Origin of the sequence: Aureimonas sp. SK2, assembly GCF_029813115.1 — a bacterium.
In the GTDB taxonomy this organism is placed as follows: Bacteria; Pseudomonadota; Alphaproteobacteria; order Rhizobiales; family Rhizobiaceae; genus Aureimonas.
Genome location: NZ_JAPZDS010000002.1, coordinates 278,023 through 388,431, shown reverse-complemented (window position 1 = coordinate 388,431; position 110,409 = coordinate 278,023). Strand labels below are relative to the sequence as shown.

General features: G+C 70.2%; 112 protein-coding genes and 1 riboswitch (2 of these 113 cut by a window edge). Of the genes, 47 read left to right on the top strand and 65 right to left on the bottom strand.

Going from position 1 to position 110,409, the window contains the following annotated elements:
• Positions 1-123, top strand: the 3' portion of a protein-coding gene (locus O5O54_RS04375) for an OpgC domain-containing protein (protein WP_279479251.1). Its footprint begins 1,053 nt before the window's first position; the window shows 123 of its 1,176 coding nt (coding positions 1,054-1,176); its start codon lies beyond the left edge, outside the window; it ends in the stop codon at positions 121-123.
• A gap of 95 nt (positions 124-218) precedes the next feature.
• Entirely contained in the window at positions 219-443 is a 225-nt protein-coding gene (locus tag O5O54_RS04370) for a DUF3329 domain-containing protein (protein WP_279479249.1), read from the top strand.
• Between the two features lie 2 nt (positions 444-445).
• Here the strand turns inward: O5O54_RS04370 and cobT are convergent, their stop codons facing one another.
• On the bottom strand, positions 446-1,462 hold the full coding sequence (gene cobT, locus O5O54_RS04365; RefSeq protein ID WP_279479246.1) for a nicotinate-nucleotide--dimethylbenzimidazole phosphoribosyltransferase: 1,017 nt from the start codon (positions 1,460-1,462) through the stop codon (positions 446-448).
• 115 nt (positions 1,463-1,577) lie between these two features.
• Between cobT and cobS the strand changes: the two genes are divergently transcribed.
• Positions 1,578-2,354, top strand: coding sequence for an adenosylcobinamide-GDP ribazoletransferase (gene cobS, locus O5O54_RS04360; RefSeq protein WP_279479244.1), 777 nt, complete (start codon positions 1,578-1,580; stop codon positions 2,352-2,354).
• On the opposite strand, the gene cbiB is transcribed toward cobS, so the two are convergent.
• From cbiB to O5O54_RS04345, 3 genes are read right to left on the bottom strand one after another with little or no spacing between them, the layout of a single operon-like run.
• Positions 2,344-3,309: an adenosylcobinamide-phosphate synthase CbiB gene (cbiB, locus tag O5O54_RS04355; protein WP_279479241.1), complete on the bottom strand. Its 966-nt coding sequence runs from the start codon at positions 3,307-3,309 to the stop codon at positions 2,344-2,346. The two genes, cobS and cbiB, sit on opposite strands and share 11 nt — an antisense overlap.
• Complete coding sequence (gene cobD / locus O5O54_RS04350; protein WP_279479239.1) at positions 3,306-4,322, bottom strand: threonine-phosphate decarboxylase CobD; 1,017 nt, start codon at positions 4,320-4,322, stop codon at positions 3,306-3,308. The genes cbiB and cobD overlap by 4 nt, the downstream gene beginning before the upstream one ends.
• Complete coding sequence (locus O5O54_RS04345) at positions 4,319-5,626, bottom strand: cobyrinate a,c-diamide synthase (RefSeq protein ID WP_279479237.1); 1,308 nt, start codon at positions 5,624-5,626, stop codon at positions 4,319-4,321. The genes cobD and O5O54_RS04345 overlap by 4 nt, the downstream gene beginning before the upstream one ends.
• A 47-nt stretch (positions 5,627-5,673) precedes the next feature.
• On the opposite strand from O5O54_RS04345, the gene O5O54_RS04340 reads away from it, so the two are divergent.
• A complete protein-coding gene (locus tag O5O54_RS04340; protein ID WP_279479235.1) occupies positions 5,674-6,792 on the top strand; it encodes a cobalt-precorrin-5B (C(1))-methyltransferase in 1,119 nt (372 codons plus the stop codon).
• Positions 6,782-7,525: a cobalt-precorrin-6A reductase gene (locus O5O54_RS04335; RefSeq protein ID WP_279479233.1), complete on the top strand. Its 744-nt coding sequence runs from the start codon at positions 6,782-6,784 to the stop codon at positions 7,523-7,525. The genes O5O54_RS04340 and O5O54_RS04335 overlap by 11 nt, the downstream gene beginning before the upstream one ends.
• Here the strand turns inward: O5O54_RS04335 and cobM are convergent.
• The 6 genes from cobM to O5O54_RS04305 are packed head-to-tail and all read right to left on the bottom strand — an operon-like array spanning position 7,514 to position 13,784.
• Entirely contained in the window at positions 7,514-8,293 is a 780-nt protein-coding gene (cobM, locus tag O5O54_RS04330) for a precorrin-4 C(11)-methyltransferase (RefSeq protein WP_279479231.1), read from the bottom strand. The two genes, O5O54_RS04335 and cobM, sit on opposite strands and share 12 nt — an antisense overlap.
• Positions 8,290-10,095 carry a precorrin-3B C(17)-methyltransferase gene (cobJ, locus tag O5O54_RS04325; protein ID WP_279479229.1) on the bottom strand — a complete coding sequence of 602 codons (1,806 nt, stop codon included), beginning with the start codon at positions 10,093-10,095 and terminating at the stop codon, positions 8,290-8,292. Before cobJ ends, cobM begins: the two co-directional genes overlap by 4 nt.
• Entirely contained in the window at positions 10,092-10,823 is a 732-nt protein-coding gene (gene cobI, locus O5O54_RS04320) for a precorrin-2 C(20)-methyltransferase (RefSeq protein ID WP_279479228.1), read from the bottom strand. Before cobI ends, cobJ begins: the two co-directional genes overlap by 4 nt.
• Positions 10,820-12,034: a precorrin-6y C5,15-methyltransferase (decarboxylating) subunit CbiE gene (cbiE, locus tag O5O54_RS04315; RefSeq protein ID WP_279479226.1), complete on the bottom strand. Its 1,215-nt coding sequence runs from the start codon at positions 12,032-12,034 to the stop codon at positions 10,820-10,822. Before cbiE ends, cobI begins: the two co-directional genes overlap by 4 nt.
• Complete coding sequence (locus O5O54_RS04310; RefSeq protein WP_279479224.1) at positions 12,031-12,681, bottom strand: precorrin-8X methylmutase; 651 nt, start codon at positions 12,679-12,681, stop codon at positions 12,031-12,033. Before O5O54_RS04310 ends, cbiE begins: the two co-directional genes overlap by 4 nt.
• Before the next feature lie 8 nt (positions 12,682-12,689).
• Positions 12,690-13,784: a sirohydrochlorin chelatase gene (locus tag O5O54_RS04305; RefSeq protein WP_279479222.1), complete on the bottom strand. Its 1,095-nt coding sequence runs from the start codon at positions 13,782-13,784 to the stop codon at positions 12,690-12,692.
• A 425-nt stretch (positions 13,785-14,209) separates the two neighbouring features.
• Between O5O54_RS04305 and O5O54_RS04300 the strand changes: the two genes are divergently transcribed.
• Both O5O54_RS04300 and O5O54_RS04295 read left to right on the top strand, forming a co-directional pair.
• Positions 14,210-14,956 (top strand): TSUP family transporter, encoded by a 747-nt coding sequence (locus O5O54_RS04300; protein ID WP_279479219.1) that lies wholly within the window; start codon positions 14,210-14,212, stop codon positions 14,954-14,956.
• Positions 14,957-14,979: 23 nt separating this feature from the next.
• A complete protein-coding gene (locus O5O54_RS04295) occupies positions 14,980-16,470 on the top strand; it encodes a cobyric acid synthase (RefSeq protein ID WP_279479436.1) in 1,491 nt (496 codons plus the stop codon).
• 5 nt (positions 16,471-16,475) lie between these two features.
• On the opposite strand, the gene O5O54_RS04290 is transcribed toward O5O54_RS04295, so the two are convergent.
• Positions 16,476-17,327, bottom strand: coding sequence for an SDR family oxidoreductase (locus O5O54_RS04290; protein WP_279479217.1), 852 nt, complete (start codon positions 17,325-17,327; stop codon positions 16,476-16,478).
• 390 nt (positions 17,328-17,717) lie between these two features.
• On the opposite strand from O5O54_RS04290, the gene O5O54_RS04285 reads away from it, so the two are divergent.
• The 7 genes from O5O54_RS04285 to cobO all read left to right on the top strand — a co-directional run bounded on the left by O5O54_RS04285 (position 17,718) and on the right by cobO (position 26,846).
• Positions 17,718-19,436, top strand: coding sequence for a GGDEF domain-containing protein (locus O5O54_RS04285; protein WP_279479215.1), 1,719 nt, complete (start codon positions 17,718-17,720; stop codon positions 19,434-19,436).
• 178 nt (positions 19,437-19,614) lie between these two features.
• Positions 19,615-19,852, top strand: a riboswitch (cobalamin riboswitch).
• 31 nt (positions 19,853-19,883) lie between these two features.
• Positions 19,884-20,072 (top strand): CbtB-domain containing protein, encoded by a 189-nt coding sequence (locus O5O54_RS04280; protein WP_279479213.1) that lies wholly within the window; start codon positions 19,884-19,886, stop codon positions 20,070-20,072.
• A 117-nt stretch (positions 20,073-20,189) separates the two neighbouring features.
• Positions 20,190-20,903: a CbtA family protein gene (locus O5O54_RS04275; protein WP_279479211.1), complete on the top strand. Its 714-nt coding sequence runs from the start codon at positions 20,190-20,192 to the stop codon at positions 20,901-20,903.
• Positions 20,900-21,412: a bifunctional adenosylcobinamide kinase/adenosylcobinamide-phosphate guanylyltransferase gene (gene cobU / locus O5O54_RS04270; protein WP_279479209.1), complete on the top strand. Its 513-nt coding sequence runs from the start codon at positions 20,900-20,902 to the stop codon at positions 21,410-21,412. Before O5O54_RS04275 ends, cobU begins: the two co-directional genes overlap by 4 nt.
• 4 nt (positions 21,413-21,416) lie before the next feature.
• Entirely contained in the window at positions 21,417-22,493 is a 1,077-nt protein-coding gene (gene cobW, locus O5O54_RS04265; protein ID WP_279479207.1) for a cobalamin biosynthesis protein CobW, read from the top strand.
• A 1-nt stretch (position 22,494) separates the two neighbouring features.
• Complete coding sequence (gene cobN / locus O5O54_RS04260) at positions 22,495-26,208, top strand: cobaltochelatase subunit CobN (RefSeq protein WP_279479206.1); 3,714 nt, start codon at positions 22,495-22,497, stop codon at positions 26,206-26,208.
• Complete coding sequence (cobO, locus tag O5O54_RS04255) at positions 26,205-26,846, top strand: cob(I)yrinic acid a,c-diamide adenosyltransferase (RefSeq protein WP_279479204.1); 642 nt, start codon at positions 26,205-26,207, stop codon at positions 26,844-26,846. The genes cobN and cobO overlap by 4 nt, the downstream gene beginning before the upstream one ends.
• Positions 26,847-27,142: 296 nt before the next feature.
• On the opposite strand, the gene O5O54_RS04250 is transcribed toward cobO, so the two are convergent.
• The 4 genes from O5O54_RS04250 to O5O54_RS04235 all read right to left on the bottom strand — a co-directional run bounded on the left by O5O54_RS04250 (position 27,143) and on the right by O5O54_RS04235 (position 30,416).
• Entirely contained in the window at positions 27,143-27,895 is a 753-nt protein-coding gene (locus tag O5O54_RS04250; protein ID WP_279479202.1) for an SDR family oxidoreductase, read from the bottom strand.
• Positions 27,896-28,133: 238 nt separating this feature from the next.
• The gene (locus O5O54_RS04245) at positions 28,134-29,426 is read right to left on the bottom strand and encodes an NAD(P)/FAD-dependent oxidoreductase (protein WP_279479200.1); all 1,293 of its coding nucleotides are present in this window, start codon (positions 29,424-29,426) and stop codon (positions 28,134-28,136) included.
• 46 nt (positions 29,427-29,472) lie between these two features.
• Positions 29,473-29,610 (bottom strand): DUF3096 domain-containing protein, encoded by a 138-nt coding sequence (locus O5O54_RS04240; RefSeq protein ID WP_407061659.1) that lies wholly within the window; start codon positions 29,608-29,610, stop codon positions 29,473-29,475.
• Between the two features lie 26 nt (positions 29,611-29,636).
• Positions 29,637-30,416, bottom strand: a complete 780-nt coding sequence (locus O5O54_RS04235; protein WP_279479197.1) for a 3-hydroxybutyrate dehydrogenase — start codon at positions 30,414-30,416, stop codon at positions 29,637-29,639.
• A 163-nt stretch (positions 30,417-30,579) separates the two neighbouring features.
• Between O5O54_RS04235 and folD the strand changes: the two genes are divergently transcribed.
• Positions 30,580-31,485: a bifunctional methylenetetrahydrofolate dehydrogenase/methenyltetrahydrofolate cyclohydrolase FolD gene (gene folD, locus O5O54_RS04230; RefSeq protein WP_279479195.1), complete on the top strand. Its 906-nt coding sequence runs from the start codon at positions 30,580-30,582 to the stop codon at positions 31,483-31,485.
• Between the two features lie 212 nt (positions 31,486-31,697).
• Here folD and grpE read toward each other — a convergent pair whose 3' ends face one another.
• Together grpE and hrcA are read right to left on the bottom strand one after the other, a co-directional pair.
• Positions 31,698-32,324 carry a nucleotide exchange factor GrpE gene (grpE, locus tag O5O54_RS04225; protein ID WP_407061661.1) on the bottom strand — a complete coding sequence of 209 codons (627 nt, stop codon included), beginning with the start codon at positions 32,322-32,324 and terminating at the stop codon, positions 31,698-31,700.
• Between the two features lie 221 nt (positions 32,325-32,545).
• The gene (gene hrcA, locus O5O54_RS04220) at positions 32,546-33,634 is read right to left on the bottom strand and encodes a heat-inducible transcriptional repressor HrcA (RefSeq protein ID WP_279479432.1); all 1,089 of its coding nucleotides are present in this window, start codon (positions 33,632-33,634) and stop codon (positions 32,546-32,548) included.
• Positions 33,635-33,838: 204 nt separating this feature from the next.
• Here hrcA and O5O54_RS04215 point away from each other — a divergent pair, with 204 nt between their 5' ends.
• The 8 genes from O5O54_RS04215 to O5O54_RS04180 all read left to right on the top strand — a co-directional run bounded on the left by O5O54_RS04215 (position 33,839) and on the right by O5O54_RS04180 (position 40,405).
• A complete protein-coding gene (locus tag O5O54_RS04215; protein WP_279479191.1) occupies positions 33,839-35,053 on the top strand; it encodes a GGDEF domain-containing protein in 1,215 nt (404 codons plus the stop codon).
• A gap of 96 nt (positions 35,054-35,149) precedes the next feature.
• A complete protein-coding gene (rph, locus tag O5O54_RS04210) occupies positions 35,150-35,869 on the top strand; it encodes a ribonuclease PH (RefSeq protein ID WP_279479190.1) in 720 nt (239 codons plus the stop codon).
• Positions 35,870-35,905: 36 nt separating this feature from the next.
• Complete coding sequence (gene rdgB / locus O5O54_RS04205) at positions 35,906-36,559, top strand: RdgB/HAM1 family non-canonical purine NTP pyrophosphatase (protein WP_279479430.1); 654 nt, start codon at positions 35,906-35,908, stop codon at positions 36,557-36,559.
• A 2-nt stretch (positions 36,560-36,561) separates the two neighbouring features.
• Positions 36,562-37,758: a radical SAM family heme chaperone HemW gene (gene hemW / locus O5O54_RS04200; RefSeq protein WP_279479187.1), complete on the top strand. Its 1,197-nt coding sequence runs from the start codon at positions 36,562-36,564 to the stop codon at positions 37,756-37,758.
• Positions 37,755-38,096 (top strand): YnfA family protein, encoded by a 342-nt coding sequence (locus tag O5O54_RS04195; RefSeq protein WP_279479186.1) that lies wholly within the window; start codon positions 37,755-37,757, stop codon positions 38,094-38,096. Before hemW ends, O5O54_RS04195 begins: the two co-directional genes overlap by 4 nt.
• Positions 38,093-39,004 (top strand): 16S rRNA (cytidine(1402)-2'-O)-methyltransferase, encoded by a 912-nt coding sequence (gene rsmI, locus O5O54_RS04190; RefSeq protein WP_279479184.1) that lies wholly within the window; start codon positions 38,093-38,095, stop codon positions 39,002-39,004. Before O5O54_RS04195 ends, rsmI begins: the two co-directional genes overlap by 4 nt.
• Positions 39,001-39,378 carry a YraN family protein gene (locus tag O5O54_RS04185; RefSeq protein WP_279479183.1) on the top strand — a complete coding sequence of 126 codons (378 nt, stop codon included), beginning with the start codon at positions 39,001-39,003 and terminating at the stop codon, positions 39,376-39,378. The genes rsmI and O5O54_RS04185 overlap by 4 nt, the downstream gene beginning before the upstream one ends.
• 28 nt (positions 39,379-39,406) lie before the next feature.
• A complete protein-coding gene (locus O5O54_RS04180) occupies positions 39,407-40,405 on the top strand; it encodes an adenosine kinase (RefSeq protein ID WP_279479181.1) in 999 nt (332 codons plus the stop codon).
• 205 nt (positions 40,406-40,610) lie between these two features.
• Here O5O54_RS04180 and O5O54_RS04175 read toward each other — a convergent pair whose 3' ends face one another.
• The 3 genes from O5O54_RS04175 to gshB form a co-directional block, all read right to left on the bottom strand.
• Positions 40,611-42,143 carry a YifB family Mg chelatase-like AAA ATPase gene (locus O5O54_RS04175; protein WP_279479179.1) on the bottom strand — a complete coding sequence of 511 codons (1,533 nt, stop codon included), beginning with the start codon at positions 42,141-42,143 and terminating at the stop codon, positions 40,611-40,613.
• Positions 42,144-42,287: 144 nt separating this feature from the next.
• A complete protein-coding gene (locus tag O5O54_RS04170) occupies positions 42,288-42,896 on the bottom strand; it encodes an SH3 domain-containing protein (RefSeq protein WP_279479177.1) in 609 nt (202 codons plus the stop codon).
• Between the two features lie 104 nt (positions 42,897-43,000).
• Positions 43,001-43,939, bottom strand: a complete 939-nt coding sequence (gene gshB, locus O5O54_RS04165) for a glutathione synthase (RefSeq protein WP_279479175.1) — start codon at positions 43,937-43,939, stop codon at positions 43,001-43,003.
• A gap of 140 nt (positions 43,940-44,079) precedes the next feature.
• Here gshB and O5O54_RS04160 point away from each other — a divergent pair, with 140 nt between their 5' ends.
• The gene (locus tag O5O54_RS04160) at positions 44,080-44,868 is read left to right on the top strand and encodes a sulfate transporter family protein (RefSeq protein WP_279479173.1); all 789 of its coding nucleotides are present in this window, start codon (positions 44,080-44,082) and stop codon (positions 44,866-44,868) included.
• On the opposite strand, the gene nth (O5O54_RS04155) is transcribed toward O5O54_RS04160, so the two are convergent.
• Positions 44,829-45,656 (bottom strand): endonuclease III, encoded by an 828-nt coding sequence (gene nth / locus O5O54_RS04155; protein ID WP_279479171.1) that lies wholly within the window; start codon positions 45,654-45,656, stop codon positions 44,829-44,831. The two genes, O5O54_RS04160 and nth (O5O54_RS04155), sit on opposite strands and share 40 nt — an antisense overlap.
• Positions 45,657-45,739: 83 nt before the next feature.
• Between nth (O5O54_RS04155) and O5O54_RS04150 the strand changes: the two genes are divergently transcribed.
• The 4 genes from O5O54_RS04150 to O5O54_RS04135 all read left to right on the top strand — a co-directional run bounded on the left by O5O54_RS04150 (position 45,740) and on the right by O5O54_RS04135 (position 48,778).
• Positions 45,740-46,219 carry a DUF2244 domain-containing protein gene (locus O5O54_RS04150; RefSeq protein WP_279479168.1) on the top strand — a complete coding sequence of 160 codons (480 nt, stop codon included), beginning with the start codon at positions 45,740-45,742 and terminating at the stop codon, positions 46,217-46,219.
• 79 nt (positions 46,220-46,298) lie between these two features.
• Positions 46,299-47,207 carry a bifunctional helix-turn-helix domain-containing protein/methylated-DNA--[protein]-cysteine S-methyltransferase gene (locus O5O54_RS04145; protein WP_279479167.1) on the top strand — a complete coding sequence of 303 codons (909 nt, stop codon included), beginning with the start codon at positions 46,299-46,301 and terminating at the stop codon, positions 47,205-47,207.
• Between the two features lie 70 nt (positions 47,208-47,277).
• Positions 47,278-47,979 (top strand): endonuclease III, encoded by a 702-nt coding sequence (gene nth / locus O5O54_RS04140; RefSeq protein ID WP_279479165.1) that lies wholly within the window; start codon positions 47,278-47,280, stop codon positions 47,977-47,979.
• 403 nt (positions 47,980-48,382) lie between these two features.
• Entirely contained in the window at positions 48,383-48,778 is a 396-nt protein-coding gene (locus O5O54_RS04135) for an acyl-CoA thioesterase (RefSeq protein ID WP_279479163.1), read from the top strand.
• 169 nt (positions 48,779-48,947) lie between these two features.
• Here the strand turns inward: O5O54_RS04135 and O5O54_RS04130 are convergent, their stop codons facing one another.
• Positions 48,948-51,251 carry a Tex family protein gene (locus tag O5O54_RS04130; protein ID WP_279479162.1) on the bottom strand — a complete coding sequence of 768 codons (2,304 nt, stop codon included), beginning with the start codon at positions 51,249-51,251 and terminating at the stop codon, positions 48,948-48,950.
• A 183-nt stretch (positions 51,252-51,434) separates the two neighbouring features.
• Between O5O54_RS04130 and gstA the strand changes: the two genes are divergently transcribed.
• Positions 51,435-52,043, top strand: a complete 609-nt coding sequence (gstA, locus tag O5O54_RS04125) for a glutathione transferase GstA (RefSeq protein ID WP_279479160.1) — start codon at positions 51,435-51,437, stop codon at positions 52,041-52,043.
• Here gstA and O5O54_RS04120 read toward each other — a convergent pair whose 3' ends face one another.
• The 24 genes from O5O54_RS04120 to rpmI all read right to left on the bottom strand — a co-directional run bounded on the left by O5O54_RS04120 (position 52,044) and on the right by rpmI (position 75,707).
• On the bottom strand, positions 52,044-53,045 hold the full coding sequence (locus O5O54_RS04120) for a 4-hydroxyproline epimerase (protein WP_279479158.1): 1,002 nt from the start codon (positions 53,043-53,045) through the stop codon (positions 52,044-52,046).
• A gap of 8 nt (positions 53,046-53,053) precedes the next feature.
• Entirely contained in the window at positions 53,054-54,304 is a 1,251-nt protein-coding gene (locus tag O5O54_RS04115; RefSeq protein ID WP_279479155.1) for an FAD-binding oxidoreductase, read from the bottom strand.
• Positions 54,305-54,328: 24 nt separating this feature from the next.
• Positions 54,329-55,291: a dihydrodipicolinate synthase family protein gene (locus O5O54_RS04110; protein WP_279479153.1), complete on the bottom strand. Its 963-nt coding sequence runs from the start codon at positions 55,289-55,291 to the stop codon at positions 54,329-54,331.
• Between the two features lie 76 nt (positions 55,292-55,367).
• Positions 55,368-56,093: a GntR family transcriptional regulator gene (locus O5O54_RS04105; protein WP_279479150.1), complete on the bottom strand. Its 726-nt coding sequence runs from the start codon at positions 56,091-56,093 to the stop codon at positions 55,368-55,370.
• A 70-nt stretch (positions 56,094-56,163) separates the two neighbouring features.
• Positions 56,164-56,838 (bottom strand): DUF7002 family protein, encoded by a 675-nt coding sequence (locus O5O54_RS04100; RefSeq protein WP_279479148.1) that lies wholly within the window; start codon positions 56,836-56,838, stop codon positions 56,164-56,166.
• A gap of 82 nt (positions 56,839-56,920) precedes the next feature.
• A complete protein-coding gene (locus O5O54_RS04095; protein ID WP_279479146.1) occupies positions 56,921-57,949 on the bottom strand; it encodes a sulfate/molybdate ABC transporter ATP-binding protein in 1,029 nt (342 codons plus the stop codon).
• 17 nt (positions 57,950-57,966) lie between these two features.
• Entirely contained in the window at positions 57,967-58,872 is a 906-nt protein-coding gene (gene cysW / locus O5O54_RS04090; RefSeq protein ID WP_407061658.1) for a sulfate ABC transporter permease subunit CysW, read from the bottom strand.
• Positions 58,856-59,749 carry a sulfate ABC transporter permease subunit CysT gene (cysT, locus tag O5O54_RS04085; protein ID WP_279479142.1) on the bottom strand — a complete coding sequence of 298 codons (894 nt, stop codon included), beginning with the start codon at positions 59,747-59,749 and terminating at the stop codon, positions 58,856-58,858. The genes cysW and cysT overlap by 17 nt, the downstream gene beginning before the upstream one ends.
• 125 nt (positions 59,750-59,874) lie before the next feature.
• A complete protein-coding gene (locus O5O54_RS04080; RefSeq protein ID WP_279479141.1) occupies positions 59,875-60,888 on the bottom strand; it encodes a sulfate ABC transporter substrate-binding protein in 1,014 nt (337 codons plus the stop codon).
• A gap of 159 nt (positions 60,889-61,047) precedes the next feature.
• Complete coding sequence (locus O5O54_RS04075) at positions 61,048-61,668, bottom strand: 2,3-bisphosphoglycerate-dependent phosphoglycerate mutase (RefSeq protein ID WP_279479139.1); 621 nt, start codon at positions 61,666-61,668, stop codon at positions 61,048-61,050.
• 35 nt (positions 61,669-61,703) lie between these two features.
• Positions 61,704-62,516 carry a 4-hydroxy-tetrahydrodipicolinate reductase gene (dapB, locus tag O5O54_RS04070; RefSeq protein ID WP_279479137.1) on the bottom strand — a complete coding sequence of 271 codons (813 nt, stop codon included), beginning with the start codon at positions 62,514-62,516 and terminating at the stop codon, positions 61,704-61,706.
• 14 nt (positions 62,517-62,530) lie between these two features.
• The gene (locus O5O54_RS04065) at positions 62,531-64,327 is read right to left on the bottom strand and encodes an ABC transporter ATP-binding protein (RefSeq protein WP_279479427.1); all 1,797 of its coding nucleotides are present in this window, start codon (positions 64,325-64,327) and stop codon (positions 62,531-62,533) included.
• Positions 64,328-64,399: 72 nt separating this feature from the next.
• A complete protein-coding gene (locus O5O54_RS04060; protein ID WP_279479135.1) occupies positions 64,400-64,975 on the bottom strand; it encodes a Uma2 family endonuclease in 576 nt (191 codons plus the stop codon).
• 113 nt (positions 64,976-65,088) lie between these two features.
• A complete protein-coding gene (locus O5O54_RS04055) occupies positions 65,089-66,114 on the bottom strand; it encodes a glucokinase (protein ID WP_279479133.1) in 1,026 nt (341 codons plus the stop codon).
• 91 nt (positions 66,115-66,205) lie between these two features.
• Complete coding sequence (mepA, locus tag O5O54_RS04050; RefSeq protein ID WP_279479131.1) at positions 66,206-67,297, bottom strand: penicillin-insensitive murein endopeptidase; 1,092 nt, start codon at positions 67,295-67,297, stop codon at positions 66,206-66,208.
• A gap of 103 nt (positions 67,298-67,400) precedes the next feature.
• Complete coding sequence (locus O5O54_RS04045) at positions 67,401-67,760, bottom strand: hypothetical protein (RefSeq protein ID WP_279479129.1); 360 nt, start codon at positions 67,758-67,760, stop codon at positions 67,401-67,403.
• A gap of 30 nt (positions 67,761-67,790) precedes the next feature.
• Complete coding sequence (locus tag O5O54_RS04040; RefSeq protein ID WP_279479127.1) at positions 67,791-68,777, bottom strand: Gfo/Idh/MocA family oxidoreductase; 987 nt, start codon at positions 68,775-68,777, stop codon at positions 67,791-67,793.
• A 26-nt stretch (positions 68,778-68,803) separates the two neighbouring features.
• Positions 68,804-71,218: a phenylalanine--tRNA ligase subunit beta gene (gene pheT / locus O5O54_RS04035; protein WP_279479126.1), complete on the bottom strand. Its 2,415-nt coding sequence runs from the start codon at positions 71,216-71,218 to the stop codon at positions 68,804-68,806.
• A 36-nt stretch (positions 71,219-71,254) separates the two neighbouring features.
• Positions 71,255-71,671, bottom strand: coding sequence for a hypothetical protein (locus O5O54_RS04030; protein ID WP_279479124.1), 417 nt, complete (start codon positions 71,669-71,671; stop codon positions 71,255-71,257).
• A 74-nt stretch (positions 71,672-71,745) separates the two neighbouring features.
• The gene (locus O5O54_RS04025; protein ID WP_279479122.1) at positions 71,746-72,798 is read right to left on the bottom strand and encodes a glycosyltransferase family 2 protein; all 1,053 of its coding nucleotides are present in this window, start codon (positions 72,796-72,798) and stop codon (positions 71,746-71,748) included.
• Between the two features lie 10 nt (positions 72,799-72,808).
• Positions 72,809-73,891, bottom strand: a complete 1,083-nt coding sequence (gene pheS / locus O5O54_RS04020) for a phenylalanine--tRNA ligase subunit alpha (protein ID WP_279479120.1) — start codon at positions 73,889-73,891, stop codon at positions 72,809-72,811.
• 112 nt (positions 73,892-74,003) lie between these two features.
• Positions 74,004-74,840: a serine/threonine protein phosphatase gene (locus O5O54_RS04015; RefSeq protein WP_279479117.1), complete on the bottom strand. Its 837-nt coding sequence runs from the start codon at positions 74,838-74,840 to the stop codon at positions 74,004-74,006.
• Positions 74,841-75,050: 210 nt separating this feature from the next.
• On the bottom strand, positions 75,051-75,467 hold the full coding sequence (rplT, locus tag O5O54_RS04010; RefSeq protein ID WP_279479114.1) for a 50S ribosomal protein L20: 417 nt from the start codon (positions 75,465-75,467) through the stop codon (positions 75,051-75,053).
• Between the two features lie 39 nt (positions 75,468-75,506).
• Positions 75,507-75,707 carry a 50S ribosomal protein L35 gene (gene rpmI / locus O5O54_RS04005; protein ID WP_182084094.1) on the bottom strand — a complete coding sequence of 67 codons (201 nt, stop codon included), beginning with the start codon at positions 75,705-75,707 and terminating at the stop codon, positions 75,507-75,509.
• Between the two features lie 272 nt (positions 75,708-75,979).
• On the opposite strand from rpmI, the gene O5O54_RS04000 reads away from it, so the two are divergent.
• Positions 75,980-76,696 (top strand): hypothetical protein, encoded by a 717-nt coding sequence (locus tag O5O54_RS04000; protein ID WP_279479106.1) that lies wholly within the window; start codon positions 75,980-75,982, stop codon positions 76,694-76,696.
• A gap of 69 nt (positions 76,697-76,765) precedes the next feature.
• On the opposite strand, the gene infC is transcribed toward O5O54_RS04000, so the two are convergent.
• Positions 76,766-77,305: a translation initiation factor IF-3 gene (gene infC / locus O5O54_RS03995; RefSeq protein ID WP_279479425.1), complete on the bottom strand. Its 540-nt coding sequence runs from the start codon at positions 77,303-77,305 to the stop codon at positions 76,766-76,768.
• 203 nt (positions 77,306-77,508) lie between these two features.
• On the opposite strand from infC, the gene O5O54_RS03990 reads away from it, so the two are divergent.
• The 7 genes from O5O54_RS03990 to yacG all read left to right on the top strand — a co-directional run bounded on the left by O5O54_RS03990 (position 77,509) and on the right by yacG (position 81,982).
• Entirely contained in the window at positions 77,509-78,291 is a 783-nt protein-coding gene (locus O5O54_RS03990) for an alpha/beta hydrolase (protein WP_279479104.1), read from the top strand.
• Between the two features lie 260 nt (positions 78,292-78,551).
• A complete protein-coding gene (locus tag O5O54_RS03985; protein ID WP_279479102.1) occupies positions 78,552-79,166 on the top strand; it encodes a transglutaminase-like cysteine peptidase in 615 nt (204 codons plus the stop codon).
• Positions 79,167-79,207: 41 nt separating this feature from the next.
• Positions 79,208-79,366, top strand: coding sequence for a hypothetical protein (locus tag O5O54_RS03980; protein WP_279479101.1), 159 nt, complete (start codon positions 79,208-79,210; stop codon positions 79,364-79,366).
• A gap of 96 nt (positions 79,367-79,462) precedes the next feature.
• Positions 79,463-80,752, top strand: coding sequence for a UDP-N-acetylglucosamine 1-carboxyvinyltransferase (murA, locus tag O5O54_RS03975; protein WP_279479099.1), 1,290 nt, complete (start codon positions 79,463-79,465; stop codon positions 80,750-80,752).
• A 171-nt stretch (positions 80,753-80,923) separates the two neighbouring features.
• Positions 80,924-81,142: a translation initiation factor IF-1 gene (gene infA / locus O5O54_RS03970; protein ID WP_055892241.1), complete on the top strand. Its 219-nt coding sequence runs from the start codon at positions 80,924-80,926 to the stop codon at positions 81,140-81,142.
• A 7-nt stretch (positions 81,143-81,149) separates the two neighbouring features.
• Complete coding sequence (locus O5O54_RS03965) at positions 81,150-81,782, top strand: Maf-like protein (RefSeq protein ID WP_279479091.1); 633 nt, start codon at positions 81,150-81,152, stop codon at positions 81,780-81,782.
• A gap of 5 nt (positions 81,783-81,787) precedes the next feature.
• Complete coding sequence (gene yacG, locus O5O54_RS03960; RefSeq protein WP_279479089.1) at positions 81,788-81,982, top strand: DNA gyrase inhibitor YacG; 195 nt, start codon at positions 81,788-81,790, stop codon at positions 81,980-81,982.
• Between the two features lie 97 nt (positions 81,983-82,079).
• Here the strand turns inward: yacG and O5O54_RS03955 are convergent, their stop codons facing one another.
• Entirely contained in the window at positions 82,080-82,808 is a 729-nt protein-coding gene (locus O5O54_RS03955; protein WP_279479088.1) for a TerC family protein, read from the bottom strand.
• Positions 82,809-83,108: 300 nt separating this feature from the next.
• Between O5O54_RS03955 and queF the strand changes: the two genes are divergently transcribed.
• The 4 genes from queF to O5O54_RS03935 all read left to right on the top strand — a co-directional run bounded on the left by queF (position 83,109) and on the right by O5O54_RS03935 (position 86,667).
• The gene (gene queF, locus O5O54_RS03950; RefSeq protein WP_279479086.1) at positions 83,109-83,567 is read left to right on the top strand and encodes a preQ(1) synthase; all 459 of its coding nucleotides are present in this window, start codon (positions 83,109-83,111) and stop codon (positions 83,565-83,567) included.
• 83 nt (positions 83,568-83,650) lie between these two features.
• Positions 83,651-84,766: a 3,4-dihydroxy-2-butanone-4-phosphate synthase gene (gene ribB / locus O5O54_RS03945; RefSeq protein ID WP_279479085.1), complete on the top strand. Its 1,116-nt coding sequence runs from the start codon at positions 83,651-83,653 to the stop codon at positions 84,764-84,766.
• 46 nt (positions 84,767-84,812) lie between these two features.
• Entirely contained in the window at positions 84,813-85,706 is an 894-nt protein-coding gene (locus O5O54_RS03940) for a VOC family protein (protein ID WP_279479083.1), read from the top strand.
• 1 nt (position 85,707) lies between these two features.
• A complete protein-coding gene (locus O5O54_RS03935; RefSeq protein WP_279479080.1) occupies positions 85,708-86,667 on the top strand; it encodes a glutathione S-transferase family protein in 960 nt (319 codons plus the stop codon).
• On the opposite strand, the gene O5O54_RS03930 is transcribed toward O5O54_RS03935, so the two are convergent.
• A complete protein-coding gene (locus tag O5O54_RS03930) occupies positions 86,664-87,683 on the bottom strand; it encodes a zinc-dependent alcohol dehydrogenase family protein (protein WP_279479077.1) in 1,020 nt (339 codons plus the stop codon). The two genes, O5O54_RS03935 and O5O54_RS03930, sit on opposite strands and share 4 nt — an antisense overlap.
• A 20-nt stretch (positions 87,684-87,703) precedes the next feature.
• Complete coding sequence (gene iolB / locus O5O54_RS03925) at positions 87,704-88,504, bottom strand: 5-deoxy-glucuronate isomerase (protein ID WP_279479075.1); 801 nt, start codon at positions 88,502-88,504, stop codon at positions 87,704-87,706.
• Between the two features lie 152 nt (positions 88,505-88,656).
• Here iolB and O5O54_RS03920 point away from each other — a divergent pair, with 152 nt between their 5' ends.
• The 4 genes from O5O54_RS03920 to iolE all read left to right on the top strand — a co-directional run bounded on the left by O5O54_RS03920 (position 88,657) and on the right by iolE (position 94,327).
• A complete protein-coding gene (locus O5O54_RS03920; RefSeq protein ID WP_279479074.1) occupies positions 88,657-89,517 on the top strand; it encodes a MurR/RpiR family transcriptional regulator in 861 nt (286 codons plus the stop codon).
• Between the two features lie 76 nt (positions 89,518-89,593).
• Positions 89,594-91,504: a 5-dehydro-2-deoxygluconokinase gene (iolC, locus tag O5O54_RS03915; protein WP_279479071.1), complete on the top strand. Its 1,911-nt coding sequence runs from the start codon at positions 89,594-89,596 to the stop codon at positions 91,502-91,504.
• A 42-nt stretch (positions 91,505-91,546) separates the two neighbouring features.
• A complete protein-coding gene (gene iolD, locus O5O54_RS03910) occupies positions 91,547-93,400 on the top strand; it encodes a 3D-(3,5/4)-trihydroxycyclohexane-1,2-dione acylhydrolase (decyclizing) (protein ID WP_279479070.1) in 1,854 nt (617 codons plus the stop codon).
• Positions 93,401-93,424: 24 nt separating this feature from the next.
• Positions 93,425-94,327 (top strand): myo-inosose-2 dehydratase, encoded by a 903-nt coding sequence (gene iolE / locus O5O54_RS03905; RefSeq protein WP_279479068.1) that lies wholly within the window; start codon positions 93,425-93,427, stop codon positions 94,325-94,327.
• Here the strand turns inward: iolE and O5O54_RS03900 are convergent.
• The 10 genes from O5O54_RS03900 to O5O54_RS03855 form a co-directional block, all read right to left on the bottom strand.
• The gene (locus O5O54_RS03900) at positions 94,324-94,863 is read right to left on the bottom strand and encodes a transcriptional regulator (RefSeq protein ID WP_279479066.1); all 540 of its coding nucleotides are present in this window, start codon (positions 94,861-94,863) and stop codon (positions 94,324-94,326) included. The two genes, iolE and O5O54_RS03900, sit on opposite strands and share 4 nt — an antisense overlap.
• A 63-nt stretch (positions 94,864-94,926) precedes the next feature.
• A complete protein-coding gene (locus O5O54_RS03895) occupies positions 94,927-95,778 on the bottom strand; it encodes a fumarylacetoacetate hydrolase family protein (protein WP_279479064.1) in 852 nt (283 codons plus the stop codon).
• A 13-nt stretch (positions 95,779-95,791) separates the two neighbouring features.
• Positions 95,792-96,538, bottom strand: a complete 747-nt coding sequence (locus O5O54_RS03890; RefSeq protein ID WP_279479062.1) for an SDR family NAD(P)-dependent oxidoreductase — start codon at positions 96,536-96,538, stop codon at positions 95,792-95,794.
• Between the two features lie 64 nt (positions 96,539-96,602).
• The gene (locus O5O54_RS03885; protein WP_279479061.1) at positions 96,603-97,625 is read right to left on the bottom strand and encodes a LacI family DNA-binding transcriptional regulator; all 1,023 of its coding nucleotides are present in this window, start codon (positions 97,623-97,625) and stop codon (positions 96,603-96,605) included.
• Between the two features lie 88 nt (positions 97,626-97,713).
• The gene (locus O5O54_RS03880) at positions 97,714-97,872 is read right to left on the bottom strand and encodes a hypothetical protein (RefSeq protein WP_279479058.1); all 159 of its coding nucleotides are present in this window, start codon (positions 97,870-97,872) and stop codon (positions 97,714-97,716) included.
• A 79-nt stretch (positions 97,873-97,951) separates the two neighbouring features.
• Positions 97,952-98,794: a metal ABC transporter permease gene (locus O5O54_RS03875; RefSeq protein ID WP_279479057.1), complete on the bottom strand. Its 843-nt coding sequence runs from the start codon at positions 98,792-98,794 to the stop codon at positions 97,952-97,954.
• The gene (locus O5O54_RS03870; RefSeq protein WP_279479055.1) at positions 98,791-99,654 is read right to left on the bottom strand and encodes a metal ABC transporter permease; all 864 of its coding nucleotides are present in this window, start codon (positions 99,652-99,654) and stop codon (positions 98,791-98,793) included. The genes O5O54_RS03875 and O5O54_RS03870 overlap by 4 nt, the downstream gene beginning before the upstream one ends.
• Positions 99,651-100,448 carry an ATP-binding cassette domain-containing protein gene (locus O5O54_RS03865; RefSeq protein ID WP_279479053.1) on the bottom strand — a complete coding sequence of 266 codons (798 nt, stop codon included), beginning with the start codon at positions 100,446-100,448 and terminating at the stop codon, positions 99,651-99,653. Before O5O54_RS03865 ends, O5O54_RS03870 begins: the two co-directional genes overlap by 4 nt.
• Positions 100,445-101,317, bottom strand: a complete 873-nt coding sequence (locus O5O54_RS03860; protein WP_279479424.1) for a metal ABC transporter substrate-binding protein — start codon at positions 101,315-101,317, stop codon at positions 100,445-100,447. Before O5O54_RS03860 ends, O5O54_RS03865 begins: the two co-directional genes overlap by 4 nt.
• Positions 101,318-101,471: 154 nt before the next feature.
• A complete protein-coding gene (locus O5O54_RS03855; RefSeq protein WP_279479051.1) occupies positions 101,472-103,073 on the bottom strand; it encodes an alpha-amylase family protein in 1,602 nt (533 codons plus the stop codon).
• 193 nt (positions 103,074-103,266) lie between these two features.
• Between O5O54_RS03855 and O5O54_RS03850 the strand changes: the two genes are divergently transcribed.
• On the top strand, positions 103,267-104,028 hold the full coding sequence (locus O5O54_RS03850) for a hypothetical protein (RefSeq protein ID WP_279479050.1): 762 nt from the start codon (positions 103,267-103,269) through the stop codon (positions 104,026-104,028).
• Here the strand turns inward: O5O54_RS03850 and O5O54_RS03845 are convergent.
• Positions 104,017-105,645, bottom strand: coding sequence for a lysine--tRNA ligase (locus tag O5O54_RS03845; protein ID WP_279479422.1), 1,629 nt, complete (start codon positions 105,643-105,645; stop codon positions 104,017-104,019). The genes O5O54_RS03850 and O5O54_RS03845 overlap by 12 nt on opposite strands.
• A 146-nt stretch (positions 105,646-105,791) precedes the next feature.
• A complete protein-coding gene (locus tag O5O54_RS03840; protein WP_279479048.1) occupies positions 105,792-106,559 on the bottom strand; it encodes a transporter substrate-binding domain-containing protein in 768 nt (255 codons plus the stop codon).
• A gap of 321 nt (positions 106,560-106,880) precedes the next feature.
• Between O5O54_RS03840 and O5O54_RS03835 the strand changes: the two genes are divergently transcribed.
• On the top strand, positions 106,881-108,671 hold the full coding sequence (locus tag O5O54_RS03835; RefSeq protein WP_279479045.1) for a glycosyltransferase family 2 protein: 1,791 nt from the start codon (positions 106,881-106,883) through the stop codon (positions 108,669-108,671).
• Positions 108,672-108,695: 24 nt separating this feature from the next.
• Here O5O54_RS03835 and O5O54_RS03830 read toward each other — a convergent pair whose 3' ends face one another.
• The 3 genes from O5O54_RS03830 to O5O54_RS03820 all read right to left on the bottom strand — a co-directional run.
• Positions 108,696-108,953, bottom strand: coding sequence for a DUF2188 domain-containing protein (locus O5O54_RS03830; RefSeq protein ID WP_279479044.1), 258 nt, complete (start codon positions 108,951-108,953; stop codon positions 108,696-108,698).
• Positions 108,954-109,017: 64 nt separating this feature from the next.
• Entirely contained in the window at positions 109,018-109,935 is a 918-nt protein-coding gene (locus tag O5O54_RS03825; protein ID WP_279479043.1) for a sulfatase-like hydrolase/transferase, read from the bottom strand.
• A 97-nt stretch (positions 109,936-110,032) separates the two neighbouring features.
• Positions 110,033-110,409, bottom strand: partial view of a calcium-binding protein gene (locus O5O54_RS03820; RefSeq protein WP_279479042.1) — the end only. Its footprint extends 1,246 nt past the window's final position; only the last 377 of its 1,623 coding nucleotides appear in the window; its start codon lies beyond the right edge, outside the window — the gene reads right to left on this strand; its stop codon occupies positions 110,033-110,035.

Below are 110,409 nucleotides of genomic sequence, written 5' to 3'. Positions count from 1 at the left end.
GCCGTGCACTTCGCGCTGGCGCTGTTCCTCGACTGGTGGCGCGCGGTGAACGCGCCCGCCGCGCCCGAACGCGCTCCCACCGAGACGGGGGAAACGAAGGCCCTGGCACGGGCGAGGGCGTGAGCCGCGCTCGCGACAACGTGCGCGCCCGGGCGTGCCTCGGGGCGTCCGGCCCGCTATAAGGCCGGGGCCGGATGCGCCGGCAGGAGGACTTCCCCTTGAAGGATGCCAGCCATCCCTTCTTCCGCCCGCTGTGGCGCCGCATCGCCGTCGTGGCCGTCTGCGCCGCCTGGACGGTGGTGGAACTTACGGTCGGCGACCCGATGTGGGCCATCATGACCGGGGCGATCGGCGCCTATGCCGCCTGGGTCTTCCTGATCGCCTACAAGCCGGCGCCGGACGGGACGCAGGCCCCGCCGGAACCCGGCCCGCCCACGCCCTGACCTCAGTCGCGGTTGGCGACGCCCGCCTGCGCGAAGGTCGCCATGCCGTTGTGGCAGGCGATCGCGGCCTTCACGACCGCCGCCGCCAACGCCGCGCCGGTGCCCTCGCCGAGCCGCATGCCGAGCGCCAGAAGCGGTACCTTGTCCATGGCGGCGAGCGCCTTCTGGTGGCCGGGCTCGGCCGAGACGTGGCCGAACAGGCAATGGTCGAGCGCCCTTGCGTCCATGGCATGGAGGACGGCCGCCGCTGCCGTGGCGACGAACCCGTCCACGATCACCGGCACGCGCTGCATGCGCGCGGCCAGAATCGCGCCGCTCATGGCCGCGATCTCGCGCCCCCCAAGGCGCCGCAGCACTTCCAGCGGGTCGGAGAAATGCGAGCGATGGAGGTCGAGCGCCTGGTCCACCACGGCCGTCTTGCGCGCCATGCCGGCGGCGTCCTGGCCCGTACCCGGGCCGACCCAGTCCGCGGCCGTGCCGCCGAACAGGGCCGCGAAGAGCGCGGCGGCCACTGCCGTGTTGCCGATACCCATCTCGCCGAGGATCAGGAGGTCCGGCTCGCCCGCCAGGCATTCCATGCCGAAGGCCATGGTGGCGGCGCAGTCGCGCTCCGACAGCGCCGCCTCTTCCGAGATGTCGGCGGTCGGATAGTCCAGCGCCAGGTCGAAGATCTTGAGCCCGAGATCGAAGGTCGCGCAGATCTGGTTGATCGCGGCGCCCCCGGCCGCGAAGTTCTCCACCATGCCTTGCGTGACGGACGGTGGAAAGGCCGAAACGCCCTTGGCGGCCACGCCGTGGTTGCCGGCAAAGACCGCGACCACGGGCCGGTCGACGGTCGGCGCCCGCCCCTGCCAGGCCGCCATCCACTCGGCGATCTCCTCCAGCCGGCCGAGGCTTCCCGAGGGCTTGGTCAGCTCCTCCTGGCGGTGGCGCGCCGCGTGCCGGGCCGCCCCGTCGGCCTGCGGCATCTGTCGGAGAAGCGCGCGGATGTCGTCGAAGGGAAGGCCGGTGGCGGACATGGGGCTGGGCTCCGGAAAGGTCGGGCGGGTTTGCCCGCGTGATAGGCGCAAAGGGGACCTCGCGCAAACCGGTCCGGCCGGCGAGCGGCCGGCCGGCATGGTGTAGGCTCGGCGCATGATTCGCCTCCTGTACCCCGCCTTACGCGCCGGCGCCTTTCTCACCCGCCTGCCGGCCGTGCCGGCCGCCTTCGCCGGGCCGCCCGTGCCGCTGGGGCGGGATGCGCCCGCCTTTCCAGTGGTGGGGCTGCTGGTGGCCGCCCCGTCCGCCCTCCTCCTCTACGGCGTCCTCCAAACCGGTCTGTCGCCGCTCGCCGCCTCCGCCCTCGCCGTCCTCCTTCTCGTCGCGCTGACGGGCGCGCTGCACGAAGACGGGCTCGGCGACACGGCGGACGGATTGTTCGGGCATGCCGACCGGAGCCGGGCGCTCGCGATCATGAAGGACAGCCGGGTCGGCACCTATGGCGCGCTGGCGCTCGTCGGCGCCCTCCTCCTGCGCATCGCGCTCCTTGCCGACATCGCGGCCGGCTCGGCGCTCGCCGCCGCGCTGGCCCTGCCCGCCGCGGGTGCCGCCAGCCGAGGCGCGATGGCGCTCCTCTGGGCCGCGCTGCCGAGCGCCGATCCCGGCGGCCTCGCCGACCGGGTGGGGCGCCCGTCGCCACGCGCCGGCCGGCTCGCCGTCCTGATCGGCATCCTGCTGGCGCTGGTCTCGACGCTGCCCGTCTTCGGCACCGGCGCCGTCCTCCTGCCGCCGTTCCTGGCCGCGGTCGCCTGGCTTCTCCTCAGCGGCGTTCTCCGGCGCCGGCTGGGCGGCCAGACGGGCGATACGCTCGGCGCCTGCCAGCAGGTTACGGAACTCGCCTGGCTGCTCGGCCTCGCCCTGCTCACAGCGTGAGGGCAAGCACCAGCGTCAGACCGAGGAGAAGATCGCAGACACGCCGGAACAGGCGCAGTCCCCGACGGATGTCGGCCGGCTCTGCCGCGCGCCGGCCCGATCCATGAAGAAACGGCGCCTCGACCGCGAGTTCGCCATAGCGGCGCGGGCCGCCGAGCGCGAGGTCTAGCGCGCCGGCTGCGGCCGCTTCCGGCCAGCCGGCATTGGGCGAGCGGTGACGCGAGCCGTCGGCCAGCGCCGCACGGGCCGCACGCGAAGCGCTCGCGCGGCCCAGCAGGATCCAGGCCGCGACGGCGAAGAGGCCAGCGGTGAGGCGCGCGGGGATCCAGTTGGCGACGTCGTCGAGCCGCGCGGCCGCCCAGCCGAAGGCGCGATGGCGCTCGTCCAAGTGGCCGATCATCGAATCGGCCGTGTTCAGCATCTTGTAGGCGAGGAGGCCCGGCAGGCCGAAGAGGAGAAGGAAGAAGAGCGGGGCGACCACCCCGTCCGAGGCGTTCTCGGCGAGACTCTCGATCGCCGCGCGGCTGACGCCCGCCTCGTCCAGCGCAGCCGGGTCGCGCCCGACGATCATCGACACCGCCCGCCGCCCCGCCGCCAGACCCTCGCCCTCCAGCGCCGTCGCGACGCGCGCGACATGGTCGATCAGGCTCTTCTGCGCCAGGAACACGGACGCCAGCACCGCCTCCACCGCAAGACCCGGCCAGCCGAGAGGCCGGAAGAGGCCGTGCAGGAGGGCGCCGAGAAGCGCGGCGAGCGCGAGAAGCACGAGGATGGATGCGACACCCGCCAGACGGCGGCCACGATTAGGCCAGTGCGGACGGTTGCCCCAGCGATCGGCGAGCGCGATCAGTGCGCCGAAGCCGGCCACGGGATGGGGCAGGCGTCGCCACAGCCAGTCGGGATCGCCAACGAGCCGGTCGAGCCCAAGTGCCAGCGGGGCGAGCCAGACGCTCAAGCGCGGAGCTCCGGCAGGGCCGCCTCGAGGGCCGCTCGGAGCCGCTCCGCTTCGGCCGCGTCGCGCACCACGCCGAATCGCAGCCAGTCCGGCCGTTCGGCAAAGGGACGAACGAGGATCCGCCGCCGTGCCAGCGCCTCGAACAGCGCATGCGCGTTCGGCACCGACACGAGGGAGAAGAGGGCCGCCTCGCCTTCGGGGCAGAGACCCGCCGCCGCGATCGCGCCGCGCGTCAGCGCCGACCGCACGGCAATGGCGGCGCGCAGGGCGGCGATCGTCTCCCTGTCCGCCATCAGCCGCGCGCCCACGGCCAGGGCCGGGCCGGACACCGACCAAGGTCCGAGGCGTGCGTGTATCCCGGCGGCAAGGTCCCGCGTCGTCAGCGCAAAGCCGAGCCGCAGGCCCGCAAGGCCGAAGAACTTGCCGAAGGACCGCAGCACCACGAGTCCCGGACGCCCGGCGTCGGGTCCGAGGCTCTCGCGCGGATCGGCATCCATGAAGGCTTCGTCCACCACCAGCCAGCCGCCGCGTGCCGCCATCGCGTCCGCCAGCTCCAAAAGCGATTCACGTGAAAACCGGCGCCCGTCGGGATTGTTGGGGTTCACGACGACCGCGACGGCGGCGGAAGCCGGCGCATCCGCAGGGTCCGACAGGCCAAGGACGGCGCGGCCAGCCGCGCGAAAGGCGCGGGCGTGCTCGGCATAGGCGGGATGAAGGATCGCCGCCGGCCCAGACGGCAGGAGATGCGGCAGGAGCGAGATCAGCGCCTGGCTGCCGGGCGCCGCCACGATCCCGGCCTCCGGAGCGGCGCCGTAGTGAAGGCGCGCCGCCTCGCGCGCTTCCGCTTCCAGTTCGGCCTCCGGCAGACGGGCGAAAAGGGCGGGTTCAAGCTCGGGCAAAGGTGGGGGCACGGGATTGATGCCGGTGGACAGGTCGAGCCAGTCCTCCCGCCGTCCGCCGAAGCGCGCGACGGCAGCGCCCAGCGCCCCGCCATGGACGAGATGGGTCGTCATGCGAGATCCACCACGTGGAGATAGGAGCCGGCGACTTGGCCGCGCCGGAGACCCACGGCGCCGAGATCCGCGCCGAGCGCATCGCGCGCCTCGAACAGGCGTTCGGCTTCGCCCTCCCAGACGGCGGTGGAATAGTGGAACTCGTGCCCGACGAGCGGCTCGCCCCAAGGCCCACCCGGTCGGGGCCGAAGCCGGCGATAGCCGAGATGCAGCCGGCGCTGCGCGAAGGAGGTGACGAGCGGCAGGAAGCCGAGCATCGGGTGTCGCTGCCTCTCCGCATCCTCCAGCGCTTCGCCCAGCACCATGTAGCCGCCGCACTCGCCGTAGATCCGGGCACCGCGCGCCCGCGCGGCTTCCATGCCGGCACGGAAGCCGCTCGCGGCGGCGATCCGCCCGGCATGGAGTTCGGGATAGCCGCCGGGCAGGAACACCGCGTCCGCAGCCGTGTCCGGCCCCTCGTCCGCGAGCGGCGAAAAGAACGAGAGCTCCGCCCCGCCGGCCTGCCAGCCGTCGAGGAGATGGGGATAGGCGAAGGCGAAAGCCTCGTCCCGCGCCACGGCGATCCGTGCGCCGAGGGGGGCGAGACGGGCGACGGCGGCCCGATCCGGACAGGTGGGGCTTGCGGGGCCGAGAAGCGCCTCGAAGGCCGCAGCGTCAGCGCCTTCGGCGAACCAGTCCGCCGCCGCTTCAAGAAAGGCGTCGAGCCCCGCGGTCTCGCCCGCCTGAACGAGGCCGAGATGGCGCTCGGGCAGGACCAGCGCCTCCTGCCGGAGAAGCGCGGCCAGAACGGGCAGGCCGAGCGGCTCCAGCGCCGCACGCAGAAGCGCCTCGTGCCGGGGGCTGCCGATGCGGTTCAGCGCGAGGCCGCAGAAACGCAGGCCCGGCCGATGGTCGCGAAAGCCGCGCACCAGCGCCGCCACCGAATGCGACTGCTTCGCGCAGTCGACCACGAGGAGGACGGGCAGGCCCAGCGCCTCGGCAAGGTCGGCCGCCGATCCCGTGCCGTCCGCCGCGCCGTCGAAGAGGCCCATCATGCCCTCGACCACGAGCGGCAGGCCATCGGCCGCGGCAAGGTCCCGCACCAGCGCAGGGCGCATGGCGTAGGGGTCGAGATTGACCGAGGCGCGTCCGGCGGCGGCGGCATGGAAGGCCGGGTCGATATAGTCCGGTCCCGCCTTGGCCGGCGCGACGAAAAGCCCGCGTCGGCGCGCCCATCGCAGAAGCGCGAGGGTCAGCAGCGTCTTGCCGCTCCCCGACTGGGGCGCTGCGACGAGGAGACCGGGGCGGGACGGGCGAGGCTGCATGATGGCGGCGCTTTTCGCACGGATGCGCCGCGCCTATAAGCCCTTTCATGAGCATCGATCTCGGCCAGCGCCGGACCAGCACGAGCGGGACGCGCGACGGAGCGCCGCTCCGGCGCGGCTGGACTACGGGCGCCTGCGCCACCGCCGCGACCAAGGCGGCGCTGACCGCCCTTCTGACCGGTGACTTCCCAGATCCCGTCGAGATCGCGTTGCCGAAGGGCGAGCGTCCGGCCTTCCCCCTCGCCCGCACGGATCTGTCGGAGGGCACCGCCTTCGCCGCCATCGTGAAGGACGCGGGCGACGATCCGGACGTCACGCATCTCGCCGAGATCGGCGCGCGCGTGCGCCTCGCCCCTCCCGGCTCCGGCATCTGTTTCCGGGCAGGACCCGGCGTCGGCACCGTGACGCGCCCCGGCCTGCCGATCCCGCCGGGGGAGCCCGCGATCAACCCGGTGCCCCGCGCCCTGATGCGCGCGGAAGTCGAGGCGCTCTGCGCCGCGCACGGACTTTCCCCCGATGTCGAGATCACGATCGAGGTGCGGGACGGGGAGCGGCTGGCGGAGAAGACCTGGAACGGCCGGCTCGGCATTCTCGGCGGCCTGTCGATCCTCGGCACGACGGGGATCGTCCATCCCTTTTCCTGCTCGGCCTGGATCCATTCGATCCATCGCGGTATCGACGTCGCGCGCGCTTCGGGCCTCGCCCATGTCGTCGGTGCGACGGGCTCGGCCAGCGAGGACGCCGCACGACGTCTCTATCCCACGCTTCCCGACATCGCCTATCTCGACATGGGCGACTTCGCGGGCGGGGTTCTGAAGTATCTGCGTCGCCACCCCGTCCCGCGCCTGACGCTCGCCGGAGGCTTCGCCAAGTTCACCAAGCTCGCGCAGGGGTCGCTCGACCTCCATTCCGGTCGGAGCCAGGTGGATTTCGGCTTCTTGCTCGGCCTTCTCGGCGAGCGGGCGGGCGAGATGGAAACCACTGTGCTCCGCGCCAACACGGCGAAGGAAGTGCTGGACCTCTCGGCCGCGCAAGGGCTCGACCTCGCCACGCCGGTCGCCCGGCGCGCGCTGGCGACGGCGCGGGAAGCGCTCGGCGACGCGCCCTGCCGTGTCGAGGTGCTGGTGACGGACCGCGCCGGACAGGTGATCGCCCGTGCCGGGTAGGTCCGAGGTCCGCGTCCTGATTCTCGGCGGGACGGCGGAAGCCACAATCCTTGCCAAAGTGTTTCACGTGGAACATTCGCCAGAGCGGCTCGTCCTGTCCCTAGCCGGTCGCACCGTGGCGCCCGACCTTCCCGGCAGCATCGAAGCGCGGATCGGCGGGTTCGGCGGCGCGGCGGGGCTGGCGGACTGGCTCGCGGCCGAGCGCATCACCCATCTCGTGGATGCGACGCATCCCTTCGCGGTCGGCATCTCGCGCAACGCAGCGGAGGCGGCGCAGGTGACGCGTGTGAAACGGGTGGCTCTGCACCGTCCCGGATGGGACGAGGCGCCCGGCGACCGCTGGCAACGCGTCCTCTGCCTCAAGGCGGCCGTCGACGCGCTGCCAGAGGGGGCGCGGCCCTTCCTGGCGCTCGGGCACCAGCACATCGCCCCGTTCCGCCATCGGCCGGATCTCCGCCCCGTCCTGCGCATGGTGGACGCGCCGGCCGCCCTGCCCTTTCCCGCCGACCTCGTGCTCGGCAAGCCGGGCGATGTCGCGGCCGAGACGGCGCTGTTCGTCGCCAACGGCATCACCCATCTCGTCTGCCGCAACGCCGGGGGGGCGACCTCTTACGCCAAGATCGTGGCTGCGCGCGATCTGGAAATCCCCGTCGTCCTGATCGACCGCCCGCCGCCGCCCCCGCCGCCTCTGTTGTCGAGCGTCGAGGCGACACTCGCTTGGTTAGCCGGCTGACTTCGCGCGCTTCGGCCGCAGGATATGCGGATGGGCGGCGTCGTAGAGCTTGGAATCGACGAAGCCCTCCGCCCGCAGCGCGCGGCCGACGAGAACCAGCGCTGTGCGGGTGAGCTTGGCCTCGCGCACGCGCTTCGCCACCGTCGCGAGCGTCGCATGGATGAAGGCCTCGTCCGGCCAGCCGACGCGATAGGCGACGACCACGGGGCAGTCCGGACCGTAGGCCGGCAGCGGCGACAGTTCGCGCTCGATATGGGCGAGGTTGCGGATCGACAGATGGATCGCGAGCGTCGCGCCGCTCCGCCCGAGCGTCGCTAGATCCTCGCCTTCGGGCATGGCGGAGGACTTCATCGCCGTGCGCGTGACGATCACGCTCTGGCAGACCTCGGGGATCGTCAGTTCCTGTTTGAGCGCTGCCGCCGCGGCGGCGAAGGCCGGCACGCCCGGCGTCACGTCGTAGGGAATGCCGAGCGCGTCGAGCCGGCGCATCTGCTCGGCGGTCGCGCCGTAGATCGACGGGTCGCCCGAATGGACGCGCGCGACGTCGAAACCCGCTAGGTGGGCGGCCTCCATCTCGGCCACGATCTCGTCGAGATGCATCGGGGCGGTGTCGAGGACGCGGGCGCCCTTGGGCGCGGCCCTGACGATCTCCTCCGGCACCAGCGAGCCGGCATAGAGGCAGACCGGGCAGCGCTCGATCAGGCGAAGTCCGCGCACGGTGATGAGGTCGGGCGCGCCGGGGCCGGCGCCGATGAAATGGACGGTCACGATCCGATCCCCGATCCGGCCTTGGCCGCATAGCCGCGCGGCGTATAGGCGTAAGCGCGGCCTTCCCCGCTCACGAAGGCCCGCGTGTTGGTGGAGCCGACGACGACCACGGTCAGCATGTCGACCTCGTCGACGTCGAGGTGACGCAGTTCGACGATCCGTACGCTTTCGCCCTCGCGGCCGAGATTGGTGGCGAGCACCACCGGCGTCTCGGGCGGGCGATGGGCGAGGAGAACGTCGCGGGCATGAGCGAGTTGCGTACGGCGGCGCTTGGAGACCGGGTTGTAGAAGGCGATCACGAAGTCGCCCTCGGCGGCCGCCTTCACCCGCCGCTGGATGTCCTCCCAGGGCGTCAGGAGGTCGGAGAGCGAGATGGTGCAGAAGTCGTGGCCGAGCGGCGCCCCGGCGCGCGCCGCCGCCGCCTGGAGGGCGGAAATGCCGGGCGAGACGGCGATCGCGACGCGACGCGCGGCGTCCGCCACGTCGCCCCGGTCGATCAGTTCGAAGACCAGCGTCGCCATGGCGTAGATGCCGGCATCGCCTGAGCAGACGAGCGCAACGTCGCGCCCCTCCGCCGCGAGTTCCAAGGCGAAGCGCACCCGCGCCTCTTCCGCGCCGAGATCGAAGTCGTGGCGGCGCTTGCCCACGGCGAGCGGCCCCAGGAGGTCGAGATAGAGCGAATAGCCGACGAGATCGCCGGCTTCGGCCACCATGGCGGAGACTTCCGGCGAGCGCCAGTGCGCGCCCCCCGGCCCGATGCCGACCACGAAGAGCCGGCCCCGCGAGCGGCCAATGGCCGTCGCATCGAGGGGCCGGGGCGCGCGGGCGAGCGCGGCGGTCGCGCGGGCGGACTTCCGCTTGGGGACCACCAGTTCGCCGGCATTCCCGACGCCGGCAAGCGCCGCCCCTTCCGCCACGCCGTGGCAGCCGGTCTCGCGGAACACGAGTTCGGAAGGGTTGGCGAGGCGCGGCACTTCTGCTTCCAGCCGCGCCGCGTCGAAGAAGCGGGCGGGCACATTGAAACGGGCGGCGACCGCGTGGATCGCCGGCTCGTCCGCCTTGAGGTCGAGCGAGGCTACGGCGGCGAGCGAAAGGGGGCTAAGGCCGGATTCGCCGATCACCCGTTCGGCCAGCGCCACGGCCTCTTCCGGCGGCGCGCCCCGCTCGGCGCCGATGCCGAGCACCAGGGTGCTGGGGCGGTACAGGAGTTCGAGCGGCGCCGACGCACGGGCCTCCTCCGAGACGCTCAAGGTGACGCGGCCGTCGTCGGACACGGGGATGGACGACGCCTCCAGCCACGGCGCCGCGCCCTCGATCCAGGCGTGCTCGCCGGCAAGGAGTTCGGCCATGACGGATTTGGCGTCGGCCGGGTTTTCGAGCACGAAGCCGTCGGGCGGCGCGTCGAGCGCGACGCCGAAACGCAGGTCGCCCGCCGTGGTGATGGCGGGAGCGACATCGAGGATCGCGGCGATCCGGCGGGCCAGATCGTTCGCTCCGTGATGGCCGCCCAGAAGCGGCACCACGGCCGAGCCGTCCTCGGCGACGCAGAGAACCGGCGGCTCGGCGCCCTTGTCGGCGAGCATCGGGGCGAGGATGCGGATCAGCGCGCCGGAGGCCATCAGCGCGACGATGGGGCGGCCGGACGTGAAGAGGCCCCGGATATGCTCGGCCGCGCCGGAAAAGGCGAGGTCGGCGCCGGCGACGCGCTCGCCCCCATGCACCTCGCCGCGCAGCGCGTCGGCGAGGCGCCGGGCGAGCGGCAGGGCGGCGGGACCGAGGCAGAGGATCGCGGGCACGGTCATCGGGAGGCTTCCGGGGCGAGCGCCGAGAGGATCGCGGGTTCGGCGCCCTTGTAGAGGAGGATCAGCGCGAAATAGGGGGCGCGGTCACCCGTCTCGGCGAGCGGCAGGACGCGCTCTCCGGGCTGGCCGACACGCTCGGCATAGGTCGCGTCCTTGGTCAGGCCAAGCGTCCCGATCAGCGCCTTGGCGCGCGCAAAGTGCCGGCCGAGCTTGAGGATCGCGACGCTTTCGGCCGCCTCTATCCCGGCCCGCAAGGCGGCGTCGGGCAGGGTCGCGGGCAGGACGGCGAAGCGGTCGTCCCGTGCGCTCAAAGGCCGCCGCGTGCGCGCGGCCGCCGCCATGACGGAGGAGATGCCCGGCACGATCTCGGCGGGGTAGCGGCTTCCGAGCCGCGCGAAGAGCTGGAGGAAGGAGCCGTAGAAGAACGGATCACCCTCGCAGAGCACGGCGACGTCGCGGCCGGCGTCCAGCTCGGCGGCGATCTTCGGCGCGGCGAGGTCGTAGGCGCCCTGCCCCGGCGCCCGGGTCACCGACATGCAGAGCTCGATCGCGATCTCGGACTGGCCTCCTGGGAGGTGCGGGGCGGCGATCGAGCGGGCAAGGCTCGTCCCGCCTTCCGACAGGGGATAGGCGATCACGGGCGCTTCCCGCAGGAGGCGCACCGCCTTCAGCGTCAGGAGCTCGGGGTCGCCCGGCCCGAGGCCGATCCCGAGGAGGCGCCCGGTCATGGGAGCGCCTGCTTGGTGATGTGCCAGTGGGTCACGGGCATGGATGCGCGCCAGCCGCGATAGGGGCCGACGGGCTCGGCCGTCGACACCCCAGCGCGCAGCAGCTCGCCGCCGTGGACCTCGTGCAGCGCCAGGAGGATCGCCTCCGATTCCAGCGTCACCGCATGGGCGACGAGCCGGCCGCCGGGCTTGAGCGCCCCGAAGGCTCCGGGGAAGAGGCCGTCCGTCAGCCCGCCGCCGAGAAACACGGCGTCCGGCGCGGGCAAGCCGGCAAAGGCGTCCGGCGCGCGGGCCGGCACGATCTCAAGACCGTGCGGCGCGAGGTTGCGGGCGTTCTCCGCGATCATCGCCCGGCGGGCCTCGTGCGGCTCGATGGCGAGCGCCCGGCCGCCCGGCGCCGCGCGCAGCCACTCCACCGAGATCGAGCCGCAGCCGGCGCCGACGTCCCAGAGAAGCTGGCCGGGCATCGGCTCGAGCGCCGCGAGGGCCAGAGCCCGCAGCGTGCGCTTGGTCATCTTGCCGTCGTGGCGGAAGGCGTCGTCGGGCAGGCCCGGTGCGGTCGAATGGGCGCGGGTGCCCTCCCCCGCCGCGCATTCGAGGGCGATCGTGTTGAGGGCGGCGACCTCCCCGAGGTCGAAGGCGTCGGCCCGGCATGCGCGCAGCCGCTCCCCCTCGCCGCCCATGTGCTCCAGGACATGCAGCCGGCTCGGCCCGAAGCCGCGCTCGCTCGCCCAGGCCGCAAGGCGGGCGGGCGTCGTGCCGTCCTCCGACAGGACGAGGAGCCGGGCGCCGTCGCGAAGGTCCGGCGCGATCGCCTCGAGCGGCCGGCCGTGGACGGACAGGCAACGGACGTCCTCCAGCGCCCAGCCGAGCCGGGCGGCCGCGAGCGAGAAGGCGGAGGGGGCGGGCAGGACCGTGAACTCGCCCGGCGCCAGCACCTCGCGCAGCCAGCGTGCCGGCCCGAACCAGGAGGGGTCGCCCGTCGCAAGGACCACGGCGCGACGCCCGCGCGCGGCCAGAATGTCGGCGGCCGAATCGGCGAAGGGCGAGCGCCAGGGGCGCCGCTCGGCCGGATGGTCGCCCGGCAGCATCGCGAGGTGACGGGCGCCGCCGAAGACGATCTCGGCCTCGGCCAGACTGCGCGCGGCATCCGGCGGCAGGGTCGCAAGGCCGCCGTCGCCGATGCCTACAAGGTGCAGCCAGGGCGTCATGCCGGCGCGCCTTCGAGGCCGGCGGCGAGCGCGTTGACCGCCGCCGCGGCGACGGCGCTGCCGCCCCGCCGGCCGCGCAGCGTCGCGAAGGGAAGCCCGCGCGGGTCGGCGGCAAGCTCCGCCTTGGATTCGGCGGCGCCGACGAAGCCGACGGGAAAGCCGAGGATCACGGCCGGGCGCGGCGCGGCGGCGTCCAGCCGCTCCAGAAGGCGGAACAGCGCGGTCGGCGCGTTGCCGATGGCAACGACGGCACCGGCGAGATCGGCGTCCCAGAGGTCGACCTGCGCCGCCGAGCGCGTGGTGGCGAGTTGCCGCGCCCGCTCGGGGACGGATGGATCGTTGAGCCGGCAAACCACGCGGTTGCCCGCCGGCAGCTGAGCGCGGATCACACCGTGCGCCACCATCTCGGCATCCACCAGGATCGGCGCGCCGGACGCGAGAGCCGCGCGCCCCGCCGCCACGGCATCGGACGAGACCACGAGGTCGTCCATCGCGTCCACCATGCCGCAGGCATGGGCGATGCGGATGGCGAGATCGTGCGCGTCGGGGGCCAAGCGCCCGAGCACCGCCGCGCCCTCCTCGCGGATGGTGCGGAAGCTCGCCGCATAGATCGCGGCGGGGTCGCTGAGATAGGCCGGGACGGGCATCGGCCGCTTCAGTGACGCTTCAACGTGCGCGGCCCGAGCGGATGGTCGGCATGCGGATAGGGGTGGTGCGTGTGGCCATGCGCGTGGCCGTGGCCATGGTGGTGCCCATGATCGCGCGGATGGTCGTGATCGTGGCCATGCGCATGGTCGTGGTGGTGATGACCGTGGGAATGGTCGTGGTGGTGGCCATGTCCATGGGAGTGATCGTGCCCATGGTCGTGCGCCGCCGGGCCGGTGCCGATGCCCTCGACATGGTGGTGGTGGCTTTCCTGCGGCAGGCCGACCTCGGCCTCGAAGCCCAGCACTTGCTCGCGATACTTGCACATCTGGCAGTTCATGAGATTGGTGCCCTGGAGGATCTCCTCCAGCCGGTCCACGAAGGTCTCGACCACGAGGTCGTGGGCGCCGAGATATTTCGCCTTCAGGAATCGGATGTCCGGGTGCGCGGCCGCCACGCGGTCGGTCGCGTCGTAGATCCGGTCCACCAGGATGCCGGTGAAAAGGAAATACGGGAACACCACGACGCGCCGATAGCCGAGGCGGGCGACGTGGGTGAGGCCCGGCTCCACCAGCGGGAAGGTGACACCGGAATAGGCCGTCTCGCCCCAGCCGAAGCCGAGCCCTTCCCACAGGAGCCGCATGACCTTGGCGACGTTGGAATTGGCGTCGGGATCCGACGCGCCGCGTCCGACCACGACCAGCATCGTGTCGTGCAGCGGCTCGCCGTCGCGCCAGCCGTCGAGGCGCAGCACCTCGCGGATGCGCTCGCCCGCGGCGCGGATCATCTTGGGGTCGATGCCGAGTTCGCGCCCGTAGGTGACCGACACGCCGTTCTGCGCGGCATAGGTGTTGAGGACGGAGGGAATGTCGTTCTTGGCGTGGCCGGCGGCGAACAGCATGCCGGGCAGCGCCAGGATCTCGCGCGCGCCCTTTTCCTTCAGCCGGTCGAGCCCGTCGCGGATGATGGGTGTCGCGAACTCGAGATAGCCGTAGTCGACGCTCCAGTCGGGCAGGCGGCGGGCCATCTTCTCGGCAAGGCCCCGGAACTCGTCCACCGCGCCCCGGTCGCGGCTGCCATGGCCGCACAGCATCAAGGCCTTCATGATCGTCCTCCGTCGTCGTGTCGCGCCGGAGGAGGCGCCGCGCGGGGAGCGCGGCGAATCGATCCGCCGGTTTTCGCGTCGGCCCCCGGATTGGGTCGGCCGTTCCGCGAAATCATGGGTGTCAGAGCCCTATGAGTGCCTGACAAGACCTCGCGGGGTCGGTCTGCCGGTTCCTTGCCGCCGATGCGTCGTTGCCGATGCTCGCCCATGCGCTGCATGGTCTCCGCTCGGCTCCTCGTCTCGACGACAAGTCCCTCGCCAGCCCTCCGCCCGGAGGTCTTGTCAGGCACTCGAAAGCGGGCACCGTCAGGCCCGTGTCTCATGCCGCAGGCGGACGCCGAGGTCAAACGCTTCGCCTTTTCCCCTTGGCCGGACGGGCAGCCGGGCTTATGGCCTGTCCGCCCGCCCGCGAAAGCCCGACCGCCATGCCCCTCGACGAAACCTTCCTGCTTCTCGTCCTCGCCGCCTTCGGCGCGGGGCTGATCGACGCGATCGCGGGGGGCGGGGGCATGATCACGGTGCCGGCGCTCTTGCTGGGCGGGCTCGACCCCTTGTCGGCGCTCGGCACCAACAAGCTCCAGTCGCTCTTCGGCTCGGCCTCGGCGACGATCACCTATGCCAGAAAGGGGCACGTGAAGCTCGGCCCCCTCCTGCCGGCGGCGGGCCTGTCCTTTGCCGGCGCGTGCCTCGGCGCCCTTCTGGCGGCGGCGCTGCCGCTCGACCTCCTGGAACGGCTCCTGCCCTTCCTGCTGATCGCCATCGCGCTCTACTTCGCCTTCAAGCCGGGCCTTTCCGACATCGATCGCGAGCGCCGCATCTCGCCGCGCGCCTTCGCGCTGTTCCTGGTGCCGCTGATCGGCGCCTATGACGGGTTGTTCGGGCCGGGAACGGGGTCCTTCTTCATGCTGGCCTTCGTGTCGCTCGCCGGCTACGGCGTCCTCAAGGCGACGGCCCACACCAAGCTCCTCAACTTCGCCTCCAATCTCGGGGGCTTCGCCGTCTTCGCCTTGGTCGGCTCCATCCACTGGAAGCTCGGCCTTGCCATGGGCGTCGCGCAATTTCTCGGCGCCCGCGTCGGCGCTGCCGTCGCCATGCGCTTCGGCGCGGGGCTGATCCGCCCGCTCCTCGTCCTCGTCTGCATCGCGCTGGCGGTGCGGTTCCTCTGGTCGTGACGGCGCGGCGCCCGCCCGCCCTGATGCTGCAGGGCACGGGGTCGGACGTCGGCAAGAGCGTGCTGGTGGCCGGCCTCTGCCGCCTGTTCGCCAACCGGGGCCTCCAAGTGCGCCCCTTCAAGCCGCAGAACATGAGCAACAACGCCGCCGTCGCCTGGAACGCGGAGGCCGGCGAATGGGGCGAGATCGGGCGGGCGCAGGCGCTCCAGGCGCTGGCCTGCCGGGTGCCCCCCAGCGTCCACATGAACCCAGTGCTCCTGAAGCCCCAGTCGGACACGGGCTCGCAGGTCGTGGTGCAGGGCCGGGTCATGGGCTCGGCGCGCGGGCGCGACTACCAGGCGCTGAAGTCCACCTTCCTGCCGGCCGTCCTCGACAGCTTCGCGCGGGTCTGCGACGGCGCCGACCTCGTTCTGGTGGAGGGCGCGGGCTCGCCGGCCGAGATCAACTTGCGCGCCGGCGACATCGCCAACATGGGCTTTGCCCGCGCCGCCGGCCTGCCCGTGGTGCTGGTCGGCGACATCGACCGGGGCGGCGTCATCGCCTCGCTGGTCGGGACCCATGCGATCCTGCCCCCCGACGATCGCGCGCCCGTCCGCGGCTTCCTGATCAACAAGTTCCGCGGCGATCCCTCGCTCTTCGACGACGGGCTCGCCGCCGTGACGCGCTTCACCGGCTGGCCGAGCCTCGGCGTGGTGCCGTGGCTTCCCGAGGCCGGGCTGCTGCCGGCCGAGGATTCGGTCGCGCTCGACCGGCGCCCCCCGGCCGAGCCGCGCCCGGGCGATCTCGTGATCGCCGTGCCGCGCCTGCCGCATATCGCCAATTTCGACGATCTCGACCCGTTGCTCCAGACGCCCGGCGTCTGCGTGCGCCTCGTGCGGCCGGGCGAGCCCTGGCCGCGGGAGGCGAAGCTCGTGCTCCTGCCGGGCTCCAAGGCGACGATCGCCGACCTCGCCGCCCTGCGCGCCCAAGGTTGGGACCGCGCGATCCTCGACCACCACGCGCGCGGCGGCCACGTTCTCGGCCTGTGCGGCGGCTACCAGATGCTGGGCCGGCGCATCCTCGACCCCGACGGCATCGAGGGCGAGACACGGAAAGCGGAGGGGCTCGGCCTTCTCGCGGTCGAGACGCGGATGACGGGCCCCAAGACGTTGCGCGAGGTCGAGGCGCGCTCCGAAACGGGCATCGCCTTTCCCGCCTACGAGATCCACATGGGCCGGACCGAGGGCGGGGACCGTGCGCGCCCCTTCGCTCATGTCGCCGGTCATCCGGAAGGCGCCGTCAGCGCCGACGGTCGCGTGCGCGGCACTTATCTGCACGGCCTGTTCTCGGGCGATCCGTGGCGCGAGGCCTATCTGGCAGGGCTCGGACGCCCCCCCTCGGACCGGACCTATCGCGCAAGCATCGAGGCGGCTCTCGACGCCGTCGCGGCGCGGCTGGAGGCGCATCTCGACATCCCCGCGCTGGAGCGCATCGCGCAGACCGGGCGCGCATCGTGCCCTGCATCGCTGGTCTGACGGCGTCAGTCCTCGGCCGCGAAGTCCGTGAACCGTCCCGCCCAGTCCTTGTGCCAGCGCGACAGGGGCGGACGGTTCTCCACGATGTCGCCCGCCGCCCAGCGGATGCGCTTCTCGTCGAGCCGGCGCGTCGTCTCGCCATCGGGGCACAGGATGTAGAAATCGCCGGCCTCCAGCCGGTCCATCATGAAGTCGATCGTCTGGTCCGCCGTCCAGGCGCCCTCGGGCTTCTCCACGCGCCCCTTGGCGGTCAGTCCGGTGAAGACGAAGCCGGGAATGAGCAGCGCCGCGCCGACCTGATGGCCCGGCGTCTCGCGCAGCTCGTGCTGCAGCGCCTCGGTGAAGACCTTCACGCCGGCCTTGGAGACGTTGTAGGCCGGGTCGCCCGGCGGCGTGGTGATGCCCTGCTTGGAGCCGGTGTTGATGATCAGCGCCGGCTCGCCATGCGCCATCATGGCCGGGCCGAAGGCGCGTGTGCCGTTGATGACGCCGCCGAGGTTGACCGAGAGGACGGCGTCCCATTCCGCCTGTTCGCCGAAGATCGACGAGCCCGGCTGGATGCCGGCATTGTTCATCAGGACATGCACCTTGCCGAGGCGCTCTGCGATGTGGCCGGCGGTCTTCTGGAGGCCCGCCCGGTCGGTGACGTCGCAGGCGGCCGCGACGATGCGCCCCTCCTCGCCGTCGGCGAGAGCCACGAGTTCCTCGTGCGCGGCCGCGAGATCGTCCATCCGCCGGTCCACCACGGCCACCTTCAGCCCGGCCTTGGCGAAGCGGCGCGCCGCGGCCAGCCCGATGCCGGCCGCGCCCCCGATCACGACGGCGGTGTGGAGCGGGGCGATGGCGGGATGGTGCATGGGGGGGTCTTTCGATCGTGGCGTTCGGGCGAGAGATAGCCGCGTCCGCGATGTAAGAAAGACCGAAGCGTCGAGACGACCTGGCTATCGCTTGCGAAGCGGCTCTACCAGGGGCGAAAGACCTTCAGAATTGGGTGGTTTTGAAACTGTCCGCTATTCAGGAAAGCGCTTTGAGAAGCGGCCGCTCTCGAGCTGAACTCGGCGCCTTCATCGCGGCGGACTTTTACAAGTAGGCCATCGTTAGACTTCCCAAGAGACGGAACGCGATCGTGCCGCTGGAGCCGTCTGCCGGTGCCATTTGCATACGGAATCTTCATCGACGGCTATTAAATCAACTCGTATGAGTTATTCCCTGGAACGGGCAGATTGCAGGTGCTTGGGAGGGCGTAGGTGCAGTTCAGGACGAAGACCCTCAGCGCTCATCTTGTCGCTTTCGCCATCGCTATCCTGATCCCTGCCGCGGCATTTGTAGGTGTGATGCTATGGAACTATGTGATCGAAGAGAGGGAAGAGCTTCGCCACGTACGATATGAGACGAACCAGCGCGCCGTGCAGGCCGTTGACCGCCTTGTGGAGAAGCGTCTGACCTTGGTTCGCAGCTTGGCAGCCTCTCCCGCTCTTGACCCGGTGCCCGACATCGCCCGTTTCGTGGAACAGGTACGCGCCCTTTCTGAGGACGTCGTTATCCTCTTGCTCGATGCCAAAACACTTTCGGTTGTTTCTGGAACCGTCAATCGCCAGTTCCCGCCGTTAAGCCGTGCGGCCCTAGAGTCACTTGCTCGGGGTGCGCGGAACGCTGTCGATGGCGCTACAATCTCCGACCTCTTCGTTCCTCGGCCTGGCAGCGATGGTCTGGTGGCCTTCACGGCGCCCGTTCAGAGGGATGGCAGCACCAGCCATCTGGTCATGGCGGTTCTACGTAGCTCTGAGTTCATGCCCGCGATGATGGAGCGCGGGGTAAAGCCGCCGTTCTACGCATCGCTTGCGGACAGCGCCGGACGGATCATTGCCCGCTCGGATCCTGCCGAGCAGAGAACAGGGCAAACCATACCTGGGTTTGACTTCATCCGAACAGGCGGAACGGAATGGTCCGGTATGAACCCACAGGGCGTATCCGTCCTCGGTACATTTCACCGTTCCGAACTCACGGGTTGGTATGTTGCCACTGGCGTAGCGAGGGACGCACTGGAAGCGCCGCTCTGGCGTTCCCTCGGAGCTATCGCTACGGTTGGTACGCTGGTCCTCATCATCATCGCAGCCGCGGTGTACGTCGTCAGCCTCCCGTTCCGTCGAACCTGCGGAAGTCTGCTTCAGGCAGTTGAGGACATAAGCTTGGGTCGCCGTATCAAGCTGCCCGGCATGCCCATAGCCGAGGGAAATCATATTGGTAAGGCGCTGGCGGAGGCTTCGGATCGCCTAGCGGAAAGTCGCGCGTCGCTCCTGAAAGCAAATGAGACCTTAGAGCGTCGCGTCGAGGAGCGTACGGCCGACCTGCAAGCGGCGTTGGCAAAAGCGGAAGCCGCAGAACGTGCGGTTCGCGAAGCCAACACGGAACTCGCTAGAGTAGCTGGCACCGATGCACTGACGGGTCTTGCCAACCGTCGGATGTTTGATGCTGCTCTGGAGGCAGAGTGGCAGACAGCCCAGGAGCGCAATAAGCCCTTTGCGCTGCTGATCATCGACGTTGACCGCTTCAAGACCTGTAATGACACCTATGGCCATGCGGTTGGTGATGTTCTTCTACGTTCCGTGGGCGAGTGCCTGCGGCGTGGACTACGATACCCGAACGACCAGCTTTTCCGCATTGGTGGCGAGGAGTTTGGTGTCTTGCTTCCAGACACCGAGAGCCAAGATGCATCAAAGGTTGCGGAAAGGCTCCAATCCAGCGTTTGCGCGGCGGGCGCTCCAGAAGGTGGCGTTCAGATCGGGAGCACGACCATCAGCATCGGTCTTGCACAGTTCAACGCGGTGATTGACCGGAATGCTGCTGAACTATTCTGTCGGGCTGATGCAGCTCTCTATGAAGCAAAGCGGGCCGGTCGGAACCGAACCGTCAGCGCAGAGGTGACTACGGCGGACAACACCTTGATGAAACTTACTGACGCATAGACCGCGCATCCTTTTATCGCCAAACGTCCGCTTCCGGACCGAGCGGAACAAGCCCTGGAGGACGCTTTAGGTTCGACAGCGGCGCCTTCCTGCAACATCTGCGCGACACTCCGCACCAGACGATCCGGCGGATCGTCCCGGCCTGCCTCGGGATCGATTGACAGCGCCGCCGCCCCGTCTATCCTCGCGCGCGGATGGTCCTGCCGCGCCCCTCGCGCCGGCAGGCTAAGAGGGAATGCGAAGGGCCGACTTAAACCAAGGGCCCGTATCGCAGCCGACCCCGCGACTGTAGAGCGGCGAGGCGCCCCCGCCGGCAGGCGACTGTCGGAAACGCCACTGGACGGTTTCGTCCGGGAAGGCAGGGGACCGCCGATGACCCGCGAGCCAGGAGACCTGCCATCCGTTGCGAGACGCCCATTCCGGGCGTCGTCACGGAGGTTGAATCCCATGTCCCGTTCGAGCGCATCCGCTCTCAGCACGCCCCAATCCACGCCCTTGTCCGTGCGCCTTCCGGCGATGCTCCTGAGCTTTGCCGCCGGTGCGTTCCTCCTTTGGGGTGCCGGTTTTGCCGGCGCCGACGTGTTGCACGACACGGCGCACGACGCGCGCCACGCCATGGGTCTTCCCTGCCACTGAGGCGATCGTCGCCTCGCGTTCCACAGACGCGCGCCCGCGACGGGCGGCGTTCCTTGAACCGGCACCGCCACGGTCCGGGGCGCGCTCGCGTACCCGCCTGGAGGCCAGGGATTTCCCATGCTCGCACGCTTCTTTCTCGCCGCGCTTCTGGCCGGCATCCTCGCCGGCGTCTTCGTCACGCCCGTCCAGCATTTCAAGACGACACCGCTGATTCTCGCCGCCGAGTCCTATGAGGGAGGCGAGGAGGGGCACGACCACGCCGCCTTCGCGCCCTCGCTCGTTTCGCCCGCCCATGCCCACGGCGGGGGCGAGCACACCGAAGCCGGAGACGCCGCGCGGCTTGGCGGCACGCTTCTCGCCAATGTCGTGATCGGCGCGGCCTTCTCGCTGCTGCTTCTCGCCGCGAGCCTCGGCCTCGACCGGCCTGTGACGGCCGCCAACGGCGCGCTCTGGGGCCTCGCGGGCTTTGCCGTCGTGACGCTCAGCCCAGCGCTCGGCCTGCCGCCCGAACTGCCCGCCATGCCGGCCGTCGATCTGGCCGCGCGGCAGGCCTGGTGGGTCGCGACGGTCGCGCTGTCGGCCGGAGGGCTGTGGCTCCTCGTCTTCCGGCGCTCGGTACCGGCGATCCTCGGGGGCCTCGCGCTCCTTCTCCTGCCCCATCTCGTCGGCGCGCCCCATCCGGCCGACATCGCGAGCCCGGTGCCGGCGACGCTGGCGGCCGAGTTCGCCGTCGCTTCGCTTTTCGTCTCCGCCCTGTTCTGGACGGCGGTCGGCGCGCTCCTCGGCCTCGGGCTCGACCGCGCCCGGCGCGGGGTCGCCGTGCCCGCATGAGCCTCCATTTCGTGCTCGGCGGTGCGCGCTCGGGCAAGAGCGCCCTTGCCGAACGGCTCGTGGCAGAGAGCGGCCTCGCGCCGCTCTACCTCGCCACGGGCCGCGCCTTCGACGCCGAGATGGCGGCGCGGATCGCCGAGCACCGCGAGCGGCGCCCGCCCCCCTGGGCGACGGTCGAGGAGCCGCTCCATCTCGCCGAGGCCCTCGCCCGCGAGGCGCGCGCATCCCGCGCGGTCCTCGTCGACTGCCTCACCCTCTGGCTGACCAACCTCATGCTGGAGGAGCGGGACGTTCCGGCCGCCTTCGACGCGCTTGCCGAGACCCTGCAAGCGCCTCTCCCCGGCCTCGTCGTCCTCGTCTCCAACGAGGTCGGCCTCTCCATCGTGCCCGACAACCGCATGGCGCGGACGTTTCGCGACCATGCCGGCCGGCTTCACCAACGCGTGGCGGCCCTGGCGACGGAGGTGACCTTCGTCGCCGCCGGCCTGCCGCTGAAACTCAAGGGCTGACCCCATGCAGAAGATTCCCGCAACCGTCATCACCGGCTTCCTTGGAGCCGGCAAGACGACCCTGATCCGCAACCTCCTCCAGAATGCCGGCGGCCGGCGCATCGCGCTCGTGATCAACGAGTTCGGCGATCTCGGCGTCGACGGCGACATCCTGAAAGGCTGCGGCGTCGAGACCTGCCGCGAGGAGGACGTGGTCGAGCTCACCAACGGCTGCATCTGCTGCACCGTCGCCGACGACTTCATCCCGACCATGGAAAAGCTTCTGGAGCGCACTGAGCGCCTCGACCACATCGTGATCGAGACCTCCGGCCTCGCCCTGCCCCAGCCGCTGGTCGCCGCCTTCAACTGGCCGGAGGTCAAGGCGCGCGTGACGGTGGACGGCGTCGTCACCGTGATCGACGCCGTGGCCGTGGCCGCCGGGCGCTTCGCCGACGACGAAGAGAAGGTCCAGGCCGCGCGCGAGGCCGACGAGAGCCTCGACCACGACAACCCGCTGGAGGAGCTGTTCGAGGACCAGATCCGCGCCGCCGACCTCCTGGTCCTCAACAAGGCCGACCTCGTGGATGCCGAGACGCTCGGGGCCGTGCGCGCCAAGGTGGAGGCGGAGGCCGGCCGCCGGCTCGCCGTGGTCTCCGCCGAGAACGGCCGCCTGCCCGCCGACGTGCTGCTCGGCCTGAAGGCCGGCACGGAGGACCTCATCGCCGGCCGCCGCTCGCATCACGAGATCCACCATGCCGACGGCCACAGCCACGACCACGAGGACTTCGAAAGCATCGTCGCGGAAGCCGGCGAAGTCGCTTCCGTCGAGACGCTGACGGAGGGTCTGAAGCGCGTCATCGCCGCGCACGACATCCTGCGCCTCAAGGGCTTCGCCGCCGTCCGGGGCAAGCCGATGCGGCTCGTCGTCCAGGCCGTCGGGCAGCGGATCGAGTGCTATTTCGACAGGCCCTTCGCGCCCGGCGAGGCGCGGGCCTCGCGCTTCGTGGTGATCGGCCTGCACGATGCGATCGAGGACGGCGAGGGCGCGATCCGCGAGGCCCTGGCAGGCCTCGGCGAGGCGCCCCGCGCGGCGGCGGAATAGCTTGCACCTTCTCAGCCTCCAGCGCGGGACGATCGCCGACGGGCGCGAGGCGGTGGACCTCGGCCAGACGCCGGGCCGTGTCCTCGTCCTCTCGGCCGCCGACACCGAGCTCGCTTCGCTCGCCTTCGCCGCCGACCGGCTGGCGCTGGACGGGGGCGCGCTGCGGCTCGCCAACCTCCTGCGCCTCGGGCATCCCATGTCGGTGGACACGCAGATCGAGCGCATGGGCAAGGAGGCGCGCCTCGTCGTGATCCGGCTTCTCGGCGGCGCGGCCTACTGGCCGCACGGCTGCGAGGCCTGGAGCGCGGCGGCGCGCCGCCACGGCTTCGCGCTCGCCGTCCTGCCCGGCGACGACAGGCCGGACCCCGGCCTCGACCGCTTCTCGACCCTGGCCGAGCCCGAGCGCGAACGGCTTTGGGGGTACCTGCGCGAAGGGGGGGCGGCCAATGCCGACGCCTTCCTGCGCTCCTGCCTGGCCCTTGCGGACGGCCGGGAGCCGAACGAGCCGCCGGCGCGCCCGATCCTGAAGGCCGGCCCGCTGGAGCGTCCAAACGCCTCCGAGCCCGACCCGGCGCGCCCGCTCGCCGCGGTCGTCTTCTATCGCGCGCTCGTGCAGAGCGGACAGACGGACGCGGTGGAGGCCCTGGCCCAAGGCCTGGAGGCGCGCGGGCTCGACGTCCTGCCCGCCTATGTCTCCGGCCTGAAGGACCCGGTCAGCGTCGAGACGCTGCGCGCCCTCTTCGGCCCCCGGCCGCCCGACGTCGTCGTCAACCTCACGGGCTTTGCCACCTCCGCGCCCGGCCGACCCTTCGCGCCGACGGTGTTGGACGAAGGCGGCGCGGTGGTGCTGCAGGGCGTGCTCGCCGGGACGACGCGCGAGGCCTGGGAGGCGTCGTCCCAGGGGCTCTCGGCGCGCGATCTCGCGATGAACGTCGCGCTGCCGGAGGTGGACGGGCGGGTCCTGACGCGGGCCCTCGCCTTCAAGTCGGCGGGCGACTGGCACGAGCGGACGCAGAGCGACATCGTCGCCCACAGGCCGGAGCCCGGCCGCATCGCCTTCACGGCCGAGCTTTGCCGGCGCTGGGCCTCGCTCCGCCGCACGCCGCCCGCCGAGCGCCGGGTCGCCATCGTCCTCGCCAACTATCCCAACCGCGACGGACGGCTCGGCAACGGCGTCGGGCTCGACACGCCGGCCGGCACGATCGAGGTGCTGCGCGCAATGCAGGCCGCCGGCTACCGCACCGGGCCGCTGCCGCCCGACGGCAACGCGCTGATCGAGCACCTCCAGGCCGGGCCGACCAATGCGGGCCGCCAGGGGCGCGAGATCCGCGAGACGCTCCCGCTTGCGGACTATCGCCGCTTCTTCGACGCCCTGCCGGAGCCGGCGCGCGCGGCGGTGACGGAGCGCTGGGGGGCGCCGGAGGACGACCCGTTCTTCGATCCCGCATGCGGCTTCGCCCTGCCGCTGTCGCGCTTCGGCCGGGTGATCGTCGGCATCCAGCCGGCGCGCGGCTATAACATCGATCCGAAGGAGACCTATCACGCGCCGGACCTCGCACCGCCGCACGGATATCTCGCCACCTACGCCTTTCTCCGGGAGACGTTCGGCGCGCAGGCGCTCATTCACATGGGCAAGCACGGCAACCTCGAATGGCTGCCGGGCAAGGCGCTGGCCCTGTCGGAGGCCTGTTTCCCCGAGGCCGTGCTCGGCCCCCTGCCCCATCTCTATCCCTTCATCGTCAACGACCCCGGCGAGGGCAGCCAAGCCAAGCGCCGGGCACAGGCCGTGATCCTCGACCACCTGACGCCGCCCCTGACGCGGGCGGAAAGCCACGGCCCCGCGCGCGACCTCGAACGGCTGGTGGACGAATACTACGAGGCCGCGGCCGGCGACCCGCGCCGCACCGCTCTTCTGAAGCGGCAGATCGTGGATCTTCTGGCCGGGTCCGGCCTCGGGCAGGATGCCGGCCTTTCCCCCGGCGAGCCCGACGACGACGCGCTGGAAAAGCTCGACGCATGGCTCTGCGACCTCAAGGAGCTGCAGATCCGCGACGGGCTCCACGTCTTCGGCCGGGCGCCGGAAGGCCGGCTGCTCGACGACCTCGCCGTGGCCCTCGCCCGCCTGCCGCGTGGGCTGGAGGCGGCCGACGTCTCGCTCCTGCGCGCGCTCGGCCGCGATCTCGGCCTGCGCGACTTCGATCCGCTGGACTGCGCCATGGGCGCGCCCTGGGACGGCCCGCGCCCGTCCGCGCTCGCCGGGCTGACCGACGATCTCTGGCGCACGGCCGGCGACACGGTGGAGCGGCTGGAGATCCTGTCCTCCCGCCTCGTCTCCGGCGAGGCGGCGCCCGAGCCCGGCTGGGTCGCGACCCAGCCCGTCCTCGTCGCCATCGAGACACGCCTGAAGCCGGCGATCGCCGCCTGCGGCGCGGCCGAGATCGCCGGGCTTCTCGCGGGGCTCGACGGGCGCTTCGTGCCTCCCGGCCCCTCCGGCGCGCCGACGCGGGGGCGCCCCGACGTCCTGCCGACGGGCCGCAACTTCTTCTCCGTCGACACGCGCGCCGTGCCGACCGAGGCCGCCTGGGCGCTGGGGCGGAAGTCCGCCGAGCTTCTCGTCGCCCGCCACCTGCAGGACCACGGCGAATGGCTGCGCACCGTCGGCCTCACCTGCTGGGGCACGGCCAACATGCGCACGGGCGGCGACGACATCGCGCAAGCCCTCGCGCTGATCGGCGCCAGACCGACCTGGGATCGGGCTTCCGGCCGCGTCACCGGCTTCGAGATCCTGCCCCCCGCCGCGCTCGGCCGCCCGCGCGTCGACGTGACCTTGCGCGTGTCCGGCTTCTTCCGCGATGCCTTTCCCGACCAGATCGCCCTGTTCGACCGGGCGGTCCGGGCGGTCGGCGCGCTGGAGGAGGACGCGGAGGACAATCCGATCGCCGCCCGCATGGCGAGCGAGGCGCAAGACCTCGAACGGGACGGCCTCGACGCGGCGAGGGCAAGGCGGCAAGCCGGCTACCGCGTTTTCGGCTCCAAGCCCGGCGCCTACGGGGCGGGCCTTCAGGCGCTGATCGACGAAGGCGGATGGGAAACGCGGGGCGATCTCGCCGGCGCCTTCCTCCACTGGGGCGCCTACGCCTATGGCGCGGAGACGGAAGGCGCACCCGAGCGCGCCGCCTTCGAGGCGCGGCTCGGCGCCATGCAGGCGGTGATTCAGAACCAGGACAACCGCGAGCACGACCTTCTGGATTCCGACGACTACTATCAGTTCGAAGGGGGCATGAGCGCCGCCGTCGAGCACCTATCGGGCCGCGCGCCGGCCGCCTACCACACCGATCATTCCCGACCCGAGCGCCCGGTGATCCGCACGCTGGACGAGGAGATCGCCCGCGTGGTGCGGGCGCGCGCCGTGAACCCCAAGTGGATCGCCGGCGTCATGCGCCACGGCTACAAGGGCGCCTTCGAGATGGCGGCGACGGTGGACTATCTCTTCGCCTTCGCCGCGACGACCAACGCGGTGGCCGACCGCCATTTCGATCTCGTCCACGCCGCCTATCTCGAGGACGAGACCGTTCTCGACTTTCTCCAGGCCAACAATCCGGCCGCGCTCGCCGAGATGCGCGCGCGCTTCCGCCAAGCCATCGCGCGCGGCCTCTGGCGCCCGCGCTCCAACTCGGCACAATTTGCCCTCGAAACGGAGCACACGACCCCATGAGCGAGAAATCCCCGCTGCTGGCCGCCATGACCGAGGAGGAGCTCGACGCCCGTCACGCCGAGAAGATGAAGAAGAAGAAGGCGGCGCGCGACAAGATCCTGGCGACCAAGACGCAGGAAAAGGGCCTCGTCATCGTCCACACCGGCAAGGGCAAGGGCAAGTCGACGGCCGCCTTCGGCCTCGTCTTCCGCGCGCTCGGCAACGGCATGAAGGTCGGCATCGTCCAGTTCGTGAAGGGCAAGTGGGAGACCGGCGAGCGCCAGGCGCTGGAGCGCTTTCCCGGCGAGGTCACGATCACCGCCATGGGCGACGGCTTCACCTGGGAAACGCAGGACCGCCAGCGCGACATCGCCGCCGCAAGGCAGGCCTGGGAGCGCGCCAAGGCGCTGATCGCGGACGAGGAGCACCAGATGGTTGTGCTGGACGAACTCAACATCGTCCTGCGTTACGAATACATCCCCGTCGAGGAGGTCGTCACCTTCCTGCGCGACCACAAGCCCGCCATGAAACACGTCGTCATCACTGGGCGAAACGCGCGGGACGAGCTGATCGAGTTCGCCGACCTCGTGACCGAGATGGAGATGGTGAAGCACCCCTTCCGCTCCGGCATCAAGGCCCAGCGGGGCATCGAGTTCTGAGCCTCTCGAAGGTCTCTCCTTGGGCAAAAGCATACTAGACGGATGGAGCCGAGAAGGGTGAAGCAGAGTTCCGGACCGGTAATCAACCCGATCACGCCGCAGAGAGTTCTCCTCGCCCTACCGGAACGCGGACATCGATCGGGACACCGAGAAAGGACCGAGGCGTCGATCGCAGCTATCGCCCGGCCTTGCCGGCAACGATATGATGACGATCGGGCGGACCTTGCGCCCTTGGTCTGCTGGGTGGAACACTTCCCGCTTCGTCGCCTGGCGTAGAAGCGGGAAGCCGGGGGTTCCTATCCTTTCACGGCGGCATTCCCGCCGTCGGCCCAAAGGGCTGAGCCCGTCACGAAGCTCGACATGTCACTGGCTAGGAACAGGGCAGCGCGAGCGATTTCATCCGGTTGCGCGATCCGTTTCATAGCGTGAAGGGCCGCGGCCCATTCACGCTGCTCGGGGCTCCCCGCCATAGCTGTCGCCGTGCCACCCGGGAGAAGCGCATTGGCGCGAATGCCCTGCGCGCCGTAATCGGCGGTCAGCCCTTTGACCAAACCCATAAGGCCGGCCTTCGCCGCGCCGTAGGCCGCCATGCCGGGAAGGCCGACGCTATTGCCGACAAAGCTGCTCGTGAAGATCAGCGATCCGGCGCCCCCTTTCAGCATGGCGGGCACCTGCGCCTTGGCTCCTAGAAAGGCGGCAGTGAGGTTGGTCTTGAGCACATCCTCCCACTCGCTCGACGTCAATTCGGCAAGGGGGCGCATCGTCCCTACCGTTCCGGCGTTGTTAAAAGCGATGTCCACCGATCCGAACGCATCGTTCGCAGCGGCGACGCAGGCCTCGTGAGTTTTCTGTTGCACCACATCACCCGCAACGACCACGGCCTCTCCGCCTTCCTCGCGGATTTCGGCTGCGAGTTGATCGAGCTGCTCCGCTCCTCGTGCACAGATGACGAGACGGGCGCCCTCGATGGCGAACAGTTTGGCAGCCGCCCGGCCGATGCCGGAACTGGCTCCAGTGATGATGGCGACTTTATTCGACAACAGCGGCATGGCAGCCCTCCTAGGAAAGGAGCGCATCAATTAAACGCCACTACTTTGCCCATCCACCCGTTTTCCAACGAACGCCCGAACGGTCAGACTGCCAAACACCAGAATTTCGGAACGCAGCGAACTGTCCGCTTCCCTCTGGTTCGTCTGGCAAGCGGACCGGAAGTCCTCCGAGCCGAGTGTGACTGCGGCAGATGGTATGCAAGCCTGATCCTCGGCCATGAGGCAAGGACGCCCCGCCTCACCCGTGCAGCTTCAGCGCCGGTCCCTTGGCCGGCGAGAGCATGTCGGCGAAGATCGCGACGGTGCCGCGCAAGCGGCCGAGGACCTTCCACTGGTGGTGGCGCTGGAGGGCGTTGTAGGCGGCGGTGGCGAACTGGCCGTGGATCAGGAAGTCGTCGCCATACCCTGAGCCGATGCGTCCCACCGTGCCGGCCCGCCCGAGCTGGACGAGGCGACCGCGATTCTTGAACTCGAAGGGCTCGACCGGCTGCCCCTTGAGGAGCACCGGGATCGTCTCGGCGAGGTAGTCCGCCTGCTGGGCGGCGGCCTGCGCCGTCGGCGGCAGGGGCTTCTCGGAGCCCTTCGGCGTCACGCTCGCCGCATCGCCCATCACGGTGATCCGCTCGTCCACCGTGGAGCGCAGCGTGCGATCCACCTTGATGCGGCCCTTGTCGTCGATCTCGAAATCGGCCAGCCGTTGGAGAAGGGGGTGCCCGACGAGCCCCGCCGCCCAGACCGCGACGTCCGCCGGCCAGCGCTCGCCCGATTCGGAACGCACCGCGTTGGGCTCGATGGCGGCGATCTTGGCGTCCGTCACGGTCTTGATGTCGAGCTGCTTCAGCCGCTCCACGAGCTTCTCGCGCAAAGCGTCGTCGATGCCGGGCATGACGACCGGGGCGGCCTCCAGAACCGTGATGCCGAGGAGCTTGCCCGGCGCCTCGCGCGCGCCCCGCGCCAGGAACCCCGTCTCCGAGTTGCGCAGGTGCGCGGCAAGCTCCGTGCCCGTCGCGCCGGAGCCGACGATCACGATCTCGGCCGGCATGCCGCTCGCCCGCGCGCGGATCATCGCGCCGGCAAAGCGGGTGCGGAAATCCTCCGCGTCCTCCGGGCCGTCGAGGCGCACGGCGTTCTCCGCGACGCCCTCGACGCCGAAATCCGGCGTCGTGCCGCCGAGCGCGACCACGAGGAGGTCGTAGGACAGGACGCGGGCGGGGGCGAGTTCGCGCCCCTCCGCGTCGCGCATGGGGCCGAGCTCGACGCGGCGGCCCGCGCGGTCGATCGCCCGCACCTCGCCCTGCTCGAAATGGAAGCCGCGCATGCGCGCCAGCATGTAGAAGGAAATCTCGGCCAGCGTCGAGGACACGGTGCCTGCGGCGAATTCGTGCAGCCGCGGCTTCCAGAGATGAGTCATTTCGCGATCGATCAGCGTCACCGCGACGCCGTCCTTGCCCGCGAGCTGCGAAGCGAGCTCCAGCCCGCCTGCGCCGCCGCCCAGGATCAGCACCCGCCGTCCCGTCGCCCGATCCACCATGCCCGATCCTCGTCCGATGCCTTCAAGAGCGCCAAGCCCTCCGGGCCTAGATGGTTCCCATCAGGCCGGTGATCCCGACGACGATCAGGTAGATCGCGACGATGATGTTCAGGAGGCGCGGCATCAGAAGGATCAGGACGCCGGCGATCAGCGCCACGACGGGCTGGATGGTGATGACTTCCATGGAAATGCTCCGTTCTCTCGGGGCGTTCAGCCCATGTACCAGCCGTGGCTGGCGGTGATCGACTGGCCGGTCAGGGCCGACGAGCGGAAGCCGGCGAGGAACACGGCAAGCGCCGCCACGTCCTCCAGCGTCGTGAACTCGCCGTCCACCGTGCGGCCGAGCATCACGTTCTTCACGACCTCCTCCTCGGAGATGCCGAGATCGCGCGCCTGCTCGGGGATCTGCTTCTCGACCAGCGGCGTGCGCACGAAGCCGGGACAGATGACGTTGGAGCGCACGCCGTGCTTGCCGCCCTCCTTGGCCATGGTCCGGGCCAGGCCGAGGATCCCGTGCTTGGCCGCGACATAGGCGCTCTTCAGCGCCGAGGCCTCGTGGCTGTGGACCGAGCCCATGTAGATCAGCGCGCCGGACTTCTGGCGGTACATATGCCGCACGGAGGCCTTGGTCAGGAGGAACGAGCCCCCCAGATGGATGTCCACCACGCGGCGGAACTCCTCGTAAGGGAACTCCTCGATCGGGTGGACGATCTGGATGCCGGCGTTCGCCACCATGGCGTCGAGACGGCCGAACCGCTCGGCCACCTGATCGACGCCGGCATTCACCGCCGCCTCGTCCGTCACGTCCATGGTCACCGCGAGCGCCTTGCCGCCCGAGGCCTCGATCTCGGCGGCGACCTTTTGCGCGCCGTCCGCCGCGATGTCGGCGATGCCGACGCTCGCCCCTTCGCGCGCGAAGGCCAGCGCGATGGCGCGGCCGATCCCCGAGCCCGCGCCCGTGACCACCGCGACCTGTCCTTCAAGCTGCATGACGCTCGTCCCTTCCCGTCTGCCCCTGCGAAGGATCATAGAAGGCTCGCAGCCGGCGAACAGTCCCACGGTCCTTTTCAAACGACGCTTCCATACTCGCGGCCGCTCGCCTCCCGCACTATAAGCGGCGCAGCAAAGCGGGATCGATGAAGGAATCGTTTCGATGGCAGCGACGCGGATCGACGGAAAGCTGGTGGCCCAGGACGTGCTGGCGACGGTCAAGGCGTCGGCGTCCGAGCTCGAATCGCGGCATGGCGTGAAGCCGGGACTGGCCGTGGTGCTCGTCGGCGAGGATCCGGCGAGCCAGGTCTATGTCGGCTCCAAGGGCCGCATGGCACAGGAATGCGGCTTCCACTCCGTGACGCACCGCCTCCCCGCCGACGTGCCGCAGGCCGAACTCCTCGCCCTGATCGACCTGCTCAACGCCGACCCCGCCATCCACGGCATCCTGCAGCAGCTTCCCCTGCCCAAGGGCCTCGACGCCGACGCGGTGGTCGGGCGCATCCATCCCGACAAGGACGTCGACGGCCTCACCGTGGTCAATGCCGGCCGCCTCGCCTCCGGCCAGCCGGATCAGGCTTTCGTCCCCTGCACGCCCGCCGGCTGCATGGTGCTGCTTCGCCGGGCGCTCGGTGCCGACGACCTGTCGGGCAGGCGCGCGGTGGTCGTCGGACGGTCCAACCTCGTCGGCAAGCCGATGGCCCAGCTCCTGCTCCTGGCCAACGCCACCGTCACGGTCGCCCATTCGCGCACGAAGGACCTTCCCGCCCTCTGCCGCGAGGCCGACATCCTCGTCGCCGCCATCGGCCGCCCGCAGGCGCTCGGTCCCGACTGCGTCAAGCCCGGCGCGGTGGTCATCGACGTCGGCATCAACCGCATCGAAGCCCCCGAGCGCGGCGAGGGCAAGACCCGCCTCGTCGGCGACGTCGCCTACGCCGAGGCCGCCGACATCGCCTCCGCCATCACCCCCGTCCCCGGTGGCGTCGGCCCCATGACCATCGCCATGCTCATGGCCAACACCGTCACCGCCGCCTACCGCGCCGCCGGCGAGACGCCGCCGACGTTCTGAGGGGCGCGGATGGGGATGGCGGGGCTGCCGCCCCCTGCCCCGCTCGGGAAGGAATTCCCGAACCCTTCTTTTCATTTGAGGATTTCTCCAAAGAGAAAGGGGGCCAGCGGCCCCCTTTCTCTTTGGACATTCTTCGTATGAGGAGGGTCCAGGGAAATCATTTCCCTGGCGGGGTGCAGGGGCAGCGCCCCTGCCGATCCCCGGCCACGCCCTCAGGCGTCCTTGGTGCTCTCGTCGGGCACGCCGGGCTTGGTGTCGGGGCCGACGGCAGGCGCCGCGGCCTTAGGGCCGCCCTTGGAGACGCCGACGAGGGCGGGACGCAGCACGCGCTCGCCGATGGCGTAACCTTCCTGGACCACCTGGACGACGGTGTTGGCGGGCAGGTCCGGGTTGGGGACCTCGAACATGGCCTGGTGGAAGTTCGGGTCGAAGCGCTGGTTGAGCGGCTCGAGCTTCTTCACGCCGTGGCGCTCCATGGCCGAAAGCATGGAGCGGCCGGTCATCTCGACGCCCTCGACCAGGGCGGTGAAGCCGGCGTCGCCGCCCTCGCGGGCGCCCTCCGGCAGGGCCTGGAGGGCGCGATCGAGATTGTCGGAGACGGAGAGCATGTCGCGCGCGAAGTTGGCGACGGCGAACTGGCGCGCGTCCTTGATCTCGCGCTCGGTGCGCCGGCGCAGGTTCTCCATGTCGGCGGCGAGGCGCAGCATGCGGTCCTTGACGTCGGCGTTCTCGGCCTCGAGCTCGGCAATGCGCGCGCGGTCGGCCTCGGAGGCCTGGGCACCGCCCCAGGTCGGCACGGTCTCGTCGCCCTCGGCACCGTGGAGATGGGGCGCGTTCATGTCGCCGGGCGTCGCGCCCGCGCTGCCGCCGCCCTTGAAGAAGGCCTGGCCGCCCGTCGTCGCATCGCCCTTGCTCGCGCTGTTGTCGGTCTCGCTCGTCATCGAAGGGGGCGCTCCTTGGTCGTGTGGATCAGGCCGGAGCCGCCTGCCGCCGCGCGCGGCCGACAGCGGTTCCGCCTCGTGTGGGTCGGTGCGGGATATCGAATGGGAAAGGCCGAAAATCAAGGCCGGCGGGGCGGCGCGGTGCCCGAAAGAAGGCGCGAGACGAGCCGGGCGGTGTAGTCCACCATGGGCACGATCCGGCGGTAGTTGAGCCGGGTCGGGCCGATCACGCCGACCGCGCCGATCACGCGGTCCTCGCCGTCGCTGTAGGGCGCGATGACGAGCGACGAGCCGGACATGGAGAAGAGCTTGTTCTCCGATCCGATGAAGATGCGCACGCCGTTGCCGGCTTCCGCGAGGTCGATCAGCTCCATAATCGAGCTCTTGGATTCGAGGTCGTCGAAGAGATGGCGCAGCCGTTCGAGGTCGGGCGCCGCGGTGACGCTGTCGAGGAGGTTGGCGCGCCCGCGCACGATGAGCCGCGACGGCGTGCCCGCCCCGCCGCCCGACCAGACGGCGAGACCCGCCTCGACGAGCTCCTGCGACAGGCGGTCGAGGGCGCGGGCGGTGTCGTCCTTCAGGGCGGCGATGCGCGCGCGCGCCTCACTGAGCGTGCGCCCCACCACATGGGCGTTGAGGAAGTTGGTGGCTTCGACCAGCTGGGACGCGGTGATGCCGGGGGTGAGTTCGAGGACGCGGTTCTCGACCTCGCCGTTCTCGCCGACGAGGACGACCAGCGCGCGGGACGAATCGAGGCGCACGAACTCGATATGCTTGAGGCGGATGTCGGCCTTGGAGGCGAGAACGATCCCCGCCCCACGCGACAGGCCGGACAGGAGCTGCGAGGCCTCGGTGAGAAGGGCGTCCACGGGGCGCCGCTCCCCCTCGGCGCGCACCCGCTCCTCGATCTCGAGGCGCTCGCGCTCGGGCAGGTCGCCGGCCTCGAGAAAGGCGTCCACGAAGAAGCGCAGCCCGATCTCGGTCGGCAGCCGGCCCGCCGATACATGCGGGGCGTAGATCAGCCCGAGCGCTTCCAGGTCCGACATGACGTTGCGGATGGAGGCGGGCGACAGCGAGCTGGTCAACAGGCGCGACAGGTTGCGCGACCCGACCGGTTCGCCGGAATCCAGATAGGTGTCGACGATCAGCCGAAAAATCTCGCGCGAACGCTCGTCCAGGGCCTGGCCGAGGTCGAGGCGGCGGTCCATCGCATCGCGGGGCAGGGAAAGGGGAGGTCCGAGCTTCATGGTGCCCGCGAATATATGGATCGCGGCCCCTGCGGCCAAGCGGCCCTTGAATCGGATGCCGAAGGATCGGCGGAAGTTTTGTCCGTGATTCGATCTCGAACCAAAATCGTCAGCAACTGGCAAGGCTTATCGGGCAGGATCGGGTCACACCGACGGACGAACGCGATGCGCGCAGGCATTTTCTCGAGCATGAACGAGCGGAAATGCCCCCCGGATCTCGACCGGTGGCTGCGGTTCTCGCCCGCCGTGGACGCGCGATACGCCGAAAACGCGGCCGGGCGCATTGCCGAGTTGCGGACCGCCATCGTGGTCGGGCTGGTGCTCTACAACGTCTACAACTTCACCAGCATCATGCTTCTGCCGGACTGCCTGCTGCTTTCGGTGATGCTGCGCGTCGGGCTGGTGACCCCCGTCTCGCTCGCCCTGATCTGGCTGATCGGCACGACACCGCCGCTCTGGGCCGAGCGGTTCGTCACGTTCGGGGTCTTCAACGCCTATCTCGTGCCCGTCTTCCTGTTCTGGATCTCCGGCACCCCCCAAGGGCTCTTCACCTTCGGCGAGCTGCCGCTCACGATCATCTTCGCCAACATGCTCCTGGCACTGCGCTTCCGGTATGCGGCTCTGTTCACGGCCGGAGCCCTCGCGGCGACCCTGGTCGCGCTGCACGCCAAGTCGGGGCTCGACCCGTCGCTGCGCTTCGCCTTCTCGGTCCAGATCACGACCGCCTGCCTGTTCTCCCTTTATGCCAACTACCGGCACGAGCGCCGGCGCTGCCTCGACTATCTGGCGACGCTGAGCGCCACGAGACAGGCGCACGACGCCGACGCCGCGCGCCGCGAATTCCAGGACCTGTCGCGAACCGACGCGCTGACCCGTCTGCCCAACCGGCGTCACCTGACCGAGCAGCTCGAAGCCTGGACGTCCGCCTCGCAGGACCTGTCGGTCATGATGATCGATATCGACCATTTCAAGCTCTACAACGACACGCTCGGACATCCCGCGGGCGACGACTGCCTCCAGCAGGTGGCCGCCGTCTTCGCCTCCATCATCGGCGGGCACGAGGATGCCTTCTGCGCCCGCTTCGGCGGCGAGGAGTTCACCTTCGTCCTGCGCGGCGTCGGCGAGATGGAGGCGGCCCGCTGGGCTCGCGCGCTGGTGCAGACGGTCGCGGCCCTCGAACTTGCGCATCCCGCCCGGTCCGACGGGATCGGCGTGGTGACCATCAGCATCGGCCTCGTGTGCATCGGCGCGGGCCAGGCCGCGACGCCCTCCGAGCTCCTGTCGGCGGCCGACCGGGCCCTCTACGTGGCCAAGCGGCGGGGGCGCAACCGGTTCGTCATCGGCGGCGAGGCGCCGGAACTGGCGCAGAGCATCGCCTGAAGGCGGCTACCGGCGGCGGGTACGCGCCCGCTTTCGGTTCCCGCATCGATGCGTTAAGGAGACCGCAACACTTTCCCGAGCCTGAGCGGACACCCGATGCGGCCTTCCAAACGCCAGAACGACGAATTGCGGCTTGTCTCGCTGGAGCGCGGCGTCTCGCGCCATGCCGAGGGTTCCTGCCTCGTCAAGTTCGGCGACACGCACGTTCTTTGCGCGGCCAGCCTCGAAGAGCGCGTGCCGGGGTGGCTCAAGAACACGGGCAAGGGCTGGGTTACGGCCGAATACGGCATGCTGCCGCGCGCCACGGGCGAGCGCATGCGCCGCGAGGCGGCCGCCGGCAAGCAGTCCGGCCGCACGCAGGAGATCCAGCGCCTGATCGGCCGTTCCTTGCGCGCCGTGGTCGATCTCCAGGCGCTCGGCGAGCGCCAGATCACGGTCGACTGCGACGTCATCCAGGCCGACGGCGGCACGCGCACGGCCGCCATCACCGGCGCCTTCGTCGCCCTGTCCGACTGCCTCGCCTGGATGGAGACGCGCGGCATGGTCAAGCGCGACGCGGTCCTGAAGGATCATGTCGCCGCCATCTCCTGCGGTATCCACGGTGGCCAGCCGGTGCTCGACCTCGACTATCTGGAAGATTCGGCCGCCGAGACCGACGCCAATTTCGTCATGACCGGGCGCGGCGGCATCGTCGAGATCCAGGGCACGGCCGAAGGCGAGCCCTTCTCGCGCGCCGAGCTCGACGCGCTGCTCGGCCTGGCCGAGGCCGGCATCCGGCAGCTCGTGGACAAGCAGAAGGCGGTGCTCGGCGCCTGAGCCGGGCGTTTCGATCGACAAGTTCCGGACCACATGATGCCCCACGACCTGCCCCTCGATCCGGCGAACGGCCCGCTCCTCGTCGCAAGCCACAACGCGGGCAAGATCGCCGAATTCCGCGAACTGCTCGGCCCGCTCGGCTTCGAGGTGGTCTCGGCGGCCGACAAGGGCCTGCCCGAGCCCGAGGAGACGGGCACCACCTTCGAGGAGAACGCCCGGATCAAGGCGCTGGCGGCGGCCACCGCCACCGGCTTGCCGGCGCTCTCGGACGATTCCGGCCTCGCGGTCGATGCGCTGGACGGCGATCCCGGCATCTACTCCGCCCGCTGGGCCGGTCCCGACAAGGACTTCGCGATGGCCATGCGCCAAGTGGAGGAGAAGCTTCAGGCGGCCGGGGCCACGACGCCCGACAAGCGCACCGGACGTTTCGTCGCCGTGCTCTGCCTCGCCTTTCCCGACGGCTCGACGCGTGAGTTCCGGGGCGAGATCGAGGGCACGATCGTCTGGCCGCCACGGGGCTCGCTCGGCTTCGGCTACGACCCGTGCTTCCTGCCCGAGAACGAGATGCGCACCTTCGGCGAGATGCCGTCCGAGGAGAAGCACGGCTGGGTGCCGGGCGAGGAGCGCGCGCTCTCGCACCGCGCCCGCGCCTTCCGCCTTTTCGCGCGCGAGGCGCTCGGCGTCTCGTGACCATGGCCCTGCGCTCCCTGTCGGCGATCCGACCGTTCACGCCGCCGGCAGGCGACCCCGGCTTCGGCGTCTATGTCCATTGGCCCTTCTGCGCGGCCAAGTGCCCCTATTGCGACTTCAACAGCCACGTACGCCATGAACCGGTGGACCAGGCGCGCTTCGTCGCCGCCTTCCGCCGCGAGATCGCGTCGCAGGCCAGGCGCACCCGAGGCGAGACCGTCACCTCCATCTTTCTCGGCGGCGGCACGCCGAGCCTGATGGAGCCCGCGACGGTGGCGGCGATCCTCGATGCGGTCTCGGCCAACTGGACGGTCGCGGACGGCGCCGAGATCACGCTGGAAGCCAACCCCTCTTCCGTCGAGGCGGACCGTTTCCGCGGCTACCGGGCGGCAGGCGTCAACCGCGTCTCCCTCGGCGTCCAGGCCCTGAACGATCAGGACCTCAAGCGGCTCGGGCGGCTCCACGACGTCACCCAGGCGCTGGGCGCGATCGCGCTCGCGCGCGAAATCTTCCCGCGCCTGTCCTTCGACCTCATCTACGCCCGCCCCGGCCAGAGCGTCGAAGCCTGGGAGGCCGAGCTGGCCCAGGCGATCGGCCTCGCCGCCGACCACCTGTCGCTCTACCAGCTCACCATCGAGGAAGGCACCGCCTTCCACGCGCTCCACAAGGCGGGCAAGCTGCTCGTTCCCGATGGCGAGCTGTCGGCCGAGCTCTACGAGGCGACGCAGGCGGTGACGGAGGCCAACGGCCTGCCCGCCTACGAGATTTCCAACCATGCGGTGCCGGGCGCGGAATCGCGTCACAACCTCACCTACTGGCGCTACGGCCACTATGCCGGCGTCGGCCCGGGCGCGCACGCCCGCCTGCCGGGACTGGAGGACGGCGAGCGCCATGCCGTCTCCAACGAGAAGCATCCCGAGACCTGGCTGCGCATGGTCGAGGACTGGGACGAGGGGTCCGTCGAGGACGTTCCGCTCGAGCCGCAGGAACAGGCGGACGAACTGATGCTGATGGGCCTGCGCCTCGCCGAGGGCATGGACCTGCAACGCTGGCGCGAACTGTCGGGCCGCGACATCGACGCCGAGACGGTGCGCGAACTGACCGGCCACGGCATGATCCAGCGCCTCGGCCCCGACCGCATCCGCGCCACCCCGACCGGCATGCTGGTGCTCGACGCCGTGGTGGCGGATCTCGCTTGACCGCCCTTCCCACCTCCACCCTCGTAGTCTACGCGCTCGCCGCGCTGGCGGAGATCGCGGGATGCTTCGCGGTCTGGGCCGTCATCAAGCTCGACGCCTCGCGCTGGTGGCTCCTCCCCGGCCTCGCCTCGCTCGCGCTCTTCGCCTACGCGCTGACGCTGGTGGAAGCGGAGTTCGCCGGGCGCGCCTATGCCGCCTATGGCGGGGTCTACATCCTCGCCTCGCTCCTCTGGATGTGGGGCGCGGAAGGCGCGCGGCCGGACGGGTACGATCTCGCAGGGGCGGCGCTCTGCCTCCTTGGCGCCGGCGTGATCCTGTGGGCTCCGAGGGCGGCATGAACGACGAGGCGGAAACCCCGGTCGAGGGAGGACGCACGGGCTATACGCTACGAGGCACCGCCTTTCCGGCGCCGCGCCCGGAGCCGGCGCTCTATCTCGTCGCCACGCCGATCGGAAACCTTTCCGACATCACGCTGCGGGCGCTGGAGACCATCGCCGGAGCGGATGTCCTCGCCTGCGAGGACACGCGCCAGACCGGCAAGCTCCTCCAGCGCTACGGCATCCGCCGCCGAGCCTGGTCCTATCACGAGCACTCCGCCGAGAGCGCCGACGAGGCGCTTCTGGCCGAACTCGAAGCGGGACGCTCGGTGGCGCTCGTCTCCGACGCGGGCACGCCGCTCGTCTCCGACCCCGGCTACCGGCTCGGGCGCGCGGCCATCACGCGCGGTCTCCCGGTCGTTCCCATCCCGGGCGCCTCGGCCCCGCTCGCCGCCCTCCTCGCCTCGGGTCTTCCCTCCGACGCCTTCTTCTTCGCCGGCTTCCTGCCCGCCAAGGAAAGCGGGCGTCGCGCCCGTCTCGAAGCGCTGGCCCGCATTCCCGGCACGCTCCTGTTCTTCGAGGCGCCGCACCGGATCGCCGAGAGCCTTGCCGACATGGCTGACGTCCTCGGGTCTCGCCCCGCCGCCGTCTGCCGCGAACTGACCAAGGCCTTCGAGACCATCTATCGCGCCCCCCTGCCCGATCTCGCCGCCGAGTTCGCGGCCATGGAACGCGTGCGCGGCGAGATCGTCGTCTGCGTCGGCGGCCCGGCGGACGAAGCCGGCGAAGCGCCGGCCGACGTCGACGCCATCCTCCTCGGCCTGCTGGCCGAGATGAAGCCGGCCAAGGCGGCCCAGGAGGCGGTGAAGCTCACCGGCCTGTCGCGGCGCGACCTCTATCAGCGCGCCCTGGCGCTGAAAGCCGAATGACGGCGCCCGACCGCCTCGCCGAGCGCCGCGCGCGTTTTGCCAAGGGCCATCGCGGCGAATGGCTGGCGGCCTGGGCCCTGCGGCTCAAGGGGTATCGCATCCTCGCCCAGCGCCACCGCACGAAGCTCGGAGAGATCGACCTCGTGGCCCGGCGCGGCGACACGGTCGCGATCGTCGAGGTGAAGGCCCGCGCCACGCTGGAAGCCGCGATGGAGGCCGTGACGCCCGCCGCGCAGGCCCGCATCACCCGCGCCGCCGAACTCTGGCTCGGACAGCAGCGCGACCACGCCCGCCTCTCGCTCCGCTTCGACATCGTCGCCGTCCTGCCGCGCCGCTGGCCGGTGCATATTCCCAATGCTTGGGTCTCCGCCTGACCGCTCCCAACACAAGGTCCCGTCCCGCATGGCCGAATACGACCTCCTGACGATCGGCAACGCCATCGTCGACATCATCTCGCGCACCGACGACGCCTTTCTCCGCGAGGCCGGCATCGAGAAGGGCGCCATGACGCTGATCGATGCCGCGCGCGCCGAGGAACTCTACGCCAGGATGGGTCCCGCCACGGAGATGTCGGGCGGCAGCGCCGGCAACACGGTCGCCGGCCTTGTCTCGCTCGGCGGCACCGGCGCCTATTTCGGCAAAGTGTCGGACGACCAGCTCGGCCGCATCTTCGCCCACGACATCCGCTCGCTCGGCATCCGCTACGAGACGAAGCCGCTCGGCGGCACGCCGCCCACCGCCCGCTCCATGATCCTCGTCACGCCCGATGGCGAGCGGTCGATGAACACCTATCTCGGCGCCTGCGTCGAGCTGTCGCCGGACGACGTCGTGCCCGAGATCGTGGCCAGCTCCCGCGTCACCTATTTCGAGGGCTACCTTTGGGATCCGCCCCGCGCCAAGGACGCCATCCTCCAGGCCGCGAAGATCGCGCACGACGCCGGCCGCGAGGTCGCCATGACGCTCTCCGACAGCTTCTGCGTCCACCGCTACCGCGCCGAATTCCTCGACCTCATGCGGTCCGGCACCGTCGACATCGTCTTCGCCAACGAAGCCGAAGCCCTCGCCCTCTACCAGACCGAGGTCCTCGAAGAGGCGCTCCACCATTTCGGCCAGGACGCCCGGCGCCTTGCCGTCGTCACCCGCGGCCCCGACGGCTGCGTCGTCGTGGAAGGCGCGAACGCCCAGGCCTTCCCCGCCACCCTCGTCCCCGATGTCGTCGACACGACCGGCGCTGGAGACCTCTTCGCCTCCGGCTTCCTGCGCGGCTACACCGCCGGCCTCGGCCACGAAACCTCCGCCCGCCTCGGCGCCATCGCCGCCGGCCACATCATCGCGCAAGTCGGCCCCCGCCCGCAGACGCCGCTCGCCGCGCTGCCGGAGGTCCGGGCGATCCTGGGATAGGGGCGGCTAGATAATGGGGCTGCCGCCCCAAACCCCGCCAGGGGAAATGATTTCCCCTGGACCCCTCATCTGTTGAGAGATGTCCGAAATCCGGGAGGGCCAGCGGCTCTCCCGGATTTCGGAAACCTGCCAATAGAAAAGAAGGGTTCGGGAATTCCTTCCCGAGCGGGGACCGGGGCGGCAGCCCCGCAATCCCGGCCGCGCCCTACCCCGCGACCGCCGGCCGCTCGGTGGCGACGCGGTAGCTGATGGCTTCGGCGAGGTGGGGGCGGCCGACGGTGTCGGAGCCGGCGAGGTCGGCGAGGGTTCGGGCGACCTTCAGGATGCGGTGGTAGGCGCGGGCGGAGAAGGCCATGCGCTCGGCGGCCTCGCGCAGGAGCTTTGCGGCGGCCGCGTCCGGGGCGGCGACGCGCTCGACGAGCGACGCGGAGCAATGGGCGTTGAGGGTGGTCGCGGGCAGGCCGAGCGCCTCAAAGCGGGCGGCCTGGATGCGACGCGCGGCTTCGACGCGGGCGCGCACGACTTCGGAAGGCTCGGAGGGCGCGGCCGTCAGGAGGTCGGCGGCGGAAACGGCGGGCACGTCGATGCGGATGTCGATGCGGTCGAGGAGCGGGCCGGAGATGCGCGCCTGGTAGTCGCTGGCGCAGCGCGGGCCGCGGGCGCAGGTGTGGCCGGGCTCGCCGGCCATGCCGCAGCGGCAGGGATTCATGGCGGCGACGAGCTGGAAGCGGGCGGGATAGGTGACGCGGTAGTTGGCGCGGGCGATGACGCTTTCCCCGCTCTCGATCGGCTGGCGCAGGGAATCGAGAACGGCGGGCGAGAATTCGGGAAGCTCGTCGAGGAAGAGCACGCCGCGATGGCTGAGCGACACCTCGCCCGGCCGGGTGCGCTGGCCGCCGCCGACCATGGCTGCCATGGAGGCGGAGTGATGAGGCGCGCGGAACGGGCGGCGGTCGGACAGGCGCCCATCCGAGAGCTCGCCGGCGATGGAAGCGATGCGCGAGACGTCGAGAATCTCGGCCGGCACCAGCGGCGGCAGGATGGAGGGCAGGCGCCCGGCCAGCATCGACTTGCCGGAACCCGGCGGCCCGCACATCAGCATGTTGTGGCCGCCGGCGGCCGCGACTTCGAGCGCGCGGCGGGCCGCCGCCTGGCCGCGGATGTCGGCCATGTCGGGCAGGTCGGAGGCGGCCACCCGCACGGCGGGCTCGGGCCGGCCGAGCACCTGCGTGCCGCGGAAGTGGTTGGCGATCTGGATCAGGCTGCGGGCGGCGACGATGGGCATGTCGACGCTGGCCCAGGCGGCCTCCGGGCCGCCGGCTTCCGGACAGATCAGGCCGAGCGAATTCTCGTGCGCGGTCATGGCGGCCGGCAGGACGCCGGCGACCGGCGAGACCGTGCCGCCGAGCGAGAGCTCGCCGAGCACGAGATAGTCGGCGAGCCGGTCGGCCGGCAGGGCGCCGAGCGCCGCCATCAGGCCGAGGGCGATGGGGAGATCGTAGTGCGAGCCTTCCTTGGGCAGGTCGGCGGGCGCGAGGTTGACCGTCACGCGCTTGGGCGGCATCGCGAGGCCGGAGGCGTGGAGCGCGGCCTGCACCCGCTCGCGGCTTTCCGCCACCGCCTTGTCGGCGAGGCCGACGATCTGCATGCCCATCTTGCCGGGCGCGACCATCACCTCGACATCGACCGGAATGGCGTCGACGCCCTGGAAGGCCACGGTCCTGACGCGTGAGATCATGCTGGCTCGGCCCCCGGCGGCGCCAGACGATGGACATGCCGCCGGGGAACGCTAATCCGAAGCCGCTTTCGGCGCAAGAACAGGAAGGGAACGGTCAGACCGTCGCTGCCACGAGAAAGGGCGGCTTTCGCCGCCCCCGTTCGCTCAATAGTCCCGGTCGTAGCCGTCGTCCTCCGACTCGAAGGGCCGGACGTCGGTGCGCTGCCAGCGGGGCCGGCCGTCTTCGTAGCGGTCGCGCCGATCTTCCCAACGCTCGCGACGCTCCTCGCGGCGCTCTTCCCAGCGACGCTCGTCGCGGCGGGCGTCGCGCCAGTCGCGGCGCGGCGGGGGCCGGTCGAAGATGCGCGGGCCGTAGATGCCGTCCCAGCGCTGGCGCTCGCGATAGAAGGGGCGGTCCCGATAGTGCCGGTCCCAGTAATTGCCGAAGGAGTAGGTGATGACGGGCGCGCCGAGATAGCGGACGGAGCGCTCGCCGGTGTAGCGCGTGCCGCCGCGCACGAAGGCGAGGTAGTTCGACGACATCCAGCCGCGCTGGCCGTAGAAGTCGACGTCGCACCAGGAGCGGTTGGCGAGGCACCCGTAGACGCGCACGTCCTCGCCCCCGCGCACGACGTTGACCGGCGGATAGGCGGTGGAGGGGCCGGCGCGCAGGTTGACGTTGGTGGTGGCGATGGCGGTCGCGGCCTGCGCGACGCCCGGCAGGGCCAGGGCGCCGAGAAGGAGGGCGGTCTTCAGAAGGGAAAGTCGGGGCATGGGAGCCGTCCGGTCAAAGGGCTTCGATGGGGTGCATTCAAGCACGGCCGGGGCGAACGGTTCCCGAACGCCTCATTCATCCGGCGTTCAGGAACCGGGTCCGGTCAGCGCTTGGCCTCGACCGCGTCCCAATAGAGGGCGGCGATGTCGGCGCCGCCGAAGCGCTTGACCTCGCGGATGCCCGTCGGGGACGTCACGTTGATCTCGGTGAGATAGTCGCCGATCACGTCGATCCCGACGAAGACCTGGCCGCGTTCCTTCAGCGTCGGGCCGATGCGCGCGCAGATCTCGCGCTCGCGCTCGGTCAGCTCCGTCGGCTCGGCGCGCCCGCCGACATGCATGTTGGAGCGGGCGTCCGTCTCGGACGGCACGCGGTTGATCGCGCCGACCGGCTCGCCGTCGATCAGGATCACGCGCTTGTCGCCCTTCCTCACGTCCTTCAGGTAGCGCTGGACGATGAAGGGCTCGCGGAAGAGAAGCGCGAAGGTCTCCATGAAGGAGGAGAGGTTGCGGTCCTCGCGGGTCAGGTGGAAGACGCCCGCGCCGCCGTTGCCGTAGAGCGGCTTCATGACGATCTCGCCGAACTCGGCGCGGAAGGCCGCCACTTCCTGCGGGTCCTTGGTGATGATCGTCTCCGGCATCAGGTCGGCGAACTCGGTGACGAAGATCTTCTCCGGCATGTTGCGCACCCAGGCCGGGTCGTTGACAACCAGGGTCTTCGGGTGGACGCGCTCCAGGATGTGGGTCGAGGTGATGTAGTTCATGTCGAAGGGCGGGTCCTGGCGCAGGAGCACCACGTCCATGTCGGCGAGGTCGACCTTCTCCTGCGCCCCGAGGATGAAGTGCTTGCCCTGCTCCTCCACGAGGTTGAGCGTCTCGACGCGGGCCGTGGCGCGCCCGTCCCGGAGCGACAGGCGGTCGGGCGTGTAGTGGAAGAGCCGGTGCCCCCGCCGCTCGGCCTCCAGGCACAGGGCGAAGGTCGAATCGCCCTTGATGGTGATTCCCGACACGTGGTCCATCTGGACCGCGACCTTGAGCGACATGGGGCTTCCTCGGCTGGAAAGGGCGTCTCCTGCGGCGAGGTAGCGGGGAAGCGGCGCCAAGTCCACTTGCGACGCGCCATTGCTGGCGTGGGCCGGCCGTCCCATCTCCTTCGTCGAGACCCACGAGGAGCCGCCCCACGATGATCCTGGCCTCGGCCGCCCGCGCCCTGCGCGATCTCTTCTCCCCGCCCTTCCGGGCCGCGCTCTGGAAGTCGCTCGGCCTCACCGCCGTGGTGCTGGTGGCGCTGTGGTTCGCCGTGCGGTGGCTGTTCGAGACCGTCGCGATCCCCTTCTTCGCGCAGTTCTCGCCGGACATGCCGACCTGGGTCGACAATGCCGGTACCTTCGCGGGCTGGGCGGCGGGCGTCGCGTTGGCCTTCCTCCTCGCCTTCCTGATCGCCCCGGTCTCGGCGGTGATCGCGGGCCTCTTCCTCGATGACGTGGCCGAAGTGGTGGAGCGGGACGACTATCCCGGTCAGGCGGTCGGCCGCGCCCTGCCGCTCGGGCGCTCGATCGTCCTGTCAGTGAAGTTCTTCGGCGTGGTGATCCTCGGCAACCTCCTCGCCTTCGCGCTGCTTCTCGTGCCCGTGGTCAATTTCGGCGCCTTCTTCGTCATCAACGGCTATCTCCTCGGGCGCGAATATTTCGAGTTCGCAGCGCTCCGCTACCGCTCGGAGGAGGAGGTGCGCGCGCTTCGGAGCCGGTATGGCGGCACGGTCTTCGCCGCCGGCCTGCTGCTCGCCGCCTTTCTCGCCATCCCGATCCTCAACCTTCTGACGCCGCTCTTTGCCGCAGCGCTGATGGTGCATCTCCACCAGCGTGTGTCGCAGCGCGAGGGCGGGCTGCCGATCGCGGTGGCGACGGCGGAGACGATCGACGGCGTTCCCGCTCAGCCGCCCGGACGCTTCGCCCCCGGCGGCAGGGGCTGAGGCCCCGGCGGAGCGTCGGGCAGGGCGACGAGCGGCGCGGGCGTGCCGCACCACTTCTCGTCGGCCTTGCAGAGGTCGGCGATGATGCAGACGGCGCAGTCGGGCTTTCGCGCCTTGCACACGAAGCGTCCGTGCAGGATCAGCCAGTGATGGGCATGGCGCAGGAAGCCCTCGGGGATGATCTTCAGGAAGCCCTGTTCCACCGCCTCCGGCGTCTTGCCCGGCGCGATCTTGATGCGGTTGCCGATCCTAAGGATATGCGTGTCGACCGCCAGCGTCTCCTCTCCGAACGCCGTGTTCATGATGACGTTGGCGGTCTTGCGCCCGACGCCCGGCAGGGCTTCCAGCGCCGCCCGGTCGCGCGGCACCTGCCCGCCGTGCTCGTCCCTCAGGATTTCCGACAGGCGCTGGACGTTCTTCGCCTTGGTGCGGAAGAAGCCGACCGTCTTGATCGCCTCGCGGATCTCGTCCTCCCCGAGCGCCGCCATGGCCTCCGGCGTCGAGGCCCGCGCGAAGAGGCCGCGCGTCGCCCGGTTGACGCCGGCATCGGTCATCTGCGCCGAGAGCACCACGGCGACCAGCAGCGTGAACGTGTTGACGTGCTCGAGCTCGGAGGTCGGATGCGCGCGCTGCACGGCGAAGCGGCGGAAGATCTCAGCCACCTCCTCCGCCGTATAGGGGATCTTCGGCGCCTTGGCCTTCGCCTTGGCACGAACCGCCTTGGCGACCGGCGCGGCCTTTCCGGCCCCGGCGGTGGCGCGCTTGGTCGCAGGCGCTTTTTCCGCCATGATCCTCACCCAGATAATCCATCGCGCGGCCCCGGCGGCCGCCCCCTCTTTGGAACGGATCCAGCCTGCGAGGCAAGACGCGGATGAGTGACGGCCCCGAGCGCACCGTCTTCCATGCCCTCCTGACGCCCTACCGCTCCCTGGGCAAGCGCGGCTTCACGGTGACCATGCTCCTGTTCGGGGGCTTGAGCCTCATATCAGGCGCGGTGTTCCTGTCGCACGGCGCCTGGCCGGTGGTCGGCTTCTTCGGGCTCGACGTCCTTCTCCTCTGGATCGCGCTCCGGGCGAGCTTCCGTTCGGCGCAGGCGAGCGAGGAGGTGCGCGTGTCGCGCACGGAGTTGACCATCCGCAAGACCTCGGCGCGCGGCGCCGTGCAGGAGGCCCGCTACAATCCGTTCTGGACCCGCTTCCTGGTGCGCCGGCATGAACTCGCGGGCGTCACCCACATGGCGGTGGCCGGCGAAGGCCGCCAGACCGAGATCGGTTCGTTCCTCAACCCGGAGGACCGGGAAAGCTTCGCCGAGGCCTTCGGGCGGGCGCTTGCCGAGGCCAAGCGCGGCTAGGGCACCGTCGGGAAAACGGGTGGCGGGCGGGCCGGCGAAGGTCCAAGTTCGGATCGACGCATTCTCGCGGAGCGATCCGATGACCCTTCACGCCCCCTGCCCCGTCCCGGCCGAACCGCTGGACGGCCTCGCCGAGGTCCCGCCGCCGTCCGACTACCCGCTGGTGCGCGCGGCGATCGAGTTCATCTCGGCGGAATATCGCAGCCAGCCATCGCTGGAGGCGGTCGCCGAAGCCTGCGGCGTCACGCCCCAGCGCCTGGAGGCCGCCTGCCGTCGCTGGGCGGGCCTGAGCCCAAAAGCCTTCCTGCAGGCCGTCACCATCGACCACGCGCGCCGGCTCCTGGCCGACGGGCTGCCGCTCCTCGACACGGCGCTGGAGGTCGGCCTTTCCGGCCCCTCGCGCCTCCACGATCTCTTCGTCAAGCACGAGGCGATGAGCCCCGGCCTCCACAAGGCGCGCGGTGCGGGTTTGGCTCTGACCTACGGCTTTGCCGAGACCCCCTTCGGCCGGGCGCTCGCCGTCTGGACGGAACAGGGGCTGGCGGGCCTCGCCTTTTCCGACGAGGACCGCGGCGGCGACGCCCATGCGCTGGCCGACCTCCTCGGCCGCTGGCCGCAGGCGACGACCAGCCGAAGCGACGAGGGCGCCGCCCGCCGTCTCGCCCGCGTCTTCCGCCCGGAGGAATGGGGCGCCGGCGCGCCCCTTCGCATCGTCCTCATCGGAACCGATTTCGAGGTCCGCGTCTGGGAGCGGCTTCTCGCCATCCCCTTCGGCGGGGCGCACACCTATTCCGGCATTGCCGCCGAGATGGGCGTGCCGAAGGCCTCGCGCGCGGTCGGCGCCGCCGTCGGGCGCAACCCGATCTCCTTCGTGGTGCCGTGCCACCGCGTGGTCGGCAAGTCCGGCGCTCTGACCGGCTACCATTGGGGCCTGACGCGCAAGCGCGCGATGCTGGGCTGGGAGTTCGCGATGGGCGGCGCGCGCTGATCGCCGCAGCCCGGGAACTCCGGCAGCCGGCAAAGCGTCCTCGCTTCGGTTTCAGGCGAGGACAGCCATCATGGACGCGAGAGTGGAAAGGACGGGAGGGCACGGCGCCTTGAGCGCGGCCGAGCGCGAGGAGGCCTTTCGCCGCCTGCGCGACCACATGCCGGGCCGCACGAAGACTGCGAAAGGCCCGAAGGACCAGCCCGACCCGTTCCGCTCGGTCGTGTCCTGCCTCCTTTCCGCCCAGAGCCGCGACGTCAACACGGCGGCCGCGACCAAGGCGCTCTTTGCGCTGGCGAAGACGCCCGACGCGATGCTGGCCCTCTCCGAGGAGGAGATCGCCCGGGCGATCAAGCCCTGCGGCCTCTACAACATGAAAGCGAAGAGCATCCGCCGTCTCTGCGCCGCGCTGATCGAGGAGCACGGCCGCATCGTGCCGCAGACGCGCGAAGGGCTGATGAGCCTGCCGGGCATCGGGCGCAAGTGCGCCGACATCGTCATGAGCTTCACCTTCGACCGGGACGTGATCGCCGTCGACACCCATGTCTTCCGCGTCTGCAACCGGACGGGCATCACCGACGAGCGCACCGCCGACAAGACCGCCGCCGCGCTGGAGCGCGACGTTCCCGACTGGGCGCGGCGCGACGGCCATTTCTGGCTGATCCAGTTCGGCAAGAGCGTCTGCCTGTCGCGCCGCCCGCGCTGCGAGACCTGCTTCCTCGCCGACCTCTGCCGCTGGTTCGCGGCAGCGCGCGAGGAAGCGCCGGCTTCATGATCCCCCGCCTCGTCGGCGGCTTCCTCGACCACTTCCATGACCATGTGGCCGAGGTGCCGGCGACGTCGGGCAGGGTCGAGATCAGCTCGCCGGAGACGCGGCGGCGGCGAGGGATGACGCGGGGCGCGAAGATCGAGGGGATCGTCGAAGCCTCCCCCATCATGTGGCACTCCTCGACACTGCGCGGATCCTTCTCGCGCCCGCGTCGAAGCTCCCTGATGCCTCCTCGTGGATTTGCCGTCGGCAGCGCGCGAGCCCGACGAGCATCGGCCGACAGCGAGCGGAGTGGCGAACATCGAACAGGCGAGGTAGAGAGCCAAGACTGGAACCAGCGCCCGCCCTCCCGCCGGGAACGGCAGGAGCGGCCGCCTTCTCATCGCACCTGCCGGAGCCGCCGACGCCCATGTCCGAAGAGCCCGCCTCCGCCCCCGCGCGCGTTCCGACCATCCGGACGATCGCCATGCCCGCCGACACCAATCCGGCGGGCGACATCTTCGGGGGCTGGCTTCTGGCGCAGATGGACCTTGCCGCGGGCACGGCCGCCGCGCGCCGGGCACGCGGCCGCTGCGCCACGATCGCCATCGAGGCGATGCGTTTCCTCCGGCCGGTCTATGTCGGCGACGAGGTCAGCCTCTATGCCCGGATCGACCATGTCGGGCGCACCTCCATGCGCATCGAGGTCGAGGCCTGGCGGCGCAGCCGCGAGGGCGAGGAGATCGAGCAGGTGACGCAAGGGGTCTTCACCTTCGTCGCCATCGACCGCGACCGCAAGCCGCGCGCGATCGAGGCCGAGGACTAAGAGACTGTTTCGAAAGTCCGCCGGGTCGGCTCGACGGGTCTTTCGGCCGTCCACTTCGTTGCCAATCCTCGCCGATGCCGCCGGCATCGACTGCGTTTTGCGCCTCGCGGAACTACCGAAATCCCGCGCCGATCCTCCGCCGGGAACTTCCAAAACAGTCTCTAAACGCCTACTTCCGCTTCATCGCCGCCGACAGCGCCGCGCCGAAGGCCCCCTGCCCCGCCGGCTCGGGCTTCGGGGCCGGAGCCTTGGCCGGGCGGGCCGGCTCCCGGCCTCCGCCGCGCCCCTCAGCCGCGTCCGGCATCTCGCGGCGCATGGTGAGCGAGATGCGCTTGCGCCTCACGTCCACCTCGACGACGCGCACCTGCACCACCTGTCCCGTCTTCACCACCTCGGCCGGATCCTTCACGAAGCGGTCGGCGAGCTGCGAGACGTGGACGAGGCCGTCCTGGTGGACGCCGATGTCCACGAAGGCGCCGAAGGCAGCGACGTTGGTGACGGTGCCCTCGAGGCTCATGCCGGGCTTCAGGTCGGTGATCGCATGGACCCCTTCGGCAAAAGCCGCCGTGCGGAAGGCGGGGCGCGGGTCGCGGCCGGGCTTTTCCAGCTCGGCGATGATATCCTTCACCGTCGGCAGGCCGAAGCCGTCGCCGACGAACGTCTGCGGGTCGAGCGATTTCAGGGCGGCCGGGTCGCGCATCACGGCCGCGACGTCCTTGCCCGCGGCCGCCACGATCCGGCGCGCCACCGGATAGGCCTCCGGATGGACGGCCGAGGCATCGAGCGGTTCCGCCCCGCCCGAAATGCGCAGGAAGCCGGCGCACTGCTCGAAGGCCTTCGGCCCGAGGCGCGGCACGTCGAGGAGCTTGCGGCGTGTCCTGAACGGCCCTTGCGCGTCGCGATGGGCGACGATCGCTTCCGCCAGCGACGGCCCGAGCCCGGCGACGCGCGAGAGCAGCGCGGCCGAGGCCATGTTGAGATCGACGCCCACCGCGTTCACCGCGTCCTCCACCACGGCGTCGAGCGCCTTGGACAGGCGCCCCTGGTCGACGTCGTGCTGGTACTGGCCGACGCCGATCGCCTTCGGATCGACCTTGATCAGTTCGGACAGGGGGTCCTGCAGCCGGCGCGCGATGGACACGGCGCCGCGGATCGACACGTCGACGTCCGGCATCTCCTTCGACGCCAGCTCGGAGGCCGAATAGACCGAGGCGCCCGCTTCGCTCACCACCGCCTTCACCGGCTTTCTGCCCGGCAGCGCCTTGATGACCTCGGCGGCCAGCGCCTCCGTCTCGCGGCTCGCGGTGCCGTTGCCGATGGCCACAAGCTCCACGTCATGGCGGGCGATCATCTGGGCGAGCTTGGCCATGGCGCCGGCCACGTCGTTCCTCGGCTGGAACGGATAGACGGTGGCGTGGTCCACCAGCCGGCCCGTGGCATCGACCACGGCGACCTTGACGCCGGTGCGCACGCCAGGATCGAGGCCCATCGTCGCCTTGGCCCCGGCGGGGGCGGCCAGGAGAAGGTCCTTGAGATTGCGCGAGAAGACGCGGATCGCCTCGCCGTCCGCGCCCTCCTTCAGGGTGCCCATCATCTCCGTGGTGAGGCTGGGCTTCAGCTTCTGCCGCCAGGCCCAGCGCGCGACGCCCATGAGCCAGGCGTCGGCCGCCGAGCCGCCGGCGGTCTTCACGCCGGAATGGCGGGCCACCATCGCCTCGACCGGCTTGACGGTTCCCGGGTCGTCGGCATCCACCTCGACGTCGAGGGTGACGACGCCCTCCTTCTCGGCGCGCAGCAGCGCCAGGACGCGGTGGCTCGGCGCCTTCGCCCAGGCTTCGGCATGGTCGAAATAGTCGGAGAACTTGGCGCCGGCTTCCTCCTTGCCCGCCACGACACGGGCGCGAAGCTGCGCCTTGGCGACGAGATGACGACGGATCTCGCCGACAAGGGCGGGATTTTCCGCCATGCCCTCGGCCACGATATCGCGCGCGCCCTCCAGCGCGGCCTTCACGTCGGGCACTTCGGCGGTGAGAAATTCGGCGGCGAGCGCGGCCGGATCGACCCGGCGGTCGGCAAGGATGCGCTCGGCGAGCGGCCCGAGGCCCTTTTCCCGCGCGGCATCCGCCCGGTTGCGGCGCTTGGGCCGGAAGGGGAGATAGAGGTCCTCCAGCGCCACGCGGGTCGAGGCACCGAGGATCGCCCGCTCGATCTCGCCCGTCAGCTTGCCCTGCTCGCGCACGGATTTCAGCACCGCCGCGCGGCGCGCCTCCAGCTCGCGCAGATAGGCGAGGCGCGTCTCCAGCGTGCGCAGCTGCGCGTCGTCGAGCCCGCCGGTCGCCTCCTTGCGGTAGCGCGCGATGAAGGGCACCGTCGCGCCGCCATCGAGCAGCGCCACCGCTGCGGCGACCTGAGGGCCGCGGGCGCCGATCTCGCCGGCGATGGTCGTCTCGATGGCGCTTTGCGTGGTGGTCATGTCGCTTGTCTTCCCTCGGGGATCGTCCGGCGGCCCGCTCATAGCATCCGCAGGCCGCCCGCTCACCTGCCCTATCATCACGGCGCCTTCGCGGCGTGAACGCTGCGTCGCCGGGGCGGGAGGCTGCATGCGGCCCTCGCCCGTGGCAAGAGGGCCGCCGAACGCAACGGGAGACTCGAAGCCATGAAGCTCTACTACAAGTCCGGCGCCTGCTCGCTCGCGCCCCACATCGTCGCCCGCGAGGCCGATCTGCCGGTCGATCTCGTATCGGTCGATCTGGCAAAGAAGACGCTCGAGGACGGCGGCGACTTCTTCGCGGTGAACCCCAACGGCTACGTTCCCGCGCTCGACATCGGCGAAGGGCCGGTGCTCACCGAGGCCTCGGTGGTCGTCCAGTACCTTGCCGACCGGAAGCCTGAGACCGGTCTGATGCCGGCGCCCGGCACGACGGAGCGCTACCGCGTCCAGCAATGGCTCGCCTTCGTGGCGACGGAGCTGCACAAGGGGTTCAGCCCGCTGTTCAAGCCGAACACGCCCGACGCCACCAAGGACATCCAGAAGGAGTTCCTCGCCAAGCGTTTCGCCTTCGTGGACAAGGCGCTGGAGGGCCGGACCTATCTCACCGGCGAGACCTTCACGGCAGCCGACGCCTACGCCTTCACCGTCCTCAACTGGGCCGGGGTCATGAAGCTCGACATGGCGGCCTTCCCCAACATCGCCCGCTTCATGGCCGCCGTGAAGGCCCGGCCCGCGGTGCAGCAGGCCCTGCGCGAAGAGGGCCTCGCCGCCTGATCAGACCACGACGAAACCGTGGGCAAACGGGTCCCGGTCGTCGATGAAAATCGTGTTGATGCCGGTCTGGCGAGCCCAGCCGGCGATCGACGGCACGATCGCGGGGCGGCCGGCGACGGCGGCCGCCGCCTCCACCCGTCCCCGGAACAGGGAGCCGATGATGCTCTCGTGGACGAAGTCGTCGCCGACCTTGAGCTTGCCCTTGGCGGCGAGCTGCGCCATGCGCGCCGAGGTGCCGGTGCCGCAGGGGGAGCGGTCGATCGCCTTGTCGCCGTAGAAGACGGCGTTGCGCGCGTGCGCCTCCGCGTTCCGCGGCGCGCCGGTCCAGAGGATGTGGCTGAGGCCCCGGATCGCGGGGTGCTCGGGATGGACGAACTCGTATTTCTCGTTGAGCGCCCGGCGCAGCCTCGGCGAGAAGCCGATCAGCTCGCCCGCCGTGAAGTCCGCCATGTCGCGGAAGGCCTTCTGCGGCTCGACGATGGCGTAGAAGTTGCCGCCATAGGCGACATCCACCACCACCTCGCCGAGGCCCTCGACCTCGGCCGTCAGCCCTTCCGAATGGAGGAAGCCCGGCACGTTGCGAAGGCGCACCTCCTCCACGAAGCGCCCCTCTTGGGCGTAGGTGACGTCCACCCGGCCGGCCGGGGCGTCGACGGCGAGCCGGCCCGCCTCGCGCGGCGTGACGAGCCCGTTCTCGATCGCCATGGTCACGGTGCCGATGAGGCCATGGCCGCACATCGGAAGGCAGCCCGACGTCTCGATGAAGAGAACGCCGACGTCGCAGTCCTCGCGCGTCGGCGGATAGAGGATCGAGCCCGACATCATGTCGTGGCCGCGCGGCTCGAACATCAGCCCGGTGCGGATCCAGTCGTATTCCGCCAGGAAATGCGCCCGCTTCTCCAGCATGGTCGCGCCCTGGAGCACCGGCCCGCCGCCGGAGACGAGCCGAACCGGATTGCCGCAGGTATGGCCGTCGAGGCAGGAGAAGGTGTGGTTTGCCATGGGGGCCTTCAAGCGAAGCGCTGGGCGGAGAAGGGGGCGAGATCGACCGGCGGGGGGCGATCGGTGAGGAGGTCGGCGACGATCCGCGCGGTGCCGGCGGCTTGCGTGAGGCCGAGATGGCCGTGGCCGAAGGCATGCACGATACGCCGGCTGCCGCGCGAGAAGCCGATGGCGGGGAGCGAATCGGGCAAAGACGGACGAAAGCCCATCCACTGCCGGCCACCTGAGATGTCGAGGTCCGGCAGGAAGCGCTTCGCCTTGGCGAGCATGGCCTCCGAGCGCTTGAAGTTCGGCTTGAGACGCAGGCCACCGAGTTCCACCGCGCCGCCGACGCGGATGCCGGTCTCCAGCCGCGTGACGACGAAGCCGTGGCCGCCGAATGTGACCTGCGTGCGCAGGTCGAAGGCGCCGGAGGGAAGCGTCGTGTTGTAGCCACGCTCGGTCTCCAGCGGAATGCGCTCGCCGATCGTGGCGGCGATCTCGTGCGAGAAGGCGCCGGCCGCGATGACGACCTCGGCGGCACGGCGCGGGCCGGCGCCCGCATCGATCGTGACGCCCGACGCATCCGGAAGAAGCGCGCGGACCTCGGCCACGTCGATCGATCCACCGTTCGCGCGGAACCGCTCCGCCAGCGCCAGGACATAGAGCTTCGGGTCGGCGATGGAGAACCAGCCGGGCGTGAAGGTGCCGCGCACGAAGCGCTCTGCGAGGCCGGGCTGGACGGAGGCCATCTCGGCCGCGCTCATGTGGCGGAACGCGATGCCGTGGCGCTCGCGCGCGTCCCAGCCGGGCAGCGACGCCCGCCACTCCGCCTCGCTCTCATAGACTTCGAGATTGCCCTCCCGGCGCAGCATGAGCGAGGTGCCCGTGGCGGCGAGGAAGGGCTCGAGCTCGGCCTTGGAAAGGTCCATCAGCGCGATCTGCGCGGCGGTCGCTGCCTCGACGCGCGAGGGAGAGCAGGCCTGCGCGACCCTGAGCATCCAGGGCGCGATGCGAAAGGCGTAGGGCAGCGGCACGGACAGCGGCCCAAGAGGGTCGAGCAGCCAGCGCGGGGCCTTGCGCATCAGGCCCGGCGAGGCGAGCGGCAGGATGTCGGTGAAGGCGAAGGCCCCGGCGTTTCCGGCCGAAGCGCCCGCCGCCGGCCCTTCGCGATCCAGCACCGCCACGCGGCGACCGCGCGCCTGGAGCGCGAGCGCCGCCGAGAGGCCGACGACGCCGGCCCCGATCACGATCACGTCCGGCTGGGATTCCGCATCCATGGCGGAGTTCTGCCAAGCCGCCGGTCAGGCCGCAAGGCGCGGCGCGTGGGACGCGGTCTTCGACCAGTTCGCGTACCAGGCGTCGAAGAGCTTGAGCTGCGCCTCGGCATAGCCGCGCTGCGAGTCCGACAGGACGTCGCCTTCATTGAACTGGAGCGTGAACTCCGCGTGGCCTTTCAGCACCATGAGGTGCTTGAAGTAGAGGACGAGGTCCGGCCCTTCGTCGAAGGAGGACAGGACGGCGAGCGCGCTCTCCAGCTCCAACGCCTCTGCACGCGCGGCGGCGTCGCCCCGGGCGGCGGCTTCCGACAGGGTGCAGAGGTGCAGGACCTCGCGCGGCAGGACGTTGCCGATGCCCGTGATCGCGCCGGTCGCGCCGCAATTGACGAAGCCGTGGACGACCGCCGTGTCGACGCCGACCATCAGGGTCACGTCGTCGTCGCGGCTGGTGATGTGCTCGGCGGCGTAGCGCAGGTCGTCCGGCCCGCCGAACTCCTTGAAGCCGACGAGGTTGGGATGCTCGGCGCGGATGGCGAAGAAGAGGTCGGCCTTGGTGGAATAGCCGTAGTACGGGCTGTTGTAGATCACGGCCGGCAGGGCGGGCGCGGCCGCGAGGACGGCCTTGAAATGCGCCTTCTGCGCGGCCGGCACCGTGCCCCGCGACAGGAGGCGGGGAATGACCATCAGCCCCTTGGCGCCGACCTTGGCGGCATGCGCGGCATGGGCGACGGCCGAGGCCGTGTTGACCGCCCCGGTGCCGACGATCACCGGCACGCCCGCCTTCACCAGGCGCTCGACGCCCTCCATGCGCTGCGCGTCGGTCAGGAGCGGCCAGTCGCCCATCGAACCGCAATAGACCACGGCCGACATGCCCTCGGCGATCAGGCGCTGGCCGGTCGCGACCAGGGCGTCGAAGTCCGGCGTGCGATCGGGCTTGCACGGGGTCATGAGGGCGGGGATCACGCCGGAAAAGACGGAAGAGGTCATCGCAGGGCTCCCAAGGGTTCGGGCCGGCGCGACAGCTCGGTATCGCGCCTCATGACCCTTCGTAGCATCTTGTATTTTATTTGTCGACAGAAACGCGTTCCAACGGCATCGAGAGGTCGGAGCGCCGTTTCATCAGGCGGTCGATCTGCTCCACGATCTGCTCGGCATGGATCGCCGCCAGGCGGTCGGCCCCGGCCACGTCGCGCGCGGCGACGGCCGCGATCAGGTCCTCGTGCTCGTCCACGAAGCGCGGCGGCAGGCGGTCGTCGTAGGATTCGTAGTAGAGGCGCAGCAGCCGGCGGCCGTCGTTGAGCAGGCGGTCGAAAAGACCTGCGAAATAGGGATTCCGCCCCGCTTCGGCGATGGCCGAATGGAAGGCGGCGTTGGTCGCGATCATGCCGAGCGCGTCCTGCGCGGCGACGGCGGCCGCGAACTCGGCCTGGGCCGCGCGGATGGTCGCTATGTCGCCGGGCCGGTGGTGCTCGGCGGCCAGCCGTGTCGTCACCCGGTACATCAGCACCAGGGCGTCGAAGAAGGGCGGCAGGGCGGCGGCGTCGAGCGAGGAGACGAGGGTCGAGCGGTTGGGCAGCGCCGTCACCAGCCCCTCCCCCTGGAGGCGCACCAGCGCCTCGCGGATCGGCGTTCGCGACAGGCCGAAGCGCTCGGCGAGCGCCACCTCGTCCACCGGACTTCCGGGCGCGAGATCGAGACTCAGGATCTCGTCGCGCAACTGCTCGTAGACGAGCCGCGCCCCCGAGCCGCGCCGGCGCTCCGGGATCAAGGGTTCGTCGGCATCGCTCATGGGCGCTCCTGCACGGCCGGGCTTTCGGGAGCTTTAGGGGGACGAGGCTGGGAAGACCAGCCCGGACCGCTCAGCCTGCCGTCCAGAGCGTTTCGATCTCCTCCGCGCCCCGCATGCGCACGACGCGGCGCGCATGGCGGGCGATGTCCGGCACGCCCGGCGAAACGGCGAGTTCCACGACCCGCTCGCCGCGCGGTCGCTTCGCCCGCCATTCGGCATAGGGGTAGTCGTCGATCGGCAGGAAGGTGGCGCGTCCGCGCGGCGCGGCGCGGCGCTGGGCGAAGCCCGAATTGATCGGGCAGAGCGTGATCCGGTCGCGATGGGCCGCGACCAGGGAGGCAGTGTCGGCCTCGATCACGTCATGCGCCTCGCGGCGATAGGACCCGGCGTTCAGCATCTTCAGGAGACGAGACGGCGTCAGCGAGAAGAAGGCCCGCGCGTTGAGGAGCGCGTACCAGTCGGAAGGCGTCAGGCCGTCCTCCAGGCAGGCGGCGAGGCTCCGGTCGCTCAACGGCTTCTGGTCGCGGATCACGGCGCGGCCGAGCCGGGGATGGCGGATGTCGACGGATGCCGGGCGCCGCGCCTCGATGGCGCGCCGGGTCTCGCCTGTCACCTCGAAGAGATCGAGAAGCGCGCTCGTGCCCCAGAGCCCGTTCCGCCGGATGGACGGCCAGGAGCCCTCGGCCGCCATATGGTAGAGGACCGGGCAGTCCCGGATCAGCTCGGCGAGCTCGTCCTCGCTCAATCGCACCCCTTTCGCCGGATAGGCGGAAGATGGGACCGAGCCGCCGAGCGCTGCAGGCGGCGCGGTGTCGCGCCGCCGTTCGTCAGGCGAAGAGCTGCCAGCGCTTCGGGACGACCGTGATCGGCGTGCCGGTCTCGCTCGGCGCGTGGGCGGGCAGTTCCACCTCGATGCGGCGTGCGGGCTCGGCGAGATTGAACTCGGCCATGCGCGCGCCGCCGACGCGCCGGGTCAGCGCGATCCGGCCGGACAGGCCCTGGCTGCCGTCCGGCAGCACCTCGAAGTCGTGCGGGCGCACGAACATGCGGAACGAGCCGTCCCGTTCCTCGGTGCGCCCGAGCGGCACGCCGGCAAAGGCGATCTCGCCGCCGCGCACCTCGACCGGCAGTTCGTTGGACTGGCCGATGAAGGAGAAGACGAAGGGGCTCTGCGGCCGGTCGTAGATGTCGTCGGCCGAGCCGACCTGCTCGATCCGGCCCTGGCTCATGACGACGACCCGGTCGGCGAGTTCGACTGCCTCGTCCTGGTCGTGGGTCACGAAGACCGTGGTGTGGCCGGTGCGGTCGTGCAGCTCGCGCAGCCAGCGGCGGAGATCCTTGCGCACCTTGGCGTCGAGCGCGCCGAAGGGCTCGTCGAGAAGGAGGACTTTGGGCTCGATGGCGAGCGCGCGGGCGAGCGCCACGCGCTGGCGCTGGCCGCCCGAGAGCTGCATGGGATAGCGCTTTCCGAGTTCGGGAAGCTGGACGAGGTCGAGGAGCTCCTGCGTCCGGCGCTTGATCTCGGCCCCCGAAGGGCGGCTCCCGCGCTCGCGCACCGACAGGCCGAAGCCGATATTGTCGGCCACCGTCATGTGTTTGAAGAGCGCGTAGTGCTGGAACACGAAGCCGACGTTTCGCTCCTGCACGCTCTTCTCCGAGGCGTCCTCGTCGCCGAAAAGGATCTGGCCCGAGGTCGGAAATTCCAGTCCGGCGATCAGCCGGAGCAGCGTGGTTTTCCCCGAGCCCGACGGCCCGAGCAGCGCGATCAGCTCGCCCGAGCGGATGTCGAGCGACACGTCGTGGAGCGCCGGGAAGCGGTCGAATTCCTTGCGGATGTTGCGGACGCCGATCTTCATGAAGTCAGTTCCATAGCTCAGTGGCCGCCGCGGCTGGCCTTGATGTCGCCGGCATAGCGCCATTCGAGGAAGGTCTTGAGGCAGAGGGTGACGAGGGCGAGGAGCGCGAGCAGCGTTGCCACCGCGAAGGCTGCCGAGAAGGCATACTCGTTGTAGAGGATCTCGACATGGAGCGGCATCGTGTTGGTCTCGCCGCGGATCTTGCCGGAGATCACCGCGACCGCCCCGAACTCGCCCATGGCGCGCGCGTTGCACAGGAGCACGCCGTAGAGGAGCGCCCATTTCACGTTGGGCAGCGTTACGCGCCGAAAGGTCTGCCAGCCGTTGGCCCCCAGCGAGATCGCCGCCTCCTCGTCGCCCGTACCCTGCTCCTGCATGAGCGGGATCAGCTCGCGCGCCACGAAGGGGAGCGTGACGAAGACGGTGGCGAGCACGATGCCCGGCAGCGCGAAGACGATGGGAATGCCCGTCGCCTGCACCAGCCAGTGGAAATAGCCCTGCGCGCCGAACAGAAGCACGAAGACGAGGCCCGCGATCACCGGCGAGACGGAGAAGGGCAGGTCGATCAGCGTGGTGAGCAGCGTCTTGCCGGTGAATTCGAACTTGGCGATGGCCCAGGCGGCGCAGAGGCCGAAGACGAGGTTCACCGGCACCGCGATGGCGGCGACGGTCAGCGTCAAGCGGATGGCGGCCAGCGCGTCGGGGTCGGTGATCGCTTGGGCGAAGGCGGCGACGCCCCCGCGCAGCGCCTCGACGAAGACGGCGACCAGCGGCAGGAACAGGACCAGCGCCAGGAACAGCATGGCCACCGCGATCAGCGTCCACTTGACGGCGGGGCTCTCGTCCGTCGGCGAGGGCCGTCGGCGGCGCGCGGACTCGGTCACGGCCGGCGCGGGCAAGGTGGTCTCAAGCGCCAAGGCCATATCTCCGCCGGCTCCAGGTCTGAACGAGGTTGATGAGGAGGAGGATGGCGAAGGAGATGACGAGCATCAGCGCCGCGACGGCCGTGGCGCCGGCGTAGTTGAACTCCTCCAGCCGGATCACGATCAGGAGCGGCGCGATCTCCGAGACGTAGGGAATGTTGCCGGCGATGAAGATCACCGAGCCGTATTCGCCGATGGAGCGGGCGAGGGCGAGAGCGAAGCCCGTCAGGAGCGCCGGCGTCACGGTCGGCAGCACGACGCGGAACACGGTCTGGAAGCGGTTGGCGCCGAGCGTCGCCGCGGCCTGTTCGAGCTCCGAATCCATCTCCTCTAGCACCGGCTGCACCGTGCGCACCACGAAGGGCAGCGAGACGAAGGTCAGCGCCACCACGACGCCGAGCGGCGAATAGGCGATGCGCAGCCCCCCCTCGCCAAAGAGCGGCGCGAGGAGTCCGCCCGGCGCGAAGTGCTGGCCGATCCAGCCGTTGGGCGCATAGAGCGCGGTCAGCGCGATGCCGGCGACGGCGGTCGGCAGCGCGAAAGGCAGGTCGATCGCCGCGTCCACCAGACGCTTGCCGGGAAAGCGGTAGCGCACGAGCACCCAGGCGAGGAGCAGGCCGAAGACGGCGTTGATCAGGGCTGAGACAAGGGACGCGCCGAAGGAGAGCGTGAGCGCGGAGACGACCCGCCGATCCGTAGCGAGCACCAGGAAGTCGGACCAGCCGAGCCCGGCGGCCCGCACGGCCAGCGCCGCCAGCGGCAGGAGCACGATGAGGCTGAGATAGGCGAGCGTCACGCCCATGGAAAGGCCGAAGCCCGGCACGACGCTCGGTTGGCGAATACGGAAGGCCGGGGGGCCGGCGGTTGTCGAAGCCATGCGGAACCTTGTCGGGAGGCGATGGACGGGCGCTGGCGCTCCGCAGAATAGCGCGGCAGGCCGGCGCGCGATACCGCCGGCTTGCCGCGCCAGATGTCCGGCGCTGGGCTGAGGGTGTACGATCGTCAGTTGGCGGGCTTGTAGATCTGGTCGAAGATACCGCCGTCGCCGAAATGCTCGGGCTGCGCCTTGGCCCAGCCGCCGAACTGGGCGTCGTCGATCTTCACGAGTTCCACCTGCGGGAAACGCTCCAAGAGCGCCTTGTCGGTCACCTTCTCGGGCTCGGACGGGCGGTAGAAGTGCTTGGCCGAGATGGTCTGGCCTTCCGGCGAGTAGAGGTAGTCGAGATAGGCCTTGGCGACCTCCGTCGTGCCCTTGGCGTCCGTGTTGCCCGGGACGAGGGCGACCGGGGGCTCGGCGAGGATCGAGATGGAGGGTACGACGATCTCGAACTGGTCGGGACCGAGCTCCTCCAGCGCCAGGAAGGCCTCGTTCTCCCAGGCGAGCAGCACGTCGCCGATGCCGCGCTGGACGAAGGTCGTGGTGGAGCCGCGCGCGCCGGTGTCGAGCACGGGCACGTGGCGATAGACGTCGCCGACATAGGCCTTCACCTTCTCGACGTCGCCGCCGTATTCCTTGTTGGCCCAGGCCCAGGCGGCCAGGTAGTTCCAGCGCGCGCCGCCCGACGTCTTGGGATTGGGCGTGATCACCTGGACGCCGTCCTTGACGAGGTCGCCCCAGTCGTTGATCGCCTTCGGATTGCCCTTGCGCACCAGGAACACGATGGTCGACGTGTAGGGCGAGGAATTGTGCGGCAGGAGGGTGCGCCAGTTTTCCGGGATCTTGTCCGTCGCCTTGGCGACCGCGTTGATGTCGGCTTCGAGCGCCAGCGTCACGACATCGGCGTCGAGGCCGTCGATCACGGTTCTTGCCTGGGCGCCGGAGCCGCCATGCGACATGCGCACGGTCGGCGCATCCTTGCCTTCCGCCTTCCGGTGCGCGGCGAAGGCCGCGTTGAAGTCGCGGTAGAGCTCGCGCGTCGGATCGTAGGAGACGTTGAGGAGGGTCTGGGCCGAGACCGGCAGGGCCAGCGCCATGAGCGCGGCGGCGGCGATTCCAAGCGACAGGGACAGACGCATGTGCGGGGGTTCCTTTCCGGCCTCGGGACCGAGCTTCGATGGAAAGAAGCTAACGGTGCCGACGAGGCCGGAACAGGAACGATCTACTAAATCCGGTCACGTTATGGACAATTCGATGTCGCGCGGCCGGCCCTGCGCAAAGCCGGCCGCGCGAGGCGATCAGGCGGATAGGACGTCCTTGGAGGCGACGGAGGAGTCCGCGTTGAGCCGGTAGACGATGGGTACGCCCGTCGCGAGTTCCTGCGCGACGATTTCCTCGCCGGACAGGCCGTCGAGCGCCATGATCAGCGCGCGCAGCGAATTGCCGTGCGCGGCGACGATCACGGTGCCGCCCGACAGCACCTTCGGCTGGATGCGATGGATATAGTAGGGCCAGACGCGCGCGCCCGTGTCCTTCAGGCTCTCGCCACCCGGCGGCGGCACGTCGTAGGACCGGCGCCAGATGTGGACCTGCTCCTCGCCCCACTTCGCGCGGGCGTCGTCCTTGTTGAGGCCAGAGAGGTCGCCGTAGTCGCGCTCGTTGAGCGCCTGGTCGCGGTGGGTCTCGATCGACCCCTGGCCGAGCTCGCCCTCGATCAGCGCCAGCGTGCGCTGGGCGCGCGACAGGACGCTGGTGAAGGCCACGTCGAAGCGCAACCCCGCCGCCTTCAGCCGGCGGCCGGCGGCGCGCGCCTCCTCGACGCCCTGCTCCGTCAGGTCCGGGTCGCGCCAGCCGGTGAAGAGGTTCTTGAGGTTCCAATCGCTCTGCCCGTGGCGGACGAGGACGAGGGTACGGGACATGGCTTCAAGCTCCCTTGCTGAATCGTACGAGAAAATCAGAGGCCGAGGACGTCGCGCATCGAGTAGAGACCGGGCGGCCGGTCCTTGGCCCAGAGCGCTGCGCGCAGAGCTCCGCGCGCGAAGATCGCCCGGTCCTCGGCGTGATGGGCCAGCGTGATGCGCTCGCCCTCGCCCGCCAGGATCACCTCGTGGTCGCCGACCACCGAGCCGCCGCGCAGCGTGGCGAAACCGATCGTTCCTTCCGGTCGGGCTCCGGTGTGGCCGTCGCGCGAGCGGACAGCGGAGGCGGCGAGATCGATGCCCCGCCCTTCGGCCGCCGCCTGCCCCAGCAGCAGCGCCGTGCCGGACGGCGCGTCCACCTTGTGGCGGTGATGCATTTCCAGGACCTCGATGTCGAAGGCGTCCGGCCCCAGCGCGCGCGCCGCCTGCTCCACCAGGACAGCCAGAAGATTGACGCCGAGGCTCATGTTGCCGGACTTCACGATCCGCGCGCCGACCCGCGCGCTCTCGGCGATGGCCGCGTTGTCCTCCGCCGAGCAGCCAGTCGTGCCGATGACGTGCACCAGCCCGCGCCGTGCCGTCTCGCGCGCCAGCGCGACGCTGGCGGCGGGCGCGGTGAAGTCGATCACGCCGTCGGCGCCCGACAGTGCGGCGTCGAGATCGTCGGTCACGGGAATGCCGAGATGCCCCGCCCCGGCCAGCTGGCCGGCATCGGTGCCGAGCGCGATCGAGCCCGGCCGCTCCAGCGCGGCGGATACCTGGAGGCCCGGCGCCTCGTGCACGAGGCGCACCAGGGTGCGCCCCATCCGGCCCGCCGCTCCCAGAATCACCAACCGCATCGCGTCCATCGCCCCGCTCCCTTTCAGTCCACCATCTCGCCAGCGCCCGACTGGAGCGCATGGAAGCGCGCATAGAGCCCGCCCTCGCGCCGGATCAGCTCCGCATGGCTGCCGCCTTCGACCACGCGCCCGCGGTCGACCACCAGGATCTGGTCGGCCCCGACGATGGTGGACAGGCGATGGGCGACGACCAGCACGGTGCGCCCCTTCATCGCCTCCTCCAGCGCCCGCTGCACCAAAACCTCCGAGCGCGAATCGAGTGCCGAGGTCGCCTCGTCCAGTACCAGGATCGGGGCGTCGCGCAGCAGCGCGCGGGCGATCGACAGGCGCTGGCGCTGGCCGCCCGACAGGGTCGCGCCGCTTTCGCCGACCGGCGTCTCGTAGCCGAGCGGCTGGGCGAGGATGAACTCCTCCGCCTGCGCCCGGCGTGCGGCCGCCTCCACGGCGGCGTCGTCCGCCTCCGGCCGGCCGAAGCGGATGTTGTCGCGGATCGTGCCCTCGAACAGCACCGGCTGCTGCGGTACGTAGGAGATCTGGGTCCGCAGCGAGCGCTTGGTCACGGCGCGGATGTCCTGCCCGTCGATCAGGATGCGTCCGGAGACCGGATCGTAGAAGCGCTCCAAGAGCGCGAGAACGGTGGACTTGCCGCCGCCCGAGGCGCCGACCAGCGCCGTGGTGCGGCCGGCCGGGGCGGTGAAGCTCAAGCCCCGGATCACGTCCTCGCCGCCGGCATAGGCGAAGCGCACGTCCTCGAACACGACCTCGCCGCGCGAGACGACGAGCGCCTTCGCGTCGGTTGCGTCCTGCTGCCGGGGCGGCTCGTCCAGGATCTCGTAGATCATGCGCGCGTTGACCAGCGCCTTTTCGAGCTGCACCTGCAGCCGCGCCAGGCGGCGCGCCGGGTCGTAGGCGAGGAGCAGCGCCGTGATGAAGGCGAACATGGCGCCCGGCGAATAGCCGTAGACGATGGAGCGGTAGCCCGACCAGGCGATCACGGCGGCGACCGCGAGGCCCGCCACCGTCTCCGTCACCGGTCCCGAGCGCTCGGTGATCACGGCGATGCGGTTGGAGCGCTCCTCCGCCTGGCGGATCAGCCCGTCCGTGCGCTCGCGCAGGAGCTCCTCCATGGTGAAGGCCTTCACCACTTGGATCCCTTGCGCCGTCTCCTGCATGGAGCCAAGCACCCGCGAATTGAGGTCGACCGACTGGCGCGTCGCTCTGCGCAGCTTGCGCGACAGGCCGGCGATCATGATCGCGATCGGCGGGCCGGCGGTCAGCGCGATCAGCGACAGGACCCAGTCCTGCCAGAACATCGCCCCGATCAGGAAGATCAGCGTCAGGAGATCGCGGGCGATGGAGGTGACCGTGAGGTTCAGCGTCTCGCGCACGCCCGTCACGTTCTGGTTGATCCGGGCGGCGAGCTGGGCCGAGCGGTTTTCGCCGTAGAAATCGACCGAGAGCTCGGTGAGGTGCGCGAAGAGCCGGCGCTGGTAGCGCGCCACGATGTCGTTGCCGATCCGCGCCAGCACCACGCCCTGGCCGTAGGATGCGAGTCCGCGCACCAGGAAGGAGACGAACACCGCGAAGGGGAGCGAGAACAGGACCGCGCGGTTGCCCTCGACGAAGATCTCGTCGATCACGTCGCGCATGATCCAGGCGAGGAACGCCGTCGAGAGCGCCACGAGCACCAGGCACACGCTGGCGAAGGCATAGCCGCGAATATGCTCGCGCCCGTTCTCGGCGAAAATGCGCTTCAGCAGCCGCAACGCCTCGCCGCGCTCGGCCCCGTCGGACAGCGACAGGCTCTTCTTCGTTCCGATCAACGCCACCCACCTTCGTTCGGCGGCTCTATAGCCTGTCGGCGCGGGGATGAATACGGGTCGGAGCGAAACCTATCCAGCGTCCTCCACGAGCCGCAGCTTCGGCAGGGCGGACGGTTCGACCGTATCGTAGACGTCGCGGAGCGCCAGCGTGGCGCCGATCTCGGGAAGCTCGACGGATTGACCGATGTCGTCGTACTTCTCGACCTGCCAGATGCCTTGCGCGTCGCGTCGGTAGAGCTTGGCCAGAACGACGTCCGGCTCGACGAGAAGGATCAGCGCAATGTCGCCGTGTCCGCGATATTCGTCCAGCTTGTCGGTGGCATCCAGGGTCGAGGTGCTGGGAGAGGAAATCTCTACGACCAGAACGGGCTTGGACGCCTCCAGGGCATTCGGATCGCGCGGTCCGCAATCGACCACGATGTCCGGGTACCGCACGCCCTGCGGGCTGGTTCGCACAGAAGTGTCGCTGGCGGTCGTTCGACATCCGCCGCGCTTGGTCTGCGGAAGCAATGCGGCAAGGATGTTGGCCGCAACGACGTTGTGGCTCTGCTTGGCCCCGACCATCATGCGCACGATCCGGCCGTCGACCAGCTCGAACCGCTCGCTCTGGCCGACGACCCACCGGAGAAACTCGTCCGCTGTCACGCGATCATGCCGAGGAACTGCCAACGCCAACCCCACTTCGCCGATTGTCTGCCGCGAAGATAGGCCGAACTTGACGGCCATTCAAACCGGGCCGGATCCGGCTCGGCACGCCCTCACTTCACCCAGCGCCGCCCCGCCGTCTCCAGCCCGTAGAAGCGCGGGGTGCGAGCGAAGGCGGCGAGCCCCGCGAGCGCGGCGAGAGGTTGGGTGATCACGAAGAGCGGGATGTCGCGCAGGAGCGCCTCGTGCGGCGCCTTGTCCTCGAAGGCGGCGCGCATCTCGGGCGCCTGGATGATCGGGATGATGCGCTGGAAGATGCCGCCGGCGATATAGACGCCGCCGCGCGCCATGAAGAGAAGCGCGAGATCGCCGGCCAGCCGCCCGAGATAGACGGCGAAGAGCTGGACCGCCTCGACCGACTGCCGGTCGCGCCCGTTGATCGCCGCCTCTGTCACCGAGGCCGGCGTCGCGTGGGTCGCCTCCGCGCCGTCGGCGGCGCAGATGGCGCGGTAGAGGTTGACGAGGCCGCGCCCGCACAGGATCTGCTCGCCCGAGACGCGTCCGCCGATCGTCTCCAGATGAGGCCATATGGCGGCATCGCGCGCCGTGCGCGGTCCGAGATCGACATGGCCGCCCTCGCCGGCCACCGGGATCCACATCTTGCGCGCCCGCACGAGGCCCGCGACGCCGAGACCCGTACCCGGCCCGACCACGACCCGGCTTGCCCCCTCGCGAACCGTGCCGCCGCCGATGGCCTCGCGCCCGCTTTCCGGCAGCGCGGATACGGCGAGCGCCTGCGCCTCGAAATCGTTGAGGACGATCACCTCCTCGAAGCCGAGCTCGTCGATCAGCGTGCGCGGGCGCACGACCCAGGGGCAGTTGGTGAGGTCGATCTCGTCGCCGTCCACCGGACCGGCGATGGCGAGCACGGCGGTTGCCGGGCGCACGGAGGTCTTGTCGAGGACGGCCGCCTGGATCGCGTCGTCGATGTTGGGAAAGTCGGCGGTCTGGACGACGGGAAAGGCCTTGGGCTCGGCCAGCGCGTCGAGAAGCAGGGCGAAGCGCGCGTTGGTGCCGCCGATGTCGCCGATCAGGATGGGAAACTTCAGGACATCGGTGCTGTCGGCGGTGTGGACCATGGGACACCCGTCTAATCGTTTGAAGTCCGCCATAGCATCGGCTTGCGTCCGGCAAAAGACGGACGCGGCGTGTTTTGCCGGTGGGGTCCGCTCAGCCGCCCGGCCGGAAGCGCGGCATGGGCAGGCGGCCGTCGTCCGGCACGGCCGCAGGGGGAACGGGGGCGGCCATGGCCGGCCGGGCGGCGGGGGCCGGTTCGGGCGCCAGCGCCATCGGGGCACCGGCATCGAAGCCGTCCGCCATGGCGGGAGCCGGGGGCGGCGGCGCTGCCGCGCGTGCGGGGGCGGCGACGCGCGTCGTCGCCGCGTCCGGCTGCTTCAGCACGGCGGCGCAGGCGCGCGGCAGGGCGGACAGGAAGATCGGGGGCGGCTTCTTGTAGGGCTTGGCGTTGGGCGGCGGCGGCTGGAGCGCCACGTCGAACCACCAGTCCAGCTTGTCGCAGCCGTCGCCCTTGCCGGTCGATTCCTGCGGCTCGCAATTGGGCGAGCCCGGCTGGCAGACCATGCGGACATGGAAGTGGTAGTCGTGGCCGTACATCGGCCGCACCTTGTTCAGCCAGGCGCGGTCGCGCCCCGCGGTCTTGCAGAGCTTTTCCTTGATGCCGGGATGAACGAAGATCCGCTCCACCTCCGGCTCCCGGGCGGCGGTGCGGATGAGCTTCATCATCTCCGGGCGCCAGCGCCGCTCGTCGATGTGGCGGGTGCGCTTGTCGATCACGGAGGGGAGCGGCATGTTGTCCCGCTCGTCGTCCGACAGGCGCCGGTTCGGCATCTCGGTCAGGTAGATGTCGGCGTCAAGGCCGATCTGGTGCGAGGCGTGGCCATCTTTCATCGGTCCGCCGCGCGGCTGGGCCATGTCGCCGAACAGGAGCCCGCGCCAGTTCGCCTCGCGCCGGGCGTCCACCGAGAGGCGCTGGAGCAGGGCGATCATGGCGGGATGGGCATAGGCGCGGTCGCGCGAGGGCTTCATCACCTGCCAGGTCGGCCCGTCCTTGGGCATCTCCATACCGCCGGCGAGGCACCCCTTGGAATAAAAGCCGATGCTCTGCGGCGCGGCGGCCGAGGGGGCGCGCTCGGCCGAGAAGAGGTCCTTCGCCGCCGGCTCGGCCCGCGCGGCGGCGGTGAGCGCCACGCAAAGCGCCAGCCCCACCCCCAGGGCCTGTCCGAGCCTCACCGATCCAGCCATGCGTCGAGCCCTCCGTTCGGCTCCGATCAGCCCGACAGATCGGCCGAAACTAAGGCCGACAATGTGCCTGGAGCTTGCGTGGGCATGGGAGGACAGCCCGACCTCAGGGCAGCAGCCGCGCGAGCGGCGGACAGACGGCGGCGGCAAACAACAGGATCGGCCCGAAGACGACCAGAAACAGCGACCACCGCAGAAGACGCAAGACGACGAGAAGGCCCGGCCGTCCCCAGCGCCGCGCCAGGCGCCCCGCCAACCAGAGAAGCGCCATCGCGGGCGCATAAAGGAGAAGGGCGACATAGCCCCTGAACCACCAGGACGCTTCGAGCTCGGACGGCGACAGGTCGCCCGGTGTCCCGAGCGCCCAGAACGCCCAGGCGAAAGGCAACGCGAGGACCGCGAAGCCCGGCAGGAGGTCCAGACCCCGGCCCAAAGCCGCCGGAGAATGGGGATGCTCGTCCCGCATCGCGCCGCCGAGGCCGAACAGGCCGGCCGGTCAGACCGCGACGGATCCGCCGGCCTCCGCCGAAGCGTAGAAGGCGTCGATCACGCGCTGGTTGCGGACCGATTCCTCCAGCGTGAACAGGGTCTCGCCCGAACCCGCCACCGCCCGCGCGAAGGCCTCGGCCTGGAGGCGGTACTGGTCGACGCCGCCGAAGCGCGCGGTCTCGACAGTCGCATGGCTGCGGTCGTGGAGGTGGACTGCGGCCTGCGCGTAGAGCCCCGCGTTGAAGGGCGCGTCCAGCTCGATGAAGCCGTCGGTGCCGTGAAAGACCATGGTCTGGCGCGCGGCGAGCTGCGTGGCGACGTAGAAGCTGAGGCGGAAACCTTCGAATTCGACCTCGCATTCGGCGAGGATGTCGGTGCCGAAGCGCGGGTCGCGCTCGATCCGCGCGCGGGCCGACATGCCTTCCAGCCCGGTGACGAGGCGCGTCGCGACCACAGGATAGACGCCGATGTCGGGCAGCGCGCCGCCGCCGAGATCGATCTGGTTGCGCATGTTGGTGGGGTCGTCGTTGAAATAGGAAAAGGCGCCCTGGACCAACCGAAGCCGGCCGATCCGGCCGGCCTCGATCCATTCGCGCACCTTCGCCCATTGCGGGTGGTGGCGTACCATGAAGGCCTCCGCCACGGTCACGCCCGCGCGGTCCCGCGCCGCGATCACGGGGGCGATGTCGGCGGCGTGCAGCGCCAGCGGCTTTTCCACGAGCACATGCTTGCCGGCATCCGCCGCCTTCACGGCCCACTCGACGTGGCTGGCCGTCGGCAGCGGCACATAGACCGCGTCGATGTCGGGACTGGCGAGCAGCGCCTCGTAGGAGCCGAAGGCGCGGGGCGCGCCGAAATGGCGCGCCAGATGCTCGGCCCGCGACGCGTCGCGGCTGGCGATGCCCTCCAGGACGCAGCCCTCCGCCTTCAGGAGTGCCGGAATGACATGCTCGCGGGCGATCTTAGCGCCCGACAGAATTCCCCAACGCAGCATCGCCGCCTCCCCTCTTCCTTATGCCGTCAGGCGCGCAGGCGCCCGCCGGTCGCCTTCTCCACGGCGGCCACGATCTTTCTCGATGCCGCCTCGAGGTCCTCGTCGGTCAGCGTCTTTTCGGCCGGCAGGAGCGTCACCTCGATCGCGATCGACTTGGCGTTCTCCCCGAGCGCGGCGCCCTCGAACACGTCGAACAGGCGCACCTCGCCGATCAGCTTGCGGTCGGCCCCTTCCGCGGCGCGGATCAGCTTGATGGCCTCGACGCCGCGATCGACCACGAAGGCGAAGTCGCGCTTCACGGGCTGGAAGGGCGAGAGCTGAAGGACGGGCTTGGTGCGCGTCGCCTTGCGCTTGCCCTCCGGCACCTCGTCGAGGAACACTTCGAAGCCCGCCGCCACGCCGGAAACGCCGAGAGCCTTCAAGGCGCGCGGGTGGAACTCGCCGAACTCGGCGAGCACGGTCTTCGGACCCAGCTTGATCTTGCCGGAGCGGCCCGGATGATACCAGGCGCTCGCCGGCGTCTCGAACTGGAGGCGCTCGACCGGCACGCCGACGGCTTCGAGAACGGCCAGCGCATCGGCCTTGGCGTCGAACACGGTGACGTTGGCGGCGTTGCCCGCCCAGTCGCGCCCCGCGCCCGCATGGGTCGCCGTGCCCCGGCGCACGCCGCCGGCGACGCGCGCCTGGCCGTCCGGCTCGTCGGAACGGTAGATCGAGGCCACCTCGAAGAGCGCGAGATCACCATGCCCGCGCTGCGCGTTGCGCTGCGCCGCCTGAAGGAGGTTCGGCAGCAGCGAGGGGCGCATGTCCGAAAGGTCGGCCGCGATCGGGTTCTCGAGGCTGAGATGGGTCTCCCCGCCGCCGAAGGCGCGGGCCGCCTCGGCCGAGACGAAGGAATAGGTCACGGCTTCGGCGAGGCCTCGCGCTGCCAGCGTGCGGCGCGCGGCGCGGTCGCGGATCTGGCGCGGCGTGAGGATGCGCCCGTTGACACCGGCCATGGCCGGTAGCGGCTGGGGCACGATGTGGTCGACGCCGACGAGGCGCATGACCTCTTCCACGAGGTCGGCCTTGCCCTCGATGTCGGGGCGCCAGGACGGCGCGGTGACGAGGGCGTGGTCGCCCCGCTCGTCCACCGCGAAGCCGAGGCGGGTCAGAATCTCGACCTGCCGCGCCGTCTCGACGGTCAGGCCGGTCAGGCGCTCGACCTCGGAGAAGGGGAAACGGATGGGCTCGACTGCCTCGACGCGCGCCGGCGTGACCGTCGCCTCGCTCGGCGTTCCGCCGCAGAGCTCCATCACCATGCGCGTTGCGAGCTCCAGCCCCGGCTCCATGAAGGCCGGATCGACGCCGCGCTCGAAACGGTAGCGCGCGTCGGTGATGATCCCGAGCGAACGGCCCGTGCGGGCGATGTCGATCGGCTCCCAGAGCGCCGATTCGATGAGGACGTCCACCGTGCCCTCGTCGCAGCCCGAATGCTCGCCGCCCATGATGCCGGCGATCGATTCCGGCCCCTTATCGTCCGCGATCACGCAGACCTTGGGGTTCAGGGCGTGCGTGCGCCCGTCGAGACCGAGGATCTCCTCGCCCTCGCGTGCCTGCCGCACCACGAGGCTGCCCGCGACCTTGGCGGCGTCGAAGACGTGGAGCGGGCGGCCCCGGTCGAAGGTGACGTAGTTGGTGATGTCGACCAGCGCATTGATCGGGCGAAGGCCGATCGCCTTGAGACGCTTCTGCATCCACTCGGGCGACGGGCCGTTCTTGACGCCCGACACGCGGCGCAGCGCGAAGCCGAGGCAGGTCGGGCTCTCGACGTGGACGGAGACCGGGCAGGACCCCTGCCCCGCCACGGGCTCCAACGCGCCGGCCTTCAAGGTGCCGAGGCCCGACGCCGCGAGATCGCGCGCGATGCCGTGGACGCTGGTGGCATCCGGCCGGTTGGGCGTCAGGTTGATCTCGATCAGCGGATCGGCGAGCCCGGCATAGTCGGCGAAGGCCGTGCCGACCGGGGCGTCCTCGGGAAGATCGATGATGCCGTTGTGCTCGTCCGAGAGTTCCAGCTCGCGCTCGGAACACATCATGCCGAAGCTCTCGACGCCGCGGATCTTGCCGACGCCGAGCGTCACGTCGAGGCCGGGCACGTAGGTGCCGGGAAGGCCGAGCACGCCGACGAGCCCGGCACGCGCGTTCGGCGCGCCGCACACGACCTGCAGCGGCTTGCCCTCATTGACGTTCGGCCCGGCATCGACGGTCAGCACCTGCAGCTTGTCGGCGTCCGGGTGGCGCCGGGCGTCGAGGACGCGCGCGATGGTGAAGGCGCGCATGGCGGCCTTGTCGTCCAGCGATTCCACCTCGAGGCCGATCGCGGTGAGGCGGTCGGCGATCTGGTCAAGCGTGGCGTCGGTGTCGAGATGGTCCTTCAGCCAGGACAGGGTGAACTTCATGACGGGCTCGGATGTCTGGAACGGAGAGGTCTGGGATCAGGTGCGGTCGGCGACGTCGTCGGCCGCCCGGCGCACGAGGCCGCTGGTGTGGACGAAGCGATAGACCGAAAGGGCGACCAGCGCGAAGACGAGGTTGAGGACGAGAAGCGTCGTCAGCGTCTCGGTCGAATCGAAGGCGAACTTGGCGATCACGGTGGGCAGGAGGATGCCCACGGCGAGCGAGCCGAGGACGGCGGGCGTCGCGGGCAGGTTGCCGTAGAGCACGGCGAAGATCGCGACGGTGACGAGGGCGAGGACATAGACCGAGGCCGAACCCGCGATCGCGCCGAAGGCGACCGACAGGAACAGCCAGCCGAAGACGGCCGACACCAGGGTGCCGATGATGGCGCCCGCGATCACGGACACGGTCTCCACCACGGCGGAGCGGGCGATGCCGGTGGCGGATCGGGCCATGATGCGTCTCCTCGGGCGGTGGATGGCATGGGTCGGGCGGGTCGCGGCTGTGATGCCCGCCTTTGCGCCCGGGGTCAAATGGAGCGGGGCTCGCGCAAGTCCTGCATGAAGCCGCGCGCGACGAACTCTTCCGAACTGCCGACCTGCATCGAACCGGGATACCGGAGGGAAAGATCCGGGTTGAACGCGCCGGACGCGGCGATCTCGGCATAGAAGACGCCGCCGCCGAAATGCTCGCCTTCCTGCGCCAGGCGTGCGAACTCGGCGACGGAGGCGGCCGAGAACTTGAAGTGGAGGAGCACGCCGTGAACGGCCGAGAAGTTGCGCGCGATTGGCAGCGGGCCGTGGATGGAGGAGCCGTTCTCCTGCGTGGCCTCGTCCACGAAGATCACCGGAAACTTGGTCAGCCGAATCCGGTTGCCGAAGAGGCGCGTGCGCGGGCCGCCGCGCACGGCGAGCGTGAACTTCTCCGCCGCGATCTCGTAGCCCTCGCCGTCGATCAGCGGCGAGACGTCGAGCGGGTGGCGGTGGCGCGCGGGGTCGTAGACCGCCTTGCGCAGCGGCCCGTCGGGGTAGAGGTCGAGCATGGGCGCAAGGCCGCGCTTGAGGCCCGCACGCTCCAGATCGCCGATGAACTCGCGGAGGCTTCGCGTCTCGCAGCCGGGAAAGAGCAGGAACTCGTCGGCATCGACGTTGAGATACCAGCGCCCCCGCCCGTAGCGGGTGAACAGGGCGTCGCGCCAGACCCGGCCGTAGACCGCCGCGCCGTAGGTGACGTTCGAGGTGAAGAGATCGACGTCCGCCTCGCCCGCCAGCAACTCGGCCGTGCCGTCGTCCGACCGGTCGTCCACGAAGACGAAGCGGGTGACGCCGAGGCGGCGATAATGGTCGAGAAAGGCCGGAAGATAGGCGGCCGAATTGCGCACCGTGCAGACGAGCGCGAGATCGTCCGGCCCCAGCGGCCGCTCGGGGCTCACCGGCGCCAGCGTGATCCCATCCGCGGGCTTCGCCCGGCGGCGGTAGCGGCGCTCGCGAAGGGCGAGCGCCAGCCTCTGCCAGGGCGACAGGCGCGCCATCGCCGCCCAGTCGGCGGGATCGCGCACCGGATAGCGGAAGCGGCGGGCCATGGCGGCCCCTTTACGCGCTGAGGCCCGCGAACAGCGTCGGCATGTCGAGCGGGCGGAAGCCGTAGTGCTCGATCCAGCGGATGTCGGCGTCGAAGAAGGCGCGCAGATCGGGCATGCCGTATTTCAGCATGGCGATGCGATCGATGCCCATGCCCCAGGCAAAGCCCTGGTATTCGTCCGGGTCGAGCCCGACGCCGCGCAGGACGTTCGGGTGCACCATCCCGCAGCCGAGAATCTCCATCCAGTCGTTACCCTCGCCGAAGCGCACCTCGGAGCCGGAGCGGTCGCACTGGATGTCGACCTCCATGGACGGCTCGGTGAAGGGGAAGAAGCTCGGCCGGAAGCGCATGTTCAAGGACGGCACCTCGAAGAACGCCTTGCAGAACTCCGTCAGCACCCACTTCATGTTGGCGATGTTGGCGGACCTGTCGATGACGAGCCCTTCCACCTGATGGAACATCGGCGTGTGGGTGGCGTCCGAATCCTGCCGGTAGGTCTTGCCGGGGATGACAATGCGGATCGGAGGCTTCTGCGCCTCCATCGTGCGGATCTGGACGGGCGAGGTGTGGGTGCGCAGGAGCTTGCGCTCCGCTCCGTCCTTCGCCTTCAGGAAGAACGTGTCGTGCATCTCGCGCGCCGGGTGGCCTTCCGGGAAGTTCAGCGCGGTGAAGTTGTAGCGGTCGGTCTCGATGTCCGGTCCCTCCGCCACCGAGAAGCCCATGTCGGCGAAGATCGCCGTGATCTCGTCCACGACCTGGGAGATCGGGTGGATGCGCCCGCGCGAAACTGGCGAAGGGCGCACGGGCAGCGTCACGTCGAGCGTCTCGGCGGCGAGCCGTGCCTCGATCGCCGCGTCGGCCAGGCGCTCGCGCTTGGTCGTCAGAGCCTCCTGCACCCGGTCGCGCAGGCCGTTGAGCTGCGGGCCGACCGTGCGGCGCTCCTCGGCGTCCATCTTGCCGAGACCCTTGAGGAGCTCGGAAATCTCGCCCTTCTTGCCCAGCGCGGCGAGGCGCACGGCCTCCAGCGCGGCCTCGTCGGCGGCGTCTTCCACGTCCTGGAGATAGCGGGCTTCGATCGCGGACAGGTCCGTCACGGCGGGTCCTCACGGGCAGGCGGCAGGAAGCCGGGCGCGGCGACCCGCCCCGGCGGCGCCTGTCCTACAGCATCGGTCCGGGAAGCAAAACGCTTTTCGCGCGCCGATCGCCTCAGCGGATCGGCAGGCCCGCCTCCGCGCTCCAGGCGGGCACGACGGCCGGCGCCTCCGTGCCGAGAAGTTCGCGCAGGCAAAGGGTGGCGCCGACATAGCGGCGCAGGTCCTTGCCGGCATGGAGGCGCAGGAGAAGCCGGCCGAGCGCCAGCGTCCAGGATGCGCGCCCGAGATGGACGGACAGGCGCGGGGCGACGCCGGCCGGCGCGGCCTGACGATAGGCCGCGAGCGCCCGCGCGGGCGTCCCCTCGTCCATCGCGCGCTCGCAGACCTGGAGGAAGAGAAGCCAGAGGTCGCGCGCCTGCGCGTCGAGAAGCGGCATGACGGCCTCGGGCTCCTCCTCGAAATCGAACCAGACGATTTCCCCGTCCTCCCCCGGCGCGGTATCGCGCGGGTGCGGACGACCATGGCAGAGCCCGGCGGCGTGGATCCGGCCGAGGGAGGCGGCGAGCGCCACCAGAAGCGCGTCGTGCCCGGCCGCATCGCCCGCGCGGCGAAGCCGCTTCAGGACGGCTTGGCCGTCCGGCCCGGCATCGGCCGTGGCCAGCGCCTCCGGCCCGGCGGCGGACAGATCGGGAACCGCGATGCCCGCCGCGCGGAACGCGGCACTCTTGCGCCATTCGCGCGCCATCAACCCGCGCGCGCCCAGAAGCGGCGAAGCGCTCCAGATGCCGACCGGCAGGAAGGCGGACAGGACGGCATGCAGGCGCCGGCCGAAGGGGATGCCCTCGGCGCCGAAATGCTTCACGAAGACGCAAGCGCCATCAGTGCCGGGCGCGCGCAGCACGCGCCCGCCCGCACCCGTCGCCGTCCCGCTTTCTTCCAGCGCCGCCACCCGATCGTCTCCGCACCCGTACCGTCGGAGAACCTTCACTCCTGGCCGGCGGAGCGTTCAACGGCTTCGTGTCGAGAGCGGAACGGTTGTCGTGCGACTGTCATACAAAAGTCACAAAACCGATGCGCCCGGAGGTCGCCGGACGCAAAAAGGCCCGCGACGGCGTCCGTCGCGGGCCTTTGGGAATCGGGCGATCCGGGATGCGCTGCCTCAGGCGGCGCGCTTCTCGCCGACGGCGCGGGCGTGAGCGGTCTCGCTCTCGTCCTTGATGTAGCCGAGCGCGTTGCGCGACTGCTCGACGAGGGCCGCGAAGGCCTCCGGCTCGTGGATCGCGATGTCCGAGAGCACCTTGCGGTCCACCTCGATGCCGGCCTTGTTGAGGCCGTCGATGAAGCGGGCGTAGGTCAGGCCGTGCTCGCGCACGCCGGCGTTGATGCGCTGGATCCACAGGGCGCGGAAGTTGCGCTTCTTGACGCGGCGGTCGCGCGTGGCGAACTGCTTGGAGCGATCGACGGCCGCCTTGGCGGCGCGGATCGTGTTCTTGCGACGGCCGTAGAAGCCCTTGGCAGCCTTCAGGACCTTCTTGTGCTTGGCGTGGGACGTAACGCCCCGCTTGACGCGTGCCATGATCTTATCTCCTTGAAATCTTTGATAGCCCGACCGCGATCAGCGGTTGTAGGGCATGTAGATCTTGACGATCTTGGCATCCGCCTCGCTGAGGATCATCGTCCCGCGCGAGTCGCGAATGAAGTCGTTGGAGCGCTTGATCATGCCATGGCGCTTGCCGGCGGGACCCGCCTTGACCTTGCCCGAGGCGGTCATGCGGAACCGCTTCTTGGCGGCCGACTTGGTCTTCATCTTGGGCATTTTGCTCTCCTCGATCGGAAATCGTGCCCCGCAGCGCCCGCCCCGAGGGACGGCCGCATCAAATCCCATGGAAGGATCGGAGGCCACGACAGCATCAGAACCGGCACGGCATGCCCTGCCGGCCGGTTCGCGTGAACGGGCGGCTTATACAGACGAGGGGCGCGGCGCGCAAGGCGCCATTCGGCCTCCGCCCTCAGGGGCGGGATTGATCCTTCGCAAAGGATTGCGTGCGATCGTTTTGCCGTCAAACGACGGACTTTCCGGCCATTTCCATGTTCCGCACCCCCCATCCCGCCGGGCCGCGCGCCGCCCTGGCCCTCCGCCTTGCCGAAGCGGCCCTGGCGCCCGGCGGCTGGACGGCCGTGGCCGGGACGTTGGAAGCGGAGTTCGGGCTTGCGCTACGCTTCGAGCCGGAGGCTGCGGACGGCCGTTCGGGGAGACCCGGCGACGCATGCTGCCGCCTGCCCGTCCCCGGCCTCGGCGCCTGGAGCGTCGACCCGCCGGCGCCTGGGAGCGCGGCGGACCCTTTCGCTCTGCCGCTCGCCGAAATCCTGGGTTTCGCCACCCGTCTGGCGGAGGGGCTGCCGCTCGAAGCGGCCGAAGGACAGGCGGCGCTCGATCCCCTGCCTTACGCGACGATCCTTCTGGACGGCGAGGCCCGCCTCCTCTTCGCCAACGCCGCCGGCGAAGACCTCCTGAGGAGCCGGCGCCTGTTCCTTCCCACCCGGCCGGGCACCCGGCTGCGGGCCGCCGACCGCGGCGCCGACGAGCGGCTGGAGGAAGCGATCGCCGGCATCCTCGAAGGCGACGGCGCCGGCTCGCACTGGCCCATGCGCCGGCCGGACGCGGGGTCGCACTTGGCGATCCGCCTTCGCCCGATCGGCCCGGTGCGCGCCCGTCCGGGGGCGGCCCGCCTGCTTCTGACGCTGCGCGCCATCGGAGCCGCGTCCGCCATGCCCGCTGCAGCGGACGACAGCCGCCGACCCTGAACGCGAAAAGGGGCGGCCCGTCCCGGCCACCCCTTTTTTCGTGCTGCGGGATCGAGCGATCCCGGCGCCTCACCCTTTGGGAGCGAGCACCATCATCATCTGCCGGCCCTCGAGCTTGGGCTCGGCCTCGACCTTGGAAATCTCGGCCGTCTCCTCGCGGACGCGGTTGAGAAGGCGCATGCCGAGTTCCTGGTGGGCCATCTCGCGACCGCGGAAGCGCAGCGTGACCTTGACCTTGTCGCCCTCGTCGAAGAAGCGGCGCACCGCCTTCATCTTGGTCTCGTAGTCGTGATCGTCGATGTTGGGACGCATCTTGATCTCTTTGACCTCGATGGTCTTCTGGCGACGACGCGCCTCGGCGGCCTTTTTCTGGCCCTCGTATTTGAGCTTGCCGAGATCGAGGATCTTGCAGACCGGCGGCACGGCGGTCGGCACGATTTCCACGAGGTCGAGCCCGGCCTCCTCGGCCAGCGCGAGCGCCTCCTGGGTGGGGATCGCCCCCCGGTTCTGGCCGTCCGCGTCGATCAGCTGAACCTGGGGAACCCGGATCTCCCGGTTGGAGCGCGGCCCCTCCTTCTGGGTGGGCGGCGCACGAAATGGTCTGCGAATGGTCGTTGACTCCGGCTGTTGACGTTCGACTCTCTGGTCACGAAATCCCGGCTCGGGGCGGACGGGGATCGATGCGCGCGACGGCGCGGCGCAGCCCTTCCGCCCAGAGACTGAAGCCTCATATAACACGCCCCTCCCCCGATTTCACGCCGGGAACGAGAAAAAAGGCCCAGATTCAGCCACAGCCGCGCCATGGAGGCTTGATGACCGACGCTCCCGCCGCCCGCTTCGAGACGGTGCCCCATTCGGGCGAGCGCCTCGCCTATCTCGCGGTGGAGGGTCGCGGCGGCGGCCCGACGCTGGTGTGGCTCGGAGGCTTCCGCTCCGACATGCGCGGCACCAAGGCCGAGGTCCTCTCCGGCCTTTGCGAGCGCGAGGGTTTCCCCTTCCTGCGCTTCGACTATTCCGGCCACGGCGAATCGGAAGGAACCTTCACGGACGGCACGATCTCCGGCTGGACGGAGGACGCCGCCGCCATGATCGCCGCCCGCACCGCCGGCCCGCTCGTCCTCGTCGGCTCCTCCATGGGTGCCTGGATCGCGCTGCGCCTCGCCGGGCGCCTTCCCGGCCGCATCCGGGCGCTCCTGCTGCTGGCGCCCGCGCCCGACTTCACCTCCCGGCTGGTCGAGCCGAAGCTCACCGCCGAGGACCGCGCGGCGCTTGCGCGCGACGGCTTCGTCGCCGAGCCCTCGCCCTATTCCGACCAGCCGACCATCTATACCGCCAAGCTCATCGCCGACGGCATGGCGGCTTCCGTCATGACCGGCCCGATCGCTCTCGACATGCCCATCCACATCATCCAGGGGATGGAGGATCCCGACGTGCCCCATACCCACGCGCTGGAGCTGGTCTCGCTCCTGCCCTCGGCCGGCGTGACGCTGACCCTCGTCAAGGACGGCGACCACCGCCTGTCGCGGCCGGAGGATCTTGCCCGCATGGAACGGGCGGCTCTCGCCCTCGCCAGAGGGGACGGACCCGCCGCCTGAAGCGGCATCGAAGGCTCCGTGGCAATTCGACGACGCCCGCGTGACGTTTGCGCAACAGCCCTTCCGGGGGACGCCCGGCGGCCCGAAATCCCTCCGGCAAAGGGCTTGGCGCCGTCCTGATATTTTTCCGGAGCGCCCCTCTTGCCGCGCCGGAGCTGGCTCCTAACTTGTCATACCCTTTTGGGTGATTGACAGCATACGGCACTGCACACACGATACCCGACGAGCGAGGACGGGTCGCTCGTTCGACGGAGATCGTGATGGTTTTTCGGCGCTTTCTCGGCGCGACGGTCGTGCTCTGCCTGCAGTCTGCCGCGTGTCTCGCGGCCGGCATGGCGCCGGGCGGCCCCAGCATGGTGGTCGGCGGCCCGACCAAGCAGCCGCACGGCCACTACGCCTACTGCCAGCGCCAGCCCGCCGAATGCGGCCCCAATGCCGACCCCTCGAAGGCGCCCCCGGCGCTGGACGCCGCCCTGATGCGCACGGTCGCGCTCGTCAACACGGCGGTCAACAGCGAGATCACCGCCGCCAGCGACCAGGACCTCTACGGCCAGGAGGAGTTCTGGACGCTTCCGACGAGCGCCGGCGACTGCGAGGACTACGCTCTCCTGAAGCGCGCCAGGCTGCACGAGGCCGGCATTCCGCTGTCGGACCTGCTTCTCACCGTGGTGCGCAAGGTCGACGGAACGGGCCATGCGATCCTGACGCTGCGCACCGCCGCCGGGGACTTCGTGCTGGACAATCTCGACTGGCGCGTCCGGCGCTGGAACGAGGTGCCCTACCGCTTCGTCAAGCGCCAGTCGGAAGCCCATGCCGGCCGCTGGCTGGAGATCGAGAGCGGGCCGGAGCCGCTGGTCAGTTCGGTCTCGCGCTAGGAAGCGACAGGCGGCCGGCTTTGCGCTAAGAGCCGGCTTCCATGAGCAAGCTCTTCTCCTTCCTGATCATCCTGGTGATGGTCCTCCAGATCATCCGCCCGCTCGGCCTGCCGGGTCTGAAGCGGCGCGGCGACTTCTGGAAGCTCGCCATCGGCGCCATGGTCGTGTTCGGGCTGGACGTCCTCCTGCGCCCTCACTGAACGCCGCGAATTTGATCGGCGCGGAGGGCTCGTGTAGGACACGCGCTTTGACACACCCGTCGGCCCCTCCCCGTCGGCCAAGGCGCTGGAATCCTCATGGATCGAATTCGCATTCGCGGCGGCAACGCCCTCAACGGCACGATCCCGATCTCGGGCGCCAAGAACGCGGCGCTGCCGCTGATGATCGCCTCGCTGCTCACCGACGACACGCTGACGCTGGAGAACGTGCCGCATCTGGCCGATGTCGAGCAGCTCATCCGCATTCTCGGCAACCACGGTGTCGACTACACCGTGTCGGGCAAGCGGCTGGCCACCCAGGCCACGTCGGGGCGCACCATCCACTTCACGGCCCGCACCATCGTCGACACGACCGCTCCATACGAGCTCGTGTCCAAGATGCGCGCGAGCTTCTGGGTGATCGGGCCGCTGCTCGCCCGCTGCCACAAGGCCCGCGTCTCCCTGCCCGGCGGCTGCGCCATCGGCACGCGGCCGGTCGATCTCTTCATCGACGGCCTCAAGGTGCTCGGCGCCACGATCGACATCGACGCCGGCTACATCGTGGCCGAGGCCAAGGGCGGCCTCGTCGGCAACCGCTACACCTTCCCCAAGGTCTCGGTCGGCGCGACGCACGTCCTGATGATGGCCGCCTCGCTCGCCAAGGGCCAGACGGTGATCGAGAACGCCGCGCGCGAGCCGGAGGTGGCGGACCTCGCCGCCTGCCTCAACGCGATGGGCGCCAAGATCTCGGGCGCCGGCACCTCCACGATCACGATCGACGGCGTCACGGCGCTCTCGGGCGCACGCCACCGCGTCTTGCCCGACCGGATCGAGACCGGCACCTATGCCATGGCGGTCGCCATGACCGGCGGCGACGTGACGCTGGAAGGGACCCATTCCGACCTCCTCCAGACCGCGCTCACCGCGCTCGGCGACGCGGGCGCCGAGATCACCGACACGCCGAACGGGTTGCGGGTCGTTCGCAACGGCAACGGCATCCGCCCGGTGGACGTCGTCACCGATCCGTTCCCCGGCTTCCCGACCGACCTCCAGGCGCAGTTCATGGCGCTGATGACGCGCTCGGACGGCGTCTCGCACATCACCGAGACGATCTTCGAGAACCGCTTCATGCACGTGCAGGAACTGGCGCGGCTCGGCGCCAAGATCTCGCTCTCCGGCCAGATGGCCCGCGTCGAGGGCGTGCCCCGCCTCGTCGGCGCGCCGGTCATGGCGACCGACCTTCGCGCCTCCGTCAGCCTCGTGATCGCGGGGCTCGTCGCCGAGGGCGAGACGGTGGTCAATCGCGTCTACCATCTCGACCGCGGTTTCGAGCGTCTGGAAGAGAAGCTCGGCGCCTGCGGAGCCGAGGTGGAGCGCATTTCCGGCTGATTCGGCGCGCTTCGGGCGGCAGGAAGCAGCGTGAGGCTTGCTTTTTGCCGCGCGAAATCCGATCTAGGGCGCGAATTCACCCATTGACGAGGCCGCCCCGCATGGCGGCCCCAGGTTCTTAAGGGGAGGACGCCGGGGGCGTCCGGCCCCGCAACGAGGTCCGATACCCGCATGGCGAAAGAAGAAGTTCTCGAGTTTCCCGGCACGGTCACCGAACTGCTGCCCAACGCGACCTTCCGCATCAAGCTCGAGAACGACCACGAGATCATCGCCCACACGGCGGGCCGGATGCGCAAGAACCGCATCCGCGTGCTGACCGGCGACAAGGTCCTCGTCGAGATGACGCCCTACGACCTGACCAAGGGCCGCATCACTTACCGCTTCAAGTAAGGTGGCCATGCCGGACGTGCCGCACAGCGCGCTGGTGCTGGCCTCCGGGTCGCCGCGCCGGCTGGAGCTGCTCCAGCAGGTGGGCATCGAGCCTGCGCGCCTTCTCGCCACCGACATCGACGAGACGCCGGAGCGGTCCGAGCATCCGCGCTCGCTCGCCAAGCGCCTGTCGCGCGCCAAGGCTCTGAAGGCGCACGAGGCGCTCGCCGCCCGCGGCGAAACGCGGGACACCTATGTGCTCGGCGCCGATACGGTGGTCTCGCTCGGCCGGCAGGTGGTCCCCAAGGCCGAGATCGCCGAGGACGCGGTCACCAACCTCCGCCTCCTGTCGGGCCGCGCGCATCGCGTCTTCACGGGCGTCTGCGTGGTCACGCCCGGCGGCAAGGCGCGCCAGCGCCTGGTCGAGACGCGCATCCGCTTCAAGCGCCTGTCGCGCGACGACATCGACCGCTACATCGAGAGCGGCGAGTGGCAGGGCAAGGCGGGCGGCTACGCGATCCAGGGCCTGGCCGGCGGCTTCGTGGTGCGCCTCGTCGGCTCCTATTCCAACGTCGTCGGCCTGCCGCTCTACGAGACCCTGTCGCTCCTCACGGGCGAGGGCTTCGTCCTGCCCCGCCCCGGCGCCGCCAGTCTCGCCTGAGCCGCATGAGCGCCGACGTCAAAGGCCTGCGCCCGACGCGCAAATGCCCCGAATGCGGCCGCCCGTCCGAGCGGGCGACCTTTCCCTTCTGCTCGCCGCGCTGCAAGGACGTCGATCTCCATCGCTGGCTGTCCGGCGCCTATGTGATCCCCGGCCCCGAAGGCGAGGGCAGCCCGCCGGGCGAGGACGACCGCCTCTGACGAAGGCGCATGAAAAAGCCGGCGGGCCGAAGAGATCGGCCGCCGGCTTTTTCGCGTCCCGGAGCCCGCCTCGAGGAAGCGGGCCTCCCGTTGCTCTTTACTGCGCGGGGGCCGGCATCGTGGCCGGCGCGCCCTCGCCCTGGCCCGCGCCGCCCGGCAGAGCGGGATGGGCCGTGTCCTCCACCGCGAAGGGGATGTATTCGCCGACCGGCGGATAGACCTGCACGAGGCCCTTCAGCACCATCTCCACGGCGACGAACAGGATCACGGCGAGACCGACATAGGCGATCCAGCGGTGACGGTTCAGGAGCTTGGCGATGAAGTTGGCGGCGAACGCCATCAGCGCGATCGACAGGAGCAGGCCGAAGGCCAGCAGCGTCCAGTGATGGCCTTCCGCCGCGCCCGCGACGGCGATGACGTTGTCGAGCGACATCGACACGTCGGCGACGATGATCTGCATGGTCGCCTGCGCCAGCGTCTTGCGCGGCTTGGCCCCGCCGGCGCCGTCGAGTTCGGCGGCGCCTTCGGCGTCGTGCTCGGGGGCGCGCAGCTCGGTCCACATCTTCCAGCAGACCCAGAGGAGAAGCAGGCCGCCGGCGAGCAGCAGGCCGACAATGGCCAGGAGCTGGGTGGCGACCACCGTGAAGGCGATGCGCAGGACCGTGGCGGCCGCGATGCCCCAGAAGATCGCCTTCTTGCGCTGGTCGGCCGGCAGGCCGGCGACCGCGAGGCCGATGACGATCGCGTTGTCGCCGGCCAGCACCACGTCCATGATGATGATCTGGCCCAGCGCCAGCCAGCCTTCGGGTGTCAGGAGTTCGAACATGGGGGCCTTTCCCGCGTGTCGGCGGATGACGGCGACCACGACAAGCGAGAAACCGAAGGACGCGCGGCTGGTGTTCAGTCGGCGGACGGGGCTCGCAAGCGACGGGTCGCGAGGTGAGAATTCGTCCGCCAGTCCGACATCGCAGCCGCATGCGGCTGCCAGAGGGGCCCGGCCTGGCGCTCTTCGCTTAACCAGCCTCACAAAAAGTTGCAAGCGACGTGATGGATAGCCGTCGCGGTTGATGCGGCGCGACTCCGGGTCTACCCAGCCCATCGACGCATCCGATCGGAAAGCCCACCCATGTCCACCACGACCCTGACCCAGCTCGGCACCGAAGCGCGCCCGGCCGCCAGCCCCGACGAAGCGGTGTTGGAAACGGTGCCCTACGTCAGACGCGAGGGGCCGCCCGCCATCGTCCGCTTCACCGCCCCGGAGTTCACCTCGCTCTGCCCGGTCACCGGCCAGCCCGACTTCGCCCATCTCGTGATCGACTACGCGCCGGACCAGCGCCTCGTCGAATCGAAGTCGCTGAAGCTCTTTCTCGTGTCCTTCCGCAACCACGGCGCCTTCCACGAGGACTGCACGGTGATGGTCGGCCGGCGCATCGTGGAGGCGACGCAGCCGCTCTGGCTGCGCATCGGCGGCTACTGGTATCCGCGCGGCGGCATTCCAATCGACGTGTTCTGGCAGACCGGCGCGTCGCCGGAAGGCGTCTTCCTGCCCGACCAGGGCGTGCCGCCCTATCGCGGCCGGGGCTGAGCGACCGGCGAACGCAGCGTCGCCGTTGATCGGCAGCGCATGCCCGTCTACACGCCTTCGAAAGACAGGCAGGGGGAACCGCCATGGAACTGGACAAGGTCGAGGACGCGATCGCCGCGATCGCCGCGGGCGAGCTCGTGGTGGTGGTGGACGACACCGACCGGGAGAACGAGGGCGACCTCATCATGGCGGCCGCGCGCGCGACGCCGGAAAAGATGGCCTTCATGATCCGCCACACGAGCGGCATCCTCTGCGTGCCGATGACGGGCGAGCGGGCGAACCGCCTCAACCTGCCGCCGATGGTCGCCAACAATCTCGACCCGATGCGCACCGCCTTCACGGTCTCGGTCGACTACCGCGTCGGCATGACGACCGGCATCGCGGCAGAAGAACGCGCGGCGACGGCGCGTGCCCTGTCCAACGACAACGTGCCGGGCACCGAGTTCCTGCGCCCCGGCCACATGTTCCCGCTGATCGCGCGCGAAGGCGGCGTCCTCACGCGCTCCGGCCACACGGAAGCCGGGACCGATCTCGCCACGCTCGCCGGCCTTCCGCCGGTCGGCGTGCTCGCCGAAGTGGTCAACGACGACGGCACGGTGAAGCGCCTGCCCGAGCTCATTCCCTTCGCCCGCGAGCACGGGCTCAAGATCGTCTCCATCGAGGACCTCATCTCCTACCGCATCCGGCGCGAGAGCTTCGTGACCTGCGTGCGCGAGGAGGAGATGATGATCGGCGGCCTCAAGGGCCGCATCCGCGTCTACGAGACGCCCTTCGACGACATGCAGCACGTGGTCGCCCTCTTCGGCGACGTGCGCTACGCCGAGAAGGTGCCGACGCGCATCCACCGCGAGCAGCCGGTGAGCGACCTCTTCGCCAAGGTGCGCGGACGTCCGAGCTGGGTGGAACTCGCCGTCGACAAGCTGAAGGACCGCGGCCAGGGCATCCTGATGCTGCTCCGCACGCCCGAGGTCGACCAGTTCGAGGCGGCGCCCACCCCCGGCGAGCCGGTGACGGACGGCGAGCGCCACGGCAGCGCCAAGGCGCGCCGCCAGCGCTGGCGCGAGGTCGGCATCGGCGCGCAGATCCTGCGCGATGTCGGCGTGCGCTCGATCTCGGTGCTCGCCACCCACGAGCGCGCCTATGTCGGCCTGACCGGCTTCGGCATCGAGGTGGCCGACACGATCCTCGTCGACGACTGACCGTTCAACGGGAGCCATCTCGGCAGGAGGGCGGCGGAGGCCTTATGTGGACGGAGCCGGCGGCGGGACCGCCGGCTTCGCCTGGAGCGCCGCCATGAGCCTGCCCCATACGCCCTTGCGCATCGGCGCCGTGTCGCTGACCGTGCGCGATCTCTCCCGCGTCGCGGACTTCTATCGCGAGGCGATCGGCCTCTCGGAAACGGGGCGCGACGCCGGCACGGTGCATCTCGGCGCCGGCTCCACGACTCTCCTCGAACTGATCGAAGCCCCGAGCGCGCCCTTGTCCGGCCGCCGCTCGGCCGGGCTCTTCCACACGGCCTTCCTCCTGCCGGACCGGGCGGCGCTCGGTCGCTGGCTGCGCCATGCCGCGACCTCGCGCCTGCCCCTCCAGGGCGCCTCCGACCACGGCGTCAGCGAGGCGATCTATCTTGCCGACCCCGAAGGCAACGGCATCGAGGTCTATGCCGACCGGCCGCAGGCCGAGTGGCCGGTCCTTGGCGGCGCGCTTCAGATGGTGTCCGATCCGCTCGACGCCGACGACCTCCTGGCCGCCGGCGGAGACGCCGCGTTTGCCGGCGTGCCGGACGGCACCACGGTCGGCCACGTGCACCTCCAGGTCGGCGATGTCCCGGCGGCCGATCGCTTCTATACCGCCGCGCTCGGCCTCGACGTCATGCAGCGCAGCCCGAGTGCCACCTTCCTGTCGAGCGGCGGATATCATCACCATGTCGCCGGCAACATCTGGAACAGCCGCGGCGCGCCCCCGCGCGATCCGGCAGCCACGGGCTTGAGAAGCTTCGAACTCCTCGCCCGCGACGAGGCTGCCTTCGCAGGCGTGGAAGCCGCGATCCTCGCCGCCGGCGTCACGGCCGTGCGGCAGGGCGAGACGATCCACCTGACCGACCCGGCCGGCGTCGGCATCGCATTGCGGAGAGGCTGACATGCTGGTCGACGGACGCTGGACGGAGAACTGGCAGCCGGTGCAGGGCGTGGACGCCAAGGGCGGCTTCGTGCGCCAGACTTCGAGCTTCCGCCATTTCGTGACGCCGGACGGCGCGCCGGGACCGACGGGCGACGGCGGCTTCGAAGCGGAGGCCGGCCGCTATCATCTCTATGTCGCGCTGATCTGCCCCTGGGCCTCGCGCACCCTGATGGCGAGGCGCCTCAAGGGCTTGGAGGACGTCGTCTCGCTGTCGATCGTGCGCCCCGAACTCGGGCCCGAGGGCTGGCGGTTCGGCGCGGGCGAAGGATCGACGGACGACGACGTGAACGGCGCGCGTTTCGTCCACGAGCTTTATACGAAGTCCGATCCCCACGTGAACGGGCGGGCCACCGTGCCCGTCCTCTGGGACAAGCGACGGGGCACGATCGTCAACAACGAGTCGGCCGATATCCTGCGCATCTTCAACACGGGGTTCGGCGCGCTCGCCCGCGGCGACATCGACCTCTACCCCGCCGACCTCGCCGCCGAGATCGACGCGCTTAACGATTGGATCTACCCGCGCCTCAACAACGGCGTCTACCGCGCCGGCTTCGCGACGACGCAAGGCGCCTACGAGGAAGCCTATGCCGCCGTCTTCGAGGCGCTGGACACGCTGGAGGATCAGCTCGCCACGGGCGGCCCGCTCCTTTTCGGGCGCCGGCTGACCGAGACCGACCTTCGCCTCTTCGTCACGCTGATCCGCTTCGACGCGGCCTATCACGGCCTCTTCAAGTGCAATCGCCAGCCGCTCGCGAGCTACCCCGCGCTCTCCGCCTATGTCCGGCGCGTGCTCGACATTCCCGGCATCCGCGAGACCGTGTCGATCGACCACATCAAGCGCGGCTATTATTCCATCAAGGCGCTGAACCCGAACGGCATTGTTCCGCTCGGGCCGGACCTGTCGGCGCTGGGTCTCTAGGGCACGACGATCGCCCGGATCTCGCCGCCCGGCGCCTTGTTCGAAATCGCGGCGACGCCCTCTTCGAAGCCGATGCGGCGCGAGACCAGCGGTTTCACGTGAATCGCACCGGACGCGATCAGCGCGGCGGCCCTGGCATGCGTGAACGGGTTGACGAAGGAGGTCAGGAACCGGACTTCCCGGAACAGGAGGTCGAAGGGCTCGATCTCGACCTTTTCCCCCTGCGGCAGCACGCCCAGCAGAAGCACGCGGCCGCCGCGAGCGGCCAGCCGCGGCGCCTGTTCCACCGTATCGCGCACGCCGGCCGCCTCGACCACGAGGTCGGCCCCGCCCGGCAGAAGACCATGCACGCCGGCAACGAGATCCTCGACGCTTCCCGTCGCCGGGTCCACCGTCTCGGTCGCTCCCAGTCGTTCGGCCAGGACCCGCTTTTCCGCGCTGCGCGTGACGAGGACGATGCGCGTGGCGCCCGCAAGGCGCGCAAGCTGCACCACGAGAAGGCCGATCAGCCCGCCGCCGAGCACCACCACCGTCTCGCCGGGGCGGATCGCGGCGATGTCCATGCCGTGGATGCAGCAGGCGAGCGGCTCGGTGAAGGCGCCGTGGACGGGATCGAACCCATCGGGCAGGCGGTGCGCCTGGCCCTCCGGGAGGAGGACATAGTCGGCAAAGCCGCCGTCGCGGTGGATGCCGATGGCCCGGAGGTTGCGGCACAGGTGCACCCGTCCCCGGTGACATTCCGGGCAGCGCCCGCAGGCGATGTTGGGATCGCCCGTCACCGTCATGCCGGGCGCGAAGGCGGCGACGCCCGGCCCGACCGCTTCCACGGTGCCGGCGAACTCGTGGCCGAGCGTGACGGGCGGCGCTGCGGGAAACTCGCCTCGGAGGAGATGCCGGTCGGTGCCGCAGATGCCGCAGGCCCCGACGCGAACCAGAAGCTCGCCGGCACCCGGCACCGGCGTCTCGACCTCGCGCAGGGCGAGTCGCCCAACGCCTTCCAGACGGATCGCGCGCATGTTCCCCCCTGCCGCTCGCCTTAGATGCCCGTGAAGAGCCAGGCATGCTCGTCGGCATTGTGGAACTTCCACGCCCGCTTCGGCCCGGCCATCACGTTGAGATAGTAGCTGTCGTAGCCGTGGATCGCCGCGACCGGATGGTAGCCGCGCGGCACCAGCGAGACGTCCCGGTCCTCCAGCGCCATCGCCTCGTCCAGCGAGCGGTCGTCGGTGTAGACGCGCTGGAAGGCGAAGCCCTGCGGCGGGTTGAAGCGGTGGTAGTAGGTCTCCTCCAGATAGCTTTCCGCCGGCAGTGCGTCCTGGTCGTGCTTGTGCGGCGGGTAAGAGGAGGTGTGGCCGCCGGGCGTGATGACCTCGACGACGAGCAGGGCATGGGCCGCCCCGTCGTCCTCGGGCATGATGTTGGTGACATGGCGGACATTGGTGCCTTTGCCGCGAACCGTCTGCCTGTGGGTGCCCGGCGCGATGCGACGCGCGGCAAAGCCCGGCGCGCCCGGCGCCGAGCACACGGCCAGTTCCACCGCCGTCTCGGCCTCGACGCGCCAGGCGGCGCCCATCGGCACGTAGACCGCGTCCGGGGCGCCCTCGAACGGGCTCATGCGTTCGCCGACAATCCCGAAGTCCTCCTCGCCGACCCGGATGCGTGCCCGGCCCGAGACGAGGACGAGGCAGACCTCGCGCTCGCCCGTCTCGCCGCCCGCCCCCTCGCCGGCTTCCAGCCGATGGAGAGCGAAGCCGACATGGCTCCAGCCGGCGCTTTCCGGCGTGATGTCGTGGACCAGGCCCTTCTCGGCCTCCGGGCGGACTTTCAGTCGGGACATGGCGTGGCCTCCTCCGGCGTGGCCTTCCCTCATAGACGGTCTTTCCCGAACGGTGAAGATATGGCCTCATGCGTCTGGAACGGATATTCCACGAACGGTCCGCCCGCGGCGAATCGCCGGGGCTTGACCGAAGTGCAAGGGGGGCCGGCTCGATGGAACCGACCGACACGCAGTCCGTACCGGCCGACTTCGAGGCGCTGAAGGCCGATCTTCTCCAGCGCAAGAACCGGCTGCCCAAGCGGCTGCGGCAGGTGGCCGAGTTCGCGTTACACAATCCCGACGACATCGCCTTCGGTACGGTGGCCAGCATCGCCGGGGCGGCGGACGTGCAGCCCTCGACGCTGATCCGCTTCGCCCAGCATCTCGGCTTCGAGGGCTTCTCCAGCCTGCAGTCGCTGTTCCGCGAACGGCTGCGGGGGCGCCAGAGCGCCTATGGCGACCGGCTCGAAGGGCTTCGCGCGGGCGGCGCGGCGCCCGAAGCCGTCACGCTTCTCGGCGGCTTCACCGATGCCGGGCACCGATCGCTCGACGCGCTCTCGCGCGCCATCGACCCCGCTGCCTTCACCCGCGCCGCCGAGCGTCTGGCGCGTGCCGAGACGATCTATCTCATGGCCAAGCGCCGGTCGCATCCGATCGGCGCCTATATGGCCTATGCCTTCGCCAAGCTCGGCATCCGCTGCCAGATGGCGGGTACCGCGGCCGGCATCGACGACGATCTCCTGGCGCTGGCGACGGAGCGCGACGTCGGCTTCGCCATCTCCTTCTCCCCCTATGCCCCGGAGACGGTGGCGCAGGCACGGGGTCTGGCGAGCCGCGGCGTGCCGATCCTCTCGCTCACCGATTCCCTCTTCTCGCCGCTCGCCGAGCTTTCCGCCGAATGGTTCGAGATCGTCGAGGCGGACCATGCCGGTTTCCGCCTCCTGTCGGCTTCCATGACCTTCGCCATGGCGCTGACCGTCGCCGTGGCTCAGGAACGCGAACGCCTCAACAGGAAGGCCGGAAACGGAACATAAATTCCATATTGACATTCTATCGGCACCTGTGTTTCGGATGGTCCGGCGGCCGTAGCGGCTTTCGGGGAGGCAGTCCATGGCATCGACCACGCTCGACATCGTCACGATCGGCCGCGCGTCGGTGGATCTCTACGGTCAGCAGATCGGCACCCGGCTGGAGGATGTCGGCTCCTTCGCCAAGTCCGTCGGTGGCTGCCCGGCCAACATCGCGATCGGCACCGCGCGGCTCGGTCTGAAGTCCGCCCTTCTGACGCGCGTCGGCAACGAGCAGTTCGGCCGCTTCATCCGCGAGCAGCTCGGACGCGAGGGCGTCGAGACGCGGGGCCTCAAGACCGACCCGGAACGCCTGACGGCGCTCGCCATCCTTTCGGTCGAGAGCGACAAGTCCTTTCCGCTCCTCTTCTATCGCGACAACTGCGCCGACAACGCGCTGGAGGAAGACGACGTCGACGAGGCGCTGATCGCTTTGTCCGCGGCGGTCCTGGTCACCGGCACCCATTTCGCCAAGCCGAACACGGACGCCGCCCAGCGCAAGGCGATGCGCCTCGCCAAGGCGAACGGCGGGCGGATCGTCTTCGACATCGACTACCGCCCCAACCTCTGGGGCCTCGGCGGCCACGACACGGGCGACAACCGCTACGTCGCCTCCGCCGAGGTGTCGGCGCACCTACGCACCGTCCTGTCCGAATGCGACCTCATCGTCGGCACGGAGGAGGAGGTGCTGATCGCGTCCGGCGAAGCCGATCTCCTCGCCGCTCTCAGGACCATCCGCGCGCATTCCAAGGCGACGATCGTGCTCAAGCGCGGGCCGATGGGCTGCATCGTCTACGACGGCGCGATCCCCGACGATCTCGAACAGGGCATCGTCGGCAAGGGCTTCCCAATCGAGGTCTACAACGTGCTGGGAGCCGGTGACGCCTTCATGTCCGGCTTCCTGCGGGGCTGGCTGCGCGACGAGCCGCATGCGACGTCGGCGACCTGGGCCAATGCCTGCGGCGCCTTCGCCGTCTCCCGCCTCCTCTGCTCGCCGGAGATCCCGACCTGGGAGGAGCTGCAGTACTTCCTGGCGAACGGAAGCCCGCACCGGGCGCTGCGCCGCGACGACGACATCAATCACATCCATTGGGCGACGACGCGCCGGGGCACTTGGCCGACCCTTCGCGCGCTCGCCATCGACCATCGCATCCAGCTGGAGGAACTGGCCGGCAACGATGCGGAGCGCCTCGCCCGCATCCCAACGTTCAAGCGGCTGGCGGTGAAGGCGGCGGCGCGGGTGGCGGACGGACGCCCCGGCTTCGGCATGCTCCTCGACGACAAGCACGGGCGCGAGGCGCTGTTCGACGCCGCGAAGCAAGCCGGTTTCTGGGTGGCCAAGCCGATCGAGGAGCCGGGCTCGCGCCCGCTCCGCTTCGAGTTCGGACAGGATCTCGGAAGCCGCCTCGTCGACTGGCCGGTCGACCATTGCATCAAGGTTCTCGCCTTCTTTCACCCGGACGACCCGGCCGAGATGAAGGCGGCCCAGGTCGACAAGCTGCGCACGGCGTTCGAAGCCGCGCGCAAGGTCGGCCGCGAGATCCTGATCGAGATCATCGCGGGCAAGCACGGCCCGCTCGCCGACGACACGGTGGCCCGCGCCCTGACCGAGCTTTACGACGCCGGCCTCAAGCCCGACTGGTGGAAGCTGGAGCCCCAGGCGAGCCCCGAGGCCTGGCGGCAGATCGATGCCGTGATCGGCGCGCGCGATCCGTGGTGCCGGGGCGTGGTGCTGCTCGGGCTGGAAGCGCCGGTCGAGGCGCTGCGCGAGGGCTTTGCCGCCGCGCGCCATGCCCGGGCGGTCAAGGGCTTCGCGGTCGGTCGCACGGTGTGGGTGGATGCCGCGCGTGCCTGGCTCGCCGGCGAGATCGACGACGAGGCCGCCGTCGCCGACATGGCCGCCCGCTTCGGCGCCCTGGTCGAGGCGTGGGACGGGACGGGCGCGCGGGCCTGACGGCCCGACGAGACGAGACACGACCGGGAGGCAAGAGAAACGATGAGCGCTCAAACGGTTCGCCTGACCATGGCGCAGGCCCTGGCCCGCTTCCTGACGAAGCAGATGGTGGTGCAAGACGGAAAGACGGTGCCGATCTTCGGCGGCGTCTTCGCCATCTTCGGCCACGGCAACGTGGCGGGCCTCGGCGAGGCGCTTCACAGTGTCCGGGACGAGATCACCACCTATCGCGGGCAGAACGAGCAGGGCATGGCCAATGCCGCCGTCGCCTTCGCCAAGGCCAGCTTCCGCCGCCGCTTCATGGCCTGCACGACCTCGATCGGCCCGGGCGCGCTCAACATGGTCACCTCGGCGGCGCTCGCCCACGCCAACCGCCTGCCCGTTCTGTTCCTGCCGGGCGACGTCTTCGCCAACCGCCTGCCCGACCCCGTTCTCCAGCAGATCGAGGACTGGGGCGACGGCACCATGTCCGCCACCGACTGCTTCAAGCCGGTCTCGCGCTATTTCGACCGCATCACGCGCCCCGAGCAGATCATGCCGGCGCTCCGCCGCGCCATGCAGGTTCTGACCGACCCGGCCGAATGCGGCCCCGTCACGCTCGCGCTCTGCCAGGACGTGCAGGCCGAGGCCTACGACTATCCCTTGAACTTCTTTGCCGAGAAGGTCTGGGAGCCGCGCCGCGTCCGGCCCGACGAGGACGAGCTGGCGCACGCGGCCGCGCTCGTCAAGGACGCGAAGCGGCCGCTGATCGTGGCGGGCGGCGGCGTCCTTTATTCCGGAGCCTCGGACGCGCTCGCCCGCTTTGCGGAGGCGCATGGCGTACCCGTCGCGGAGACGCACGGCGGCAAGTCCTCGCTGCCGCACGGCCACCGGCTCAACATGGGCGCGGTCGGCGTCACCGGGTCGTCGGCCTCCAACGCGCTCGCCGCCGAGGCCGACCTGATCCTCGCCGTCGGCACGCGGCTCGCCGACTTCACCACCGGCTCCTGGGACCTCCTGCGGGAAGGCCGGCACACGACGGTCGGCCTCAACGTCCAGCCCTTCGACGCCGGAAAGAACGGCGGGCAGACGCTGGTGACGGACGCGCGCGTCGGCCTTGATCTCTTGTCGCAGGCTCTCGACGGCTATCACACCGGCGGCGGCTGGACCGATAAGGCGGAAGGCCTGAAGGCCGAATGGATGGCGGCGGCCGATGCCGCCACCGCCCCGACCAACGCGCCTGCTCCCTCCGATGCGCAGGTGATCGGCGCCGTCCAGCGGGCGCTCGGCGGGCCGAAGACGATCCTCCTCTGCGCCGCTGGCGGGTTGCCGGGCGAGCTGCACAAGCTGTGGCAGGCGGAACGGCCTGGCGGCTACCACATGGAATACGGCTTCTCGACCATGGGCTACGAGATCGCGGGCGGCCTCGGGGCGAAGCTCGCGCGCCCCGATAAGGACGTCGTCGTGATGGTCGGCGACGGGTCCTATCTCATGCTGAACTCGGAGATCTATTCGGCCGTCATGCTGGGCGTGAAGCTGACGATCGTGCTCCTCGACAATGGCGGATACGGCTGCATCAACCGGCTGCAGATGGCCTGCGGCGGGGCGAACTTCAACAATCTCCTGACCGACGCCACCCATGTCGCGCTGCCGCCGATCGATTTTGCCGCCCACGCCGCCTCGATGGGCGCCAAGACCCGCAAGGTCGCCTCCATCGCCGAACTGGAGGAAGCGTTGCGCCGGTCGAAGCCGGAGCCGGGCACCACGCTGGTGGTGATCGACACCGATCCGCTCGTGACGACGCAAGCCGGTGGCAACTGGTGGGACGTCGCAGTGCCGGAGGTCTCGGAGCGCCAGCCCGTGCGCGAGGCCCGCTCGGCCTACGAGACCGCGCTCGCCCGCCGTACCGCCGACTAACTTTCTTTCACAGAGACCCGACCCATGATCCGTTTCGGCACCAACCCGATCGCCTGGAGCAACGACGACGATCAGACGATCGGCGCCCATATCAGCCTGGAGGAATGCTTGGACGACTGCCGGCGCATCGGCTTCGACGGCATCGAGAAGGGCCACAAGATGCCCTCCGACGGCGCGGCTTTGAAGGCGAAGCTGGCCGCGTTCGGCCTCGTCTTCGTTTCGGGCTGGCATTCCCTGAACCTCCTGACGCGGAGCGTCGAAGAGGAGACGGCGGCGATCCAGCCGCATCTCGACATGCTGAAGGCGAACGGCTGTGACGTGTGCATCGTCTGCGAGTGCTCCAATGCGATCCACGGCGACGACGGAAAGGCGGTCTTACGCGACCGGCCGGTCCTTGCCGACGACGAGTGGGCGGCGTTCGGCGCCAAGCTCGAAGCCGTCGCCGCCTTCTGCGAGGCTCAAGGCATCCATCTCGTCTATCACCATCACATGGGGACGGTGGTCGAGAGCGAGGCGGAGATCGACCGGTTGATGGCCGAGACCGGCCCGGCGACCAAGCTCCTTCTCGACACCGGCCACGCCTATTTCGGCGGGGCGGATCCGGCGGCCCTTGCCCGCCGTCACATGGCCCGCGTGCGCCACATCCACGCCAAGAACGTGCGCCCGGCCGTGGCGCGCGAGGTGGAGGCGAACGATCTTTCCTTTCTCGAAGGCGTGCGCCGGGGCGTCTTCACGGTGCCGGGCGACCCGGAGGGCGGCGTCGACTTCCTGCCGGTCCTCAAGATCGCGGCCGAGCACGGCTATGACGGCTGGCTCGTGATCGAGGCCGAGCAGGACCCGGTGAAGCGGAATCCCTTTGAGTACCAATCGATGGGCCTCAAGGCACTCAAGGGCTTCGCCGCCGAGGCCGGCCTGGCCAAGTCTTAAGGGGCGTTCCGGGCGACGGCTTCGGCGCGCCGCCCGGCCTCCAGCCAGAGCCGGCGCTCGCGTTCCGCGTCGCCCAGCGCCCGGTGCTCCGGCACGGCCTCGCGGCCCATCTGCTCGATCTCCTTAAGGATCGCCGCCGCCTCATCGGCGCGCCCGGGTCCGAGATGGCGGGCGACGATCGCCGCCCGCGCCTCCTCCGTATCCTTCAGCCTCAGCGCATGGCGCGGCTGCCCGCCGCCGCGCAGGAGCACGCTCAGCCACTTTCCGTCCCAGGACGGCGCGCTGGCGAAGAGGTCGTGCGGACCGAGCATCTCCAGCATGCGCCGCGCCAGCACGTCCGCCGCCATGCCTTCGCGTGCCAGGCGTTCGCGCGTGATACCGTGGATCCCCTCCGCCTCGGTTTCCCAGTCCGTCCAGTCCGGCTGCGGCCGGATCAGGTGGCTTTCGCCTTCGCCCGTCTCGAAGACCCAGGCGACCTCGACGGGAAAGCTCTTTCGGTTGAGGGACGAGGCCTCGAAGTCGAGAAAGACGATCATGGCCTTCCAACGAAAATGGCCGGCGGATCGCTCCGCCGGCCGTTCCGATTCGATGCGTCGCCGTCAGCCCTGATAGGCCTTCACGTCCTGGCGCTGTTCGCCGAGGCCCTCGATGCCGAGGCGCATGACGTTGCCGGCCTTCAGCCAGACGGGCTCGGGCTTGATGCCCATGCCGACGCCCGGCGGCGTGCCGGTGGTGATGATGTCGCCCGGCTGGAGGCTCATGAACTGCGAGATGTAGTGGACGAGGTGGGCGACGCCGAAGACCATCGTCTTGGTCGAGCCGTCCTGGTAGCGGTGGCCGTCCACCTCCAGCCACATGGAGAGCGCCTGCGGGTCGGCGACCTCGTCGCGCGTGACGAGCCAGGGGCCGATCGGCCCGAACGTGTCGGCCGACTTGCCCTTGACCCACTGGCCGCCGCGCTCGGTCTGGAAGTGGCGCTCGGAAATGTCGTTGACGACGCAGTAGCCGGCGACGTGGCTCAGGGCGTCGGCTTCCGAGACGTATCGCGCCTCGGTGCCGATCACGACGCCGAGTTCGACCTCCCAGTCCGGCTTGATCGAGTTCTTCGGGATCACGACGTCGTCGTTCGGCCCGACGATGGCACTCGTCGCCTTCATGAAGAGGACGGGCTCGGACGGCACCGCCATGCCGCTTTCGGCCGCGTGGTCGGCGTAGTTGAGGCCGACGCAGATGAACTTGCCGACGCGACCGACGCAGGGGCCGATGCGCGGGCTCCCCTCGATCGCCGGCAGCGAGCCGAGATCGGCCGCGCGGATGCGCGCGAGGCTCTCGTCCGACAGCGCCTCGCCGGCGATGTCGTCGACGAGGCCCGACAGGTCGCGCAAGGTTCCGTCCTCCAAGCGGATGGCCGGGCGCTCGCGGCCCTTCTCTCCGACGCGCAGAAGCTTCATGTCTGTCTTCCCCTCAATAGGTGGTGCGGCCGCCGGACAGGTCGAAGACCGAGGCGGTGGTGAAGGAATTGTCCTTGGACACGAGCCAGGCGACCATCGCGGCGGCCTCCTCGACCTCGAGGAACCGGCCGCGCGGGATGCGCACCAGCATGTAGTCGATGAACTCGGGCGTCAGCGTCTCGAGGATCCGCGTCTTGGCGGTGGCCGGCGTGATCGCGTTGACGGCGATGTCGTGTTTCGCGAGTTCCTTGCCGAGCGACTTGGTGAGGCCGATGACGCCGGCCTTCGCCGCCGAATAGGCCGAGAGGTTCGGGTTGCCTTCCTTGCCGGCGACCGACGAGATGTTGACGATGCGCCCGTAGTTGCGCGCCTTCATGGACGGCACGACCGTCCGGTTGACGTAGAACGTGCCGTTCAGATTGATCTCGACGACGCGGCGCCATTCGTCGGGGTCGTATTCGTCGAGCGGCGCGTTGTTGCCGGCGACCCCTGCGGAATTGACGAGGATCGAGACCGGGCCGACCGCGGCCTCCGTGTCGGCATGGGCGCGGCCGAGGGCGGCGAGATCCGTGATGTCCACGGTCTGCGACGAAGCGGCCTCGCCGAGGTCGGCCACCGCGTCGGCGAGAAGCGCTGCGTTCGTGTCCCACAGGCTGACGCGGGCGCCGGACGCCACGAGCCGCTGCGCGATGGCAAAGCCGATGCCCTGCGCGCCACCGGTGACGACGGCCACCTGACCGTCCAGATCGATGCGATTCATGCGTCCCCTCCCAAGGCTGCCTCCGTCTTGTTTAACGTTACATGGCAGGCGCCGCAAGCCGCGCTCAGCCCGTCTCGCCGGGCAGGAAGGCGACCGGCAGGCAGATGTCCTGCTCTTCGAACCGTCCCGTTTCCAGCCGCTTCAGCATGGTCTCGCCGGCCCGCTCGCCGAGTTCGTAGGCGGGGGAGGCCAGCGTCGTCAGGCGCGGCCGGGCGTGCCGGTGGGCGGGAAAGTCGTTGAAGCCGACGACGCGCACGACATCCGGCACCGCGACGCCCCGGTCGAGGAGATGGAGGAGCGCGGCCGACGCGATCTGGTCGTTGGCGCCCCAGACGGCGCCGGGCAGGCCGTGGGCGGCGATCCAGGCGCCGAGCGCCTCCTGGACGGCCGAGAAGTCGTCGTGGTCGACGCGGATCGTGCCGGCCGGCGGGCCGCCGAGCCCGGCCTCCAGCCCTGCCAGCCGGTTCTCGATCGCCGGCCAGCTCTGGTGCGGCAGCATGGCGAGGACGGACCGGACCCCGAGCCGGGCGAGGTGCTCGCCGACGCGGCGGCCACCGGCCTCGTCGTCCTGCCGCACGAGGCAGAGGTCGCGGCCGTCGGTCGGGACGCGCTCCTGAAACAGGACCAGCGGCTGGCCGAGGCCGCAGAGCCGATCCACGACCTCGGCCCTGGCCTCGCGCGGGCCGGAGACCATGGCGCAAAGGCCGCCGACGTCGTAGCTGCGCATCAGGCCGGAGTTGGCCAGCGCTTGCGGATGGACGCCAGACAGCGTCAGCGTCCAGTCGGCGCGGTTGAGGACGTTGGCGAGGCCGGCGACGAGCTGGGCGGTGAAGAAGTTGGCGAGAAAGGCGGGCGATTCGTCGACGATCACCATGCCGATCGAGCGGGGGCCGGCGCCGCGAAGATTGCGGGCGCTTTCCTGGCGGCGATAGCCGAGCCGCTGGATCGCAGCCTCGACACGCGCGCGCGCCGCGGCGCCCACGAACTGCGTCTTGTTGTTGATGACGTTGGAGACGGTCATCGGCGAGACGCCCGCCTCGCGCGCGACGTCCTTGATCGTCGCCCGGCCCTGCCTTTCGGCGTTCATGCGCCCTCCCCGGCCGGCGCATCGTCTCGGCGCCGCCGGGAATCAGTCTTAGCGAGGATGCCGTGCCCGCGCCAAGCCCGCGCCCGGATCAGGTCGGATTGTTCGGCGGCGTCGTCGTGCCGGGCGCCATTTCGTTGCCCATCAGCCCGAACCCGTCGGACCAGAGGCCGATCAGGAACAGGGCCACCAGGATGGCCACCACGATCAGAACCGTTGCTTGCGACCGCGTCCGCTTGCCTTCCCGCATGATGCCCCCTTTCCCTTTTGGCGATGACGGGCCAACGGCGGCGGCGGGCGGAGGTTTCGGACGAAATCGTCAGCCGGGTTCAGGCCGTTGGCGCGCTCTCCGCCTCGCGCGGCGCGCGCCGGCCGAAGAGGAGCGCGAGGATCCAGCCGGCCGACATGACGAGCACGACGGTCGGCGCGGGCGCGCTGTCGAGGAAGACGGAGAGATAGATGCCGAGGGTCGAGGCGAGCGCGGCAAAGACGCCTGCCACCACCAGCATCCAGCCGAAGGAGCGAGCGAGAAGGAAGGCCGTCGCGCCCGGCGCGATCAGGAGCGCCACCACGAGAATGATGCCGACGGCCTGCATGGAGGCGACGATCGCCGCCGACAGGGCCGCCAGCAGCCCGTAGTGCAGAAGGCGCACGGGGAGGCCCGAGACACGCGCCTGCACGGGGTCGAAGGCATGGAGGAGAAGGCTGCGCCAGGACAGGAGCACGAACAGGAGGACGGGCAGGACGATCCCGGCGATCTCCCAAAGATCCGCCGGCACGAGGCCGAGAAGGTCGCCGAACAGGATGTGGTCGAGATGGAGCGCCGAGCGCACCTTGGCGTGGAGCACGAGCCCCAGCGCGAACATGCCGGCAAAGGCGACGCCCATGGCGGTGTCTTGTTTGATCCGGCTGTTGTTCTTGAGGAAGCCCGAGCCCGCCGCGCAGAAGAGGCCGGCGGCGAAGGCGCCGAGCGCCAGCGGCAGTCCGGCGGCATAGGCGAGGACGATGCCGGGCAGCACGGCGTGGGACACCGCGTCGCCCATCAGCGACCAACCCTTGAGCACGAGGAAGCAGGACAGGAGCGCGCAAGGGACGGCGATCAGCAGGCCGGCCAGAAAGGCGTATTGCAGGAAGTCGATCTGGAAGGGGAAGAGGAGGTCGGCCGCGCTCACCGGAGCGCCTCCCGCGCCGCCTCGCCCGCGCGCCGGCGCGCGGCCAGAATCCCGTGGCGGGGCGCAAGCACGAAGGCCAGGAGGAAGAGCGCGGTCTGGAGCACCACGATCACGCCCCCCGTCGCCCCGTCGAGAAAGTAGCTGAGATAGGCGCCGATCCCGCTGGTGAGCGCGCCGATGGCCACCGACAGCGCGATCATGCGCCCGAACCGGTCGGTCAGGAGATAGGCGGTGGCGCCGGGCGTCACCACGGCGGCGACGACGAGAAACGCGCCGACGGTCTGCATGGCAGCCACAGTCGAGGCGCTGAGCAGCGTGAAGAACAGGGCACGCCAGAGCGTGGGGTTGAGGCCGATCGTGCGCGCGTGGTTCTCGTCGAAGAACACGGCCATGAGGGTGTGCCAGGTGAGGAGGAGGACGGCGAGGGTCACGCCCGCGATGAGGACGAGCTGCACGGTATCGGCGGGGGTGACGGCCAGGATGTTGCCGAGGACGATCGCCTGGATATCCACCGGCACCGGCGAGATCGAGACCATGAACAGGCCGAGGCCGAAGAAGGAGGTGAAGATCAGCCCGATCACCACGTCCTCCTTGAGGCGCGAGACGCGGGCGATCAGAAGGATCGCGGCGGCCGCGAGGCCGCCGGACAGAAAGGCGCCGATCGAGAAAGGCAGGCCGAGCATATAGGCCCCCGCGACGCCCGGCACGATGGAATGGGACAGGGCGTCGCCGATCAGCGACCAGCCTTTCAGCACCACGAAGGCCGACAGAAAGGCGCAGACGCCACCGACGAGGGTCGAGACCCAGATGGCGTTGAACATGTAGTCGTAGGTGAAGGGCTCGAGGAGCGCGGTGCTCACGCAAAGGCTCCGGCCGGTTCGGGGAGAGGGCCGGCGAGCGGCGGCACCGCGCCGGGCAGGCCGCCGCGCAACGCGCCGCCGAAGGCCCGCTCGAGATGGGCCGGCGTGAAGACCTCGGCGGTCGGGCCGGACGCCAGAACCGTGCGGTTGACGAGAATCGCCCGGTCGCAGAAGTCCGGCACGGCGGCGAGGTTGTGGGTCGCGACCAGCATCGCGGCGCCCTCCCCGCGCAGATCCTTCAGGAGCGCGATGATCGCCTCCTCCGTGCGCAGATCGACGCCGGTGAAGGGCTCGTCGAGAAGGATCACCTCCGCCCCTTGCGCCAGCGCGCGGGCGAGGAAGACGCGCTTCTTCTGGCCGCCCGAAAGCTCGCCGATCTGGCGGGTGCGGAACTCGGCCATGCCGACGCGGGCGAGCGCGGCGGCGACGGCTTCGCGATCCTTCGCCTTCGGCCGGCGCAGCCAGCCCATATGGCCGTAGCGCCCCATGGTGACGACGTCCTCGACGAGGACCGGGAAGTTCCAGTCGATCTCCTCACTCTGCGGCACATAGGCGACGCGGTTGCGCTTCAACGCTTGCGCGACCGGCGCCCCGAGCACCGAGACGCGGCCCGCCGCCTGGGGCACGAGGCCGAGGACGGACTTGAAGAGGGTCGACTTGCCCCCGCCGTTGACGCCGACCAGCGCGGTGATGGAGCCCGCTGGAACGGTGAACGAGGCGTCCCGCAGGGCGACGTGGCCGTTGCGATAGACGACGGTGAGGCCGGTCGCCTCGATGCCGAGGGCCGCGCTCACGAGGAGAATCCGGAAGCGATGGTGTCGGTCGTCACGCGCAGGAGGTCGAGATAGGTCGGGACCGGCCCGCCCTCCTCGCTCAAGGAATCGACGTAGAGGACCCCACCGTAGCGCGCGCCGGTCTCGCGGGCGACCTGGTTCGCCGGATCGGGCGACACCGTGCTCTCGGAGAAGACGACGGGGATGTTCTCGGCCTTCACCGTATCGATCACGCGGCGCACCTGCTGGGGCGTGCCTTGCGAATCCGCGTTGATCGGCCAGAGGTAGAGTTCCTTGAGGCCGAAGTCGCGCGCGAGATAGGAAAAGGCGCCCTCGCTGGTGACGAGCCAGCGGTGCCCCTCGGGAAGCGCGGCGAGGGACGCGCGCAGCGGCTCGACGCTGGCCGTGATCTCGCCCTTGTAGCGGTCGGCATTGGCGGCATAGGTCGCGGCATTGGCCGGATCCTGCGCGCTGAGCGCATCGCGGATGTTGTCGACATAGGTGAGCGCGTCGGTCGGCGACATCCAGGCATGCGGGTTGGGTCGGCCCTGGTAGGGCCCCTCCCCGATCAGGATGGGCTCGATGCCCTCGGTGAGGACGGCCGAGGGCTTGTCGCCGAGTTGGCTGAAGAAGCGCTCGAACCAGAGCTCGAGGCCGAGCCCGTTCCAGAGCACGAGGTCGGCGTCTCGCACCGACAGGATGTCGCGCGGCGTCGGCTGGTAGTTGTGGATCTCGGCGCCGGGCTTGGTGATGGACACGACCTCCGCTTTGTCGCCCGCCACGTTGCGGACCATGTCGGCCAGCACCGTGAAGGTCGTCGCGACCTTGAGCCTTTCGGCCGCGAAGGCGGGCGGTGCGGCAAGGCCCGCGACGATCGCCAGGACGGACAGGGCGAGGCTTCGCCGGGAAAGGGGCACTGGATATCTCCGATGACGACGGGTCGATCTTAGAATATGCAGTTGCGAACGGTTTGCAAGTAGAGCCGTTCCCGTCGGTGAGCGCATCGTTTCGTGAGCTGGGAAGCGTCAGGGCATCGCCGCGCCGTCAGGCGAGGCGCAGCCACTCGAATCCATAAGGACCAAGACGCCATTCTCCCGCCGCGCCCTGCGGCTCGCCCACGGCCTGGCGCAACAGGTTGACGCAGCGCCGGCCCTCGACCACCGGCGCGAGGTCCACGGTGACGGGCCGCTCGCCGAGATTGTGCAGCGTCACCACCTCCCCGTCGCGCCAGCGGGCGCGCAACCCCAGGACCGACGGCGCGCCGAAGTCGATCACCTCCGCCTGCGCCCAGCCGATCTCGCGGGCGGCGCGGCGCGCCCGCACCAGGCGCTGGACGATGGAGAAGAGCGAATCGCCCTCCACCTTCTGCGCCTCGGCGTTGACGAAGGCCGGCGCGAAGGGGCCGGACAGAACCGGCGCGCGGACCCAGGCCTTCGGGTCGGCGGCCGAGAAGCCGCCCGCCCCGTCCGGCGTCCATTGCATGGGCGTGCGCACGGGATGGCGTTCGGGCAGCGCGAGATTCTCGCCCATGCCGATCTCGTCGCCGTACCAGAGGACGGGCGTGCCGGGCAGGGCCAGCATCAGCGAGAAGGCCATGCGGATCCGGCGCTCGTCGCCGCCCAGCATGGGCGCGAGGCGGCGGCGCAGGCCGCGCTCGTAGAGCTGCATGTCCTTGTCGGGACCGAAGGCGGAAAAGACCTCCTCGCGCTCCCCGTCCGACAGGCGGCCGAGGTCGATCTCGTCGTGGTTGCGCAGGAAGGTCGCCCATTGGGCGATGTCGGGAATGGCCGGCAGATCCTTCAGGAGGGCCGCGACGGGTTCCGCCTCCTGCCGGGCGAGGCCCAGGAACAGGCGCTGGTTGAGCGGGAAGTTGAAGATGAGGTGGAGGCGGTCGCCGTCGCCGAAATAGTCGCCCGCTTCCTCCATCTCGATATTGGCCTCGGCGAGGAGGATCGCCTCCGCCCGGCGCCAGGACAGGAAGGACTGGAGCTCGGCGAGATAGGCATGCGGGTCGTCCTTCAGGTCCTCGAGGATGAAGGGTGCGGCGTCGATGCGAAAGCCCGAGACCCCCAGCGCCAGCCAGAAGCCCATGATGCGCTGGATCTCCTCGCGCACGGCGGGGTTGGCGATGTTGAGGTCGGCCTGATGCTCGTAGAAGCGGTGGTTGTAATACTCCCTCCGCTTGCGGTCGAAGGTCCAGGTGGACTGCTGGACGCCGGGAAAGATCACGCCCTCCTCGGCGTCGGCCGGCTTGTCCTTGCGCCAGACATACCAGTCGCGGAAGCGGGAGGACGGGTCGGAGCGGCTCGCCTGGAACCAGGGATGCTCGATCGAGGTGTGGTTCACCACGAGGTCGACGATGACGCGCAGGCCCCGGTCGCCGGCGGCCTGCATGAATTCGGCGAAGTCGCCGAGCGTGCCGTAGCGCGGATCGACATTGTAGTAGTCGGAGACGTCGTAGCCGTTGTCGCGGTTGGGCGAGGGATAGAAGGGCAGGAGCCAGATGCAGGTGGCACCCAGCGCCTCGATATGGTCGAGATGGTCGGCGAGACCCCGGAAGTCGCCGATCCCGTCGCCGTCGGAATCCTTGAAGGCGTCGACGTCGACGCAGTAGATCACCGCGTTCTTGTACCAGAGGTTCTGCATCCGACGTCTTTCCGCTGGGGCCCCGGAGCTTAGCTAGGGTCGGAACGGCCGATGACAGGCGGCGATGCGACGTTGCCCGGATGGCGGCGGGCGTCGGAACAAGAGACTGTCGCAGCAGGGCGCCCGCCTTTAGTCTGGACCGGACCCGGCCAAAGGCGGCGGCACCGGGCGCAGGAAGAGGAACGACGACCCCATGCAATCGCTGCGGATCGCTCTCGGGCTTCTGGCCCTCGTCACGACCTTCTTTCTCCTGGTGCCCGTCGAGCCGACGCTGATCGCCGGCCGGTCCGCTCCCTCCGAGCCGGCGGTCGCGATGCCTGAGGCCGCCCCCGAGCCGCCGGCAGTCGCCGCGTCCGCCGAGCCCGCGCCCGGAACCCCGGTGCGCAGGGTCGGGCCAGCGGCCGTCGAGACCACCGCCCTCACCCGCCTGCCCGCCGCTGCGAGCGGCGCGGCGACCCCGCCGCAGGCCATGGAGCCGGAGGCGCCGGCCGCCACGGCACCCCAGGCGACGCAGGAGGCCGCGGCCGCCGAGAAGCCCGCCGGCCCCGACTACCGCATGTTCGCGCGGCCGATCGCGGTGGATGCGCGCACGCTCAAGACGGGCGAGATCACGCTTCTCGTCGCGGGCGTCGAACCCGTGGCGAGCGATGCGCGCTGCGCCGACGGGGCGCAGGCCTGGCCCTGCGCGACGCGCGCCCGCACGGCGCTGCGCGGCTGGATCCGCGGCCGCTCCGTGCTCTGCGCCGTGCCGCCCGAAGCGGCCGGCGCGCGCGAGATCACGGCGCCCTGCCTCCTCGGCGAGGAGGACGTCGGCGAATGGGTGGTGCGCAACGGCTGGGCCCATGCCGCGCCCGGCAGCCGATACGAGGCGGCCGAGCGCGAAGCACGCGAGGCCCGGCGCGGCGTCTGGGCCTATGGCATGGCGGAGGAGGCCTCGGCCCGTTCAGGCGGCTGAGACGAGCCGCCCGGCCAGCGCGTCGGCGATCAGCCGGCGCGTCTCGTCGATGCCGTAGAGCGCGACGAAGGAGCCGAAGCGCGGGCCCCGCTCCTGCCCGATCAGGATCTGGTAGAGCGCGGAGAACCACTCCAGCGACACGCCGGGGCCGCCGTCCGGTCCCTTCTTCTTCGCGTCCTGATAGCGCGGGATCGGGCGGGCGGCGTCGAGCACGGCATCCTGGATCGCCGCGGCGTCGGCCCCTTCGGGAAGTGCCGCCAGCCGCCGGTCGAGATCCTCCAGCGCCCCGCGCTCCACCTCGTCGGGCGCGCGGAACCGCTTGGTCGGGCGCACGAAGTCCTCGAAATAGCGCAGCGCATAGCCGACCAGCCGGTCGAGCTCGGGATCGGTCTCGGCCGTCACGCCCGGCGCATAGCGCGAGATGAAGCCCCAGAGCGTCTTGGGATCGGAGGCGTTGGAGGCCGAGACGAGGTTGAGGAGCAGCGCGAAGGAAACCGGGATGCCCTTCACCGGGGGCTCGCCGCCATGGATATGGAAGACCGGGTTCTGGAGGCGCGATTTGGCGTCCTGCCGCTCATAGGCGGCGGCAAAGGCGTAGTAGTCCTCGACGGCCTTCGGGATCACGTCGAAGTGGAGCCGCTTGGCCGCCCGCGGCTTGCCGAACATGTAGAGGCCGAGGCTTTCCGGCGAGGCGTAGGTCAGCCATTCCTCGATCGACAGGCCGTTGCCCTTGGACTTGGAGATCTTGGCGCCTTCGGCGTCGAGGAACAGCTCGTAGACGAAGTGCTCGGGCGCCTCGCCGCCGAGGATCTCGCAGATCCGGTCGTAGACGGCGGCGTTGGTCTGGTGGTCCTTGCCGAACATCTCGAAATCGACGCCGAGGGCCGCCCAGCGCATGCCGAAGTCCGGCTTCCACTGAAGCTTCACCCGGCCGCCGGTGACGGGCAGGGTCGTTTCCGTGCCGTCCTCGTCGAGGAAGGTCACCGTGCCCGCCTTGGCGTCGACCGCCTTCATCGGCACGTAGAGGACGCGTCCGGTGGTCGGCGAGATCGGCAGGAAGGGGCTGTAGGTCGCCTGGCGCTCGGGGCCGAGCGTCGGCAGCATCACGCCCATGATGTCGTCGTAGCGCTCCGCCGCACGCAGGAGCACCGCGTCGAAGCGGCCCGATCGGTAGTAGTCCGTGGCGCTCGCGAACTCGTAGTCGAAGCCGAACGTGTCGAGGAAGCGACGCAGCATCGCGTTGTTGTGGCCCGCGAACGTCGCCTCCTCCCCGCCGAACGGGTTGGGCACGTCGGACAGGGGGCGCTGGAGATGGGGCTCCAGCGCGGTGCGGTCGGGCACGTTGTCGGGGATCTTGCGCATCCCGTCCATGTCGTCGGAAAAGCAGATCAGCCGGGTCGGGATCGCGTCCTCGGTCAGGATGCGGAAGGCCTGGCGCACCATCGTCGTGCGCGCCACCTCGCCGAACGTGCCGATATGGGGCAGGCCCGAAGGCCCGTAGCCGGTCTCGAACAGGGCCTCCCGCTTGCCCGTCCGCTTCAGGCGGTCGACGATCTTGCGGGCTTCCTCGAAGGGCCAGGCCTGCGAGGTCGCAGCCGCATCGAGAAGATCCGGCATGTCGCGGCTCAGCGCCGCTACGCTCTCAATCGCCATGGTCGGTCACCCTTCACGCCCCGGCCCGACGCAGAAAAGAGGCGTCGTCCGGCAAGTCCAGCCTTCGTCTATGGTTTCGGGCGCCGCGCCGTCAACGGCGGGTCGGCGCTTCAAAAGGCGCTGACGGGAAAATAGCGCAGGAGGAGTTCCGACATGCGCCCGCTCGCCACGATCCGGCCGATTGCATAGTCGAAGGCCGCGCGCAGGTCCTCGTCCTCCGGCTTCACCGCGATGGCGAGTCCTTCGCCGAGAAAATGGTCGGAAAGATACGGCCCGCCGGCAAAGGCGCAGCAGTCGGCCGCCGCCTCGCTGGACAGCCAGAAGGACAGGCCGACCCCGTCGCCGAAAACGGCGCGCACCCGCTCGGCCCGCAGCGCCGCCAGCGCTTCGTCGCGCGTGGGCAGGCCGACCACCTCGGCCTGGGGAAAGAAGGACCGCAGCATGGCTTCGTGGGCGCTGCCGGAGACGACGCCGACCCGGACGCCGGCCAGACCCGATCGGAGCTCGGCATCCATCGGCTGTCCGGCGAGCGTGACGAAACGGGCGGGATAGCGGAAGAACGGATGGGTGAAGGCGAAGCGGGAGCGGTTGTCGGCGTTGATCGCCAGACCCGCGATCACTGCCTCCCCGTCGCCTGCCGTCAGGAGGTCGCCCAGTTCCGTGAAGGGCCGTGCCTCGATCTGGCAGCGGGCGGCGATGTCGAGCTCTTCGCAGATCGTGCGGGCGAGATCGACATGGAAGCCCGCCAGACGCCCCCGCTGGTCCAGGAAGTTGAACGGCGCGAAATCGACGGAGGTCAGGAAGCGGATGCGGGCGCGGGCCGACAGGTTCGGCTCGGCGAAGCGCTGGCCCTGGTCCCAGAAGTTGGGTGTCGGCACGACCGGAGCCGCAGGCGCTACCGCTCCCGCGCCCGCTTGGCCCCAAGCCGGCACAACCAGCGCGATCATCGCGGATAGAGTTGCGGCTAAAAATACACGCAAGGATATCTTCTCCGTGACCGCCCGGTGGCGCAGGATGACCCAACGTCAGGTTCATCCCGCCCTCGGGAGCAGCGTTTGCGTTCATCCGAATATGCGGTCCCGAGCGCGGACGCCAGCGGCCAGGTCGGCCTTCCTTCCCTTCCTGAAGACGCGACGGATCGATCCTCGCGCGCTCCGTCGGCCGCATCCGAGACGCTTCCTGCGTTGCGTCGCGTGCTGATGTCTCTCGCGCTTTCCACGGACGATTTCGAGGACGCCTGCCGGGAGGCCGAGCGGAACGGGTCGAGCGTGGACGAGGAACTCGTCGCGGCCGGCCTGACGTCGGAGGAGCGGCTGGCCGAGGCCATGGGCGCCGTCCTCGGCCTGCGGTCCGAGCCGATCGCTCTTGGCGCCTCGCTGCTGCGCGACGGACGCGGTGCTCTCGACGCGTCCGAACGGCATGCCAAGACCTGCGACGGGGCGATGCGCCCCCGCCTCTATCTCGCCCCGCGTCTCGACCGCCTCGGCAGCCTTCGGGAGCGCGTCGCCCGTTCTCCCGAACTCGCCGCGACGCTGCGGGTCACGACGCGCCGGGAGATCGCGTCCGCACGCCGGCGGGCGGACGCGGCCGAGCGCTCGACGCGCGCCCGCCTCAGCCTGGCGGCGGACCACAACCGCTGGTCCGCGCGCGAGGTGCTGACCGCAGGCCAGGCGGCGGTGGCCGTTCTTCTGCTCGTCGCGCTCGCCCATGCCTGGTTCGCCGTGCCGCACCTGTTCTGGCCGGCGGCCCACGGGACGGCGAGCCTTTGCGCCTTCGGCTTCACGCTGTTCCGCCTGCGCGTGCTGATCGGCGCCGCCGCCCTCCCCTCGCCGGCGCGCGTCGCGGTGGCGGGAAGCGCGGACACCGCGCTGCCCATCTATTCCGTGCTCGTCGCCCTCCATCGGGAGGCCGCGATGGCCGAGCCGCTGGCGCGCGCCATGGCGGCGCTCGACTGGCCGCGCTCCCGCCTCGAAGTCTTCTTCGTCTGCGAGGCCAACGACCCGGACACGATCGCCGCCGTCGAGAGGGCCATCCGGAACGAGCCGAACTTCTCGGTGATCGCGACGCCGCGCACCGACCCGACCACCAAGCCCAAGGCGCTGAACTTCGCCCTGCCGCTGACGCGCGGCGAATATGTCGTGCTGTTCGACGCCGAGGACCGCCCCGATCCGGGGCAGCTCCGCGCGGCCCATGCCGCCTTCCGGGCCGCGCCGCCGCGCCTTGCCTGCCTCCAGGCGCCGCTCGTCATCCGCAATGCCGCGAACGGCTGGCTGGAGACCCTCTTCGCGCTGGAATACGCGGTCCTGTTCCGGGCCATCCTGCCTTGGCTCGCGCGTCGCGGCCTGCCCTTGCCGCTCGGCGGCACGTCCAACCATTTCCGCCGGGCGGCGCTGGTGGAAGCGGGCGGCTGGGACAGCCACAACGTCGCGGAGGACGCCGACCTCGGCATCCGCCTGTCGCGCCTCGGCTACCGCATCGGTACGATCGGCTGCCCGACCTCCGAGATCGCGCCCGCGCGCTTCATCGACTGGCGCAATCAGCGCACGCGCTGGATCAAGGGCTGGTGCCAGACATCGCTCGTCCACATGCGCGACCCGCGCCTCGCCTGGCGGCAGCTCGGGCCGAGGGCCTTCCTGACCTTCCAGATCCTGTTCGGCGGCATGATCGCGGCGAGCCTGATGCACATCGTCTTCGCCGCGCATCTCGCGACGGCGATCTACGCCTATCTCGCCCGTGACGAAGTCCGCATCTCAGCCGGCATTCTCGCCGCGCTGGACCTCTTCAACATCGTCTTCGCCTATGCCGTCTTCATCCTGACGGCGCGGCTGGTCGCCAACGACGCGGAGCGTCCGCTCCTGCGCCGTCTCTGGTCCCTCTGGTTCTACTGGCTGATCGTGAGCCTCGCCGGCATCCGCGCGATCGGCCAGTTGTTCCACGCCCCGCACAAATGGGAGAAGACCCCGCATCGCGAGCCCGGCACGGACGCCTGACGGCGCCCCGCGCCGGCGCGCCGGTCAGGAGCGGGCGGCGTCCCCGTCCACGACGTCGGCATGCGGGCGGTCGTCGCCGCGCGCGATTTCCTCGTGCCAGACGCCGCTGCCGTCCTGGTACTGGATGCCCGCCGTCTCGCCCGCCAGTTCCTGGCGCGCCGAGGCGTCGCGCGCCGCGGCCAGGGCCCGGTCATGCGTCGGGAAGGTCTCGGAAAACACGTCCCCAACCTTGTAGGCCCAGCCGCCGTCGTGCTCGACGATCTTGTAGTGGATATCGGACATCGCTCGCCCTCCTTCGTTTCGAGGCGTCTCGATCGCCCCGGAGAGGAAGAACGTGCGGTTCGCCTCAGCCGTTCCAGCGCGAGGCGGTGCGGGCGTGGACGGGGCACGCTTCGCCGGCACCGAGGCCACCGAGCAGGCGGCGGGCTGCGGCGCGCCAGGGCGAGGCCTGCCGTGCCGGCGTCTCGCGCGCCACGGGGTGGCCCTTGTAGCGGATGAGCAGGGGCACGGTGGTCGTCATGGGATGGGCGATGCCGTGTTCCCACAACCCGTCCTCGCCCCAGCAGTCGCCGTGGTCGCCGCACACGATCACCGTGCCGTCGCGATGGCGCTCCAGAAGGGGCGCCAGCAGGCCGTCGACGAATTCGAGGCAGGCTCGCTGCCGGCGCGCGCATTCGGCGGCGCGGTCCCGGTCCTGGAACGGCAGGCAGGGATTGTCATCCGGCGACCAGTCGGCGCCCTCGAACCAGTAGGGCACGTGCGTTTCGCCGACATTCACGAAGGTGAAGGTGTCGCCGCTCGCCCGGTCGAGCCGGCGCGACACCCATTCCATCTGCTTTCGCAGATAGTAGGCGCCGGCATAGTGGAAGTGGTCGAAGCTGCGGCTGAGGTGGACGCCGGTCGGCGTCGCGGGGTCGAACCAGCCCATGGCGGCGGTTCCGATGGTCGTATAGCCGAGGTTGCGGAAGCCTTCGATGATGTTGGAGCCGGACAGGGCGTAGCCCTCGGTGCCTTTGCCGGCAAAGCCAGCACCCGCGATCTTGAAGAGCTTGCCGAATTTGGGGTCGAGCAGCGGCTGCGCGGCACCGGGAATGCCGGGGGTGAAGCCGACGAACATCGCCGAATGCGACCCATAGGTGAAATAGCTCGGCGACTGCGCCTTGTGCAGCGGCGCCAGCGCCTTGATGTTGGGTGCCGCAGCGTTCGCGAACGTGTCGTAGCGGCAGGAATCGAGGGTGACGAAGAGGACGCGATCGGCGCTCATGGCATGACCCTGGAAAGATGACGGATGGGGGCGGCCGGAAGCCGCCCCTCCTTGTCGTCGGACCGGCCCGCGAGGGCCGGCCCGTCCTGGTCTCGGATCAGGAGTAGTAGTTGCTGCCCACGAACACGTCGGCATCGGCCGAGCCGGTGTAGCCGGTGATCTCGACGACCTGGGTGGCACCGTGGTTGTCGTAGACCAGGTAGGAGCCGGCGAGGTTGCCACTGGTCACCGTCACGAGGGCCGCCGTGCCGTCGCCGACGCCGCCCGCCAGGTTGACGATGCCGTCGAAGTTGTTGGCGGTGCCCGACGCGCTGCGGAGCGTGTCGACCGTGTCGCCGGCGATCCTGTCCTCGTCGAAGTCGAAGTCGGTGATGCGCACGAACGCGCCGATCTCGCGCGTGTCGTCCTCGCGAGCGTAGATGTCGAAGAGATCGGAGTCGCGACCGCCCGTCAGCTCGACGAACTGCGGGAACT

Excerpts from the sequence above, each read along its gene's own strand:
- O5O54_RS03835 (WP_279479045.1), top strand. The coding sequence starts at position 106,881 with ATGTCTCTCGCGCTTTCCACGGACGATTTCGAGGACGCCTGCCGGGAG.
- O5O54_RS04110 (WP_279479153.1), bottom strand. The coding sequence starts at position 55,291 with ATGACCTCTTCCGTCTTTTCCGGCGTGATCCCCGCCCTCATGACCCCG.
- O5O54_RS04150 (WP_279479168.1), top strand. The coding sequence starts at position 45,740 with ATGAGTGACGGCCCCGAGCGCACCGTCTTCCATGCCCTCCTGACGCCC.
- O5O54_RS04305 (WP_279479222.1), bottom strand. The coding sequence starts at position 13,784 with ATGAAGGCCTTGATGCTGTGCGGCCATGGCAGCCGCGACCGGGGCGCG.
- cysW (WP_407061658.1), bottom strand. The coding sequence starts at position 58,872 with ATGGCCTTGGCGCTTGAGACCACCTTGCCCGCGCCGGCCGTGACCGAG.
- O5O54_RS04120 (WP_279479158.1), bottom strand. The coding sequence starts at position 53,045 with ATGGCAAACCACACCTTCTCCTGCCTCGACGGCCATACCTGCGGCAAT.
- O5O54_RS04340 (WP_279479235.1), top strand. The coding sequence starts at position 5,674 with ATGAGCATCGATCTCGGCCAGCGCCGGACCAGCACGAGCGGGACGCGC.
- O5O54_RS04175 (WP_279479179.1), bottom strand. The coding sequence starts at position 42,143 with ATGATCTCACGCGTCAGGACCGTGGCCTTCCAGGGCGTCGACGCCATT.
- cobJ (WP_279479229.1), bottom strand. The coding sequence starts at position 10,095 with ATGACCGTGCCCGCGATCCTCTGCCTCGGTCCCGCCGCCCTGCCGCTC.
- O5O54_RS04040 (WP_279479127.1), bottom strand. The coding sequence starts at position 68,777 with ATGCTGCGTTGGGGAATTCTGTCGGGCGCTAAGATCGCCCGCGAGCAT.
- iolB (WP_279479075.1), bottom strand. The coding sequence starts at position 88,504 with ATGTCCCGACTGAAAGTCCGCCCGGAGGCCGAGAAGGGCCTGGTCCAC.
- queF (WP_279479086.1), top strand. The coding sequence starts at position 83,109 with ATGTCCACCACGACCCTGACCCAGCTCGGCACCGAAGCGCGCCCGGCC.
- O5O54_RS03890 (WP_279479062.1), bottom strand. The coding sequence starts at position 96,538 with ATGAATCGCATCGATCTGGACGGTCAGGTGGCCGTCGTCACCGGTGGC.
- O5O54_RS03830 (WP_279479044.1), bottom strand. The coding sequence starts at position 108,953 with ATGTCCGATATCCACTACAAGATCGTCGAGCACGACGGCGGCTGGGCC.
- O5O54_RS04130 (WP_279479162.1), bottom strand. The coding sequence starts at position 51,251 with ATGACCACCACGCAAAGCGCCATCGAGACGACCATCGCCGGCGAGATC.
- cobW (WP_279479207.1), top strand. The coding sequence starts at position 21,417 with ATGCAGAAGATTCCCGCAACCGTCATCACCGGCTTCCTTGGAGCCGGC.
- cobS (WP_279479244.1), top strand. The coding sequence starts at position 1,578 with ATGATTCGCCTCCTGTACCCCGCCTTACGCGCCGGCGCCTTTCTCACC.
- O5O54_RS04080 (WP_279479141.1), bottom strand. The coding sequence starts at position 60,888 with ATGCGTCTGTCCCTGTCGCTTGGAATCGCCGCCGCCGCGCTCATGGCG.
- O5O54_RS04055 (WP_279479133.1), bottom strand. The coding sequence starts at position 66,114 with ATGGTCCACACCGCCGACAGCACCGATGTCCTGAAGTTTCCCATCCTG.
- rsmI (WP_279479184.1), top strand. The coding sequence starts at position 38,093 with ATGAACGACGAGGCGGAAACCCCGGTCGAGGGAGGACGCACGGGCTAT.
- O5O54_RS04240 (WP_407061659.1), bottom strand. The coding sequence starts at position 29,610 with ATGGAAGTCATCACCATCCAGCCCGTCGTGGCGCTGATCGCCGGCGTC.
- hrcA (WP_279479432.1), bottom strand. The coding sequence starts at position 33,634 with ATGGACCGCCGCCTCGACCTCGGCCAGGCCCTGGACGAGCGTTCGCGC.
- infA (WP_055892241.1), top strand. The coding sequence starts at position 80,924 with ATGGCGAAAGAAGAAGTTCTCGAGTTTCCCGGCACGGTCACCGAACTG.
- iolE (WP_279479068.1), top strand. The coding sequence starts at position 93,425 with ATGATCCGTTTCGGCACCAACCCGATCGCCTGGAGCAACGACGACGAT.
- O5O54_RS04235 (WP_279479197.1), bottom strand. The coding sequence starts at position 30,416 with ATGCAGCTTGAAGGACAGGTCGCGGTGGTCACGGGCGCGGGCTCGGGG.
- cobU (WP_279479209.1), top strand. The coding sequence starts at position 20,900 with ATGAGCCTCCATTTCGTGCTCGGCGGTGCGCGCTCGGGCAAGAGCGCC.
- iolC (WP_279479071.1), top strand. The coding sequence starts at position 89,594 with ATGGCATCGACCACGCTCGACATCGTCACGATCGGCCGCGCGTCGGTG.
- cobO (WP_279479204.1), top strand. The coding sequence starts at position 26,205 with ATGAGCGAGAAATCCCCGCTGCTGGCCGCCATGACCGAGGAGGAGCTC.
- O5O54_RS03825 (WP_279479043.1), bottom strand. The coding sequence starts at position 109,935 with ATGAGCGCCGATCGCGTCCTCTTCGTCACCCTCGATTCCTGCCGCTAC.
- O5O54_RS04115 (WP_279479155.1), bottom strand. The coding sequence starts at position 54,304 with ATGGATGCGGAATCCCAGCCGGACGTGATCGTGATCGGGGCCGGCGTC.
- O5O54_RS03965 (WP_279479091.1), top strand. The coding sequence starts at position 81,150 with ATGCCGGACGTGCCGCACAGCGCGCTGGTGCTGGCCTCCGGGTCGCCG.
- pheT (WP_279479126.1), bottom strand. The coding sequence starts at position 71,218 with ATGAAGTTCACCCTGTCCTGGCTGAAGGACCATCTCGACACCGACGCC.
- O5O54_RS03920 (WP_279479074.1), top strand. The coding sequence starts at position 88,657 with ATGGAACCGACCGACACGCAGTCCGTACCGGCCGACTTCGAGGCGCTG.
- O5O54_RS04135 (WP_279479163.1), top strand. The coding sequence starts at position 48,383 with ATGTCCGAAGAGCCCGCCTCCGCCCCCGCGCGCGTTCCGACCATCCGG.
- folD (WP_279479195.1), top strand. The coding sequence starts at position 30,580 with ATGGCAGCGACGCGGATCGACGGAAAGCTGGTGGCCCAGGACGTGCTG.
- O5O54_RS04185 (WP_279479183.1), top strand. The coding sequence starts at position 39,001 with ATGACGGCGCCCGACCGCCTCGCCGAGCGCCGCGCGCGTTTTGCCAAG.
- O5O54_RS04145 (WP_279479167.1), top strand. The coding sequence starts at position 46,299 with ATGACCCTTCACGCCCCCTGCCCCGTCCCGGCCGAACCGCTGGACGGC.
- O5O54_RS04160 (WP_279479173.1), top strand. The coding sequence starts at position 44,080 with ATGATCCTGGCCTCGGCCGCCCGCGCCCTGCGCGATCTCTTCTCCCCG.
- O5O54_RS04310 (WP_279479224.1), bottom strand. The coding sequence starts at position 12,681 with ATGCCCGTCCCGGCCTATCTCAGCGACCCCGCCGCGATCTATGCGGCG.
- O5O54_RS04245 (WP_279479200.1), bottom strand. The coding sequence starts at position 29,426 with ATGGTGGATCGGGCGACGGGACGGCGGGTGCTGATCCTGGGCGGCGGC.
- O5O54_RS04030 (WP_279479124.1), bottom strand. The coding sequence starts at position 71,671 with ATGGCCCGATCCGCCACCGGCATCGCCCGCTCCGCCGTGGTGGAGACC.
- O5O54_RS03980 (WP_279479101.1), top strand. The coding sequence starts at position 79,208 with ATGAGCAAGCTCTTCTCCTTCCTGATCATCCTGGTGATGGTCCTCCAG.
- O5O54_RS04095 (WP_279479146.1), bottom strand. The coding sequence starts at position 57,949 with ATGAAGATCGGCGTCCGCAACATCCGCAAGGAATTCGACCGCTTCCCG.
- cbiE (WP_279479226.1), bottom strand. The coding sequence starts at position 12,034 with ATGACGCCCTGGCTGCACCTTGTAGGCATCGGCGACGGCGGCCTTGCG.
- O5O54_RS04045 (WP_279479129.1), bottom strand. The coding sequence starts at position 67,760 with ATGCGGGACGAGCATCCCCATTCTCCGGCGGCTTTGGGCCGGGGTCTG.
- O5O54_RS03885 (WP_279479061.1), bottom strand. The coding sequence starts at position 97,625 with ATGAACGCCGAAAGGCAGGGCCGGGCGACGATCAAGGACGTCGCGCGC.
- O5O54_RS04000 (WP_279479106.1), top strand. The coding sequence starts at position 75,980 with ATGTTCCGCACCCCCCATCCCGCCGGGCCGCGCGCCGCCCTGGCCCTC.
- O5O54_RS03880 (WP_279479058.1), bottom strand. The coding sequence starts at position 97,872 with ATGCGGGAAGGCAAGCGGACGCGGTCGCAAGCAACGGTTCTGATCGTG.
- O5O54_RS04215 (WP_279479191.1), top strand. The coding sequence starts at position 33,839 with ATGCGCGCAGGCATTTTCTCGAGCATGAACGAGCGGAAATGCCCCCCG.
- rpmI (WP_182084094.1), bottom strand. The coding sequence starts at position 75,707 with ATGCCCAAGATGAAGACCAAGTCGGCCGCCAAGAAGCGGTTCCGCATG.
- yacG (WP_279479089.1), top strand. The coding sequence starts at position 81,788 with ATGAGCGCCGACGTCAAAGGCCTGCGCCCGACGCGCAAATGCCCCGAA.
- O5O54_RS04275 (WP_279479211.1), top strand. The coding sequence starts at position 20,190 with ATGCTCGCACGCTTCTTTCTCGCCGCGCTTCTGGCCGGCATCCTCGCC.
- mepA (WP_279479131.1), bottom strand. The coding sequence starts at position 67,297 with ATGGCTGGATCGGTGAGGCTCGGACAGGCCCTGGGGGTGGGGCTGGCG.
- hemW (WP_279479187.1), top strand. The coding sequence starts at position 36,562 with ATGGCCCTGCGCTCCCTGTCGGCGATCCGACCGTTCACGCCGCCGGCA.
- rplT (WP_279479114.1), bottom strand. The coding sequence starts at position 75,467 with ATGGCACGCGTCAAGCGGGGCGTTACGTCCCACGCCAAGCACAAGAAG.
- O5O54_RS03985 (WP_279479102.1), top strand. The coding sequence starts at position 78,552 with ATGGTTTTTCGGCGCTTTCTCGGCGCGACGGTCGTGCTCTGCCTGCAG.
- O5O54_RS04250 (WP_279479202.1), bottom strand. The coding sequence starts at position 27,895 with ATGCCGCTGTTGTCGAATAAAGTCGCCATCATCACTGGAGCCAGTTCC.
- cobD (WP_279479239.1), bottom strand. The coding sequence starts at position 4,322 with ATGACGACCCATCTCGTCCATGGCGGGGCGCTGGGCGCTGCCGTCGCG.
- O5O54_RS04105 (WP_279479150.1), bottom strand. The coding sequence starts at position 56,093 with ATGAGCGATGCCGACGAACCCTTGATCCCGGAGCGCCGGCGCGGCTCG.
- rph (WP_279479190.1), top strand. The coding sequence starts at position 35,150 with ATGCGGCCTTCCAAACGCCAGAACGACGAATTGCGGCTTGTCTCGCTG.
- dapB (WP_279479137.1), bottom strand. The coding sequence starts at position 62,516 with ATGGACGCGATGCGGTTGGTGATTCTGGGAGCGGCGGGCCGGATGGGG.
- O5O54_RS04345 (WP_279479237.1), bottom strand. The coding sequence starts at position 5,626 with ATGCAGCCTCGCCCGTCCCGCCCCGGTCTCCTCGTCGCAGCGCCCCAG.
- O5O54_RS04300 (WP_279479219.1), top strand. The coding sequence starts at position 14,210 with ATGCCCCTCGACGAAACCTTCCTGCTTCTCGTCCTCGCCGCCTTCGGC.
- O5O54_RS04280 (WP_279479213.1), top strand. The coding sequence starts at position 19,884 with ATGTCCCGTTCGAGCGCATCCGCTCTCAGCACGCCCCAATCCACGCCC.
- O5O54_RS04290 (WP_279479217.1), bottom strand. The coding sequence starts at position 17,327 with ATGCACCATCCCGCCATCGCCCCGCTCCACACCGCCGTCGTGATCGGG.
- iolD (WP_279479070.1), top strand. The coding sequence starts at position 91,547 with ATGAGCGCTCAAACGGTTCGCCTGACCATGGCGCAGGCCCTGGCCCGC.
- gstA (WP_279479160.1), top strand. The coding sequence starts at position 51,435 with ATGAAGCTCTACTACAAGTCCGGCGCCTGCTCGCTCGCGCCCCACATC.
- O5O54_RS03895 (WP_279479064.1), bottom strand. The coding sequence starts at position 95,778 with ATGAAGCTTCTGCGCGTCGGAGAGAAGGGCCGCGAGCGCCCGGCCATC.
- O5O54_RS03930 (WP_279479077.1), bottom strand. The coding sequence starts at position 87,683 with ATGCGCGCGATCCGTCTGGAAGGCGTTGGGCGACTCGCCCTGCGCGAG.
- nth (WP_279479165.1), top strand. The coding sequence starts at position 47,278 with ATGGACGCGAGAGTGGAAAGGACGGGAGGGCACGGCGCCTTGAGCGCG.
- cobI (WP_279479228.1), bottom strand. The coding sequence starts at position 10,823 with ATGACCGGGCGCCTCCTCGGGATCGGCCTCGGGCCGGGCGACCCCGAG.
- rdgB (WP_279479430.1), top strand. The coding sequence starts at position 35,906 with ATGCCCCACGACCTGCCCCTCGATCCGGCGAACGGCCCGCTCCTCGTC.
- cobT (WP_279479246.1), bottom strand. The coding sequence starts at position 1,462 with ATGTCCGCCACCGGCCTTCCCTTCGACGACATCCGCGCGCTTCTCCGA.
- O5O54_RS03845 (WP_279479422.1), bottom strand. The coding sequence starts at position 105,645 with ATGCCGGATCTTCTCGATGCGGCTGCGACCTCGCAGGCCTGGCCCTTC.
- O5O54_RS04025 (WP_279479122.1), bottom strand. The coding sequence starts at position 72,798 with ATGGCCCGCCGCTTCCGCTATCCGGTGCGCGATCCCGCCGACTGGGCG.
- O5O54_RS04295 (WP_279479436.1), top strand. The coding sequence starts at position 14,980 with ATGCTGCAGGGCACGGGGTCGGACGTCGGCAAGAGCGTGCTGGTGGCC.
- O5O54_RS04075 (WP_279479139.1), bottom strand. The coding sequence starts at position 61,668 with ATGTCCCGTACCCTCGTCCTCGTCCGCCACGGGCAGAGCGATTGGAAC.
- O5O54_RS03935 (WP_279479080.1), top strand. The coding sequence starts at position 85,708 with ATGCTGGTCGACGGACGCTGGACGGAGAACTGGCAGCCGGTGCAGGGC.
- gshB (WP_279479175.1), bottom strand. The coding sequence starts at position 43,939 with ATGTCGCTCAAGGTCGCGGTCCAGATGGACCACGTGTCGGGAATCACC.
- O5O54_RS03900 (WP_279479066.1), bottom strand. The coding sequence starts at position 94,863 with ATGATCGTCTTTCTCGACTTCGAGGCCTCGTCCCTCAACCGAAAGAGC.
- O5O54_RS04180 (WP_279479181.1), top strand. The coding sequence starts at position 39,407 with ATGGCCGAATACGACCTCCTGACGATCGGCAACGCCATCGTCGACATC.
- cysT (WP_279479142.1), bottom strand. The coding sequence starts at position 59,749 with ATGGCTTCGACAACCGCCGGCCCCCCGGCCTTCCGTATTCGCCAACCG.
- grpE (WP_407061661.1), bottom strand. The coding sequence starts at position 32,324 with ATGAACGCGCCCCATCTCCACGGTGCCGAGGGCGACGAGACCGTGCCG.
- murA (WP_279479099.1), top strand. The coding sequence starts at position 79,463 with ATGGATCGAATTCGCATTCGCGGCGGCAACGCCCTCAACGGCACGATC.
- nth (WP_279479171.1), bottom strand. The coding sequence starts at position 45,656 with ATGGCGGAAAAAGCGCCTGCGACCAAGCGCGCCACCGCCGGGGCCGGA.
- O5O54_RS03855 (WP_279479051.1), bottom strand. The coding sequence starts at position 103,073 with ATGCAGAACCTCTGGTACAAGAACGCGGTGATCTACTGCGTCGACGTC.
- O5O54_RS03850 (WP_279479050.1), top strand. The coding sequence starts at position 103,267 with ATGCAATCGCTGCGGATCGCTCTCGGGCTTCTGGCCCTCGTCACGACC.
- O5O54_RS03990 (WP_279479104.1), top strand. The coding sequence starts at position 77,509 with ATGACCGACGCTCCCGCCGCCCGCTTCGAGACGGTGCCCCATTCGGGC.
- O5O54_RS03955 (WP_279479088.1), bottom strand. The coding sequence starts at position 82,808 with ATGTTCGAACTCCTGACACCCGAAGGCTGGCTGGCGCTGGGCCAGATC.
- O5O54_RS04170 (WP_279479177.1), bottom strand. The coding sequence starts at position 42,896 with ATGCCCCGACTTTCCCTTCTGAAGACCGCCCTCCTTCTCGGCGCCCTG.
- ribB (WP_279479085.1), top strand. The coding sequence starts at position 83,651 with ATGGAACTGGACAAGGTCGAGGACGCGATCGCCGCGATCGCCGCGGGC.